The sequence below is a fragment of the Massilia sp. Leaf139 genome, from assembly GCF_001424165.1.
Classification (GTDB): Bacteria; Pseudomonadota; Gammaproteobacteria; order Burkholderiales; family Burkholderiaceae_D; genus Telluria.
This window is the reverse complement of sequence record NZ_LMOJ01000022.1, coordinates 454,227-568,211: the sequence shown is the minus strand read 5'-3', so window position 1 is coordinate 568,211 and position 113,985 is coordinate 454,227. Positions and strand designations below refer to the sequence as shown.

The 113,985-nt window shown below is 66.7% G+C and carries 95 protein-coding genes, 11 tRNA genes and 3 pseudogenes (2 of these 109 running past the window's edge); 59 read left to right on the top strand and 50 right to left on the bottom strand.

All coding sequences use genetic code 11. The features are described from left to right. Both ASF77_RS13950 and ASF77_RS13945 read right to left on the bottom strand, forming a co-directional pair. Positions 1-605 carry the 5' portion of a hypothetical protein gene (locus ASF77_RS13950; protein WP_056340228.1) on the bottom strand. The gene continues 76 nt to the left of window position 1, outside the view, so only the first 605 of its 681 coding nucleotides appear in the window; the start codon lies at positions 603-605; its stop codon lies off the left edge, out of view. Next, positions 578-1,489: a LysR family transcriptional regulator gene (locus ASF77_RS13945; RefSeq protein ID WP_056340225.1), complete on the bottom strand. Its 912-nt coding sequence runs from the start codon at positions 1,487-1,489 to the stop codon at positions 578-580. The genes ASF77_RS13950 and ASF77_RS13945 overlap by 28 nt, the downstream gene beginning before the upstream one ends. 121 nt (positions 1,490-1,610) lie before the next feature. Between ASF77_RS13945 and ASF77_RS13940 the strand changes: the two genes are divergently transcribed. The 3 genes from ASF77_RS13940 (at position 1,611) to ASF77_RS13930 (ending at position 3,674) form a co-directional block, all read left to right on the top strand. Further along, on the top strand, positions 1,611-2,207 hold the full coding sequence (locus tag ASF77_RS13940) for an FMN-dependent NADH-azoreductase (protein ID WP_056340222.1): 597 nt from the start codon (positions 1,611-1,613) through the stop codon (positions 2,205-2,207). A 30-nt stretch (positions 2,208-2,237) separates the two neighbouring features. Further along, complete coding sequence (locus tag ASF77_RS13935) at positions 2,238-3,131, top strand: pirin family protein (RefSeq protein WP_056340219.1); 894 nt, start codon at positions 2,238-2,240, stop codon at positions 3,129-3,131. A gap of 72 nt (positions 3,132-3,203) precedes the next feature. Beyond that, positions 3,204-3,674: a hypothetical protein gene (locus ASF77_RS13930; RefSeq protein WP_156648887.1), complete on the top strand. Its 471-nt coding sequence runs from the start codon at positions 3,204-3,206 to the stop codon at positions 3,672-3,674. Here the strand turns inward: ASF77_RS13930 and ASF77_RS13925 are convergent. Next, positions 3,649-4,839 (bottom strand): acyltransferase, encoded by a 1,191-nt coding sequence (locus tag ASF77_RS13925; protein ID WP_056340216.1) that lies wholly within the window; start codon positions 4,837-4,839, stop codon positions 3,649-3,651. The genes ASF77_RS13930 and ASF77_RS13925 overlap by 26 nt on opposite strands. A 114-nt stretch (positions 4,840-4,953) precedes the next feature. Between ASF77_RS13925 and ASF77_RS13920 the strand changes: the two genes are divergently transcribed. From ASF77_RS13920 to ASF77_RS13910, 3 genes are all read left to right on the top strand, one after another. Continuing rightward, positions 4,954-5,928 (top strand): succinylglutamate desuccinylase/aspartoacylase family protein, encoded by a 975-nt coding sequence (locus ASF77_RS13920; protein ID WP_056340213.1) that lies wholly within the window; start codon positions 4,954-4,956, stop codon positions 5,926-5,928. A gap of 74 nt (positions 5,929-6,002) precedes the next feature. Then, entirely contained in the window at positions 6,003-6,251 is a 249-nt protein-coding gene (locus tag ASF77_RS13915; protein ID WP_056340210.1) for a DUF3297 family protein, read from the top strand. A gap of 281 nt (positions 6,252-6,532) precedes the next feature. Further along, positions 6,533-7,204: a hypothetical protein gene (locus tag ASF77_RS13910; protein ID WP_200934179.1), complete on the top strand. Its 672-nt coding sequence runs from the start codon at positions 6,533-6,535 to the stop codon at positions 7,202-7,204. A gap of 82 nt (positions 7,205-7,286) precedes the next feature. Here ASF77_RS13910 and sugE read toward each other — a convergent pair whose 3' ends face one another. Next, on the bottom strand, positions 7,287-7,613 hold the full coding sequence (gene sugE / locus ASF77_RS13905) for a quaternary ammonium compound efflux SMR transporter SugE (protein ID WP_056340485.1): 327 nt from the start codon (positions 7,611-7,613) through the stop codon (positions 7,287-7,289). Positions 7,614-7,901: 288 nt separating this feature from the next. Here sugE and pepN point away from each other — a divergent pair, with 288 nt between their 5' ends. Both pepN and ASF77_RS13895 read left to right on the top strand, forming a co-directional pair. Next, complete coding sequence (gene pepN / locus ASF77_RS13900; RefSeq protein WP_229445444.1) at positions 7,902-10,571, top strand: aminopeptidase N; 2,670 nt, start codon at positions 7,902-7,904, stop codon at positions 10,569-10,571. A gap of 6 nt (positions 10,572-10,577) precedes the next feature. Further along, a complete protein-coding gene (locus tag ASF77_RS13895) occupies positions 10,578-11,390 on the top strand; it encodes a hypothetical protein (RefSeq protein WP_156648886.1) in 813 nt (270 codons plus the stop codon). 140 nt (positions 11,391-11,530) lie between these two features. On the opposite strand, the gene ASF77_RS13890 is transcribed toward ASF77_RS13895, so the two are convergent. Further along, the gene (locus ASF77_RS13890) at positions 11,531-11,863 is read right to left on the bottom strand and encodes a hypothetical protein (protein ID WP_056340202.1); all 333 of its coding nucleotides are present in this window, start codon (positions 11,861-11,863) and stop codon (positions 11,531-11,533) included. A 167-nt stretch (positions 11,864-12,030) separates the two neighbouring features. On the opposite strand from ASF77_RS13890, the gene ASF77_RS13885 reads away from it, so the two are divergent. Both ASF77_RS13885 and ASF77_RS13880 read left to right on the top strand, forming a co-directional pair. Continuing rightward, a complete protein-coding gene (locus ASF77_RS13885) occupies positions 12,031-12,468 on the top strand; it encodes a thioesterase family protein (protein ID WP_056340199.1) in 438 nt (145 codons plus the stop codon). Positions 12,469-12,609: 141 nt separating this feature from the next. Then, positions 12,610-13,827 carry a DUF1565 domain-containing protein gene (locus ASF77_RS13880; protein WP_082493766.1) on the top strand — a complete coding sequence of 406 codons (1,218 nt, stop codon included), beginning with the start codon at positions 12,610-12,612 and terminating at the stop codon, positions 13,825-13,827. 123 nt (positions 13,828-13,950) lie between these two features. Here the strand turns inward: ASF77_RS13880 and arsC are convergent, their stop codons facing one another. Next, complete coding sequence (gene arsC / locus ASF77_RS13875) at positions 13,951-14,325, bottom strand: arsenate reductase (glutaredoxin) (protein ID WP_229445443.1); 375 nt, start codon at positions 14,323-14,325, stop codon at positions 13,951-13,953. A gap of 168 nt (positions 14,326-14,493) precedes the next feature. Between arsC and ASF77_RS13870 the strand changes: the two genes are divergently transcribed. Further along, entirely contained in the window at positions 14,494-15,120 is a 627-nt protein-coding gene (locus tag ASF77_RS13870; RefSeq protein WP_056340193.1) for a 1-acyl-sn-glycerol-3-phosphate acyltransferase, read from the top strand. A 7-nt stretch (positions 15,121-15,127) separates the two neighbouring features. Here the strand turns inward: ASF77_RS13870 and ASF77_RS13865 are convergent, their stop codons facing one another. The 4 genes from ASF77_RS13865 to ASF77_RS13855 form a co-directional block, all read right to left on the bottom strand. Further along, the gene (locus ASF77_RS13865; protein ID WP_056340191.1) at positions 15,128-15,673 is read right to left on the bottom strand and encodes a GNAT family N-acetyltransferase; all 546 of its coding nucleotides are present in this window, start codon (positions 15,671-15,673) and stop codon (positions 15,128-15,130) included. Between the two features lie 116 nt (positions 15,674-15,789). Then, positions 15,790-15,939, bottom strand: coding sequence for a hypothetical protein (locus ASF77_RS24340; protein ID WP_156648885.1), 150 nt, complete (start codon positions 15,937-15,939; stop codon positions 15,790-15,792). Positions 15,940-16,009: 70 nt separating this feature from the next. Then, a complete protein-coding gene (locus tag ASF77_RS13860; RefSeq protein WP_056340188.1) occupies positions 16,010-17,659 on the bottom strand; it encodes a SulP family inorganic anion transporter in 1,650 nt (549 codons plus the stop codon). A 263-nt stretch (positions 17,660-17,922) separates the two neighbouring features. Then, positions 17,923-19,392: a diguanylate cyclase gene (locus ASF77_RS13855; RefSeq protein WP_056340479.1), complete on the bottom strand. Its 1,470-nt coding sequence runs from the start codon at positions 19,390-19,392 to the stop codon at positions 17,923-17,925. 168 nt (positions 19,393-19,560) lie between these two features. Between ASF77_RS13855 and ASF77_RS13850 the strand changes: the two genes are divergently transcribed. The 4 genes from ASF77_RS13850 (at position 19,561) to ASF77_RS13835 (ending at position 23,664) form a co-directional block, all read left to right on the top strand. Next, a complete protein-coding gene (locus tag ASF77_RS13850) occupies positions 19,561-20,526 on the top strand; it encodes an SDR family oxidoreductase (RefSeq protein ID WP_056340185.1) in 966 nt (321 codons plus the stop codon). 13 nt (positions 20,527-20,539) lie between these two features. Beyond that, positions 20,540-21,589: a Ku protein gene (locus tag ASF77_RS13845; protein WP_056340182.1), complete on the top strand. Its 1,050-nt coding sequence runs from the start codon at positions 20,540-20,542 to the stop codon at positions 21,587-21,589. 3 nt (positions 21,590-21,592) lie between these two features. Next, the gene (locus ASF77_RS13840; protein WP_056340179.1) at positions 21,593-21,832 is read left to right on the top strand and encodes a hypothetical protein; all 240 of its coding nucleotides are present in this window, start codon (positions 21,593-21,595) and stop codon (positions 21,830-21,832) included. A 356-nt stretch (positions 21,833-22,188) separates the two neighbouring features. Beyond that, entirely contained in the window at positions 22,189-23,664 is a 1,476-nt protein-coding gene (locus ASF77_RS13835; protein ID WP_082493765.1) for a catalase, read from the top strand. Positions 23,665-23,954: 290 nt separating this feature from the next. Here the strand turns inward: ASF77_RS13835 and ASF77_RS13830 are convergent, their stop codons facing one another. Continuing rightward, positions 23,955-24,512 carry an alpha/beta hydrolase gene (locus ASF77_RS13830; RefSeq protein WP_162244858.1) on the bottom strand — a complete coding sequence of 186 codons (558 nt, stop codon included), beginning with the start codon at positions 24,510-24,512 and terminating at the stop codon, positions 23,955-23,957. 81 nt (positions 24,513-24,593) lie between these two features. Continuing rightward, on the bottom strand, positions 24,594-27,257 hold the full coding sequence (gene ligD / locus ASF77_RS13825; protein ID WP_056340473.1) for a DNA ligase D: 2,664 nt from the start codon (positions 27,255-27,257) through the stop codon (positions 24,594-24,596). Between the two features lie 221 nt (positions 27,258-27,478). Between ligD and ASF77_RS13820 the strand changes: the two genes are divergently transcribed. Both ASF77_RS13820 and ASF77_RS13815 read left to right on the top strand, forming a co-directional pair. Further along, positions 27,479-27,811, top strand: coding sequence for a hypothetical protein (locus tag ASF77_RS13820; protein ID WP_056340471.1), 333 nt, complete (start codon positions 27,479-27,481; stop codon positions 27,809-27,811). Positions 27,812-27,965: 154 nt separating this feature from the next. Continuing rightward, positions 27,966-28,913 (top strand): D-2-hydroxyacid dehydrogenase, encoded by a 948-nt coding sequence (locus ASF77_RS13815; protein ID WP_056340171.1) that lies wholly within the window; start codon positions 27,966-27,968, stop codon positions 28,911-28,913. Positions 28,914-28,942: 29 nt separating this feature from the next. On the opposite strand, the gene ASF77_RS13810 is transcribed toward ASF77_RS13815, so the two are convergent. Together ASF77_RS13810 and ASF77_RS13805 are read right to left on the bottom strand one after the other, a co-directional pair. After that, positions 28,943-30,790 carry a TonB C-terminal domain-containing protein gene (locus ASF77_RS13810; RefSeq protein ID WP_056340169.1) on the bottom strand — a complete coding sequence of 616 codons (1,848 nt, stop codon included), beginning with the start codon at positions 30,788-30,790 and terminating at the stop codon, positions 28,943-28,945. Positions 30,791-30,936: 146 nt separating this feature from the next. Continuing rightward, positions 30,937-34,890, bottom strand: a complete 3,954-nt coding sequence (locus ASF77_RS13805; RefSeq protein WP_056340166.1) for a two-component regulator propeller domain-containing protein — start codon at positions 34,888-34,890, stop codon at positions 30,937-30,939. Between the two features lie 112 nt (positions 34,891-35,002). Between ASF77_RS13805 and ASF77_RS13800 the strand changes: the two genes are divergently transcribed. From ASF77_RS13800 to ASF77_RS13760, 9 genes and pseudogenes are all read left to right on the top strand, one after another. After that, a tRNA-Arg gene (locus ASF77_RS13800) sits at positions 35,003-35,079 on the top strand. Between the two features lie 23 nt (positions 35,080-35,102). Beyond that, a tRNA-Arg gene (locus ASF77_RS13795) sits at positions 35,103-35,179 on the top strand. 131 nt (positions 35,180-35,310) lie between these two features. Next, positions 35,311-35,384, top strand: a tRNA-Arg gene (locus ASF77_RS13790). A 23-nt stretch (positions 35,385-35,407) separates the two neighbouring features. Next, positions 35,408-35,484: transfer RNA gene (locus ASF77_RS13785), tRNA-Arg, on the top strand. A 109-nt stretch (positions 35,485-35,593) separates the two neighbouring features. Then, positions 35,594-35,670, top strand: a tRNA-Arg gene (locus tag ASF77_RS13780). Positions 35,671-35,896: 226 nt separating this feature from the next. Continuing rightward, positions 35,897-35,970: transfer RNA gene (locus tag ASF77_RS13770), tRNA-Arg, on the top strand. A 3-nt stretch (positions 35,971-35,973) separates the two neighbouring features. Next, positions 35,974-36,045 (top strand): annotated as a pseudogene (locus ASF77_RS25120) (ArsB/NhaD family transporter); the annotation flags it as partial. A 23-nt stretch (positions 36,046-36,068) separates the two neighbouring features. Continuing rightward, positions 36,069-36,145: transfer RNA gene (locus tag ASF77_RS13765), tRNA-Arg, on the top strand. Between the two features lie 402 nt (positions 36,146-36,547). Next, the gene (locus ASF77_RS13760) at positions 36,548-37,093 is read left to right on the top strand and encodes an FxDxF family PEP-CTERM protein (RefSeq protein WP_056340163.1); all 546 of its coding nucleotides are present in this window, start codon (positions 36,548-36,550) and stop codon (positions 37,091-37,093) included. A 74-nt stretch (positions 37,094-37,167) separates the two neighbouring features. On the opposite strand, the gene ASF77_RS13755 is transcribed toward ASF77_RS13760, so the two are convergent. Together ASF77_RS13755 and ASF77_RS13750 are read right to left on the bottom strand one after the other, a co-directional pair. Then, a complete protein-coding gene (locus ASF77_RS13755) occupies positions 37,168-39,081 on the bottom strand; it encodes an ATP-binding protein (RefSeq protein ID WP_056340160.1) in 1,914 nt (637 codons plus the stop codon). Further along, positions 39,081-39,668: a YfiR family protein gene (locus tag ASF77_RS13750; protein ID WP_162244857.1), complete on the bottom strand. Its 588-nt coding sequence runs from the start codon at positions 39,666-39,668 to the stop codon at positions 39,081-39,083. Before ASF77_RS13750 ends, ASF77_RS13755 begins: the two co-directional genes overlap by 1 nt. 389 nt (positions 39,669-40,057) lie before the next feature. Between ASF77_RS13750 and ASF77_RS13745 the strand changes: the two genes are divergently transcribed. The 4 genes from ASF77_RS13745 to ASF77_RS13730 all read left to right on the top strand — a co-directional run bounded on the left by ASF77_RS13745 (position 40,058) and on the right by ASF77_RS13730 (position 45,795). Next, complete coding sequence (locus ASF77_RS13745) at positions 40,058-40,681, top strand: 2-hydroxychromene-2-carboxylate isomerase (protein ID WP_056340154.1); 624 nt, start codon at positions 40,058-40,060, stop codon at positions 40,679-40,681. A 117-nt stretch (positions 40,682-40,798) separates the two neighbouring features. Continuing rightward, positions 40,799-41,620: a response regulator gene (locus tag ASF77_RS23700; RefSeq protein WP_082493763.1), complete on the top strand. Its 822-nt coding sequence runs from the start codon at positions 40,799-40,801 to the stop codon at positions 41,618-41,620. A 35-nt stretch (positions 41,621-41,655) separates the two neighbouring features. Beyond that, the gene (locus ASF77_RS13735) at positions 41,656-44,673 is read left to right on the top strand and encodes an ATP-binding protein (RefSeq protein ID WP_229445442.1); all 3,018 of its coding nucleotides are present in this window, start codon (positions 41,656-41,658) and stop codon (positions 44,671-44,673) included. A 132-nt stretch (positions 44,674-44,805) separates the two neighbouring features. Further along, positions 44,806-45,795 carry a diguanylate cyclase domain-containing protein gene (locus ASF77_RS13730; protein WP_056340151.1) on the top strand — a complete coding sequence of 330 codons (990 nt, stop codon included), beginning with the start codon at positions 44,806-44,808 and terminating at the stop codon, positions 45,793-45,795. A gap of 197 nt (positions 45,796-45,992) precedes the next feature. Here the strand turns inward: ASF77_RS13730 and ASF77_RS24925 are convergent, their stop codons facing one another. Further along, positions 45,993-46,445: a hypothetical protein gene (locus ASF77_RS24925; RefSeq protein WP_229445441.1), complete on the bottom strand. Its 453-nt coding sequence runs from the start codon at positions 46,443-46,445 to the stop codon at positions 45,993-45,995. Positions 46,446-46,708: 263 nt separating this feature from the next. Between ASF77_RS24925 and ASF77_RS13720 the strand changes: the two genes are divergently transcribed. Beyond that, positions 46,709-48,343, top strand: coding sequence for a response regulator (locus tag ASF77_RS13720; protein ID WP_056340462.1), 1,635 nt, complete (start codon positions 46,709-46,711; stop codon positions 48,341-48,343). Between the two features lie 66 nt (positions 48,344-48,409). Here ASF77_RS13720 and ASF77_RS13715 read toward each other — a convergent pair whose 3' ends face one another. Further along, the gene (locus ASF77_RS13715; RefSeq protein ID WP_056340149.1) at positions 48,410-48,877 is read right to left on the bottom strand and encodes a hemerythrin domain-containing protein; all 468 of its coding nucleotides are present in this window, start codon (positions 48,875-48,877) and stop codon (positions 48,410-48,412) included. Positions 48,878-49,051: 174 nt separating this feature from the next. Here ASF77_RS13715 and ASF77_RS13710 point away from each other — a divergent pair, with 174 nt between their 5' ends. Continuing rightward, positions 49,052-49,780: a sensor histidine kinase gene (locus tag ASF77_RS13710; protein ID WP_056340146.1), complete on the top strand. Its 729-nt coding sequence runs from the start codon at positions 49,052-49,054 to the stop codon at positions 49,778-49,780. A gap of 183 nt (positions 49,781-49,963) precedes the next feature. Here ASF77_RS13710 and ASF77_RS13705 read toward each other — a convergent pair whose 3' ends face one another. Together ASF77_RS13705 and ASF77_RS13700 are read right to left on the bottom strand one after the other, a co-directional pair. Further along, the gene (locus tag ASF77_RS13705; RefSeq protein WP_056340143.1) at positions 49,964-51,268 is read right to left on the bottom strand and encodes an NAD(P)/FAD-dependent oxidoreductase; all 1,305 of its coding nucleotides are present in this window, start codon (positions 51,266-51,268) and stop codon (positions 49,964-49,966) included. Positions 51,269-51,371: 103 nt separating this feature from the next. Beyond that, positions 51,372-51,887 (bottom strand): hypothetical protein, encoded by a 516-nt coding sequence (locus ASF77_RS13700; protein ID WP_056340140.1) that lies wholly within the window; start codon positions 51,885-51,887, stop codon positions 51,372-51,374. A 200-nt stretch (positions 51,888-52,087) separates the two neighbouring features. On the opposite strand from ASF77_RS13700, the gene ASF77_RS13695 reads away from it, so the two are divergent. From ASF77_RS13695 to ASF77_RS13690, 3 genes are all read left to right on the top strand, one after another. Beyond that, on the top strand, positions 52,088-52,759 hold the full coding sequence (locus ASF77_RS13695) for a hypothetical protein (RefSeq protein ID WP_056340137.1): 672 nt from the start codon (positions 52,088-52,090) through the stop codon (positions 52,757-52,759). A gap of 63 nt (positions 52,760-52,822) precedes the next feature. After that, on the top strand, positions 52,823-52,951 hold the full coding sequence (locus tag ASF77_RS25115; protein ID WP_267875200.1) for a hypothetical protein: 129 nt from the start codon (positions 52,823-52,825) through the stop codon (positions 52,949-52,951). Between the two features lie 106 nt (positions 52,952-53,057). Continuing rightward, entirely contained in the window at positions 53,058-54,302 is a 1,245-nt protein-coding gene (locus ASF77_RS13690) for a DEAD/DEAH box helicase (protein WP_056340134.1), read from the top strand. Between the two features lie 64 nt (positions 54,303-54,366). Here ASF77_RS13690 and ASF77_RS13685 read toward each other — a convergent pair whose 3' ends face one another. Together ASF77_RS13685 and ASF77_RS13680 are read right to left on the bottom strand one after the other, a co-directional pair. After that, positions 54,367-57,054 (bottom strand): GNAT family N-acetyltransferase, encoded by a 2,688-nt coding sequence (locus ASF77_RS13685; protein WP_056340130.1) that lies wholly within the window; start codon positions 57,052-57,054, stop codon positions 54,367-54,369. Between the two features lie 189 nt (positions 57,055-57,243). After that, positions 57,244-57,654 carry a hypothetical protein gene (locus tag ASF77_RS13680; RefSeq protein ID WP_056340127.1) on the bottom strand — a complete coding sequence of 137 codons (411 nt, stop codon included), beginning with the start codon at positions 57,652-57,654 and terminating at the stop codon, positions 57,244-57,246. A 104-nt stretch (positions 57,655-57,758) separates the two neighbouring features. On the opposite strand from ASF77_RS13680, the gene ASF77_RS13675 reads away from it, so the two are divergent. From ASF77_RS13675 to ASF77_RS13660, 4 genes are read left to right on the top strand one after another with little or no spacing between them, the layout of a single operon-like run. Beyond that, a complete protein-coding gene (locus ASF77_RS13675; RefSeq protein WP_056340124.1) occupies positions 57,759-58,163 on the top strand; it encodes a hypothetical protein in 405 nt (134 codons plus the stop codon). A 55-nt stretch (positions 58,164-58,218) separates the two neighbouring features. Continuing rightward, positions 58,219-58,995: a hypothetical protein gene (locus ASF77_RS13670; RefSeq protein WP_056340122.1), complete on the top strand. Its 777-nt coding sequence runs from the start codon at positions 58,219-58,221 to the stop codon at positions 58,993-58,995. Continuing rightward, positions 58,992-60,401 carry a TolC family protein gene (locus tag ASF77_RS13665; protein WP_056340119.1) on the top strand — a complete coding sequence of 470 codons (1,410 nt, stop codon included), beginning with the start codon at positions 58,992-58,994 and terminating at the stop codon, positions 60,399-60,401. Before ASF77_RS13670 ends, ASF77_RS13665 begins: the two co-directional genes overlap by 4 nt. Further along, entirely contained in the window at positions 60,398-61,768 is a 1,371-nt protein-coding gene (locus tag ASF77_RS13660; RefSeq protein ID WP_056340116.1) for a multicopper oxidase family protein, read from the top strand. The genes ASF77_RS13665 and ASF77_RS13660 overlap by 4 nt, the downstream gene beginning before the upstream one ends. A gap of 35 nt (positions 61,769-61,803) precedes the next feature. Here ASF77_RS13660 and ASF77_RS13655 read toward each other — a convergent pair whose 3' ends face one another. Then, entirely contained in the window at positions 61,804-64,233 is a 2,430-nt protein-coding gene (locus ASF77_RS13655) for a heavy metal translocating P-type ATPase (protein WP_056340113.1), read from the bottom strand. 167 nt (positions 64,234-64,400) lie between these two features. On the opposite strand from ASF77_RS13655, the gene ASF77_RS23690 reads away from it, so the two are divergent. Then, positions 64,401-65,915 carry an aryl-sulfate sulfotransferase gene (locus tag ASF77_RS23690; RefSeq protein WP_162244856.1) on the top strand — a complete coding sequence of 505 codons (1,515 nt, stop codon included), beginning with the start codon at positions 64,401-64,403 and terminating at the stop codon, positions 65,913-65,915. Positions 65,916-65,933: 18 nt separating this feature from the next. Here ASF77_RS23690 and ASF77_RS24920 read toward each other — a convergent pair whose 3' ends face one another. Both ASF77_RS24920 and ASF77_RS25285 read right to left on the bottom strand, forming a co-directional pair. Continuing rightward, positions 65,934-66,407 carry a type VI secretion system baseplate subunit TssG gene (locus tag ASF77_RS24920; RefSeq protein ID WP_082493761.1) on the bottom strand — a complete coding sequence of 158 codons (474 nt, stop codon included), beginning with the start codon at positions 66,405-66,407 and terminating at the stop codon, positions 65,934-65,936. Then, positions 66,310-66,735: pseudogene (locus ASF77_RS25285) on the bottom strand (hypothetical protein); the annotation flags it as partial. The pseudogene ASF77_RS25285 and the gene ASF77_RS24920, both read right to left, overlap by 98 nt. Here ASF77_RS25285 and ASF77_RS13640 point away from each other — a divergent pair. Together ASF77_RS13640 and ASF77_RS13635 are read left to right on the top strand one after the other, a co-directional pair. Then, positions 66,656-67,102 carry a hypothetical protein gene (locus ASF77_RS13640; RefSeq protein ID WP_056340107.1) on the top strand — a complete coding sequence of 149 codons (447 nt, stop codon included), beginning with the start codon at positions 66,656-66,658 and terminating at the stop codon, positions 67,100-67,102. The pseudogene ASF77_RS25285 and the gene ASF77_RS13640 overlap by 80 nt on opposite strands. 164 nt (positions 67,103-67,266) lie before the next feature. Further along, positions 67,267-67,602, top strand: a complete 336-nt coding sequence (locus tag ASF77_RS13635) for a hypothetical protein (RefSeq protein ID WP_156648884.1) — start codon at positions 67,267-67,269, stop codon at positions 67,600-67,602. A gap of 300 nt (positions 67,603-67,902) precedes the next feature. Here ASF77_RS13635 and ASF77_RS13630 read toward each other — a convergent pair. The 6 genes from ASF77_RS13630 to cysS all read right to left on the bottom strand — a co-directional run bounded on the left by ASF77_RS13630 (position 67,903) and on the right by cysS (position 74,053). Then, positions 67,903-67,995 (bottom strand) — tRNA-Ser (locus ASF77_RS13630). Positions 67,996-68,091: 96 nt separating this feature from the next. Next, on the bottom strand, positions 68,092-69,339 hold the full coding sequence (locus tag ASF77_RS13625) for an aspartate kinase (RefSeq protein ID WP_056340102.1): 1,248 nt from the start codon (positions 69,337-69,339) through the stop codon (positions 68,092-68,094). A 134-nt stretch (positions 69,340-69,473) separates the two neighbouring features. After that, positions 69,474-70,814, bottom strand: coding sequence for a tRNA lysidine(34) synthetase TilS (gene tilS / locus ASF77_RS13620; RefSeq protein ID WP_082493760.1), 1,341 nt, complete (start codon positions 70,812-70,814; stop codon positions 69,474-69,476). A gap of 91 nt (positions 70,815-70,905) precedes the next feature. After that, the gene (locus ASF77_RS13615) at positions 70,906-71,883 is read right to left on the bottom strand and encodes an acetyl-CoA carboxylase carboxyltransferase subunit alpha (protein ID WP_056340095.1); all 978 of its coding nucleotides are present in this window, start codon (positions 71,881-71,883) and stop codon (positions 70,906-70,908) included. Positions 71,884-71,951: 68 nt separating this feature from the next. After that, positions 71,952-72,659, bottom strand: a complete 708-nt coding sequence (locus tag ASF77_RS13610; RefSeq protein WP_056340457.1) for a DNA-3-methyladenine glycosylase — start codon at positions 72,657-72,659, stop codon at positions 71,952-71,954. Then, positions 72,659-74,053: a cysteine--tRNA ligase gene (gene cysS, locus ASF77_RS13605; RefSeq protein WP_056340093.1), complete on the bottom strand. Its 1,395-nt coding sequence runs from the start codon at positions 74,051-74,053 to the stop codon at positions 72,659-72,661. The genes ASF77_RS13610 and cysS overlap by 1 nt, the downstream gene beginning before the upstream one ends. 258 nt (positions 74,054-74,311) lie before the next feature. Here cysS and ASF77_RS13600 point away from each other — a divergent pair, with 258 nt between their 5' ends. The 3 genes from ASF77_RS13600 to ASF77_RS13590 are packed head-to-tail and all read left to right on the top strand — an operon-like array spanning position 74,312 to position 76,280. After that, positions 74,312-74,923 (top strand): peptidylprolyl isomerase, encoded by a 612-nt coding sequence (locus ASF77_RS13600; protein WP_056340090.1) that lies wholly within the window; start codon positions 74,312-74,314, stop codon positions 74,921-74,923. A 41-nt stretch (positions 74,924-74,964) separates the two neighbouring features. After that, positions 74,965-75,459, top strand: coding sequence for a peptidylprolyl isomerase (locus ASF77_RS13595; RefSeq protein ID WP_056340088.1), 495 nt, complete (start codon positions 74,965-74,967; stop codon positions 75,457-75,459). 50 nt (positions 75,460-75,509) lie between these two features. Further along, a complete protein-coding gene (locus tag ASF77_RS13590; protein ID WP_056340085.1) occupies positions 75,510-76,280 on the top strand; it encodes a UDP-2,3-diacylglucosamine diphosphatase in 771 nt (256 codons plus the stop codon). Here ASF77_RS13590 and ASF77_RS13585 read toward each other — a convergent pair. Further along, positions 76,271-78,481 carry a hypothetical protein gene (locus tag ASF77_RS13585; RefSeq protein WP_056340082.1) on the bottom strand — a complete coding sequence of 737 codons (2,211 nt, stop codon included), beginning with the start codon at positions 78,479-78,481 and terminating at the stop codon, positions 76,271-76,273. The genes ASF77_RS13590 and ASF77_RS13585 overlap by 10 nt on opposite strands. Positions 78,482-78,722: 241 nt before the next feature. Continuing rightward, on the bottom strand, positions 78,723-80,921 hold the full coding sequence (locus tag ASF77_RS13580) for a hypothetical protein (protein WP_056340079.1): 2,199 nt from the start codon (positions 80,919-80,921) through the stop codon (positions 78,723-78,725). A gap of 395 nt (positions 80,922-81,316) precedes the next feature. On the opposite strand from ASF77_RS13580, the gene ASF77_RS13575 reads away from it, so the two are divergent. The 3 genes from ASF77_RS13575 to ASF77_RS13565 are packed head-to-tail and all read left to right on the top strand — an operon-like array spanning position 81,317 to position 83,537. Then, complete coding sequence (locus tag ASF77_RS13575) at positions 81,317-81,685, top strand: GntR family transcriptional regulator (RefSeq protein ID WP_056340076.1); 369 nt, start codon at positions 81,317-81,319, stop codon at positions 81,683-81,685. Then, on the top strand, positions 81,682-82,554 hold the full coding sequence (locus tag ASF77_RS13570; RefSeq protein ID WP_056340074.1) for an ABC transporter ATP-binding protein: 873 nt from the start codon (positions 81,682-81,684) through the stop codon (positions 82,552-82,554). Before ASF77_RS13575 ends, ASF77_RS13570 begins: the two co-directional genes overlap by 4 nt. Beyond that, the gene (locus ASF77_RS13565) at positions 82,551-83,537 is read left to right on the top strand and encodes an ABC-2 transporter permease (RefSeq protein WP_056340071.1); all 987 of its coding nucleotides are present in this window, start codon (positions 82,551-82,553) and stop codon (positions 83,535-83,537) included. The genes ASF77_RS13570 and ASF77_RS13565 overlap by 4 nt, the downstream gene beginning before the upstream one ends. Before the next feature lie 86 nt (positions 83,538-83,623). Here ASF77_RS13565 and ASF77_RS13560 read toward each other — a convergent pair whose 3' ends face one another. The 4 genes and pseudogenes from ASF77_RS13560 to rnr form a co-directional block, all read right to left on the bottom strand. Further along, on the bottom strand, positions 83,624-84,328 hold the full coding sequence (locus tag ASF77_RS13560) for a YceH family protein (RefSeq protein ID WP_056340068.1): 705 nt from the start codon (positions 84,326-84,328) through the stop codon (positions 83,624-83,626). A 7-nt stretch (positions 84,329-84,335) separates the two neighbouring features. After that, positions 84,336-85,073 (bottom strand): serine O-acetyltransferase, encoded by a 738-nt coding sequence (gene cysE, locus ASF77_RS13555; RefSeq protein ID WP_056340065.1) that lies wholly within the window; start codon positions 85,071-85,073, stop codon positions 84,336-84,338. Positions 85,074-85,277: 204 nt separating this feature from the next. Then, complete coding sequence (gene rlmB / locus ASF77_RS13550) at positions 85,278-86,018, bottom strand: 23S rRNA (guanosine(2251)-2'-O)-methyltransferase RlmB (protein WP_056340062.1); 741 nt, start codon at positions 86,016-86,018, stop codon at positions 85,278-85,280. A gap of 729 nt (positions 86,019-86,747) precedes the next feature. After that, a pseudogene (rnr, locus tag ASF77_RS13545) lies at positions 86,748-89,306 on the bottom strand (ribonuclease R); the annotation flags it as partial. Positions 89,307-89,727: 421 nt separating this feature from the next. Between rnr and ASF77_RS13540 the strand changes: the two are divergent. The 3 genes from ASF77_RS13540 (at position 89,728) to ASF77_RS13530 (ending at position 90,151) form a co-directional block, all read left to right on the top strand. Then, positions 89,728-89,812, top strand: a tRNA-Leu gene (locus ASF77_RS13540). Between the two features lie 61 nt (positions 89,813-89,873). After that, positions 89,874-89,958, top strand: a tRNA-Leu gene (locus ASF77_RS13535). Positions 89,959-90,066: 108 nt separating this feature from the next. Then, a tRNA-Leu gene (locus ASF77_RS13530) sits at positions 90,067-90,151 on the top strand. Positions 90,152-90,242: 91 nt separating this feature from the next. Here ASF77_RS13530 and cueR read toward each other — a convergent pair. Then, a complete protein-coding gene (gene cueR, locus ASF77_RS13525) occupies positions 90,243-90,632 on the bottom strand; it encodes a Cu(I)-responsive transcriptional regulator (protein ID WP_056340059.1) in 390 nt (129 codons plus the stop codon). Positions 90,633-90,737: 105 nt separating this feature from the next. Between cueR and ASF77_RS13520 the strand changes: the two genes are divergently transcribed. Both ASF77_RS13520 and phaP read left to right on the top strand, forming a co-directional pair. Continuing rightward, positions 90,738-90,941 (top strand): hypothetical protein, encoded by a 204-nt coding sequence (locus ASF77_RS13520; protein WP_056340056.1) that lies wholly within the window; start codon positions 90,738-90,740, stop codon positions 90,939-90,941. Between the two features lie 59 nt (positions 90,942-91,000). Then, positions 91,001-91,576, top strand: a complete 576-nt coding sequence (gene phaP / locus ASF77_RS13515; protein ID WP_056340051.1) for a TIGR01841 family phasin — start codon at positions 91,001-91,003, stop codon at positions 91,574-91,576. A gap of 76 nt (positions 91,577-91,652) precedes the next feature. On the opposite strand, the gene tssA is transcribed toward phaP, so the two are convergent. The 7 genes from tssA to ASF77_RS13480 form a co-directional block, all read right to left on the bottom strand. Next, positions 91,653-92,666, bottom strand: a complete 1,014-nt coding sequence (gene tssA, locus ASF77_RS13510; protein ID WP_056340049.1) for a type VI secretion system protein TssA — start codon at positions 92,664-92,666, stop codon at positions 91,653-91,655. A 9-nt stretch (positions 92,667-92,675) separates the two neighbouring features. After that, positions 92,676-95,324, bottom strand: coding sequence for a type VI secretion system ATPase TssH (tssH, locus tag ASF77_RS13505; protein ID WP_056340046.1), 2,649 nt, complete (start codon positions 95,322-95,324; stop codon positions 92,676-92,678). Between the two features lie 73 nt (positions 95,325-95,397). Continuing rightward, positions 95,398-95,721, bottom strand: coding sequence for a type VI secretion system baseplate subunit TssE (tssE, locus tag ASF77_RS13500; protein ID WP_056340043.1), 324 nt, complete (start codon positions 95,719-95,721; stop codon positions 95,398-95,400). 64 nt (positions 95,722-95,785) lie between these two features. Further along, positions 95,786-96,277: a type VI secretion system tube protein Hcp gene (locus ASF77_RS13495; protein WP_056340040.1), complete on the bottom strand. Its 492-nt coding sequence runs from the start codon at positions 96,275-96,277 to the stop codon at positions 95,786-95,788. Between the two features lie 33 nt (positions 96,278-96,310). After that, the gene (gene tssC, locus ASF77_RS13490; protein ID WP_056340037.1) at positions 96,311-97,816 is read right to left on the bottom strand and encodes a type VI secretion system contractile sheath large subunit; all 1,506 of its coding nucleotides are present in this window, start codon (positions 97,814-97,816) and stop codon (positions 96,311-96,313) included. Further along, positions 97,817-98,317, bottom strand: a complete 501-nt coding sequence (gene tssB / locus ASF77_RS13485; protein WP_056340034.1) for a type VI secretion system contractile sheath small subunit — start codon at positions 98,315-98,317, stop codon at positions 97,817-97,819. 46 nt (positions 98,318-98,363) lie between these two features. Continuing rightward, a complete protein-coding gene (locus ASF77_RS13480; RefSeq protein ID WP_229445440.1) occupies positions 98,364-98,831 on the bottom strand; it encodes a M48 family metallopeptidase in 468 nt (155 codons plus the stop codon). A 304-nt stretch (positions 98,832-99,135) separates the two neighbouring features. Here ASF77_RS13480 and tssJ point away from each other — a divergent pair, with 304 nt between their 5' ends. The 3 genes from tssJ (at position 99,136) to icmH (ending at position 101,874) form a co-directional block, all read left to right on the top strand. Continuing rightward, positions 99,136-99,705: a type VI secretion system lipoprotein TssJ gene (gene tssJ, locus ASF77_RS13475; RefSeq protein WP_056340028.1), complete on the top strand. Its 570-nt coding sequence runs from the start codon at positions 99,136-99,138 to the stop codon at positions 99,703-99,705. Positions 99,706-99,766: 61 nt separating this feature from the next. Further along, a complete protein-coding gene (gene tssK, locus ASF77_RS13470) occupies positions 99,767-101,113 on the top strand; it encodes a type VI secretion system baseplate subunit TssK (RefSeq protein WP_056340026.1) in 1,347 nt (448 codons plus the stop codon). Continuing rightward, positions 101,110-101,874 carry a type IVB secretion system protein IcmH/DotU gene (gene icmH, locus ASF77_RS13465; protein ID WP_056340023.1) on the top strand — a complete coding sequence of 255 codons (765 nt, stop codon included), beginning with the start codon at positions 101,110-101,112 and terminating at the stop codon, positions 101,872-101,874. Before tssK ends, icmH begins: the two co-directional genes overlap by 4 nt. Here the strand turns inward: icmH and ASF77_RS13460 are convergent. The 5 genes from ASF77_RS13460 to ASF77_RS13440 form a co-directional block, all read right to left on the bottom strand. Continuing rightward, positions 101,861-102,586: a penicillin-insensitive murein endopeptidase gene (locus ASF77_RS13460; RefSeq protein WP_056340020.1), complete on the bottom strand. Its 726-nt coding sequence runs from the start codon at positions 102,584-102,586 to the stop codon at positions 101,861-101,863. The genes icmH and ASF77_RS13460 overlap by 14 nt on opposite strands. After that, complete coding sequence (locus ASF77_RS13455) at positions 102,583-103,380, bottom strand: OmpA family protein (protein WP_056340454.1); 798 nt, start codon at positions 103,378-103,380, stop codon at positions 102,583-102,585. The genes ASF77_RS13460 and ASF77_RS13455 overlap by 4 nt, the downstream gene beginning before the upstream one ends. Next, positions 103,374-104,339 carry a type VI secretion system-associated protein TagF gene (gene tagF, locus ASF77_RS13450; protein WP_056340016.1) on the bottom strand — a complete coding sequence of 322 codons (966 nt, stop codon included), beginning with the start codon at positions 104,337-104,339 and terminating at the stop codon, positions 103,374-103,376. Before tagF ends, ASF77_RS13455 begins: the two co-directional genes overlap by 7 nt. Then, positions 104,339-108,067 carry a type VI secretion system membrane subunit TssM gene (tssM, locus tag ASF77_RS13445; protein ID WP_056340013.1) on the bottom strand — a complete coding sequence of 1,243 codons (3,729 nt, stop codon included), beginning with the start codon at positions 108,065-108,067 and terminating at the stop codon, positions 104,339-104,341. The genes tagF and tssM overlap by 1 nt, the downstream gene beginning before the upstream one ends. Positions 108,068-108,162: 95 nt before the next feature. Further along, positions 108,163-108,999, bottom strand: a complete 837-nt coding sequence (locus ASF77_RS13440) for a M15 family metallopeptidase (protein WP_056340009.1) — start codon at positions 108,997-108,999, stop codon at positions 108,163-108,165. A 105-nt stretch (positions 109,000-109,104) separates the two neighbouring features. Here ASF77_RS13440 and ASF77_RS13435 point away from each other — a divergent pair, with 105 nt between their 5' ends. The 3 genes from ASF77_RS13435 to ASF77_RS13425 form a co-directional block, all read left to right on the top strand. Further along, entirely contained in the window at positions 109,105-109,974 is an 870-nt protein-coding gene (locus ASF77_RS13435; RefSeq protein WP_056340005.1) for a hypothetical protein, read from the top strand. 102 nt (positions 109,975-110,076) lie between these two features. Next, positions 110,077-111,726: a VRR-NUC domain-containing protein gene (locus ASF77_RS13430; RefSeq protein WP_056340001.1), complete on the top strand. Its 1,650-nt coding sequence runs from the start codon at positions 110,077-110,079 to the stop codon at positions 111,724-111,726. A gap of 17 nt (positions 111,727-111,743) precedes the next feature. Next, a protein-coding gene (locus ASF77_RS13425) for an ATP-dependent DNA helicase (RefSeq protein ID WP_082493759.1) crosses the window boundary here: on the top strand, positions 111,744-113,985 show its 5' portion. 11 nt of this gene lie beyond the right edge of the window; only the first 2,242 of its 2,253 coding nucleotides appear in the window; its start codon is at positions 111,744-111,746; its stop codon lies beyond the right edge, outside the window.

Here is a 113,985-nt window from a genome sequence, read left to right as displayed (position 1 = left end):
GCCACGTCCACGGGCGCGTGGTCATGAAGGCGTATGCGGCATACCGTATCGTCCTCGCCGCTGACCACCTCGAGGCCGGCAATGTCCTCGTAGCGGATGGTGCGCGTGCGCAGCGAGCCGATGTGCATGGCGCCGTCCGCCAGCACGACCCGGTAGCGCCACTGGCGCCAGGCGAACAGCAGCGCGACCAGGGCCGCGCCGATCTCGATGGCGGCAACGCTCCAGTGCACGGACTCGTCGATCCGCTCGGGCGAGCCGATATTCAGCCAGGCATGCAGGGCCAGCACCTGGAAAGCCATCACGTACAGAAGGCACAGCGCCTGCCGTTTACGGAATACGACAGGTGCGGCGTCGGCCGGCGCAGCCGCGCGCGGCGCGGCCAGGCGCGCCTGCAAGGCGTCGCGCAGGCGCCGCTCCCGTTCGGCGAGAAAGACCATCAGGCCAAACAGCAGGGCCGCGCAGACGGCCAGCAGGATCAGGACTTGAGCATTCGACATCGATGGAGGCGGGTCGCCGGCCCGCGCAAAGGCAAAGGCGCAGTGTACGGGAACGACGACGGTGGCGACAAGGCGCGGCGTCAGGCCGCGCCCGCCCGCTCGCCGCAAAACATCTCGTCCATCATGTCGAGAAAGGCGCGCGTCTTGGCCGGCATCAGGCGCCGGCCCGGGAACACGGCCCAGCCGGTGGCGGGCGGCAGATCCCATTCCGGCAGCACGCGCACCAACTCTCCCTTCTTCACCAGCGGCGCCGCGAACAGTTCCGAGCTGGCGGCGATGCCGGCGCCGCTGCAGGCGATGCGCGCCAGCAGGTCGGGTGAATTGGCCGTCAGGCGCGCCGGCAGTTCGCGCTGCCAGCGCGTCTTGCCGCGCGTGAGGATCCAGGGTGCCGGCCCGCCGCCGCGGCTGAGGAGGCACAGCAAGTCGTGGCCGAGCAGGTCGTCGGGGTGCTCGGGCAGGCCGCGCACGGCGGTGTAGCAGGGCGAGGCGTACAGGCCGAAGCGCTGCAGGGTGACGCGACGCGCGGCCAGCGTCGCGTCGTCCGGCAGCTCGCCCATGCGGATGGCGATGTCGAAGTTTTCGGCGACCAGGTCGACCCGGCGCGGCGACAGGTCCAGCTCGACGCTCACCGCCGGATAGCGCGCAAGGAAGCGCCCGATCACCGCGCTCATGCCGAGGTTGGCGAAGTCGGCCGGCAGCGAGATGCGCAGGCGCCCGCTGGGCTCGGCCTGGCGGTGCTGGGCCAGGGCACCCGCGGCTTCGACTTCTTCCAGCACCTTGCGCGCGTGTTCGAGCAGGCTGGCGCCGAATTCCGTGACCATCAGTTTGCGCGTCGTGCGCTGCAGCAGGCGTTCGCCCAGGCGCGCTTCCAGCAGCGAGATGCGGCGCGAGACGGTGGACTTGGGCAGGTCGACGCGGGCGGCCGCCGCGCTAAAGCTGCCGGCCTCGACGATGCGGGCGAAGAGCAGCAGGTCGTTCGGTTCGACTTCCATGAGATTGTTCCACAAGCTGAATAATGTTATCCATTCTAGCGGCTTCTGGATTGATTTTGGAACTGCTAAAGTGGCTTCCATCGAAACACCGAACACCAAACACACTTACAAGGGACACACCATGAACATCCTCCAGATCACTTCCAGCCTGCGCGGTGCAGATTCCGAATCGACCCGCGTCACCAACAGCATCGTCGCCAAGCTGGTGGCTGCGAACCCGGGCGCGACCGTCGTCAGCCGCGACCTGGCGCGCGACCCGCATCCGCAGCTGGACGAAGCGGCGCTGGGCGCCCTGTTCACCCCGGCCGCGTCGCGCAGCGCCGAACAGGCGGCGCGCGTCGCCCTGGACGACGCCCTGATCGCCCAGGTGCAGGCCGCGGACGTGGTCGTGATCGGCGCGCCGATGTACAACTTCGGCATCCCGGTGCAGCTGAAAAGCTGGTTCGACGCGATCGCCCGTGCCGGCGTGACCTTCCGCTACACCGAGACTGGCCCGGAAGGCCTGCTGAAGGGTAAAAAAGTGTTCGTCGCCACCGCGCGCGGCGGCATCTATCCGGCCGAGGCGGATCCGCAAGTGCCCTTCGTGCGCATGCTGCTGAACTTCCTGGGCATGACGGATCACAGCTTCATCCACTCGCCGGCGCAGTCGATGGGCCCGGAAGCATCGGCCAAGGGCCGTGCCGAAGCCGACGCCACCATCGAGGCCGCGCTGGCCTGAATCGCTAACGCAGAGTTCGAGGAGAGGATCATGGACGCAGTAACGCAAGTAGCGCAGCAGATTCCGCAGGGAGAACGTGTCATCCGCCCGCGCGGCGTGGAGCGCGTGATCGGCGGCCAGTTCGTGATGGACGGCGCCGGCGTCAGGATCAACCGCGTGCTGACCAACACCCTGCAGCGCCGCCTCGATCCTTTCCTGATGCTCGACGCCTTCGGCAGCGACAAGCCCGGCGACTACATCGCCGGCTTTCCGGAGCACCCGCACCGCGGCTTCGAGACCGTCACCTACATGCTGCACGGGAGCATGCGCCACCGCGACAGCGCCGGCAACGAAGGCCTGATCACGGATGGCGGCGTGCAGTGGATGACGGCCGGGCGCGGGGTGATCCACTCCGAGATGCCGGAACAGACCGAAGGGCTGATGGAAGGCTTCCAGCTCTGGCTGAACCTGCCGGGGAAGGACAAGCTGTGCGCGCCCTGGTACCGCGACATCCCGAACGCCGAGCTGCCGCGCTTCACGCTCTATTCCGGCGCGGCCGTGCAGGTGATCGCCGGCAGCTCGCACGGTGTCGAGGGCGCCGTGCAGCGCGACGGTACGGCACCGATTTATCTCGACATCGCGCTGCCGGCAGGCGCCAGCTTCGAACAAACCCTGCCGGCCGGGCACAATGCCTTCATCTATGTATTCCGCGGCGAGGCGGTCGTCGGCGGCAAGGGCGTGCCGGCCACGCGCATGGCGATTTTCGACAATGCCGAAGGCGCCGATGGCGTCGTGATCAAGGCTTCCGCGCCGACCCGGCTGCTCTTGATCGCGGGCCGGCCCTTGAAGGAGCCGATCGCGCAGTACGGGCCCTTCGTGATGAATACCCAGGCCGAGCTGCAGCAGGCGGTCGACGATTTTCGCGCCGGGCGTTTCACGAACTAGTGTGTTGGATTGCGCCTTTGCGGTCGACCGATCGCGGAGGCGCGCTTGCGTTACACTGCCGGCATGCCACTCATGCCACTCTTCCTCGACCTGCTCTCGCGCGCCAGCCATGCACTCGGCTTCGAGACGGTCGACCGCTTTCCCGCCCATCACGCCTATGCGCGCACGCACTGGGATCGCGCCTATTTCGACATCGCGTCCGACCTGAAACCGGACGCCATCGAGCGCTCCCTGTGCGCTTCGATCGCCAACACGCCCTCGGTCTTCGCCCACATCGCCAACCCGACGCCGGCCATGCAGCGCACCCTGCTCGGCGTGATCGACACCCGCCTGCGCCGATCCTGCGGCGCGCCCTCGGATCTGGTGATGCTGCTGATCGAAGCCTACCGCAGTCCGTACACGCTGGAGGCGCGTCCGGGCCTGCGCGCGGCGATCGAGGCCACCCAGGGCCAGGACATGCGCGAACGCGTGCACGCGGTGCTGGCTTTTCTTGGCGCCATGCCGGCGGCCTTCGACGTCATCGATGTCGAGGCAAAGGATTGAACATCGACTGCGCGAGATTGCTCGGCACGTAGCGCGCGCGCAGCGCCATGAAGGGCGTCTCCACCAGGCGGTACAGGATCCACCCCGACAGCACGGAGATGGCCAGCAGCAGCGCGATCGCGAGCTTCGTCTGCGGGCCGTAGCCGAGTTCCTGCAAGGGCCCGGCCGCGACCGCGCAGGCGCCGCGGTGGGTCAGGTAGATGGCGTACGACCAGATGGCCAGGCGCCCGGCGCCGGGCACGCGCAGGTCGCGCAGCAGCGAACGCTGCGACAGCGCCGCCAGGATCAGGAGGCCGAAGCCCAGCGCCAGCAGCGGATAGCCGAAGACGGTGGAGATCAAGCCGTAGCGGTCGTCCAGGAGCAGCCAGAACGTCAGGCCGGTGACTGCCAGGCCCGCCGCCAGCGCACGGTTGCCGTGTGCCGTCAGGCTCGTCCACATGGCCGGATGCCGGTTCTTGACCAGGGCCAGCGCCACGCCCGCCACCAGCTCGTCCAGCCGGCATAAGCTCGAGTAATAGATGAGCTTGTAATAGAAGTAAATCCCATACTTGTGGGCATCGACATAGCCGAACCATAATTGTGCCCGCAGCGCCATTCCGCCCAGCACGACGCAGGCGACCACAAGCCAGGCGGCACCGATCCTCAGGCGCAGCGCGGCGCCCAGCAGGGCCAGCGCCGGCAGCAGCAGGTAGAACTGCTCTTCGATCGCGAGCGACCAGCTGTGCGAGAACGCGGTGCCGGGTTTGAGGCCCAGGTTCTGGGTGAAGCTGAGGTAGCGCCACAGCGGCGCGAGGGGTGCGTGCTCGCCCCAGGCCGGCCACAGGAAATACAGGGCGAGCACCACCAGGTAATTCGGCAGCGTACGCAGCAGGCGGCGCGCGTAGAAGGCCTTCAGGGAGAGCCCCGCACCGGTGCTCATCGCCTTGAAAATCTGGTTGCCGATCAGGTAGCCCGAGAGCGCGAAGAACAGGTCGACGCCGGCCCAGCCGATGCGCCCGACCCAGCCGAAGGTATGGTCGTCGTTCGAGACGAACAGGGTGTAATGGTGCAGCACGACGAGCGTCACGGCCAGCGCGCGTAGGGTATCGAGGCCGTTCAGGCGGACGCTGCGGGCGTCGCTCGCTGAGTTGTTGCCGAGTGAATCGTTGCGGCCGGAGTCGGTCATGGGTGGTAGAAAAAGAAGAGTGCCGGATCATGCCATGTCCTGTCCGCGGGTGCCAGACGCATGGAGGCCTGTTTCCGATAAAATGTCGGCACCGTAATTTCCTGGATCACAAGCATGGCCTCCGCACCGCATTTGCAGTTCAAGTCTGTCAACTATACCGGCCTGGGCAAAGGCCCGCGCGTGATCATCATGGGCGCAACCCACGGCAACGAGATCTGCGGTACCGAAGCGATCCGCCGCGTCATGGCCGAGCTCGACAGCGGCGCGCGGCGCATCGTCGCCGGCAGCGTCACTTTCGTTCCGATCGTCAATCCGCTCGCCTATTTCAAGAACGAACGCAACGGCGACCGCAACCTGAACCGCAACCTGTTCCCGAAGGACGATCCCCAGGACTTCGAAGACCAGATCGCTAACTGGCTGTGCCCGCTGCTTGCCCAGCACGATGTGCTGCTCGACCTGCATTCCTTCAATGCGGCCAAGGGCGAGCCTTTCGTGATGGTCGGCCCGGTCAACAACGACGGCCCGCTCGAACCTTTCGTGCACGCGGAAAAGGAACGCGCCCTGGCGATGCGCCTGGGCGTGCGCCGCTTCGTCACCGGCTGGATGGCGGCCTACGGCGGCGGCGTGCAGCGCCGCACACGTGGTAACGCGGCCGAACTGGAAACCGTGCTGCGCTACGGCGTGGGCACCACCGAATACATGCGCAGCACGGGCGGCTACGCGCTGACCCTGGAATGCGGCCAGCACGTCGATCCGAAGGCGCCGCAGGTTGCCTATGACGCCATCGTCAACACGCTCGCGCACCTGCAGCTGATCGAGGCGCCGGCGCCGCAGCCGGTGCCCTTCGAGGCGATGGAAGCGCTGCACATGGTTGCCGTCTACGACAAGCTCGACGCGGCCGACAGCTTTACGCGCACCTGGGCCAGCTTCGATCCGGTGCAGGAAGGCGAACAGATCGGCACGCGCGCCGACGGCACGCCGGTGCTGGCGGAATTTTCGGGCCGCATCCTGTTCCCGGATGCCAAGGCGGGCGCGAACTCGGAGTGGTATTACCTGACCCGGGCGAATCCGGAATTCGGCCGCGCCTGATTGCCTTCCGACGGCGCGCGCTCGAAAGCGTGCGCCGTTGTCCCCATCCGCGAACTAGTGGATAATTCGGCACCATGAACGATACCGCAACCCTCCCCCCACTCCCAGACCGGCTCTCGATCGATCCGAGCAGCCCTTTCCACAACCGCGACGTGTTCCAGCATGACGTCGGCATCCGCTTCAACGACAAGGATCGCCACGACGTCGAAGAGTATTGCCTGAGCGAAGGCTGGATCAAGGTCGCCGCCGGCAAGACGCTCGACCGCAAGGGCAAGCCGATGCTGATCAAACTGAAGGGCAAGGTCGAGGCGTTCTACCGCTGACCTGTCCGCCGGCGCGCCCATCAGGGGTGCGCGGCATCTTCCACCTTTTTTGCCGATGGCCGGCGCAGCCCTTCGCTGCGCGGCTTTTCACCCCTCCCCTCCCGGTGTTTCCACTCCGGCTAGACAGCCCGACAAGCCTTGTCGCCCCTCCGCAACGGATCATGTTGCGCTGCGGGAAAACGCTTGCCTGCGCCAATACGGAACAATAAGATGGCCTCACTTCGATTGCCGTACGGCAATTCACCATCTTCGCAGCGCTCGCTGAACTACTGGAATCCCCGATGAAATTCACCAAGATTGTTTCGATCCTGTTCGTCGCGCTGGCCGCGGCCAATACCGCCCAGGCCCAGGATGTGGCCGCCACCGTCGACCTCGGCACCACCGGCTTCGGACTGCACCTGACCACGCCCCTGGCCAACAAGCTCAACGCCCGCGTCGGCCTGAACTATGCCGGCTATTCGTACGACGGCAGCACCTCGGATCTGGACTACGAATTCAAGCTGAAGCTGGCAACGGCCGACGCCCTGCTCGACTTCCATCCTTTCGACGGCGCCTTCCGCCTGAGCGGCGGCGTGGTCTACAACGGCAACCGCATCGACGCCGATGCCAAGCCGGCCGCGAACGGCACCTACACCATCAACGGCCGCGCCTACAGCACCGCCCAGGTCGGCAAGCTGAACGGCAAGATCGACTTCCGCAAGACCGCCCCTTACCTCGGCATCGGCTGGGGCAATGCCGTCAAGAACACCGGCTGGGGCTTCGCCATGGATCTGGGCGTGGCCTTCCAGGGTTCGCCGAAGACCAGCCTGGCTTCGCACGGCTGCTCGGCGCCGGCGCTGGTGTGCAACCAGATCGCCAGCGACGTAGCGGTGGAAAACGCCAAGCTGGCCGAGGACGCGAAGGACTTCAAGGCCTATCCGGTCATCCGCGTGGGCCTGAGCTATCGCTTCTGAGCGCTTGTAGCAGGCAGCAATGAAAAAAGCAGGCCGCGTGGCCTGCTTTTTTTTGCCCAAGATACGCGCTGTCGGCGCTGCTTCAGGCCGCGCTTGGAGTCAGCAATTTGAGGCCCGCGATGCCCAGCGCGATCAGGCCGATCGAGGCGACGCGCAGGGCGCCGGCCGGCTCGCCCAGCATCATCATGCCGAACACGGCCGTGCCGATGGTGCCGATGCCCGTCCAGACCGCGTAGGCCGTGCCCAGCGGCAGGTCGCGCAAGGCCAGGCCCAGCATGCCGACGCTGAGCAGCATCGCCAGCAAGGTAAAGGCCGTTGGGATCGGCTTGGTGAAGCCTTCCGTGTACTTCAGTCCTGCCGCCCATGCCACTTCCAGCAGGCCCGCCACCACCAGATAAAACCAGCTCATCATCGACCTTTCGCGGGCTTGTGCCCTTGCTTGAAAACGGGCGCAAGTATAACAGCGATGCACAGGGATGCCCCTACGGCGATGCCACGGCTCCCTTTCCGCAGGCCATGCGGCATATGCATGCGTCAAATTCCTGCTGGCCATAACGGGCGTACATACGGGCGATATGCCTATCCGGCCATGCCCGCGGCGTGCAGGAAGCGCTACCGAAAAGCGTTGCACTCATGATATTCTCGTGCGATTCGCATAGTGCGCCGGTGCGCGGCGCCTGCTCACCAGGAACCTGTCTTGAAGATCTCCGCTCCTCGCGTCATGGCGCTGGCCATCGCCTCCGCATTTGCCTTCGCTAACATCGCCCATGCCGCGCCCGCCGCCCCCACTGCCAAGGCAGCGCCTGTCCGCGCCGAGAACGCCTTCCTGTCGCAGGAAGACGCCGCCGCCCGTTCGGCGCGCGTGTCGAACGTCGCCTATACGCTCGAATTCACGCTGACCGGCAACCCGACGTTCAGCGGCGTCACCACCGCCAGCTTCGACCTGGCCGACAATGCCCAGCCGCTGACGATCGACCTCGACAAGGCGACCGTGAAATCGGTGTCGGTCAACGGCAATACGGTCGACGCCAAGTACAACAACTGGTTCGTGACGATCGCGGCCGCCGACCTGGTCAAGGGCCGCAACACGGTCGTAATCGCCTACGAGCGCCTGCACAGCACGAACGGCGAAGGCCTGCACCGCATGGTCGACCCGGTCGACGGCCGCGTCTATACCTACTCGCATTTCGAGCCGGCCGCCGCGCACCAGATGTTCGCGGTCTTCGACCAGCCCGACCTGAAGGCCACCTACCAGGTCACCGCCACTGCGCCGGCCGACTGGCATGTGGTGTCGACCACGCGTGAGACCCGCATCGAAGATGCAGGCAAGAACAAACGCTGGATCTTCCCGACGACGAAAAAGCTGAGCCCGTACAATTTCTCGCTGCACGCCGGCCCGTATAAGGTGTGGGAAGACAAGAGCGGCAAGTACCCGATGCGCCTGTTCGCACGCCAGTCGGTGGCAAGCCAGGTAACGCCGGAAGACTGGTTCCGCTACACCAAGAATTGCCTGGAATTCTTCGACAATTACTTCGGCATTCCTTACCAGTTCGAGAAATACGACCAGCTGATCGTGCCCGACTTCTTGTACGGCGCCATGGAAAACGCCGGCGCCATCACCTTCGCCGAAGGCGGCTTCCTGCACAAGGCGAAGATGACGGACGCCCAGCGCCAGTCGCTGGCCTCGGTGATCATGCACGAGATGGCGCACCAGTGGTTCGGCGACCTGGTCACCATGCAGTGGTGGAACGGCCTGTGGCTGAACGAGAGCTTCGCCTCCTTCATGGGCACGCTGGCCACCGCCGAGGCGACCGAGTTCAAGGACGCCTGGCAGCATTTCTATTCGACCGGCAAGCAGGCCGCCTACGCGCAAGACCAGAAATCGAATACCCACCCGATCGAGGTGCCGGTGCCCTCGACCGCGAACGCCTTCGACAACATCGATGCGATCACGTATTCGAAGGGCGCCTCGACCCTGATGCAGCTGCGCCACCTGCTGGGCGCGGAGATGTTCCGCAAGGGCGTGCACAACTACCTGGTCAAGTATTCCTACCAGAACGCGAAACTGGACGACTTCATCGGCAGCCTGGGCCAGGCCGCGGGGCGCGACCTCTCGGGCTGGACGCGCGAATGGCTGTATGAAGCGGGCGTAAACACGATCGCCGCCAACTTCAGCTGCGCCAACGGCAAGGTGAAGAGTTTCTCGCTGCAGCAGACGGCGCCGAGCAAGGCCCTGCCGACGCTGCGCGAACAGCGCGTCCAGGTGGCCAGCTTCAAGCTAGAGGGCGGCAAGCTGGTGCCGCTGCAGACCCTGCCCGTGACCTACAAGGGCGCGACCACCCAGGTGGCAGCGCTGGCCGGCACCGCCTGCCCGGATCTGGTGTATCCGAACTACCAGGACTGGGGCTTCGTGAAGGTGCAGCTCGACAAGCGCTCGTTCGAGACGGCGCGCGCCAGCCTGGCGAACGTCGACGACCCCCTGCTGCGCACCATGCTGTGGCAGAGCCTGTGGGACGGTGTCCTCGACGGCAAGCTGGCGCTGAACGAATTCATCAAGACGGCCCTCGTCAACGCGCCATTGGAGAAGGATTACACGCTGCTGGGCGACGTGCTGGGCAAGGTCAACGCGGCCAAGAACTACCTCGACGCGATGAACCTGCAGTCGGCCTGGGCCAAGGAGACTCGCGCCGCGCTGGAGGATATGGCCTGGAACAGCACCCTGGCCTACAATGGCAACGACAGCTTCCAGCGCCGCTGGTTCACCACCTACCTGGGCGTGGCCAGCACGCCGGCCGCGCTCGAGCGCCTGGCGGGCATCCTGGCCGGCACGACCGCGGTGGACGGCTTGACGATCAACCAGGATCTGCGCTGGGCCATCATCGGCCGCCTGAACCGTTACAACCATCCGGGCGCCCTCGCCCTGGTCGAGCAGGAAGCGGCGCGCGACAAGTCCGACAGCGGCCAGGCCGCCGCGCTGGCCGCGACCGTCGTGCGTCCGGATCCGGCCGTCAAGGCCGAGTGGCTGGGCACGGTCGAGGACCTGAAGACCGAGCTGCCGTTCTCGAAGATCCGCACCGCGATGGGCAGCCTGTATCCGGCCGAGCAGACCGCGCTGGCCGAACAGACGGCCGCCGCGCGCCTGGCCAAGCTGCCGGCGATCGACAAGGCGGCCGGCCCGGTCTACATGCGCAGCTATGCCAACACCCTGATCCCGGCCAGCTGCACCCCGGCCAGCGTCAAGCGCCTGACCCAGGCTGCGGCGACGATGAAGGACTTGTCGGCCGGCACCCGCCGCGCCCTGCTCGACGCCCAGCAGGAAGACCAGCGCTGCGTGAGCATCAAGCAGGCCATGACGGCGCCGAAGTAAGCGTTGGTGGAGAGCGGCCCTTCAAGCCACGGCACCGCCAGTCGAGGCGGCCCTGCCGGCGGCGCTTCGACCGATGGCGCCCCGACCGACGGCGCCTCGTCCAGCGGCGTCGCGACTAGGGGAGCCTCGTCCGGCGGCGTCCCCGTCTACGGCGCAGCGCGTCCGTGGACGCCGCTCGTCCTCACCCTCGGCCTGCACCTGCTGCTGGTGCTGGCCTGGATGATCGGCGTGCGCCCGCCAGCGCCCGAGGCGCCGGTGCGCAGTTCCACCCTCGTCTTCGTGCGCTCCCCGCCGCTGTCCGCGCCGGAGCCGGTCACGCCCCTGCCGCCGCCCAGGCTGCGCCCGCGCCAGCCGGCTGCCATCAGCCTGCCCTTGCCGGAGCCGGCGCCGGCCGCAGCGCCATCGCTCGACCCTGAACCGACCGAATCCCGGGCCGAATCGCAGGTCGAATCGCAGGCCGCCTCCGCGTCCGCCGAACCCTTGCCGGGCGAGCTGCTCGCCACATCCAAAGCGATGGCGGGCCGCATCGACCGCGACCTGCGCAAGGGCGCCAGCCCGATCACGGCCGAGCCCGACCGCAAATGGGAACGCTTCGCCGAAGCCTTCGCCGCCGCCCGCAGCGGTGCTTCACGCGAGGTCACGCTGGAGAGCACCACGTCACCCGACGGCGTCACCATCTACCGCAAGACGGTGGGCGGGAAGGCGCGCTGCTACCGCAGCGGCAGCGTCGGCGGCCTCGTCACGGGCTTCGGCGCGGCCGACGGCCATGGCGCCGGCGCCACCACCTGCCCGAGCAACGTCAGCTGGACGCGTCAGTAAGCGCTTGACCAGGCTCGGTCATTGGCGCCTTCGCCGAGTTCGCGCACCGGGTTCTCGTACTGTGTTTTTCATCGGGCTCCTTCGCAACATTCGTTCATCAGACTCCCTCCATCGAGTTCTTCCACTGAGCGCCCTTGCACCTACGGCGCCGCGCGGGCCGCGGGCACGCACAGCTCGGCCAGGCGGCGCCAGGCACCTGCGGCCCCGCATTCCCCCGCAGGCGGCGCCCCTTTGAACAGCGCCTGCACATCGAGCGGCGCCAGCTCGTTCACCTTGACGTCGCGACCAATCGGCAGGCAAACGGCGTCATGCCAGGCGGCGCTGTAGGTGCGCGGCGTCGGCAGCGGCCCGCGCAGACGCACTGCCGCCGCCTCGCATTCGGCGCGCGTGGCATAGGCGCCGCGCAGGCTGCTGCTTTCGAGCGTCACCTCGAGCTGCTGCTGCAAGTAAAGAAGCAAGACGATGGTGAACACGCCCTTCTCCGCATGCTGTCTGTCCTTTGGATACCCGCCCGGCGCGCGTGGTTCGGCGCGCACGGCTGACGGAGATCAGGCCGCGCCGGCGCCGGCAGCGCTTGCCGGCAGAGCAGCCGCCGAGCGGCTAGAATGGCGCTTTGCCGCCCGTCCGAGAAGGAGTCACATTGACCTGGGATTATCCGCAACCCTACACACTGCCGCTGGCGCCGCAGGCCGATGACATCGACGGACTGAACCACACCAACAACGCCGTCTACGTGCGCTGGTGCGAGCAGATCGGCTGGGCCCATTCGGAGGCGCTCGGCCTGGGCATCGCCGATTACCGGCGCCTGGATCGGGCGATGGCGATCCGGCGCGCAGAATACGATTACATCCTGCCGACCCTGCTCGGCGAAGAACTGGTGCTGGCTACCTGGCTGGTCGGCGGCGACGGCAAGCTCTCGATGGAGCGCCGCTTCCAGTTGCAGCGCGCGAGCGACGGCACGACGGTGCTGCGCGGGCGCTGGGAGCTGGTCTGCATCGACATCAGCGGCGGCCGGCCGCGCCGCATGCCGCCCGAATTCCTCGACGCCTACATGCCGCAGGTGGTGAAAAGCGCCTGATGCGGCCCGGCTGGCGAGCCATGCATGGGCTTGCGTGAGCCACGTTGCGCTCGCTCAAAAGCAAACTTGATGTAACCGGGCCGGGCGTCGTTCGCGCCGGGGGACACTGCATTGGTGTCCGTCGTCCACGAGGGTCTCGCCATGTCCGTTTCAGCGCATCGTCCCGCCAATCCCCTGCTCGCGGTCTTGTTCTGCGCCATCGTGCTCGGGCTAGACGGCTGTCGCCTGCGCGAAGGCGCCTCCGAACAGCTGGTCGTGCCCGAAGTGGTGCGCACCAACCTGTTCGTCGCGCCCGGCGGATCGGACGCCAACCCCGGCACCCAGTCCGAACCCTTCCGCACGATCGCGCGCGCGGCCCAGGTGGTCACGGCCGGCACCACGGTCTATGTGGCGCCGGGCCAGTACACGGGCGGCTTTCGCACCAATGTCAGCGGCACCGCCGAGGCGCGCATCATCTTCGTGTCGTCGGAACGCTGGGGCGCGAAAATCGTCCCGCCGCTCGACTCGCGCACCACCAGCGCCTGGGACAACCGCGGCAACTATGTCGATATCGTCGGCTTCGACATCGACGGCTTCCAGTACCAGAGCGGCACCAAATGGCTCAGCGGCATCTATAACGGCGGCTCCTACAACGGCATCCGCCATAACCACGTACACCACATCGCCCTGGACGTGCCCTGCGAATCGGCCGGCGGCGCCGGCATCGGCGTGGACAGCTATTACAAGGGCAAGTTCGGCGAGGTCATCGGCAACAACGTGCACGACATTGGCCCGCCCGAGTGCCGCTTCCACCACGGCATCTATGTCAGCACCCAGGCGCGCGTGCGCAGCAACGTGATCTACCGCATTTCGGGCGCCGGCATCCACCTCTGGCACGACGCCCACAAGGTCGACATCACCGGCAACACGGTTTCCACGTCGGGTTCGGGCATCGTCGTCGGCGGCGGCGACTTCTATTATTCGAAGGGGCCGAACGACCATACCATCGTGGCCAACAACATCGTCTTCGACAACAAGCACGGCATCCTGGAACAGGGCGCGACTGGCCCCAACAACCGCTATGTGCACAACCTGGTGTTCCAGAACAGCGCCGCCGACTGGCGCCTGCCGCCGGGACGCCAGCACGAGGGCACGGTCGCCGCCGAGCCGGGCTTCCTCGAATACAGCCGCACCGGCACCCCGGACTTCCGCATCAGCAGCCGCTCGCCCGCGATCGGGCGCGGCATGGTGGTCGATGTGCCGGAACCGGATTTCGAGGGCAAGCAGCGCAGCATCGACACCGGCTTCGACATCGGCGCCTTCCAGCACGAGCAGGTGCCCGACACGGAGCTGTCTCGCAACGAGGAACCGGGCGCCTGAGCTTGCTCACTAAGCCTGCTCACTAAGCCTGCTCACTACGCTTGCTCCCTCCGCGCACTACCTGAATTCGTCGCATAAGCGCATTACCTCAGCGCGCCGCCCGAGTTCGCTCCTTCAGCGCCCCTACAGGATCTCGCGCACCGTCTCCGGCGGCCGGCACAGGCGCACGCCCTTCGGCGTGACCACGAATGGCCGGTTCATCAGTACCGGATGGGCCAGCATCGCATCGACCAGCACCGCATCGGGCGATTCGGCCGACAGCCCGAGTTCCGCGAATTTGCTTTCCTTGGTGCGCATCGCCTCGATCGGGCGCAGGCCCGCCGCGGCCAGCATGCCCAGCAATTGCTCGCGCGTGGGCGGCGTGGCCAGGTAGTCGACGATGCGCGGCTCGACGCCCGTTTCGCGGATCGCGGCCAGGGCGCCGCGCGAATTGCTGCACTGGGGATTGTGGTAGATCGTAATATCCATGGTGGTCAGACTGGCAAACAGGGCTGCCATGATACGGCCGCCCCCAGCAACAGACCAGTTTTTTTGCTTGTCGGCCTCCGTGCGGGCCTATAAAATCCTCGGCTTCGTTTTCCACAAGGTAATGTCATTGTCTTGTGCGACTCATAACACCATACAAAGAACAAGCGAGCGCCCCACGGGTGGCTCGACGGAGAAATGATGAGCGACACCCTGATGCATCCATCGGCCCTGCCCACCTGGGGCCAGCGCACCGCGCTGCGCCTCCTGAACCTGCTCGGCTGGAAGCTGCGCTACCGGCCCCTGCCCGGCCCGCACGGCATCGCCGTCGTCTATCCGCACACCTCGAACTGGGACTTTCTGATCGGCCTGCTGGGCAAGTGGGCGCTTGGCCTGCAGTTCCGCTGGCTGGCCAAGGACTCGCTGTTCCGGGGCCCGATGGGCGCCATCATGCGCTACTGGGGCGGCATCTCCGTCGACCGCCGCGCGCCGATGGGCGCCACGCGCAAGCTGGCCGAGCGCATGCTGGCCGAACCCTGGTGCTGGGTGGGGATCACGCCGGAAGGCACGCGCAGCTACCGCCCGCACTGGAAGAGCGGTTTCTATCACCTGGCAACGGCCGCCAAGGTGCCGCTGGTGCTGGTGTACATCGACTACGGCAAGAAGGAACTCGGCCTGGTCGACTTCCTGCACCTGAGCGGCGACCAGGATGCCGACATGGCCGCGATCGCGGCTGTCTACAAGGATCGCCAGGCGCTCAATCCGCAGAACGCAGCGCCGATCAAGCTGGCTCCGCCCCACATCGGCCCGGATCGCCGCAAGTCCTGATTGCCCCTCAGGCTGCCGTGGCGTTCGCCGCGTCGCGCACGAACAGGGTCTTGTACCAGATCGCGGTGGCGCGCCAGGCGCCGTCGGGCGTGGCACAGTATTCGGGCAGCTCGCCTACCCGCGTGTAACCGAGCCGGGCATACAGCGCCTCGGCGCCGGAGCCCGCTTCGGTGTCGAGAAACAGCAGGCCACGGCACAGCGCCAGCGCCTGGATCTCGGCCGCGGCCATGAGATTGGTCGCCACCCCGCCACGGCGCGCGCCGCTGTGCACCAGCAGCTTCTGTACTTCGGCGCGGTTGCGGCCATTGGGCTTCATGCACAAATCCAGCTGCACCGTCCCTACCAGCACATTGTCCTGCCAGGCCGCCAGCAGGATGCGCGAACCGCTCGCGACCGCCCCGGAGACCTCGCGCCAGTAGCCGTCGGCCGCCGCATCCAGCAGCGGCTTGACGAAGCCGACCGAGGCCCCGTGCGCGACCGCATCCTGCAGCAGCGCGCGCAATTGCGGCGTGTGCTTGGCAGCGCCGCCGGCGTCCAGCATGGTCACTTGCATTTTCCGTCCTCCTCCTCTTGGCAGTTACCGAAGAGTGTGCAGTATTCGTGCCTGCGCCCTGGATTCTGTCAGAGGAGAATCTGCACCATGATGGTGCAACACAGACAAGCTTGCACCTATTTAAGGCGGCTTGTGATCACCCGCTTCCAGAACAGCAGCTCGAAGGCGCCGGCCGCCACGAAGAACAGCAGCGAACCGGTGGTGAAGCCGCCGATCCAGAGGATGGTGGCGAGGATCATGCAGGCAAAGGTGATCAGGTGCTGCATCGGGGGCTCCGTGGGATTGGTTGTTCGTCAATACTGCCACCGTCCTTGCCGTCTCGCAACGCACTTTCCATTAGGCCGGCCTTAAGCGGTCAGCGGACAGTTCGTCCCAGGCCATCGCCGTGCTCAGGAACAGCCTGCCATTCAGGGCGCCCAGCAGCGCGCTATGCTTCAGGCGATCCATTACCGGCCCCTTCACTTCCGACAGGTGCAGGCCGATCCCGCGTGTGCGCAGCATCGCATTGAGTTCGCCGAGCGCGAACAGCGCCGAGGTGTCGATCGCGTTGACGGCCGACAGCACCAGCACCAGGTGGCGCGTGTCCGGGCGCGCTGCGATCTCGTCCTCGACGCGCTCGTTGACGGCTTCGGCGTTGCCGAAGAAAAGCCCGGCGTCGACCCGCAGCAGGAGCAGGCCGGGCGCGGTCTCGGCGCTGTAGCGTTCGATGTTGCGGAAGTGCTCGGTACCCGGAATGCGCCCCAGCACCGCGATGTGCGGCCGGCTGGCGCGCCAGATCAGGGCGCCCATCGACAGCGCCACGCCCACCACTACGCCTGCTTCGACGCCGAGCGCGAGTACCCCGCCGGCCGTGGCCAGCAAGGCCGCGGCATCGGCCCGGTCGTAGCGCCAGGCGGTGCGCAGGGTGCTGGTGTCGAACATGGCGAGCACGGCGACGATGATGGTGGCGGCCAGGGTCGGCAGCGGCAGCAGCGCCAGCCAGCCGGTCGGGGCAACGAGCGCCAGCGCCAGCAGGCTGGCCGTGATCAGGCTGGCGAGCTGGCTGTTGGCGCCGGCCGCGAAGTTGACGGCCGAGCGCGAGATGCTGCCGGTGACGGGAAAGCCGCCCGTCAGGGCGCTGCCCAGGTTGGCCGCGCCCAGGCCGATCAGTTCGCGGTCGCTGTGCAGCTTTTCGGCGCGTTTCAGGGCCAGGGTCTGGGCGCCCGACATGCTGATCAGGAAGACCATGAAGCCGATCAGCAGCGCCGGCTGCAACAGGGCCTGCCAGTGCGCGCTCGAGGTCGCGACGTTCAGGAGCGGCAGCCCGGCCGGCACCGCGCCCGTGGTGCGCACGCCGAGCGCTTCCAGGCCGAGCGCCGGCACCAGCGCCGTTGCGCCCAGCACCACCACCATCGGCGCCAGCTTCGATCCGATGTCGGCCACGGTCGGGCGCAGGCCGCAGCGGCGCAGCAGCGGCGCGAGATGGCTGCGCGCCAGCAGCAGGAGCAGCAGCGAGACGCCGCCCAGCAGCGCGCTCGGCAGGTGAAACGCGGGGAAACGCGCGCCCAGCAGCGCCGGTACCTGGCCGAGCGCGATCACGATGGCCGAGCCGATGGTGAAGCCGCTCATCACCGGGCGCGAAAAGAAGTTGGCCATGAAGCCGATGCGCAGCAGGCCGCAGGCCAGCAGCACCAGGCCCGACAGCAGGGCCAGCTGGGCGGCCAGGGTCGCGTACAGGGGACTGCCGGCGGCGGCCAGCGGGGCGAGCGTCGACGCGGTCATGAGCGAGATGATCGCCATCGGGCCGACGGACTGGGTGCTGCTGGTGCCGAACAGGGCGTACAGCACGGGCGGGACGATGCTGGCGTAGATGCCGGCCACCGGCGGCAGCCCGGCCACCAGGGCGTAGGCCATGCCTTGCGGGATCATCATCATCGCCACCACCACGCCGGCGCTGATGTCGCCGGGCAGCATGGCGCGCCGGTAGTGTTTCAGCCAGTGCAGCATTGCGCGTCCGTTTGCAAAAGGCGCAAGGGTAGCATGCGGGGTGGGTGTCGAGGCAGCTATCGGTTTGCAACTTTCACGCGTGGGCACAGGGGTGCCCGGTGAACCCGTCATTGTGACTATTGGCCACAATGACCCCGTACGTTACCTGGCGGCCAACAAATTGGTCGAGACGGTGGCGTAATGTAGGGTGGGCTCTCCGAGCCCACGCGTGGCGGGGAACCCGAACCGCGGGCGCGTACGCTACACCGACGGCCGACGCCCACCTACCCCATCGCCAACTCCACGCAATTGCGCCCCGCCCGCTTCGCCCGTCCCAGCGCCGCATTCACGCGCACCGTCAGCGAATCCGCGCTCTCGTGCTCGCCCAGCTGCGCCACGCCCAGGCTGATGGTGACCTGGTCGACGCCCGGCATCGCGGTCGCCTCGATTGCGGTGCGCAGTTTCTCGGCCACTTTCAGGCCATCGATGGCGCTGGTGTGCGGCGCGATCACCTGGAATTCTTCGCCGCCGGCGCGCACCAGCACGTCGCTGGCACGCACCAGATGCTGGGCGGCGTCGGCCACGGCGCGCAGCACCATGTCGCCCACCGGGTGGCCGTAGCGGTCGTTCACGTTCTTGAAGCGGTCGATGTCAAAGGCGATCAGCGCCAGCGGCAGCTTGTAGCGGCGCGCGCGCTTGATCTCCTGTTCGAGCAGGGTCTCGCCGTGGCGGCGGTTGGCCACGCCGGTCAGGGCGTCGAGCGTGGACAGGTGCGTGACGCGTACCAGCATCTCCTCGCTCTCGCGGTTCATGTCGGCCATGCGCAGGCCGACGGCGGCGAGATCGGCCAGCTCGGCCAGGGCCTCGAGTTCGTCGCGCGAGAAGCCGCGCGCCGCCCGGAACAGCAGGCACAGCGAACCGCGCGGCGCCCCTGGCCCGTTCGATGGAATCGGCAGCGCCAGCACCATCTCGGCGCCGTGTTCGCGCAAGGATGCCGCCAGCGCCGGTTCGCCCGCCTTGTCGAGATCGTCGAGGAGCGCGATGGTGTTCCCGGCCGCCGCCAGCAGGCCGGGGAAGGCTTGCCGCAGCGGCGATTGCAGCAGGCGGTCGGCGCGGCCCAGCACCTTGGCCAGGTTCAGGCTGCGCTCGCCGGCCTGGGCCTGCAGCTGCAGGTCGCCGCCCGGCTGCAGGTAGAACAGCGCGGCGTGCAGCACGCCCGGCCAGCCGGCCAGGGCCCGGCACAGGCGTTCGGCCAGGGCCTCGAGCTCCTCTCCTTCGCCAAGGGCCTGGCGCACCCGCGCGCGCAGCGCCGCCAGCGCGTCGAGTTCGCGTTCGCGCAGGGTCGGCACGGGCGGCGGCGTCGGGGCGCCTGCCAGACGCGTCTTGATGGCCGTGCGCAGCGCCTCGTCGTCGAGCGGCGCGATCGCATAGTCGATCGGGCCGCAAGCCATCAGCGCCGGCAGCCAGCGCGCGTTCGCGAACGGGCACAGGATCAAGGTCGGGGCGCCGGCGCGCGCCCTCACCAGCCGCGTCAGGCCGGCATGGTCGAGCTCCGGATCGAAGCGGTCGAGATCGATGACGAGCAGGTCGACCGATCCGCCGTCGAGCACTGCCAGCGCCGCATCGGCGCTGTCGGCCAGCGCCAGCGCCGCGAACTGCGCGCCGCAGGCGGCCTCGAATTCGGCGCGGCGCGCGGCCGCCGGGTTGACGAACAACCCGGTGCCTTGGCCTTGCGGCGCGACCTGCTGGGGCATGGTTTTCTCCTTGGCATGCATATTTGTTGCATAACGATGCCAATTTTGACACAAACGGCGTCCGCGGGACAGGTGAAGTGCGCGCCTGTGTGTGCGAGCGCACCGTCGCGCCCCCGGCGCGCGCCCGATACTGAACGGGTTTCGAACATGCCGAGAGAAGGAAGTGCGATGGCCAACCAGGACGATGTAGCGAACCACCAGAAGGCGATCCAGAATCGCCAGGATCAGATCGACGCCAGCGGCAAGCAGGAAGACGGGCAAAAGCCGGTGCAGATCGGCGCCGAGCAGCCGGTGCCGCCGATGCCGGAACAGCACCTGGCCAAGCCCGGCCTGGAGGCGCAGATGGAAGTCAAGCCGCGCTTCATGGCGGAGAATTACAAGGGCAGCGGCAAGCTCGAGGGCCAGGTGGCGATCGTCACCGGCGGCGACTCCGGCATCGGCCGCGCCGTCGCGGTGCTGTTCGCGCGCGAAGGGGCCGACGTCGCCATCCTCTATCTGAACGAGCACGAGGACGCCGCCGAGACCCAGCGTTGCATCGAGGCCGAGGGCCGGCGCTGCGTGACGATCGCCGGCGACGTCAAGGACATGGACTTCTGCCAGCAGGCGGTCGACGCCGTAATCGGCCAATGGGGCCGCCTGGACGTGCTGGTCAATAACGCCGCCTTCCAGATGCACGCCAACTCGCTGATGGACATCACCGAGGAGCGCTTCGACGAGACGATGCGCACCAACATCTACGGCTACTTCCACATGGCCAAGGCCGCCCTGCCCTACATGAAGCGCGGCGCCTCGATCATCAACACCGGCTCGGTCACCGGCCTGAAGGGCTCCAAGCTGCTGCTCGACTATTCGTCGACCAAAGGCGCGATCCACGCCTTCACCATGTCGCTGGCGGCCAACCTGCTCGACAAGGGCATCCGCGTGAACTGCGTGGCGCCGGGCCCGGTCTGGACGCCGCTCAACCCGGCTGACCAGTCGCCGGACAAGATCGTCCACTTCGGCGAGAGCACCACCTACGGCCGCGCGGCCCAGCCCGAAGAGCTGTCGCCGGCCTATGTCTTCCTCGCCTCGAACGCCTGTTCGAGCTATATCACGGGTATCGTGCTGCCGGTGACCGGCAGCGTCGGCGAATAAGGGAGGCGCAGCCATGGCACGCAGCTTGTGGAAGGGCGCGATCAGCTTCGGGCTGGTGCACATTCCGGTCGACATGTATCCGGCCACGAGCAACAACGGGCTCGACCTGCACATGCTCGACCGCCGCGACTTCTCCCCGATCGGGTTCAAGCGCTACAACAAGAGCACCGGGAAGGAAGTCGGCTGGGACGACATCATCAAGGGCTACGAGTACACGGACGGCGAATACGTCGTGCTGTCCGACGAGGATTTGCGCCGCGCCAATCCCGAGGCGACGCAGACGATCGACATCCTTGCCTTTGTCGATGCCGGCGACGTGCCGCTGCTCTACTACGACCAGCCCTACTACCTCGCGCCAGGCAAGGGCGGCGACAAGGTATATGCGCTGCTGCGCGACACCCTGAAAAAGGTCGGCAAGATCGGCATCGCCCACGTCGTCATCCGCGTCAAGCAGCACCTGGCGGCCCTGCATTGCGTGGGCAATACCATCGTCATGAACACGCTGCGCTATGCCGACGAGATCCGCGACCCCGCGGATCTCAAGATTCCGGCCAAAAACGCCAAGGGCGCGGCCGTCACCGACAAGGAACTGAAGATGGCGATGGCCCTGGTCGAGGGCATGAGCGAGGACTGGGAGCCCGAGCAGTACCACGACACCTACCGCGAAGACGTCATGGCCATGATCGAGAAGAAGATCAAGGCCAAGCAGACCAAGACCATCACCATGCCGGACAAGGACGAGAAGCCGGTCAAGGCGACCAATGTGATCGATCTGGTCTCGCTGTTGCAGGCCAGCCTGGGCAAGAAGCCCGGCAAGGCGGCCGCCGCCGACGAGGACGACGACGACGACGACGAACCGCCACCGCCGAAGCGTTCGCGCAAGCCGGAGGCGGACGACGAAGACGACGAGCCGGCGCCGCGCGCGCGCAAAACGGCCACGGCCAGCCGCGAGGCCGTTGCCGCCAAGGCCGCGCCGAAACGCACCGCCGCGAAGAAACCGGCCGCCAAGAAGGCGGCGGCGGCCGCAAGCAAGGCGCCCGTTCGCCGCAAGAAGGCGGCGTGAAGAATGGATGAATTTCTCGACTTCCTCCAATGGCCCGCGATGGCGGTCAGCCTGTACGCCGCCTTCCTGATCGGTTCGAAAAAGGCGGGCAAGCGCGTCTTCGGCTTCTGGATGTTCATCCTCAGTAACCTGCTGTGGATCGTCTGGGGCGTGCACGACGAGGCCTGGGCGCTGATCTCGCTCCAGGTGGCGCTGATGGCGATGAACATCCGCGGCATTTTCAAGAACGAATCGCCAAGCTGAGGCCTGGTGATAGAAGCATCCAATCTGACATTCAACCGGACGGCATCGGCCGTCCACCAACAAGGAGGTTTCCATGCGCAAGATGATCATGATGGCGATTGCAGGTTTCATCTGGAAGAAAATCCAGGCGAAGATGTCGAAGCAGACCTATAACGGCACCACCAGCGGCCGCGGCTACTGATGTGCCTGCGCCGCGGCGCCAGCCGCGGCGCTTTCTCCTTTCCACCCCCTCGGTCTCGTCACGCGCCTGCCTTTAGGCAATTCCTATCGCTACAATCAAATCAATCAAATTTATCTTTCGCTCAACCGTAAGTAAGATCTCCTCATCAGTTCAATCAGTTCAACGAGGAGAGAGCATGACCCGCAGCAGCACCGACCACCGCATGACCACCGCTTCCGGCATTCCCGTCGCCGACAACCAGAATTCGCTCAGCGCCGGCCCGCGCGGCCCGCTCCTGCTGCAGGACTTCCACCTGATCGAAAAGCTCCAGCATTTCAACCGCGAGCGCATTCCCGAGCGCGTCGTCCACGCCAAGGGCTCGGGTGCCTACGGCACGTTTACCGTCACCCACGACATCAGCCGCTACACGACGGCGAAACTGTTCTCCGAAGTGGGCAAGCGCACCGAGACCTTCCTGCGCTTCTCCACCGTCGGCGGCGAGAAAGGCAGCGCCGACACCGAACGCGACCCGCGCGGCTTTGCGCTGCGCTTCTATACCGAGGAAGGCAACTGGGATCTGGTCGGTAACAACACGCCGGTCTTCTTCATCAAGGATCCGATCAAGTTCCCCGACTTCATCCACACCCAGAAGCGCCTCCCGGACAGCAACCTGAAGTCGGCCAACATGATGTTCGACTTCTGGAGCCGCGCGCCGGAAAGCCTGCACCAGGTGACGATCCTGTTCTCCAGCCGCGGCACCCCGGACGGCTACCGCCACATGGACGGTTTCGGCAGCCACACCTACAGCCTGATCGACGCGGCCGGCGAGCGCGTCTACGTGAAATGGCATTTCAAGACGCGCCAGGGCATCCGCAACCTGAGCAGCGCGGAAGCCACGGGCATCGCCGGGCTCGATCCGGATCACGCCCAGCGCGACCTGTTCAATGCGATCGCCGCCGGCGACTTCCCGCAGTGGGACGTGAAGGTGCAGGTGGCCACGCCGCGGCAACTGGCGGACTGGGAAGCGCGCACCGGCTGGAATCCCTTCGACCTCACCAAGGTCTGGCCGCATGGGGACTTCCCGCTCATGCCGGTGGGCGTGCTGGAACTGAACCGCAATCCGCTCAATTACCACGCGGAGGTCGAGCAGGCCGCGTTTTCGCCGGCGAACGTGGTGCCGGGGATGGGCTACTCGCCCGACAAGATGCTGCAGGGCCGCCTGTTCGCCTACCACGACGCCCAGCTCTACCGCGTCGGCACCAACCACCAGCACCTGCCGGTGAACGCCCCGCGCTGCCCCTTCCACAACCAGCAGCGCGACGGCGCCATGGCCTTCGCCAATGGCGGCGCTGCGCCCAACTACGCGACCATCGACGCGACCGGCCGAGGCGCGACCGGCATGGGACACGGCGAGCGCGAACTGCCGCTGGAGGGCAATGCGGGACGCTTCGACTTCCGCGGCCAGGAAGACGATTACACCCAGCCGGGCAACCTGTTCCGCCTGATGTCGGCGGAAGAGCGCCGCATCCTGTGCGACAACCTGGCGGCGCCGCTGTCGCAGGTGACGGAGGAGATCCTGGTGCGCCAGCTGGCGCAGTTCGACCAGGCAGATGCGGCGTATGGGCGCGGGGTGCGCGAGGCGCTGGCGCGGCTGGGGAGGAAGGTGGATTGAGTCGCTGATCGGGCTGTCGGGCGCCCTCGTCCGATACCTAATTGGTTTCTTGAATCGGCGTGGGCACGGGGCGCCCACCCTACGGGATTGCGGCCCGCGGCGGTTCCGGTAGGGTGGGCGATGCCAATGGTATCGCCCACGGTTTCACCGGGCGCCCCGTGCCGACGCCGATTCTGGGTCCGTAAATCGTCGAGGGATGCGCGGCCCCGTAGGGTGGGCGCCCTGTGCCCACGCAGACCAAACACACCGATAACGGCACAGGCAACAGCCCATCTCAGCCCGCATTCCGCTTACCGCACTTCCCCAACCGCCAGGCCCATCATCGCCGCCAAGCGCTCGTAGACCAGCGGGAAGGCGGTAAATCCTTCGCGCCCGAGAAAATGCCCGCCCCGCTCCACCGTGACGAAGTCGGCGTCCAGCCGCGCGGCCAGCTCCTGCGTCATCGCATACGGCACGGACGCGTCGTCGCGCGACGCGATGACGGTACGGCGCCGCACCCGCGTGCGCAGCTCGCCGATCGGGCCCAGATCCGCGCTGAAGCCGTCGAGCGCGGGCAGTCCCGGCACCGGCGCCATGAAGCCCGCGACCAGCAGCATGCCGCCGTAACGGGCGTCGCGCGCCTGCAGGGCGTGGCGCACGACGCCGATGCAGCCGAGGCTGTGCGCGACGAGATAGGTGTCCGCGTCGCGGCGCACGATCCGTTCGTCGAGGAATGCATCCCAGTCCTGCGGGACAGGATTGTCCGGATCGGGCATCGGCAGGATGTCGACGCCGATGCCGTCCGCCGCGAGGCGCTCCTTCAGCCAGGGGAACCAGTGATCCGTCGGTGCGGCCGTGTAACCGTGCACGATGTACACCTGCCTGCGCCGGACCATTCCGGCGCTATCGCTTTCCTGCATTCCTTGTCTCCGTCGAAGATGGTCGGCGCCTTATCCCTTGTAGCCCAGCTGCTTCATCGCCGCCGTCAGGGTCTTGGCCGCCTTGTCGTACCCCTCCCACGGATCGTTGCCCTGGTCGAGGCGCGTGTGCGCGTTCTGGACGTTCCACTGGTCGCTCGACTTCAGGGTCTTCAGTTCGTCCCAGGCCAGCGGCACCGAGATGCCCAGGCCTGGGCGGGCCCGCACCGACCAGGCGCTGACCGTGGTCGCGCCCTGGCCGTTGCGCAGGTAGTCGATGAAGATCTTGCCGACCCGGTTCTTGGCGCCGCTCTTGGCCGAGAAGCGATCCGGCAGGGTCTTGGCCAGGTGGGTCACGATCGCCTGCGAAAAGCCTTTCACGGTGTCCCAGTCCTTGCCGCCCTTGATCGGCACCACCACGTGCAGGCCCTTGCCGCCGCTGGTCTTGAGAAAACTCGGCAGGCCGAGTTCCTCGAGGAAGGCGCGCATCACCTGCCCCGCTTCCTGCATCGCCGCGAACTCGACGCCCTCGCCCGGATCGAGGTCGAACACCATGCGGTCGGGCTTGTCGTAGGATTTGCCAAAGGCGTTCTGCGTATGGAATTCGAGCGCATTCCACTGCGCCGCCGACAGGATGCCGGCGAGGTTGTCGACCGTCAGCATGGGCGGATGATCCGGGTCGAGCGCCTGATCCATGTGCTTCATGCCGGGCAGCTTCTTGATGTCGGCGTGCTTCTGGAACACCAGGTCGCCCTTGATGCCGGCTGGTGCGCGTACCAGCGACACCGGGCGCCCCTTCAGGTGCTCCATCATCAGGTTGCCGACCAGGGCGTAGTAGCGGATCACGTCCATCTTGGTGGCGCCGCTCTTCTCGTCGACGACGCGGTCGCCGTTGGTGATCTTCAGGTTCGCGGGCAGCGTGCCCTCGACCATGCCGGGCGCCTCGCTGCTGCTGGCGCCCTCGTCCTCGTCGCTCATCTCGATCTCCTTCACGGGTGTCGGCAGCTCGCGCGTGATGCCGCTTGCCGGTTTGTCGGTGCGCAGGCCCTGGAAAACCGGATGGCGCACGGCGCCGGCCTCGGTCCATTCGGAAAAGCTCACTTCGGCGATCAGCTCCGGCCTGACCCAGTGGTGCTTGCGGCCCGGTACCGTGCGCGGCGGGAAGGGGCTGGCGTCGGTGTCGAGCGCCTTCAGCTTGGCCGTGATGTCGCGCAGGCTCTCGGCATTGAAGCCGCTGCCGACATTACCGGCGTAGCGCAGCACGCCTTCCTTGTCGTGTGTGGCCAGCAGCAGCGAGCCGACGCCCTTGCGCGAGCCCTTGGGGTCGGTATAGCCGACGATGACGAATTCCTGGCGCTGCCCGCATTTCAGCTTGATCCAGGCCGGCGAGCGGCGCGACACATAGTGCGAGTCGCGCCGCTTGCCGATCACGCCTTCCAGGCCGATCTTGCAGGCGGCAGCGACTAGCCCTTCCGGGTCTGTGCCGAACTCGGCCGAGAAGCGCACGAGCTCGGAGGCCTTCGCCGTGTTCAGCGCGGCTTCGAGCAGCGCGCGGCGCTCGACCAGCGCCACCTTGCGCAGGTCGTAGCCGCCGAGATAAGGCGCATCGAAGATGAAGTAGACGATCTGGGCCCGGTTGCTGCCGTCGAAGGCCAGCTGCAGCAAGCCGAAGTTCGGCCGCCCGTTGGCATCGTGGACGACGATCTCGCCGTCGTACCAGCCGTCCGGCAGGCCCATGCGTTCGATTTCCTCGCGCAGCGGACGCAGTTTGTCCGTCCAGTCGTTGTTGTTGCGGGTGATGAGGCGCACCTCGCCGTTCTCGATGCGCGCGAGCATGCGGTAGCCGTCGAACTTGACCTCGAACACCCATTCTTCCGGATTGGCGGGCGGAGCATCGACCAGGGTCGCCAGCTCCGGCGCGAATTCCTTCGGCGGCGGCGCCTCGACCACGCCTTCGGGCAGGCTGGCGTCGCGCGCCTTGCCTGCGGCACCCGCCGCGGCCGCGTCCGCCTTGGCCTTGGCGGCGCGCGCCGATTTCGCGGCCGGCTTGGCCGCCGCCTTCGTTTTGGCGGCGGCGCCCGCCTTGGCCGTGGCCTCGGCCCCTTCCGCTTTCGCCTTGCCCTGCACCTTGTCTCCGGTTCCCGGCATCGGCAGCGCCTTGACGCTGTCGGGCATCTCGTCGACCACCGAGAACTCCTCGGCCGGACGCGCGTAGTCACCCTTTTCCTTGATCAGGAGCCAGGGTTCCTGCTTGTCGTTGCCGCGTCCCTTCATGCGCACCAGCACCCAATTGCCGTGCATTTTGTGGCCGTGCAAACGGAACTTCAGGTTGCCCTTGCGGTAGCCCTCGTGCGGATCGCCTTCGGGCGCCCAGGTGCCCTTGTCCCAGATGATGACCTTGCCGGCGCCATACTGCTTCTCAGGAATGGTGCCTTCGAAATCGGCATAGGAAATCGGGTGATCCTCGACGTGGACGGCCATGCGCTTGTCGTGGGTGTCGTAGCTCGGGCCCTTCGGCACGGCCCAGCTTTTCATGGTGCCGTCGAGCTCGAGGCGGAAGTCGTAGTGCAGGCGGCTGGCCCAATGCTTCTGGATCACGAAAGTGAGCGCGTTCTTCCCGGGTACGCCGCCCTCGGCCGGCTCGGACGTGATCGAAAAATCGCGCTTGGATTTGTACAGCTTGAGGGCGTCGGCCATGGCGAACTCCTGCGTTTTTTCCGGTACGGCCAGTGTAGCGAGCGACATTTCCTGCGACTGTACGGCAGCTAACGGTCGCGCTGCCCCTGGCGCAGCGCCTGAATGTAACCGGATGTAATTGGCGTCAACGTTGTCAGGACGGCTCGCGTTATTGGGCACAGCAGCACCGGGAACCATCCCCATCGGTTCCACCTCATCCACTCCTTGAAGGAATGATCACCATGAGCAAAATCGTCGCTACCCTGATTGCCGGCCTGTTCGCCACCTCGGCCTTTGCCCAGAGCACCGCCACCCAGACGACCACCCCGGCCACCAAGGCGGAAGCCAAGGAAGCGAAGGAAGTGGCGAAAGCCGATGCCAAGGTAGAAAAGGCCTCGGCCGACGCGAAGGCTGACGTGGCCGAAGCGAAAGCGGACGCCGCCAAGGACAAGGCCAAGGCCGTCAAGAAAGCCACCAAGAAAAAGGCCGAAGCCAAGGCCGATGCAGCGGAAGCGAAGGCCGAGCACAAGGCCGACACGCATGCTGCGCACACGACCACCACGACCACCAAATAATTACAGGCCGCTCGAGCCCACCATAGCCCAAAGAAGACAGGGTTCGCCCTGTCTTTTTTTCGTCCCGGCTCTCCGCCGCCCGGCGTTTGCCGCCGGTTCCGACCCCTCTCCGGCGCATGCTCTACAATATGCGCACCCCTTCCTGGAGCGCGCCATGCACAAGATCGTCTTCCTCGACCGCGACAGCCTGCTTGCCAAGGTACGGCGTCCCGCCTTCGGCCACGACTGGCAGGACTTTGCGTCCACCGCGCCCGACCAGGTGGTGGAACGCCTGCAAGGCGCCACGGTCGCCATCACCAACAAGGTGCCGCTGCGCGCCGAGGCGCTCGAGCAGCTGCCCGACTTGCGCATGGTGGCCGTGGCCGCCACCGGCACTGATAATGTCGACCTCGCCGCCTGCCGCGCGCGCGGCATCGCGGTTGCCAACATCCGCGATTATTCCGGCGTCTCCGTGCCCGAGCATTGCTTCACGCTGATGCTGGCCCTGCGCCGCAACCTGCGCGCCTATGTCGCCGACGTCGAAGCGGGCCGCTGGGAACGCTCGAACCGCTTCTGCCTGCTCGACCACCCGATCGGCGACCTGGCCGGCAGCCGGCTCGGCATCGTCGGCTACGGCGCGCTGGGACGGCGCGTGGCCCAGATCGGCCAGGCCTTCGGCATGACCGTCGCCACCAGCTCGCGTTCGAAAGTCGAGGAGCCGGGCGTCGTGCAACTGGAACTGGACGAATTGCTCGCCACCTCGGACGTGCTCAGCCTGCACCTGCCGCTGAACGAGGCCACGCGCCACCTGATCGGCGCGCGCGAGCTGGGCCTGATGAAGCCGACCGCGCTGCTGATCAACACCGCGCGCGGCGGCCTGGTCGATGAGGAAGCGCTGGCCACGGCCCTGATGCAGCGCACGATCGGCGGCGCCGGTTTCGACGTGCTCAGCAAGGAGCCGCCGTCGCAGGACAATCCGCTGCTGGGCCTGCGCCTGCCGAACTTCATCCTGACGCCGCACGTCGCCTGGGCCAGCGCCGGGGCGATGCAGACCCTGGCCGATATGCTGGTCGATAATATCGAAGCCTGGGAAGCCGGGCGGCCGACGAACCTGGTGGGTTGAGAACCGGGCGGCGCAGGCCGCCCTTTTTTTTACTGCAGACGAACCGCCATGTCGAAGATCCAGGTGCGCCGGATCTCGACCACGTCGTACTGGCGCGCCAGCGCCGGCGGGAAGGCGCCGTAGGGCGCCTGGCCGGCGACGATCTGGCGGATCGCCTCGTCGATGGCGGGTACGCCGCTGGAGACATTGAAGGTCACCTTCTCCACCGAACCGTCGGCGCGCACCGCCACCGTCACCACCGGCTGGGTATGCGGCTGCTTCACCAGCTCGCGCACGGCGTCGATGGTCATGTTCATCTCGATCTTGCGGCTCATGCCCTGGGCGTACGCGACCAGATCCGCGTTCGGATCGGCACGCCCGAACAGCCAGCCGCGGCGCAGGCTGCTGACCGTGGGCGCGGGCGGGGCCTCGCGCTGCGCCTTTTCGGCGTCGAGCTGGCGGCCGATCGCGCGCAGGCGCTCCTCGCGTCTGGCTTCCTCGTCCGCCTTGGCGCGCTCGCGGTCGCGCTGGGCCTGGGCCTGTTTCTCGCCTTCCTGGCGGGCGGCTTCCTGCCGTGCTGCTTCCTGGCGTGCCGCCTCTTGACGCCCGGCTTCCTGACGGGCCGCCTCCTGACGGGCCGCCTCCTGGCGCGCCGCTTCCTGACGAGCCGCCTCCTGGCGCGCAGCCTCCTGACGTGCGGCTTCCTGTCGTGCCGCCTCCTGACGTGCTGCTTCTTGACGCGCCGTTTCCTGACGGGCGGCTTCTTGACGAGCCGCTTCCTGACGCGCAGCCTCCTGACGGGCGGCTTCCTGACGGGCTGCTTCTTGTCGTACTGCTTCTTGTCGTACTGCTTCCTGTCGTACTGCTTCTAGTCGGGCCGCTTCCTGACGCGCTGATTCTCGTTGAGCCGCCTCCTGTCGCGCCGTTTCCTGACGGGCGGCGTCCTGACGCGCGCTTTCCTGACGTGCGACTTCCTGCCGTACCGCTTCCTGGCGGGTAGCCTCCTGTCGCGCAAAGGCCTGGCGCTCGGCTTCCAGGCGGGCAGCTTCGGCCCGCGCCTGCTCCTGGCGGGCTTGTTCGAGCTGGCGGGCCGTCTCCTGTGCCTGGGCGGCCTGGCGCGCCAGTTCCTGGCGTTCCGCCGTCTCGCGCGCCGCGTCGAGCTGGGCCTGGCGCAACTGCTCCTGACGCGCCGCTTCCTGCTGCTCCTGCCGCAGGGCTTGCGCGCGTGTGGCGTCGCGCCGGGTTTGCTCGGCCTGCTCCACCCGCAGCCGTTCAGCGTCCGCGTTTGCCTTCGCGACCGCGATCTGCGCGAGGCTTTCTTCGCGCGCCTGTTCGGCTGCCTTCGCGGCCGCTGCGGCATCGTCCGCGCGATCCGGCGACGAATCGTCGACGATCGCCGCCATCGGCGCGGGCTCCACTTGCGCGCGCATCGCCGGAGGCGGCGCCGCTGCGGAGACGGTCGGCGGCGCAATCACGGGATCGGGCACAGGGACGGGTTCCGGCACAGGGGCCGGCTGGACGACAGGAGCCGGCACGGGAGCCGCATCCGCCTTCGCCTGCACGGGCGCAGGCGCAGGCGCCGCTGCCGGTATCGGCGCCGCCTTCGCCGCAGCGCTGCGCGGGGCGGGGGCGGACGGTGGCGGCGGGCTCGCCGGCGGCCGCGCTGGGGCAGGAGGCGCGACCCGCACGCGCAGCGCATCCGCGCCGAGGCGCCGCTCTTCCCAGGGAAAATGCAAGCCGGGCAGCCCGAGGCGATCGCCGCCGACGGCCATGCTCAGCAGCAGCGCATGCACCAGCGCCGACACCACGAAGGCCGTGTTCAGGCGCGCCGGCTCGCGGCGGGTCAAGACGGCGGCACGCGCGCCCAAGAAGCCCTGTGCAGGCGCGAACTCAGCCATGCGGGAGGGCCCTTCCGGGGAGTGAAGCGCGGTGAATCGATCTGGTCATGTGAAGGTGGCGACGTTGCCGATGAAGCAAGGAACCCGCCGATGCTATCACAGGGTTGAATTAATGCATCGTTCCGTACAGGCAACGCGCGCGCGGATCAGATCGACATGCTGCCCTCCGCCGGCACCCGCGCCGGCCGCGCCTCGGCCGCCCGCAGGGGCAGCTCCAGGATGAAGGCGGTGCCGGCGCCCGGCGCGCTCTCGACCCGGATCGATCCGCCCAGCAGCGAGGTGGCGATCGTGTGGGCGATGTTCAGGCCCAGGCCCGTCCCGCCCTGCCCCATGCGCGTCGTGAAGAAGGGATCGAAGACGCGCGGCAGGTGCTCGCGCGCGATGCCGCGACCGTCGTCGGAGAAGGTGATGCGCACCCAGTCCTCGTCGAGCGCCTCTGCCGCCAGGCGCATGGCCCCGCCGCGTCCTTCGAAGGCGTGCAGCAGCGCGTTGTTGACGAAGTTGATCAGCACCTGGCCGAGCGGGCCCGGATAGCTGTCCATCGTGAGCCCGGCCGGCACCGCCAGTTCGAGCGTGTGCCCGGCCAGACGCACCTTGTTCATCAGGGTCGCGACGATTTCCTGGCAGGCCTGGGCCAGGTCGAAGCGGCGCCGGCCGGCGCTGGCCTGGTCGACCGACACCTGGCGGAAGCTGTTCACCAGATCGGCCGCCTGGTGCAGGCTGCGCACGATCAGGTCGGATGCTTCGCCCGCAGCGCCGATATAGCCGTCGAGTTCCGAGCGCCGCAGCGTCGACGCGGCCAGCGCCGCCTGGATCGCGAGCGTTTTCTCGTGCAGCGTGCTGGCCATCAGCAGGCTGTTGCCGATCGGGGTATTGAGTTCGTGCGCGACCCCGGCGACGAGCGAGCCGAGCGAAGCCAGCTTTTCCTGGGCCGCAAGCTGGCCCTGCACATCCTTCAACTGGCGGTAGGCCTGGGCGTTGTCGAGCGCGACGGCGACATAGGCGGCCAGCGTGCGCAGCATGTCGAGGTGGACGCGCTGGTAGGCGTGCGGCGCGAAGCTCTGCACCGTCAGCGCGCCCAGCACGCGCTGGCCGACCGCGACCGGCACATACAGAAGCGAACGCGGGAGACGCGAGGCCGCCGCGCAGGGCAATGCACTCGCGGCAGCCTCGCGCGGATCGACGCCCGGCAGGTAGCGCGCGCAGTCCGCCGCCAGCTCGTCGATGAAGATTTCGCGTCCGTGCTCGATACACCAGGCGGCCAGCTGGCGCGGGTCGCGCCGCTCGCGGCCCGGGGCGGCGCAGCGGCGCCCGTCCACCACCGCGTACGGGAAGTCCAGCTGCAGGCCGTCCTGGCGCACCACGGCCACCGCGAACACCGGCGCTTCCATCAGCACCTCCACATGTTCGTAGAGCGTGGCCATGATGGCCTCGGTGTCGAGGTTGGCGGTCAGGCGCCGGCCGATGTCAGACAGGAGCGCGATGTTGCGGCGCGCGCTGTCGGCCGCCTCCTCCTGCGCCTCGGCCTCGCGCTTGCGCCGTTCGGCGGCGTCCTTCTGCAGCACCAGTTCGGCCGTGCGCGCGCCGACCTCGCGTTCGAGCACCTCCTTCTGCTGCACCAGCGCGCGGATGCGCAGGCGGTAGCCGGCCGCCACCGCCGCCGCGGCCAGCAGCAGCGCCAGCAGGCGCAGCCAGCCATTCTTCCACCAGGGCGGCGTGATCGTGACCGTCAGCGCCGCTGGCGCCTCGCTCCAGACGCCGTCCTTGTTGCTGGCCCGCACCCGGAACACGTAGGTGCCCGGATCGAGGTTGGTGTAAGTGGCGAAGCGCCGGCTGGCGTCGGTTTCGACCCAGCCGGCGTCGAAGCCGTCGAGCCGGTAGGCGTAGCGGTTGCTGGCGGGCGCCGCGTAATGCAGGCCGGCGAACTCGAAGGAGAACACCGATTCGCGCTGGGTCAGCGTGATCTCGCGGGTGCGGTCGATCGGCGTGGCCAGGCGCTGCGGCTTGTTAAAGACGAGGAAGTCGGTGATGCGCACCACCGGCGGGAAGGGGTTGTCGCGGATCGCGTCCGGCAGGAAGGAGACCAGGCCGTTGACGCCGCCGAAATGCAGCTGGCCGTCCGGCCCGCGCGCGCTGGCGCCGACATAGAAGGTGCCTTCATTGAGACCGTCCTTGGCCGTATAGTGCTTGTGCTGGCCGGTAGCCGGGTCGTAGCGGCTGATGCCGTCGGTCATGCTGGCCCACAGGCGTCCGCGACCGTCCTCCAGCACGGCGCCGATCGGCAGCGGTTCGCGCGCATCGCGCAGCTGCACCAGGCGGAAGACCGGCTTGCCGCCGGCGCCGCGCTCCATCCCGTGCAGGCCGCCGGCGGTGGCAACCCAGAGCCGGCCATCCTTCGCCAGCGTCAGGCCGTACACGCGGTTGTGGCGCAGGCTGCCGCCGTCGCTCGGGTCGTGGCGGTAATGGGTGAAGACGCCGCTGCGGCGGTCGAAGCGATCCAGGCCGTTGTCGGTGCCGATCCAGAGCATGCCGTCGGCATCCTCGACCATCTGGAACAGGGTGTTGTCGCCGAGCCCCTGGGGTGCGCGCGGGTCGTGGCGCCAGACCTGGGCGACCTTGCCGGCGTCGTCGAGCCGATACAGGCCGGCGCGGGTGACGGCCCATAGCACGCCGTCACGGGTGCGCAGCACCTCCTGCACGGTTGCCGAGCCGAGGCCCGGCAACCCTACCCGGTGGAAGCGGCCGCCCTGCGCGTCGCTCCAGGCCAGCGCGCCGGCGCTGCCGACATACAGGCGCTCGCCGACGATGGACAGGCTGTGCACGACATCGCTCGGGAGCGTGTCCATGCGACCCGGCTGGTGACGCAGCTGTTCGGTCGCGCCGGTCTCGGGGTCGAGCAGCACCAGGCCGCCGCCGGTGGTGCCGATCCAGACCTTGCCGTCGGCGCGCACGGCGACATCGCGCGCCTTTTCGAAACCGGTGCGGTAGCTGGCCTGGGGGCGAAAGCTGAAGTTCGAAAAGCCGCCGCTGGCGAGGTCGGTGCGCGACAGGCCGCGCATGCGGCTGCCGACCCAGAGCGTGCCGCTGCGGTCGATCCGGATCGAGGCGACCTGGTTGTCGGCCAGGCTGTGGGCGTCGAGCGGCCGGTTGCCGTAGGAGACGAAGCGGCCGCTGCTCGGGTCGCGCCATTTCACGCCGTCGAGGTCGGTGCCGACCCAGAGGGTGCCGCCGGTATCGACATACAGCGCCGCCACGCGCAGCTCGCCCACGCCCTCCTGCGCCGTGACCGCGCGCTGCCGGGGCCTGGCATCGGCGATCTCCCAGGCCTCGAGTCCGGCATCGGTGCCGACCCAGAGCGTGTCGCGCGGGCCCATCGCCAGCGCGTTGATGCGTGCGCGGCGCGCGTCGCCGTCCAGGGGCGCGATGTGTTCGAGCTGGCGCGCGCCCGGCGCCAGGCGCCCCACCCCGCGCGCGGTGCCCACCCACAGCACGCCATGGCCGTCGAAGGCAAGCGCGCTGACGGTGTCGCCCCCGAGGGCGCCGTCGTGGCCCGGATGGCGGATCGTCGTGAAGGCGCCGCTGGCCGGATCGAAGCGGGTCAAGCCGTCGCTGGTGCCGAGCCAGAGCATGCCCTGGCGGTCGGCGGTGATCGCGTTGACGCTGCGGTTGCCGTGCGGCGCGGCGCCTGCCCCCTGCAGCGGATAGCGCACGAACTTGGCGGCGGCCGCGTCGAAGCGCGCCAGGCCCCCCTTGGTGCCGAACCAGAGGCGCCCTTCGGCATCCTCGAAAGAAGCGGTGATGAAGCTGTCGGGGAGCGAACCGGGGTCTTGCGGGTCGGTGCTGTAGACGCTCATCTTGTAGCCGTCGTAGCGGTTCAGGCCGGCCTGGGTGCCGAACCACATGAAGCCTTGGCGATCCTGGAGAATGTTGAGCACCGATTCCTGCGAGAGGCCGTGCTCGATCGAGACCCGTTCGAAACGCAGGTTGCGCGGCGCGGCCGCGCTGGCGACGCCGTCCAGCGCCAGCAGGGCCAGCAGGCCCAGCGCCGCGAGCGAGGGGCGCATCGCGGTCATGCCGCCGCGAAAGGTAAAGCCCAGCATAGTTCTATTGATGTCGAATACGGAGCGGCTAATCTACCAGAGGATTGGTGCCGGCCCGTAATAAATTAAGACTTCCGCAATGCCGGCACCGCTGCTATAATGCGTCTCACGGGCGGCTGTAGCTCAGCTGGATAGAGTACTTGGCTACGAACCAAGGGGTCGTGGGTTCGATTCCTGCCAGCCGCACCACGAAATACGAAGGCCAGATCGCNGCGGCTGTAGCTCAGCTGGATAGAGTACTTGGCTACGAACCAAGGGGTCGTGGGTTCGATTCCTGCCAGCCGCACCACGAAATACGAAGGCCAGATCGCGAGATCTGGCCTTTTTCGTTTGGCGCCGGGCTTGTCACTTACGCGTTTTTACTGGTGGCAAATCGACACTTCCCATTTCGGTCATGCCCCGCTATAATGCGTGCTTCGGGCGGCTGTAGCTCAGCTGGATAGAGTACTTGGCTACGAACCAAGGGGTCGTGGGTTCGATTCCTGCCAGCCGCACCNCGCTATAATGCGTGCTTCGGGCGGCTGTAGCTCAGCTGGATAGAGTACTTGGCTACGAACCAAGGGGTCGTGGGTTCGATTCCTGCCAGCCGCACCACGAATACGAAGGCCAGATCGCGAGATCTGGCCTTTTTCGTTTTGGGCGCCGGTTCGCAAAAACTGCCCCTTCCCATTTTGCCAATGCCCCACTATAATGCGTGCCTCGGGCGGCTGTAGCTCAGCTGGATAGAGTACTTGGCTACGAACCAAGGGGTCGTGGGTTCGATTCCTGCCAGCCGCACCACGAAATACGAAGGCCAGATCGGCTGTAGCTCAGCTGGATAGAGTACTTGGCTACGAACCAAGGGGTCGTGGGTTCGATTCCTGCCAGCCGCACCACGAAATACGAAGGCCAGATCGCAAGATCTGGCCTTTTTCGTTTGCACCCCGGATTCGTCTTCAGCCATTTCGTACGACGCCTCGCGTACACTTCCCATTTTGCCAATGTCCCGCTATAATGCGTGCTTCGGGCGGCTGTAGCTCAGCTGGATAGAGTACTTGGCTACGAACCAAGGGGTCGTGGGTTCGATTCCTGCCAGCCGCACCNGTCGTCTCGAACCTGGTGAACATCGTCTCGGCCGACTACTTCGACATCGGCTTCACGCGCTACGCCGCCTTGCCCCGCTATAATGCGTGCTTCGGGCGGCTGTAGCTCAGCTGGATAGAGTACTTGGCTACGAACCAAGGGGTCGTGGGTTCGATTCCTGCCAGCCGCACCACAGTTTCAAGAAAATGGCTCAGAAGAGATTCTGGGCCATTTTTCTTTTCTGCTCCCCTCCTCTCCTCTTCCTTACCCGATACCGGACACGCAAGTCTTAAACCGGGCTTAGAAATCTCCTTAGCTCTGCACAGGATATGAACTCCTGTTTTCGTAGGACTATACCGACGCTGTACGAGCAACTCGGCCGCCTTTTCCGCTCATCAATTGCTCTTAACTCGGGCTCCTATGAAACGCCGGCGACCAGTGCAAACAGAGGGAAAGATTTATTTATGGCACCCATTGTCGCCGCAGAGTCACACTCCTTGTAAATGACGCAAATCGCCCGGCCGCTTTGCTAGCATGAAGTCCCCGATTGCCATCACGCGGCCGCAGGACGCGGCCGACATCGCGAGAGGACGTTATGAAAAAATCGTTACTGGCAGCAGTGGTATTGGCAAGCGCCACATTCGCCACGCCCGGAGCATGGGCACAGACGGATATCAGCAGCCCGCCCCAGGCCCTCGAACTGATCGACGATACCGCATTTTTCGGCGATAGCTTCGAGGCTGGCAACAGCGGCAACACCTTCGCGGACCGCTTCACCTTCAGCGTGACCGGCACCGTCGGCCAGAACCTGGATGCGATCGTGGCCTCGGTCAGCCGTACCGCCGAGGTCGGCCTCGACATCACAAGCTTCGATCTGTTCGACGGCAACGACACCTTGCTGAGCGAAGGCACGTCGATGGAGACCGGCGCGGTGGACGTGTGGACGGTCGCCGGGGGCAACCTGAGCGCGGGGGATTATTACCTGCGTGTGGACGGCACCATCGTCTCGGACGACGGCGCCTCATTCGGCGGGGCGATGATGCTCATGCCGGTACCGGAACCGGGCGCCTACGGCATGATGCTGGGCGGCCTGGGCATCCTGGGCTTCCTGGCGCGCCGCCGCAAGGCCAAGCGCGAGTAGCGCGGCCAGCAGGCAGTCACGGTACGGCGGGCTGCGGCAACGCGTCCGCCGTACCGTTCAGCCCACATAAGCGCTCAGGTACGAAGCTTCTTGATGAGGCTGCGGTTGCCGAGGATTTCCTCGATCTGCTCGAAACGCACCGGCTTGACCATATGGTGGTCGAACCCGGCCTCGAAGGCGAGCTGGCGGTCCTTTTCCTGGCCCCAGCCGGTAACGGCGATCAGGGTCGTCATCGGGCCGCAGCTCAGCTTGCGGATGCCGCGCGCCAGGTCGTAGCCCGACATCTGCGGCAGGCCGATGTCGAGGAAGGCGTAGTCCGGGCAGAAGCGCGCCGCCGCAGCCAGCGCATCGGGGCCATTGTGGGTGATCACCACGCTGTGGCCCATGGCTGTCAGCAAGGCGCCGATGCTGTTGACGAAGTCGACGTTGTCGTCGGCCAGCAGGATGCGGTAGGTCTCGGTGCTGATGAAGGCGGCCGGCGTCGGTTTGCTCAGGGGTTCCGGCTCGACCACGATCGGCAGGCGCACCGTGAATCGGCTGCCGCGTCCCAGGCCTTCGCTGTAGGCCGCGATCGTGCCGCCATGCAGTTCGACGAGTTTGCGCGCCAGCGACAGGCCCACGCCCAGGCCGGCGTTCGTGCGTTCCAGGGTCGAGTCGACCTGGACGAACATCTCGAACACGGAGTCGAGCATCTCGGGCGCGAGGCCGATGCCCGTGTCCGTCACCTCCAGCACGAGGGTCTTGTCCTCGACCCGGCCCGAGAGCGTGACCCTGCCGCCGCGGTTGGTGTACTTGGCCGCATTGTTGAGCAGGTTCGACAGGATCTGCGCCAGGCGCGTAGCGTCGCCATGAAGGAAGACCGGACGATCCGGCAGATCCAGCGCCAGCTCGTGACCATGCAGTTCGATGTACGAGCGCACCACTTCGAGCGCATCGTTGACCACGGCTTTCAGTTCCACGCGGCCCATCTTGATGGCGAACTTGCCGGTGTTGATGCGCGAGACGTCGAGCAGGTCGTCCACCAGGCGCACCATCTGGCGCAGCTGGCGTTCCATGATGTCGGTGGCGCGCTGGGTAGCCTGGGCGTCGCCGCTGCGGATGCGCAGGATGTCGAGGCCGGTCCGGATCGGCGCCAGCGGATTGCGCAGCTCGTGCGCCAGGGTGGCGAGGAATTCGTCCTTCCTGCGGTCGGCCACGATCAGCGCGTCTTCCGCCTTCTGGCGCACGTCCATTTCGTGTTCGAGGGTGCGGTTGGCCGCCTGCAGGGCTTCGGCGCGGCGGCCGATCTCGGCCAGCATGTCGTTGAAGGCCTCGACCAGCACGCCGATCTCGCCGCTGTTATTGCCCGGCACGCGCAGGGTGAAGTCGCGCTGCTGCATCACCTGGCGCGCCACGTTGGTCACCGCTTCCAGCGGACGGGTAATCGCCGCCTGCAAGCGCGAAGCCACCAGGGCCGCGATCACCAGCGCGCCCAGCATCACCCCGCCGAGGATGGCGCCGTAGTTGAGCAGGCGGTCGAGCAGGCCGTAGCGCGAGCGCAGGTAGACGGTGCCGACCGGCTCGCCGTTCTCGACGATCTTGTGCCAGACCTCGAGCTCGCCGCGTTCGATGCGGTAGCCCGGCGCCTGCGGGCGCGGCGGCAGGCGCGCTTCGTTATCGGCAGCGGCGCCGGCCTTGGCATAGGTGGCGAAGCGGGCGCCCGTGTTGGCATAGACGGCGCCGGCCAGGATCTGCGGACGCGCGCGCAGCACGGAGAGCTGCTGCCGGGCGGTGACGGCGTCGTTGAAGGCGAGCGCCGGCGCGGTCACGCTGGCCATGATGTCGGCCTGGGTGGTTAGATCGTCGACCCAGTAGCGCTGGAAGGTGCGCAGGTCGAGCACGAGCATGGCGATCGAGGCCGACAGCAACGCCGCCAGCGTGGTAAACACCGCCATCTTGATCAGTTTGCTGCGGACGGAACCTCTGTCGTGCATGGGGCGGGACTGCATCAGCTGTTTCCCTTTACGACGCGGTTGGCGACCGTAAGCAGGCGCGAACTGAGTTTCACGTTATTCCTCTCTGCCGAGTCGAGCGAGACGTCGAACCGCACCCGCTCCTCGATAATCCTGAAATTGATGACACTGCCGTGCTGCAGGCCGAGCTCGCACTCGGTGACCGGCAGCATGGCCGCCGATCCGCCTGTTGTCGCCGCACGCAGGATGCGGCCGGCGCGCGCGCTGTCGCTGCCGGCGACGAACAGCAGGTGCACCTGGCCGATGTCGCCCTCGCGCAAGTTGCGCACGACGATCGGGCGGCCGCGCACCAGGCGCCCCGCTACCACCCGCCCCAGCTCTGCGGCCATCTCGTCCGAACCGACCACGCCGATCGTCACCGCCGCTGCACTGTCGGGGAAGGCAGCGGCCGGGAAGTCGGCATAGCCGAGAAACTTGTAGAGAAAGGCGGCCTTGACCCGCCGCTCGAGCGCCTGGTTGCCGGCGCCTTGCGCGTCCGCGGCGCTTGGTGCCAGCGCACCGCCGGCGAACACCGCCGCGGCCAGGGCCAACGAACAGCCGAGCAGGCGCCGGCGCGCGGGCACGGTGCTTGTCAGCTGCGGGGATCGGAGGAAGCGGTGTCGAGTCATTGGCCGGGGTTAAAGTTGCAGGTCGCGCTCATGCATGCTGCACAGCCATGAATTGTTTCGTGACATATCGCATGGTAAAACATTTTCTCCAATGCACCAAGCGAGTACGGTACGCACCACGACGACGGGCATGTATGCACCAGCCATACGCAACATCAATGACTGTCATCAGAAATCTCAATTGGCAAACGGTATTGCATTGCAGCATAATTCTCCCTGTCTCCTCTATTCTCCTCCTCGGAAATAGATTCAGCCCGCTCCCCTGGAGCGGGCTTTTTTTTGTCCAGTGTCCCGGATCGGCTTGCTATCATGGCTGGATCGCCATCCATTTCCTTCGGGAGAGCATGTTGACACAGCCTGACACGACTGGCCGCTCCCTCGAATTCTGGTTCGAATTCGGCAGCAACTACAGCTATCTGGCCGCGATGCGGATCGAGGCGCTGGCGCGCCAGGCCGGTGTAATCGTACTGTGGCGCCCTTTCCTGCTCGGCCCCGTCTTTCGCCAACTCGGCTACAGCAGCTCCCCGTTCGTGCTGCAGGAGGCGAAAGGCCGCTACATGTGGCGCGACATGGAGCGCCAGGCGGCGAAACACGGCCTGGCGTGGCGCCGGCCCGCTGCTTTCCCGCGCAGCGCCGTGCTGCCGATGCGGGTGGCCGTGCTGGGCGCCGGCGCGCCCTGGATCGGCGCCTTCTGCCGCCGCGTCATGACGCAGAACTGGGTCGAGGATCGCGAAATCGACGATGCCGCCGCCGTGCGTGAAGCCCTGGCCGGCCTGGTGCCCGACGCCGACGCCGTGCTCGCCGCCGCCCTCGAACCGGACAACAAGCTGCGCCTGCGCGCCAACACGGAAGCGGCGGCGGCGCGCGGCATCTTCGGCGCGCCGACCTTCTTCGTGGGCGACGAGATGTTCTGGGGGAACGACCGGCTGGACGACGCGATCGCCCTGGCTGCCGCCACGCCATATTGACGTTCGGCACCGCCGTTGATACCCCTGCACGCGCGCCGCACTCCTGCGTGCCGACAAGATGCCCCTAATTAGTGTACGATTCGGCCATGTTTTTGAATACACAACAGGCCGTTTCCCATGCCCGCTTCCGGTAAGTCCGCTCCTGCCGTTTCCTCCTATGACTGGCGCGCCAGTGCGCTCGGCGACCCCGCGGGGTGGCCGCAGCCGCTGCGCCTGGCCGCCGACCTGATGTTCAACCTGCCGCTGCCGATGCTGCTGGCATGGGGCCGGCAGCCGGTCGTGCTGTGCAACGAGGCCTACGGGGCGCTGGCCGGGCCCGGTTTCAGCCGGGTGCCGGGCGGGACGGTGCCGGCGGTGCTGCCGCCACCCTTCTCCGTGGCGGACGAGGCGCTGGCCGCTGCCTGGCGCGGCGAGGCGACCCGCGTGCCGGCGGCACAGGTAAACTTCGGCGGCGGCGCCTCCGCCTTCGACCTGCACTTCACCCCGCTTCATAGCGACGGCGGCATCGGCGGCGTACTGTGCGCCCTCGCCCCCACCCAGGAAGCGCAGGCCGGCGCGGGGCAGGAGCCGGGCACGCTCAGCATCCTGGTGGTCGAGGACAACCTCGATTCGCAATACCTGGTGTGCGAGATGCTCAAGGCTTTCGGCTACGAAGCCGACGGCGTCGCCCACCCGGACGACGCACTGGCCCACCTGAGCGCGCGCCACTACCATGTGTTGTTTACCGATGTCAGCCTGCCGGGCATGTCCGGCGTGGATCTGGCGCGCGAGGCGCTGCAACGCTATCCGCACCTGAAGGTGATCTTTGCCTCCGGTTACGGCGACATGCTGCTGCGCCACCTCGACTTCCCTTACCAGTCGCTGCAAAAGCCCTACGAGCTCGATCAGCTGCAGGATGCGCTCGGGCAGGTGAGCGAGGCACTGCGGGCGGGCGCCTGAGTGGCGTTCGTCCGCACGCCTGACGGGAGGGCCGCGTGAGCGAAAACCGCGACGACCTGGAAACGATGCGCGCCGCCGCGCTGAGTACCGCCACCAGCGTGCGTGCCGCGCGCGAGCAGGCCGAAGCCGAGCTGCTGGCGGCCAAGGAAGCGCTGCGCCAGGCCAACGCGCGCATGGAAAACATGCTGGAAAGCCTGACCGACGCCTTCTGCGCGGTCGACTTCGACTGGCGCATCACCTATGTCAACGGACGGGCCCTGCAATTGCTGGCGCCCCTGAACAAGTCGCGCGAAGGGCTGCTCGGGCGCCACCTGTGGGACGAGTTCGAGGAATTGAAAGGCACCAACCTGGCCATCGAACTCGAGCGTTCGATGCGCTCGCGCCAGACCGGCAGCCGCGAATTCTTCTATCCGCGCCTGGCGATCTGGATCGAGGCGCGCATGTATCCCTCGCCCGACGGCCTGACCCTGTATTTCCACGACATCACGCGGCGCCGCGCCGACCAGCAGGCCCTCATCGACGGCAACAACCGCCTGCAGGTGGCGTTGGCCGCCGGCCGCCTGGGCGACTGGCGCTGGGACGCCGCCAGCGACCGCGTCAGCCTGGGCGAGCGCGCCGCCGAGATCCTCGGCCTCGACACGCAGGTGCCGCACGCCTGGTCCGAGGTGCGCGCGCGCCTGGACGAACCCGACCGCGAAACGGTGCGCCAGGCCGTGCTGCAGGCCTTTGCCGCCGGCACCGACCTGAACATCGAATGCCGGCTGCTGCCCGACGGCGGCCACGCGCGCTGGATCGCCCTGGTCGGCCGCGCCGACTACGGCAATGCCGCCCTGTCCGGCAGCGTCACCGGCATGACCGGCGTGATGCAGGACATATCGGGCCGCAAGAATGCCGAGGACAGCCTGCGCCAGAGCGAGGAAGTGCTACGCGCCCTGGCCAATACGATCCCGCAGCTGGCCTGGATGGCCCAGGCCGATGGCGCGATCGTCTGGTTCAACGAGCGCTGGTACGATTACACCGGCACCACGCCCGAGCTGGCCACCGGCTGGGGCTGGCAAGACACGGTCGAGCCGGACGCCCTGCCCGCCATGCTCGAACACTGGCGCGCCTCGATCAAGAGTGGCGCGCCATTCGAAATGGAATACCCGATCCGCGGCGCCGACGGCCAGTACCGCTGGTTCCTGACCCGGGTGAACGCCGTGCGCGACCGCCACGGCAAGGTAGTGCGCTGGTTCGGCACGAATACCGACGTCGACCAGGTCAAGCGCGTCGAGCAGGCCCTGCGCGAGGAGTCGAAAGTGCTGGAACTGCTCAACAGCACCGGCGGCGCGCTGGCCTCGACGCGCGACCTGCGCTCGCTGCTGCAGGTCGCCACCGACGCCGCCAGCGGCATCGCCGGCGCCCGCTTCGGCGCCTTCTTCTATCACGGCAAGGAAAGCGAAGGCCCCAAGTTTTCGCTCTACACCTTGTCCGGCGGCACCGCCAACGAATTCCAGAGCTTCGGCGAACCCCAGGCCAGCGCCCTGTTCGGGCCGAGCTTCCGCGGCGCCGGCCTCATTCGCTCCGACGACATCCTCGACGACCCGCGCTACGGCCCCAGCCCGACCCAGTTCAGCCTGCTGTCGGGCCAGCCGACCGTGCGCAGCTACCTGGCCGTGCCGGTGGTGGCCGGTTCGGGCGAGGTGCTCGGCACCATGTTCTTCGGCCATCCGGAGCCGGGCATCTTTACCGAACGCACCGAGCGCATCGTGCGCGGTATCGCGGCCCAGGCCGCTGTCGCCCTCGACAATACGCGCCTGTACGAGGCGGCCCAGCAGGCGGCCGAGGAGCGCAAGGTGCTGCTCGAGAGCGAGCGCGAGGCGCGCGCCGAGGCCGAGCGTTCGAGCCAGATGAAGGACGAATTCCTGGCCACGCTTTCGCACGAACTGCGCACCCCGCTCTCCGCCATCCTCGGCTGGGCCCAGGTACTCCGCCGCGGCGGCAAGGACGAGGCCGACCTGCAGCGCGGCCTGCAGACGATCGAGAGAAATGCCCGCGCCCAGGCCCAGCTGATCGAGGACCTGCTCGACATGAGCCGCATCACCTCGGGCAAGGTGCTGCTCGACATGCAGACCCTGAACCCGCAGGGCTTCCTCGACGCCGCCATCGAGACCGTGCGCCCAGCGGCCGACGCCAAGAACATCCGCATCGAAAAGCGTTATCACCCGAATGCCGGCATGGTGGCGGGCGACCCGGCGCGCCTGCAGCAGGTGGTGTGGAATCTGCTCTCGAACGCGATCAAGTTCACCCCACGCGACGGGCAAGTGACGGTCGAACTCGAAGGACGCGACGGCTCGGTGGTGGTAACGGTGCGCGACACCGGCAGCGGCATCCGTCCGGAATTCATCACCCACGTGTTCGAACGCTTCCGCCAGGCCGACGCCTCGATGACGCGCCGCCACGGCGGCCTGGGCCTGGGTCTCGCCATCGTCAAGCACCTGATCGAGCAGCATGGCGGCACGGTGCGCGTGGAAAGCGCCGGCGAAGGACTGGGCTCGAGCTTCTCGTTCGAACTGCCGCCGGCCAAGGCCCAGACCCGCGCCGAACGCCGCGCCAGCATGATCATTGGCGGCGGAAATCCTCCGCCGGCCGCGCCCGACCTCACCCTGCGCGATTTGACCGGGGTGTCGGTGCTGGTGGTCGACGACGACCGCGACGCGCGCGAACTCATCCTGCGCATCCTCACCGATTGCCATGCACGCGTGCGCATCGCCGCCAGCGCGCGCGAAGCCTTCGACGCCCTGCGCGCGGACATGCCCGATCTCCTCATCAGCGACCTGGGCATGCCCGAGGTCGATGGTTTCGAGTTATTGTCCTGGGTACGGGCCCTGCCCCGCGACCGCGGCGGACTCCTGCCGGCCGTGGCGCTGACCGCCTTTGCCCGCTCCGAAGACCGGCTGCGGGCGCTGGAGGCGGGCTTCAGTTCGCATATTTCCAAGCCGGTCGAGCCGAACGAATTGATCGACACGGTGGGTTCGCTGGTGCGTCCGGCGAGCAACCGAAAGCGCACTTGAAGTTCCTACTATTGGACGCGGCGCTGTCCTACAAGAAATTCTTGGGCCTTTGTTAGACTACTTGAAGTGGGAAAGTTGGATTCCTGTAGTGAAATTAGTTTCCATCCAGTACCGATTTCGACGAGAAAAAGCATGCCGAGCAGACAAGAAATTTTGAACGCCAAGATCCTGGTCGTAGACGATTCGCCAGACAATATCGAATTGATGGAAGAGATATTGCGCGAAGAAGGCTACAGCAACGTCAGCTCGACCATGGAGCCGGAACAGGTCTGCCCGCTGCACCGCGAGCACAACTACGACCTCATCCTGCTGGATTTGCAGATGCCGGGCCTGAACGGTTTCCAGGTCATGAAAAGCCTTAAGGAAATCGAAAAAGGCGGCTACCTGCCGGTGCTGGCCCTGACCGCCCAGCCGAGCTTCAAGATCGCCGCGCTGGAAGCGGGCGCGCGCGACTTCATCAGCAAGCCCTTCGACCTGCTCGAAGTGCACAAGCGCATCCACAACATGCTCGAGGTGCGCCTGCTCTATAAAGAGCTGGCCCAGTATTCGAAAGCCCAGCAGGAACTGGCACTGCACGACGCCCTCACCGGCCTGCCGAACCGGCGCCTGCTGGAAGACCGCATCGAGACCGCCCTGCAGCATGCCAACCGCGGCCACGCCAAGGCCGCGATCATGTACCTGGATCTGGACGGCTTCAAGGCGATCAACGACACCTACGGCCACGCCTATGGCGACGAGATCCTGAAGATGGTCTCGCAGCGTCTGCTGTCCTCGTCGCGCAAGGAAGATACGGTGGCGCGCCTGGGCGGCGACGAATTCATGGTCGTGCTGGGCGACATCCACAGCCTGGCCGACGCCCAGGGGCCGGCCTCGAAGCTGGTCGAGGCGCTTTCCGAACCCTTCTTCATCAACGACCTGACGCTGCGCCTGTCGACCTCGATCGGCATCAGTATCTATCCGGACGACGCCGAATCGGTCGACGCCCTGATCAGCATCGCCGACTACGCGCTGTACGAAGCCAAGCGCGCGGGCAAGAACCGCTTCTGCTCGACGGGCAGCAAGCCGCAGGCGGCGCTCAAGACGCCGGCCAAGCAGGTGCCGGAGTTGGTGCCGCACAGGTAAATGATGTTCAGCGATAGAGGCCCGGTTTCGATGCGTCGAAACCGGGCCTTTTTTGCATTGTGATTCGGCATGCGGTGCGGCACGCAGCGGCACGCAGCGGCACGTATGCGTGGGCATGCCCACCCTACCAAACCACAACGGCGCACGCACCCGCATTGCCGCGGGCACGTACGCCGTTCCGGTAGATTGCGGGTGTCTTACGCCGTACCGAGATCCTTCGATTGGGTCTGGGCGCTGCCGACATTCGCCTGGCCACCCGCTTCCTCGTTGTGGGCGGCGATGCCCAACGCGTTCTGGTGGTCGCGCGCCGCTTCCACTTTTTCGGGGGCGACTTCGATGCGGGTGATACCGGAATCGACCGAGATCGGGTCGCTGGCCGGGAAGGTCATCTCGACCGCATCGTCGAGCAGGGTTTCCTTGGCCGATTCCGAGGCCGACATGGAGCCGGGGGCGGCGATCATTTCGATGGCGAAGGCATTCGCGATGACCTGGTGCCGGGCCAGCTGGCCGATGGTGGTCACGTTGAAGGCCTCCTGCAAGGCGCGGGCTTCTTTTTCGCCGATGCCATGCAGGGCGGTCAGCGGAGCATCCACCAGTTCCGCCGGCGACTTGCCACGGTACTGTTCGGTAACAATCGTATCGATATTCATATTTTTCCTCTCTGGTAAGCAGCCTGTTCCTGACGTCCGGTACGCTCGAACGGGACACGCTTCCACTATCGCATCCGGCGTTCTTTTAGTATGTGCGCTGGCGAACACGCAGCACCGCGCACGATTGCTCGGAGCCATCAGAAATTGCCGTGCTATCATTCTGGCGCCCTTATTCGTGTCTTTACTTTGGAAAACACTGGGGCTCTGCTATCCTTTCAATCCGCAGAATTTTGGCCCACTCCGACGAACGCAGCAGGAACGACGTGCCCACAACCGACAAACCAAAAATTCTGGTCGTCAATGACGACGCAGCCAGCCTGTTGGCCCTGTCCAGCCTGCTGGATCAATGGGCAGAGGAGACCGGCTACACGGTGCTGTCCGCGCGTTCCGGCCAGGAAGCGCTGCGCCAGGTGCTGCTGCACGATTTCGCCGTCATCATCCTCGACGTCAACATGCCGGGCATGGACGGCTTCGAGACGGCCGAGGCGATCCACCAGCGCGCCCGTTCGGCCGACATCCCGATCATCTTCGTCACCGCCTTCCTGGCCGACGAGATCGACCGCCTGAAGGCCTACCAGCGCGGCGCCGCCGACTTCCTGTTCACGCCGGTGATCCCGCAGATCCTGCATGCCAAGGTCTCTGTCTTCGTGGCCCTGGCCAACAAGAACGAGCAGCTGCGCCGCCAGACCGAGAAGCTGTCGCAGCGCACGCTCGAACTGACCGCCACCAACGAGCGCCTGATGAGCGAGATCGAGGAGCGCCAGGCGGCCGAGCGCAAGAGCCATGCGAAGGACGAGTTCCTGGCCATGCTGGGCCACGAGCTGCGCAATCCCCTGTCGGCGATCAGCAGCGCCGCGGCCCTGATCGACATGCCGGGCGCGCACATCGAGATGGCGACGCGCGCGCGCCAGATCATCCAGCGCCAGACCCAGCATCTCTCGCGCATCGTCGACGACCTGCTCGACCTGTCGCGCGCGATGTCGGGCAAGATCCTGCTGGCGCGCAAACCCGTGGACATGGCCAGCCTGGTGGGCGCCTGCCTCGACACCTTCCGCGCCACCGGCCGCACCGGCGGCTACCGCATCAATGTCGACCTGGCCCCGAACTGGGTCGACGGCGACCCGACCCGCCTGGAACAGATCGCCACCAACCTGATCGACAACGCGCTGAAATACACGCCGGCCGGCGGCACGATCGACATCACGATCGGCCTCGATGGCGAGGAAGTGCTGCTGACCGTGCGCGACACGGGCGTAGGCATTGCGGCCGACCTGCTGCCGCATGTGTTCGACGTCTTCGTCCAGGGCTCGATCAGCCTGGACCGCGCCCAGGGCGGCCTCGGCATCGGCCTGTCGCTGGTACGGCGCCTGGTCGAACTGCATGGCGGCAGCGTCAGCGCGGCCAGCAGCGGCGCCGGCGAAGGCAGCGCCTTCACCATCCGCCTGCCGCGCGCCGACGCGCCGCACGCGGCAGCCGCGCCGCAAGCGGCCCCTGCCCCCGCGGCCACGGGCAAGCCGGCCGTGCTGCTGATCGAAGACAACGAGGACGGCCGCGAAATGATGGCGACCATGCTCGACGTGTATGGCTATCCGGTGCTGCAGTCGGCCGACGGCCTGGACGGCGTGGCGCTGGCGACGGCACACCTGCCGAACGTGGCCCTGGTCGACATCGGCCTGCCCGGCATCGACGGCTACGAGGTGGCGCGCCGCCTGCGCGCCAATCCGGCGACGACGGCCATGCGCCTGATCGCCCTCACCGGCTACGGCCTGGCGGAAGACCAGCGCCGCGTACTGGAGGCGGGCTTCGACATGCACCTGGTCAAACCGGTGGACATCGCGCAGCTGCTGGGCGCGCTGGGCGAACCGGCGCCGATTCCGGCGTCAGCGGCGGCGAAGTAAGCGGCCGCGAGAACAAACAAAACGGCGCCGCGGCGCCGTTTTGTTTTGGTGGGTGCGCAGCAAAGCTTACTGCGACGCTTCGATCTCCTTCTGGCGCGCCTGCATTTCCGCGCCCAGCGCCTGCATGTCCAGTTTCAGCTGTTTCGTCTTCGGGAACATTTCCTTCTCTTCTTCCTCGACGTGGTGCTCGACCATCTCGCCCAGCACCTTCACTTTCGCGTCGTACAGGTCGTCGCCCGGATCCATTTCCATGATCTGGGCGATCAGGTCTTTCGCCGACGCGTGCTCGACGACCGCCTCGTCGACCATGTCCTCGGTATCCTCGCTCGCCTCGCGCGTGGCCGGATAGAAGATCTCTTCCTCGATCGTGGTGTGCATGATCAGCGCGGCGCAGATCTCGTCGGCCAGCTTCTTCTTGCTGACCTTGGCGCGGTCGGTCATGTTTTCGAAACGCTCGAACATCTCTTCGACTTCGCGGTGCTGCCGGGTCAGCAGTTCGACTGCGTCGACGCCTGCGTTCGTAGTATTCGCCATGGGAACTCCCTGAAAAGATTGATCGTATTGATAAGATGTCCAGGGCTCCAGCATCGTCCGAAACGCGCCGCTCTACCGTTCGGCAGCGCACGCAGGCGGGTGCGACGGAAGCGGCGTGCGCACTTCCCCAGCGAAGCTGTTGTATGATTTGGGAAACATTCAACCGAGCCCACGATGACCGCACCGGACCCGCAACACCTCGACCCGGAACTGGAACGGCTGGTTGCCGAACGCACCGCCGCGCTGACCGAGCTGGTCGCCCACCTGATGACCTGCTGGGACGACGAGCGGCGCCTGCTCGCGCGCAAGCTGCACGACAGCCTGGGCTCGTCGATGACGGCGCTCACCATGCACCTGGGCCTGCTCTCCAAGGGCCTGACCGACGCCAAGGCGCTCGACCGTGCGCAGCAGATGAAGACCCTCCTAAACGGCATCATCGAAACCAACCGCAAGGTGCAGCTCTCGCTGTGGAACGACAAGCTGGAATTCCTGGGCATCAAGGCCGCCTTGAGCGAACTGGTGGCCGAATTCGGCCAGGAACATGGGGAAGAACACGGCATCACCGCGCGCGTGAGCCTGCCCGACGACGACGACGCCTACCCGCGCGCCCAGGGCGTGGCCCTGCTGCGCTGCGCCGAGGAAGGCTTGCGCAATGCGCTGCACCACGGACGTGCCGCCACGGTCGAGGTGATCCTCGACGACGACGGCGAGCAGCTGATGCTGACGGTGCGCGACGATGGCGTGGGGGTGGCGCAGCCGGCGCCGCCGGAGTCGCTGCGTTGCCATGGATTGCGCCTGCTGCGCGAACGGGCGCGGGCGCTGGGCGGGAACGTGACGCTGGCGCGCCTCGAGGGGGGTGGTTCGGCCCTGACCATGATTTTGCCGCGCGATCAGGGCGCTTGAGTTTTCAAGATTGCCGGGGTAATAACCGCACGTAAAACGCGTGGGCTCATGGAGCCCACCCTACGTTACGCAACGGTCTCGACATAAATAACGAACAGGGGTGTACCGTAGGGTGGGCTCTCCGAGCCCACGCGTTTTACGTGCGTATGAACACCCGACCGTTTCCGCCGAGCGCCGTAACGTTCAATGCAGCTTGACCAAGGGCGTCGTCCTGCGAATCAGGAAGCGCGCCACCGCCAGCACCCCCGTCCGCATCGCACCCAGCACCGCCTGGTGATGCATCAGGTGCAGACTCGTGTACATGAAGCGCCCGATCATCCCTTCGACAAACCAGCTCGCCCCGCTGAGCGAGCCCATCAAACTACCGACACTGGTCGTCTTGCCGAGCGAGACCAGCGAACCGTAGTCGCGATAAAGATAAGGCTTGTCGACCGGCGCTTGCCCGCGCGCCCGGCGCAGGAAATCCTTGAGCAGATAGTCTGCCTGCTGGTGCGCCGCCTGCGCGCGCGGCGGCACCGGTTTGCCGGCGCCGTCGATGCAGGCGGCGCAGTCGCCTAGCGCATACACGCCCGGCACGCCCTTCACGCGCAGCTGGCCGTCGACCTCGATCTGGCCGCCCTTGTTGACCGGCAGCCCGAGCGCGCCCAGGAATTCCGGCGCGCGGATGCCTGCGGCCCAGACGCACAGGCTGGCCGGGTAGACATTGCCCTCGTTGTCGAGCACCCGGTCGGGTTCGATGGCGGTGACGCGGCAGTTGGCGACGACGCGGATGCCGCGCTCGTCGAGCAGTTTGAGGGCCGCGTTCGAGACCCGCTCGGGCAGCGGCGCCAGGATGCGCGGCGCGCCTTCGAGCAGGGTGATGCGCACGTCGCGCTTGACCTGCAGGCGCGAGAAACCGTAGGTAGCGTAGACGCCCGAGGCTTCGCGCAGTTCGGCCGCCAGTTCGACACCGGTGGCGCCGCCGCCGATGATGACGACGTCCAGCGCCGCGTTCGCATCGTTGCGTTCTTCCCGCGCCTGCTCGGCCACCGCCATCAGGCGCAAGAGGCGCAGGCGGAAGCGCTCGGCGTCTTCGGTGGCGTTCAGGGAAATCGTGTGTTCGCGCGCGCCGGGCACGCCGAAATAATTCGAGGTGCTGCCCACCGCGATGACGAGCGAGCCATAGTCGATGCGGCGTTCATGCAGCACGTCCTCGCCGTCGGCGGCGCGCACGGCGCCGACCGTGATGTGGCGCGCCTCGTGGTCGAGCGCCGTCATGGGCCCGTAGACGAAAGTGAAACCATTATCGTGGGCCAGCATCTGGTAGGAGAGGCCCTCCTGGTGGATGTCGAGGGTGCCCGCCGCCACTTCGTGCAGCGAAGGCTTCCAGATGTGGTAGAGCCGCATGTCGACCAGCATCACCTTCGAGGGCCCCAGCTTGCGCCCCAGTTTGCAGGCCAGTTCCAGTCCGCCCGCTCCACCACCAACGATCACGATTTCGCTCTGCAAGCCTTCCTCCGTTCTTTGCGCCGCCGGCCGGGCCGGTTATTGGCTACAAGACAAGTGTACACCTGCATGCAAATCCGCGTGCGCGGCAAGGCGCGTGCGGACATCAGTGGCCGCGGCCGTGACCATTGCCATGGCCCCGGCCATGCTTGTCGTGCTTGTCGTGCTTGTCGTGCTTGTCGTGCTTGTCGTGGCGATCGTGGCGGTCATGATCACGGCGCACCTCGTGGTGGACGACGTGATGGACTTCGCGCACTTCGCGCACCGGACGGTACCCATGACGCTCGCGGTAGCGCGGCGCGTAGGTGTTGGTGTACCAGTCGTCGCGCACGAACATCACTGGACGGCCGCAGGCGCTGTAGCGGCCGCAATGGCGCGACCAGTTCTTGCGGTGGCCGGGCGGCACGCGCAGGTAGAGCGGTTCGGCGCGCACGTGGCGCACTTCGCGCACGATCACAGGTTGCTGGACGTAGACCGGCGGCGGGCCGAAATCGCCGATGTCGATGCGGCCGTAGAAGCCGGGCTGGCCGACGCGGATGCTGACATTGGTCTGGGCCAGGGCGGGGACGGCGGCGGCCAGGATGGCGGCGCCGAGGAAGAAGGAACGGAGCGGGGATTTCATGATGAGTCCTCTGATTGTGATGTTGGCCGAACTTTATCAGATGCAATGTAAAAACTTTGTTCGCTGCAACACACACTTACAACTCCGCTCTGCTCGGCCATCCTGCAATTCTTGCAGCGCGGAATACGGCGGACAGATGCGGCGTGCATACCTGAGCCTCGTTACAATCGGCGCACGTTCTTCAGAATCGCGAGGTTTCGATGACCCGTTTTCCCCTCTTCTGCTGCACCGCCGCCCTGCTGGCGGCAGGCGCCGCCCAGGCCCAGGTCGGCGCCACGATCGACCTCGGCACCACCGGGGTCGGCGCGCACCTGGTGCTGCCGATCACGCCCGGCCTGAACGGCCGCCTCGGCGTCAATTACTTCAAGCACGACTTCACCAAGCGCTCGGGCCTGGTCGAGTACAACCTCGACGGCAAGCTGCAGACGGCCGACGCCCTGCTCGACTGGTATCCGCGCGCGGGCAGCGGTTTTCGCCTCACCGCCGGCGTCCTCTACAACAACACACGCTTCGACGCGGTCGCGGCTCCTGATCAGCTCGGCACCTTCCGCCTGAACGGCGCCCAGTACAGCGGGGCCGACGTTGGCCTGCTGGTCGGCAAGGTCGACTTCCGCAAGGCCGCGCCCTATCTCGGCATCGGCTGGGGCAATGCCCTGAACACCGAGCGCGGCTGGTCGTTCGGCGGCGACCTCGGCGTCTTCCACCAGGGCTCGGCCCGGGTCAGCCTGCGCAGCGAACGCTGCGTCGCGCTGAGCGCCCTGTGCGAGCGCCTGGCGCGCGACGTGGCCGCCGAACAGGCGCGCCTGGCCGACGATGCCTCCGACTACAAGGTCTATCCGGTGTTGCGCGCGAGCCTGTCGTACCGCTTCTGAATCGCGCTGTGGGTGCAGCCCCGGGGCGAAGCGCGTTATCATCGACGCAAAGGAGGAATCGCCATGAAGATGCATGCCCTGCGCTGCGGCGCCGTCGTCCTTGCCTGCCTGCTGGTGGGCGCCTGCAAGGGGCGCCAGGAACCGGTCAAGCCGATCGCCGTGACGCCCCTCGTCTGCTTCATCGATTTCTAGCCGCGCCAGCAAGACACGGGCAGCGGTTTCGCTCGCGCAGCGAAATCCGCACCCGCACGCGCCGCGCAGGGTAAACTGTCGGCTGTTCATTTGCTCCAAGGTTCACATGTCGTTCTCCTCGCTCGGTCTGATCGACCAGATTACGCGCACCCTCGACACCCTCGACTACAGCACGCCGACGCCGGTGCAGACCGAGGCGATTCCCGCCGTGCTGGCCGGCCGCGACGTCATGGCCGCGGCCCAGACCGGCACCGGCAAGACCGCCGGCTTCGCCCTGCCGCTGCTGCAGCGCCTGGCCATGAAGGGCCAGGTCTCGCCCAATTGCGCGCGCGCCCTGGTGCTGGTGCCGACGCGCGAACTGGCCGAACAGGTGCACGAGAGCGTCAAGGCCTACGGCGCCGGCCTGCCCTTGCGCACCATGGTCGCCTACGGCGGGGTCAGCATCAATCCGCAGATGATGGCGTTGCGCAAAGGCGTGGATCTGCTGGTGGCCACGCCCGGCCGCCTGCTCGACCTGCAGCGCCAGAATGCGCTGAAGCTGAACGAGGTGACGATGCTGGTGCTGGACGAGGCCGACCGCATGCTGGATCTCGGCTTCTCGCGCGAACTCGACGCGATCCTGGCCGCGCTGCCGAAAAAGCGCCAGACCCTGCTGTTCTCGGCCACCTTTTCCGATCCGATCCGCGCGCTCGGCAACCGCCTGCTGCGCGACCCGGTGCGCATCGAGACGGCACCGCGCAACACGACGGTCAAGGCGATCGAACAGTGGGTGGTCACGGTCGACAAGAAACGCAAGTCCGAACTCTTCCTGCATCTGCTGAAAAAGCACAAGTGGGAGCAGGTGCTCGCCTTCGTCAAAACCCGGCGCGGGGTCGACGAACTGGTCGAACTCCTGCAGGCGAAACGCATCGGCGCCGACTCGATCCACGGCGACAAGCCGCAGCCGGCACGCCTGCGCGCGCTGGAGCGCTTCAAGGCCGGCGAAGTGCAGATCCTGGTCGCCACCGACGTCGCCGCGCGCGGCCTCGACATCGACGACCTGCCGGTGGTGGTCAACGTCGACCTGCCGATCGTGGCCGAGGACTACGTGCACCGCACCGGCCGCACCGGCCGCGCCGGCGCCTCGGGCCAGGCCGTGTCCCTGGTCTGCGCCGACGAGGTGGATCAGCTGGCGGCAATCGAGGGGCTCACCGGCCAGGTATTGAAGCGCATCGAGGAACCCGGCTTCGTGCCGGATCACCGGGTACCGGAAACGGTGGCCGGCGGCCAGATCGTCAAGAAACCGAAGAAGCCGAAGAAGCCGAAGGGCGATGCCAAGGTGGTGACGGAGGATGTGCGCTTCCGGCGTTGATTTCGGCGTTGCTGTAGGATGAAATAAAATTTCCTCTACAGCGCTAACATGAAATTTTATTTCATCACAGGGTCAGCCTGAACTTGCGCACGCCCTCCTCGTCCGCCCGCATCACCTCGAAGCCCAGCTTCTTCACCAGGCCGATGATGCGGTTGTTCTGCGGCAGCGCCTCGCCGACGATCTCGCGCGTGCCGCGGCTGCGGCAGTAGTCGATCAGCTTTTCCATCAAAATCCGCCCCAGTCCCAGGCCCTTCAGGTCGGAGCGCACCGTCACCGCGAATTCGGCGCTCACGTTGTCCGGATCGGCCACCACCCGCCCGACACCGAGCGTCTCGGGCAGGCCGTCGGGCCCGGTGCGGGTGGCGATGAAGGCCATCTCGCGGTCGTAGTCGATCTGGGTGAAGCGCGCCAGCTGCGAAGGCTGCAGTTCGCGGATGCGCACGAACATCCGGTAGCGCACATCGTCGGGCGTGAGCGCATCGAAGAAGCGCAGGTGGGCCGGGCCGTCCTCGGGCCGCACGGGGCGCAGCAGCAATTTGCCTTCGCCCCAGTCGATGGTCTGCTCCAGTTCGCGCGGATAGGGCCGGATCGCCAGCCGGTCGAGGGTGCTGCCGGAATGGTCGGCCAGCGCCAGGCGCATGCGCGCGTCGAGCACGATGGCGCCGCTGGCGTCGGCCAGCAGCGGGTTGATGTCGAGTTCGACGATTTCCGGAATGTCGGCCACCAGGCGCGACACCTGCACCAGGGTGGCGACGATGGCGTCCATGTGCGCCGGTGGGCGGTTGCGGTAGCCCGCCAGCAGGCGGGCAACGCGGGTACGGCCGATCAGGTCGCGCGCCAGCACCGCGTTCAGCGGCGGCAAGGCGACGGCGTGGTCGTCCGCTACCTGCACCGCGATGCCGCCCTGGCCGAACAGGATCACCGGCCCGAAGACGGGGTCGGTGGCGGCGCCCAGAATCAGTTCGTGCCCTTCGGGCCGGCGCGCCATCGCCTGCACCGAGAAGCCCTCGAAGCGGGCGTCGGGGCGCAGTTCCTGCAGGCGCTTGCGCACGCGCTGGGCGGCCGCGCGCACTGCCTGTTCCGAGTCGAGATCGAGCGCCACGCCGCCGACGTCGGACTTGTGCATCACGTCGGGCGACAGGATTTTCACGGCGACCGGAAAGCCGATGCCGCGCGCCGCGACCACGGCTTCGTCGACGTCGGCGGCGGCGCGCGTCTCGACCAGATCCATGCCGTAGGCGCGCAGGATGGCCTTGGTCTCGGGGTCGGTCAGCAGGTAGCGCCCGCCGGCCAGGGCCTCGCGCACCAGCGCGCGCGCCGCACCCCGTTCGCTCGCCGCGATGCTCGACACCGAGGGCGGCACCTGCATCAGGAGGTTCTGGTTCTGGCGGTAGCGCACGATCTGCAGGAAGCCGGCGACCGCGTCCTCGGGCGTGTCGAAGGTCGGCATGCCGGCGCTTGATGCGATCTCGCGCGCGCTTGCCACCGAGTCGCCGCCCAGCCAGCAGGCCAGCACGTTGCGCGAGGCGCCCTTCGCCAGCGGCGCGATGGCGAGCGCGATGTCGGCGCTGTCGACGGTGGCGGTGGGCGCGTGCACCATCAGCACGGCGTCCAGGCCGCTGTCCTGGAGCAGGATTTCCAGCACCTGTCGATAGCGCTCGGGCGGCGCGTCGCCGTGGAGGTTGAGCGGGTTGGCGCCGGCCGCACCTGGGCTCACCGAGGGCAGCACGGCGGCCAGGCGTTCGAGCGTGGCGGGTGCGAGGCTGGCGGCGCTGCCGCCGCCGCAGACCAGGGCGTCCAGCGCCAGCACGCCGGGGCCGGCGCCGTTGGCGACGATCGCCAGGCGCTCGCCGTGCAGCGGCTTGGCATGGGCCAGGGTCTCGACGGCGGCGAACAGCTGCTCGGTGGTGGCCACGCGCAGCATGCCGGCGCGCCGGATGGCGGCGTCGAAGACGTCGTCCATGGCGGCCAGCGCCCCGCTTTCGCTGGCGGCGGCGCGCTCGCCCGCGGCCGCGCGGCCGCCCTTCAGCACCAGCGTCGGTTTGCTGCGCGCCGCCGCGCGCGCGGCCGACATGAACTTGCGCGCATAGCGCAGGTGCTCCACATACAGCAGGATCGAACCGGTGGTGCCGTCGCTGGCCAGGTAATCGAGCACGTCGCCCAGGTCGACGTCGCTCGAGTCGCCCAGGGCGATGAAATGCGAGAAGCCGATCCCGCGCGAGCGCGCCCAGTCCAGCACCCCGGTCATCAGGGCGCCCGATTGCGACACGAAGGCGATGCGTCCCGGCAGCGCGCCGCTGTGCGCGACACTGGCGTTCAGGCCCAGGCCCGGGGCCAGCAGCCCGGCGCTGTTGGGGCCGAGGATGCGCAGCAAATAGGGATGGGCGGCGTCGAGCATCGCCTGCTTGAGCGAGCGTCCGCGCTCGTCGCGCGCCTCGGCCAGGCCCGCGGTAAGGACGACCGCCGCGCGCGTGCCCTTCTCGCCCAGCTGGCGGATGATGCCGGGGAGCGTGGCGGGCGGCGTGCAGATCACGGCCAGATCCGGCGCGCTCGCCAGCTCGGCCACGCCCGCCACGACGGGCAGGCCGGCGAGTTCGGTGTATTTCGGATTGACCGGGTGGATGGCGCCGCGAAAACCGCCGGCCACCAGGTTATGCAGGAGCGTTGCGCCCAGGCTGCCGGGACGGCTGGAGGCACCGATCAGGGCGACCGAGCGCGGCGCGAACAGTTTGCCGAGGTTGCGCACGCTCATGGCATGCACCCGCGCAGTGGCCGCACGCGCGCAGCCATGCCCCTCGTGAACGGTGCCTTGCCTGGACTGGACAGCAACCCGACCTCCCTTCGCCATGCGGCCTTGCCTTCGTCCTCGCAGGATACCGCCGGAACGGTTCGCGGCGCGCACCCATGAGCAGGCGCGCCCGCGCGGCGTGGAGGTGGACGGTCAGGCTTGCGAGCGCGCCGGGGCTGCTTGCACTTCGTCGATCGCGTTGCGCTGCGCAGGTAGCGCGCGCAGCACCGGCGACTGCGCCAGCAGCGCGGCCATCAGCTCGTCGGCCAGGCACAGGATCTGGTGCTGGCGCGGCAGCGTGGCCAGTCCGCCCTCATGCGCGTCGCGCAAGGCATGGGCCTGCGCCAGCGTGTCGGCGCGCACGGCGGCATGCACGTCGCCGACGGCTGTCGGGCAGCTGACGAAGCGCACGCGCAGCGCGCGGTCGATCAGCAGGCTGCCATTGAGGAAGCGGTCGATCCCGATATCGAACAGCACCTTCGCGATCACCTCGGCGGCGCGGGCGGCGAGTTCTTGCCGGTTTTTCCTGCGGCGCGGAATGAAGAGCTGGACGATCCAGGCCATGGCAACTTTCTGATGGGATCAAGACAACGGAATAGTATCAATTGCAACGTTCATTAGCAATATGCAACTGTCGCACGGACGAGACAGCGTGCTAAAATCGCCGCATGACCGCCTTCCTGCGCCCGCTGATCGTCTGGCTGCTCCTGCTGGCCCTGCCCTACCAGGGCCTGGCCGCGGCCGCCATGGCCGCATGCGGAACGGCGCATGGCGTGCCGATGCCGGCTGCGTCAGGCCACGTTCAGCACACAGTGGAACAGGCGCAACCTCCTTGCCACGAGGCGGCACCCGCCGTGACGGCCGAAGAGCGGGAAGCGGCGCCCCTGCACGCGGACGGCGCCAGCTGCGGCACCTGTTCCAATTGCGGCATCGGCAGCGCCATGCTGCCGGCCGGCCTGACCGCGCTCGTCTCCCACGCTCCCGCGGGCGCCTCGACAGCCTTTGCCGACCGTCCCTTGCCGTCGGTGCACCTGCCCCAGCCTGAACGACCTCCCCGTCCCCGCCTCGTTTGATCCGTACCGTACCGCGCCCCTGCGCGGCTGAGCCGAACGATTTTTCGAGGATGTCATGACCTTCGCCACCACGCTTTCCCGCGTGGCCGCGCTGTGCCTGTTGGCCGGCGTCGCCCACGCATCTCCCGTTTCCCATTCCGTCCCCGCCGCCGATGCCGCTGCCGCGGTACCGGCCACCACGTACACATCATCCCTGTCCTCCCGCCCCACCCCGCGCGAGGTCGTCAGCCCCGACCGCGCCTGGCGCGAACAGAACCGCATCGTGGCCAGCTATGACGCGATGGCGCTGACTGCAGGCGGCCATGGCGCCCATGCGCATGCGGGCCACGCTGCGCCGGCGGCCGATGCGCACGCGGCACATGGCGCACATGCCGCCCCTGCCGCATTTGCCGCACCTGCAGCATCTGCCGACCCGCATGCCGGCCATGCGATGGCCGGCGCGCACGCCCACGGCGGCCACGGCGCCATGCATGCCGCCACGGTGGCGTCATCGAAGCCGGCGACTGACCCGCACGCGGGACATCGGATGCAGGCCAGCCACGCAGGCCACGCCGATCACGCCAGCCATGCCGGCCACGGCGCAATGGGCAAGGCCTGCTGCGCCGACGCCGGCTGCTGCAAGGACGGCTGCTGCAAGGATGGCGCCTGCAAGGCGGACTGCTGCAAGGACGGCTGCTGCATGAAAGGTGGCGCGATGGCCAGCCACGCCGGCATGCAGGGATGCTGCGCGAAGGGCGACGCCGCCGCGCCCCCCTCCTGCGCCCCGGCCAGTCCCGCCGTGCACGCGTCCGGCGCGGCGCACGCCGGCCACCAGCACGGAGGACAACCGTGAGCGCACGCCCTCAAGCGCCGCGCGCCGGTGCGCTCGCCGTGCTTGCCCTGCTGGCCGGCTGCGCCGGCGTCACGCCGGATGGCGGCTTCGATGCCGTCGCCACGCAGGCGCGAGCGCGCGACGGCCTGGAACCCCGCATCGTCACGAATGACGCCGACGCGAGCGCCGTCGCCGAGACCACGCGCGCTCTGCTGGCCCAGCCGCTGGACACCGACGCGGCGGTACGCATCGCGCTGCTGAACCATCCCGGCCTGCAGGCGAGCTACTGGAACGTCGGCATCGCCCAGGCCGACCTGGCCCAGGCCGCGCGCCTGCAGAATCCCGCCTTCGGCTTCAAGCGCATGGCCGGCGGCGGCGACGTCGAGATCGAGCGCTCGCTCGGCTTCAACCTGGCGCAGGTGCTGACCATGCCGCTGGCGCGGCGCATGGAGGCCCGCCGCTTCGAACAGGTAAAGCTGGCCGTCGGCGCCGAGATCGAGCGCCACGCGCTGGAGGTGCGCCGCGCCTGGATCGACGCCGTGGCGGCACGCCAGGGTCTGGACTACGCGCGCCGCGTGCACGCGGCGCATGACGCCAGCGCAGAGCTGATGGGACGCATGGCGCGCTCCGGCAATGCCAGCCAGCTCGACCTGGCGCGTGAACGGACCTTCCAGGCCGAAGCCGGCGCCGCCGTCGTGCGCGCCGAGCGCCAGGCGCTGAAGGAACGCGAACGCCTGACCCGGCTGCTCGGCCTGTGGGGCGCCGACACGGCCTTCCGCCTGCCGGAGCGCCTGCCCGACCTGCCTGCGGCGCCGGGCGACATCGCGCAGATCGAAGCGCGCGCGCTCGAACGGCGCCTGGACGTGGCCGCGGCGCGTCAGGACAGCGCGGCCCTGGCCGCGAGCCTGGGCCTCACCCGCACCACCCGCTTCGTCAACGTGCTGGAACTGGGCGTCGAGCGCAAGCGCGAGAGCGGCATGCCGGAGGCGCGCGGCTACGAAGTGTCGATCGAGCTGCCGCTGTTCGACTGGGGCGGCGCGAAACATGCGCGCGCCGAGGCGCTCTACATGCAGTCGCTGCGGCGCGTCGCCGATACGGCGGTCAACGCGCGCAGCCAGGCGCGCGAGCGCTACCTCGGCTACCGCGCCGCCTGGGATCTGGCGCGCCTCTACCGCGACGAAGTGATCCCGCTGCGCAAGCGGATCTCGGACGAGACCCTGCTGCGCTACAACGGCATGCTGGCCAGCAGCTTCGAGCTGCTGGCCGACGCGCGCGAACAGGCCGGCGCCGTCAACGCCGCCATCGACGCCCTCAAGGATTTCTGGAACGCCCACGCCGATCTCGAGGAAGCCCTCGGCGGCGCGGTCGTCCACACGGCGCCGCCCGCAGCGGCGGCGCCAGAACAGCACAAGGAACACGCACAATGACTTCGCGTCGTACGTTTTTGAGTAATGCCGGCGCCGCCATGGTCGGCGCCTCGCTGGTCAGCCGCGCCGGCGCCGCAAGCCTGCCGGAAGCACCGCGCCAGTCCACGGGCGGCACCGCCGCGCCGCTGGCGCCGCCCAACGGCCGCCCCTACAACCCGGTCGTCACCCTCAACGGCTGGTCGCTGCCCTGGCGCATGAAGGACGGCGTCAAGGAATTCCACCTGGTGGCCGAACCGGTCGTGCGCGAACTCGCGCCCGGCATGCAGGCCAACCTGTGGGGCTACAACGGCCAGAGCCCGGGGCCGACGATCGAGGTGGTCGAGGGCGACCGGGTGCGCATCTTCGTCACCAACAAGCTGCCCGAACACACCAGCATCCACTGGCACGGCCAGATCCTGCCCTGCGGGATGGACGGCGTGACGGGCTTGACCCAGCCCGGCATCGACCCGGGCAAAACCTTCGTCTACGAATTCGTCGCGCGCCATGCCGGTACCTTCATGTACCACCCGCACGCGGACGAAATGCAGCAGATGGCGATGGGGATGATGGGCTTCTGGGTGACGCACCCGAAGGACATCCGCCAGCATGCCGTCGACCGCGATTACGTGATGCTGCTGGGCGCCTACGACATCGAGCCGGGCAGCTACACGCCGCGCACCAATACCATGCTCGACTTTAACCTGTGGACCTTCAACAGCCGCGTCTTCCCCGGCATCGATCCGATGGTGGCGCGCCTGTGCGACAAGGTACGAATCCGGGTCGGCAACCTCACCATGACCAACCACCCGATCCACCTGCACGGGCACCGCTTCGAGGTGGCCGGCACCGACGGCGGCTGGGTGCGGCCGGAGGCGCGCTGGCCGGAGGTGAGCGTGGACATCGCCGTCGGCCAGATGCGCGCGATCGAATTCGTGGCCGACAATCCGGGCGACTGGGCCTTCCACTGCCACAAATCGCACCACACGATGAACGCGATGGGCCACGAGGTGCCGAACCTGATCGGGGTCGACCACCGCGGCGTGGCGAAGAAGATCAACGACCTGATCCCGGGCTACATGGTCATGGGCGACAAGGGCGGTGCGATGGGCGACATGAAGATGCCGCTGCCGGAAAACACGCTGCCGATGATGGACGGCCGCGGCCCCTTCGGCAACCTCGACATGGGCGGCATGTTTACGGTGCTGAAGGTGCGCGACAACCAGAAGCCCGGCGACTACCGCGATCCGGGCTGGTACCGCCATCCGGCCGGCACCGTTGCGCGCGAGTGGACGGGCGAAGTCCCGGCTGCGCCGCAGGCACCAAGCGGTAACGCGGTGTCAGGCGGGAAGCCGGTTACGGTGCGCAAGCCGGCGACCCACAAGCACTGATCGAATGTCGGGTGGGGCCCTATCCCCACCCGGCCTTACGATCGCGCCGTCACCGGATAGCCGGCGGCGTCGATCGCCTGTGCGATCCGCTCCAGCTCCGCGCCGCTGTCGATGCGCACCTTCTTGCTCGCCAGGTCGACCTCGACCTTCGCGCCGGCGTCGACCTCCTGCACCGATTTCGTCACGCGGCCCACGCAGTGGCCGCAGCTCATGCCTTCCACAGTCAGTTCGTACATCGTTTCTTCTCCTGTCGATTGAGTTGCTCGATTCCTGCCGGCGGCCGGGCGCCAGCCGCGCAGCAGCAGCGCGTTGGCGACCACGCTGACGGAACTCGCCGCCATCGCCGCGCCGGCCAGCATCGGATCGAGCTTGCCGAAGGCCGCCAGCGGAATGCCGACCAGGTTATAAATGAAAGCCCATCCCAGGTTCTGGCGGATCTTGCGGTAGGTGCGGCGCGAGATGTCGATGGCATCCATCACCAGACGCGGATCGCCCCGCATCAGCGTGATGCCGGCGGTATGCATGGCCACGTCGGTGCCGCCCGCCATGGCGATGCCGACGTCGGCCGCGGCCAGCGCCGGCGCGTCGTTGATGCCGTCGCCGACCATCGCCACCGTGCCGCCCGCGGCCATCGCCGCGCGCACGGCATCGGCCTTTTCATGCGGCAGCACCTGGGCGGCATAATGCGCGATGCCGAGCGCCCCCGCCACCGCCCGCGCCGCCCCGGCATTATCGCCGGTCAGCATCTGCGCCCGCACCCCGCTAGCCTGCAGGCGCGCGACGGCGTCGAATGCGCCCTTCTTGATGCGGTCGCCAAAGGCGAGCAGGCCGAGCACCTCGACCCCATCCGGCGTAGCGCGCGCCAGCCAGGACACCGTGCGCCCGTCCTCCTCGTGGCGGGCGGCCGCGGCCTGCATGGGCGCGCGATCGGCGTGCAGCTCGTCGAGCAGGCGCGCATTGCCCAGATAGACGGTCGTTCCGTCGATCTCGGCCTGCACGCCGCGGCCGGGCAAGGCGCGCGCCGCCGACGCCGCCGGCACGTTCCAACCATGCTCCCGCGCGTAGGCGGCGAGCGCATGCGCCAGCGGGTGTTCGCTGTGCTGCTGCACGCCGGCAGCCAGGGTCGCGACGAGGGCAGGATCGGCGCCTTCAAGCGCGACCAGCTGCGGGCGTCCTTCGGTCAGGGTGCCGGTCTTGTCGAACACCACGGTGTCGACCGCGTGCGCGCGCTCGAGCGCCTCGGCGTCGCGGATCAGGATCCCATGGCGCGCGGCCGCGCCGGTGCCGACCATGATGGCGGTGGGCGTCGCCAGCCCGAGCGCACAAGGACAGGCGATCACCTGCACCGCGACCGCGTTGAGCAGGGCCGCCTGCCAGTCGCCGCTCACCAGACCCCAAGCCAGCCAGGTGATGAAAGAGACCAGCAGCACGGCCGGCACGAACAGCGCGCTGACGCGGTCGACCAGGCGCTGCACCGGCGCCTTGACCGCCTGCGCATCCTCGACCTGGCGGATGATCCGCGACAGCACCGTCACGGCGCCCACCGCGCTCACGTCAACCAGCAGCAGTCCTTCGCCGTTGACGGCGCCCCCCGTGACGCGCGCGCCCGGCCCTTTCGCCAGCGGCAGGCTCTCGCCGGTCAGGAGCGACTCGTCCACGTGGCTGCGGCCTTCGCGCACGCGGCCGTCGGCGGCGACGCGCGTACCGGGGCGCACCACCAGCAGATCGCCGACGCGCAGGTCGTCGACCGGTATGGCCGTGTCGACGCCGCCGCGGCGCACGATGGCTTGTGTGGGACGCAGCGCTTCGAGCGCGCGGATCGCCGCCACCGTCTGTCCCTTGGCGCGCGCTTCCAGCCACTTCCCGAGCAGGACGAGCGTGATCACGACGGCCGAGGATTCGAAATACAGGTGCGCGGCGCCGTGATCCGCGCCCGCGAGCAGCAGGTAGACAGACAGTCCGTAGGCGGCGCTGGTGCCGATCGCGACGAGCAGATCCATGTTGCCGCTGCCCGCGCGCAGCGCCTTCCAGCCGGCGCGGTAGAAGCGCGCGCCCAGCCAGAACTGCACCGGGGTCGCCAGCAGCCATTGCAGCCATCCCGACAGCGACCAGTCGGCGCCGAAGAGCTGGCCGGCCATGGGCGCCAGTAGCGGCGCGCTGAGGAGGGCCGCGAGCAGGATCGGCCAGGCGGAAGGCGCGGCCTTGCTGGCCGGGCTCGCTCCGGTTACAGCCGCGGCCGCGGCGGCTTCGTAGCCGGCGTCCCGCACGGCCTGCGCCACCGCATCCGGCGCAGCCGTGCCGCGCACGCTGGCCCGTTCAGTGGCCAGGTTGACGCTGGCCTCCTGCACGCCCGGCACCGCGCGTATGGCTTTCTCGACACGCGCGACGCAGGAGGCGCAGGTCATGCCGGAAATATCAAAGCTTGCCATGCCTGGCTTGGCAAGCTGTCCGCTGTGGTTGTCCATGGGTATCTCCTTTCGATTCATCCAGCTTGCGCCTTGCCATCGTGGGAAGGTCAAGCGGCGATGGCGCGTCGTTGATGCCGTCGCCAACCACGTCTCGGTGTGTGAACTTACTGCCGGGTTCCACATCGAAGGATTAACTCGTCGGTTTCCCGCCACCTGGAGAATGCATGAAATTCCCGATCCGCTATTGTATGGCCTTGCTTGCCTTCCTGCTGATAACAGGGTGCAGCCGCCTCACCGAGGAAGACGACACCCAGGCCGAAGCGGCCCACGTCGCCGTCGCCGAACAGGCGCCCGGGATCACGCCCTTCATCGTCAACCTCGCGCTCAGACTCGACGACTTCGCCGACCTCGAAAGCGTCTCCTACACGGTCGCTCCCAAGCTGGGCACCTTCTCCAAACCCGTCGCCGTCACCTATACGCGGGCCTGGCTCGAGCGCAACGGGGCATGGCGCGCGGCCGACAAGCGGCTCGCCCTTGCCGTTTTCGGGCTGTACGCGAACCACCAGAACAGCGTCACCCTCACGGCGCACTTCCGCGACAAGTCGACCCATGTCGAGCGGCTGACGCTGGCCGCGGCGGCATACACCGGCTCGGGCGCCCTCTATACCACGCCGCAGGTACGTACCGCCCGTAGCGCATCCGTCTCCCCTAGATTCGACTACATGATGGTGCAGAACGGCGTGACGACGCCGGCGGTACTCGATACCGACGGCCACCTGCGCTGGGTCGGCACGGGATTGACCAACTCCATCTCCTCGGTGTTTCTGGACGATTCTTTCGTCGTCGGGAGTCCGACACTGCCTGAATTGTATCGCGTCGAGCTCAACGGTAGCTATGTCGCGCAGCCCCTGGCGTCGACCCGTTACACGGCCTTCCATCATGACCTGACGCGCGGGAAAACGGGCCTGCTGGCCGAACTCGACGCGATCGAAGGCGGTGTACCGAGGATCGAATCGATCCTGGCCGAGATCACGCCAGCAGGCGAGATCCTCAAGGAATGGGACATGGCTGCGATCTTCCGCGCCGCGATGCAGGCGGGCGGCGATGATCCATCGAACTTCGTGCGCGACGGCATCGACTGGTTTCACATGAATTCGGCCATCTACGACCCGGCGGACGACTCGCTCCTGCTCTCGAGCCGGGAAAATTTCGTCGTCAAGATCGATTACGCCACCGGCAAAATCAAGTGGCTGCTGGGCGACACGACCAAGCACTGGTATGTGGACTATCCGTCGCTGCGTGCGCTCGCGCTCAAGCTCAAGTCGGGCAAGCCGCCGATCGGCCAGCATTCGCTATCGATCGCCGCCAACGGCGAGCTGCTGCTCTTCAATAACGGCTTCGGCAGCTTGAATCAACCTGCCGGCACTTCCCCGGGTATCACACGCGACTTCAGCACGCCGTCGCGCTACGCGATCGACGAGAAGGCGGGTACAGCGGTCGAGACCTGGAGCTACGCACCGACGCCCGCCATCTACTCCGACATCTGTTCAAGCGTGTACGAAAGCGCCGCCAACCATCACCTGATCACCTATTCGGTGGCGGATGCACGCACGCGTACGAGACTGGTCGCCATCGACAGCGCGGGCAAGGTGGCCTTCGATTATGAGTATCCGGCCGCAAACTGCGCGGTTGCTTTCAACAGCAAATCGGTCGACTTCTCCGACCTGACCTTGAAGTAGGCCAGCCAGGCGCCGCTGTCAGACGCCGCCTGGCCCCACCGCGCCCAGCGACGCCATCGGCATGATCAGGTAGCGCATGTCCGCGCAGTGCGTGTCTCCAGGGGCGGCGCCGAGGAAACCGTCGCGCCCCAGTCGCGCCGGTGCGACGCCCTGCCCCGCCAGCCGCGCCGGCCCTACCTCACCGGCACGCAGCACCAGCGGCACCTCGAACCCGGCAGTCGGTGCTGCGAACCTGCGCAGGATGGCGCGCAGCGCGACGCTGGCGTCGCCGCTGGGCAGGAAGCGGGTAAACCTGTCCGCATCGAGCGGGCCGATGCGCAGGCGCACGCGCAGGTCGGGGCGCCAGCTGCGTGCTCCCAGCAGCATGTTCTCCCCAGCTCGGCAGAGCGACCGACGGAACCAGGCGCGCGACGCTCCGGTCGTCGTAGGTCTCGCCGGTGATGTGCAGTTCGCCCGTGGGCTTGGGGAAGCGTTGGCGAAACTCACGTGCATAGTCGCCGAACAGTTCCAGCTCTTCCTCGAAATACCTTAGCAGCTCGTCCACATGTTCATCTTCCGACGGGAAATCGATCCATGCACACATCGCTCCACGGCCCCCCCTTGAAAAGGAATAAAAGGCGCACCTGCATCCTGCCGGGCGTGCAGGAGAAGCCTTGCCAAAAGGCGCTTTGATCTGGCTCAAAAGTGGCGCCAGGCACCGGCGCACACTTGCCGGACTCCCTGCGCCCACGCACGTTTCGATGGCCTCGCTCTCCCCCTCCACGCCCCATACCGCCGCTGCTGCCCTGCGCCGCGCGCGCAAGCTCCTGTTCGTCCGCATGCACCGGCTGGCCGGCTTGCCCGACCCGGAGTTCAGCGCCGGCTTCGAGTCGGTCGTCGCGGCGATCGAGGCCGACCTCGCACACGAGGAAACAGTCATGGAGACGCTCGGCTTCGACGGCCTGCACGAACGGCGCGCCGCGAATGCATTGCTGCTGGCCTCGCTGCACCGGATCGTCACCCAGGTCGAGACGGGCGACGCCGCCCTCGGCCGGACAGCTCTGACGGCGGCGAGCGACCTGCTCTCGCTGCACCGGCTGACGACCGACTTGGCGCTGCTGCTGGCCCGGCCGGGCGGCCCGCTGCCGGCACACCTGCGCGGCAACCGGGTCTCGGGCCTGCTCGCCGGACGCCGGCGCAAGCCCTGAACCGCACAACACCGGGCCACTGCGACGACCCAAGTGTTGACAGTCGCGAGCAGAGCGCTTCGATCGGATCACGACCGTACTCACCACGCGTTTGTATCCGCGACCCTGTCAGATGTGTCGTAATGCTCCCTTACGCGCTTGATGTCGGCAGGAGACGCGTTTGTTTGGCACTGCCAAGCTGGATCGACGCAAGTGGATGGATGACGTTCTTCGTCATGCTCGTAGCGTTTGCGTGCCTGTTTCCCCTGGGGGCGTGCGCGTTGTGCCGCGCACAGGTTGCGGTTCCCGTCGCCCTCATCACTGGCGCCATGACCGCAGGATTACTGACGGCCACCGAGCTGCCGCATCCTTTTTATCTCGCCCTGGAAGCGTGGATGCTCTTGATCTCGGGCTTGTGCTCCTGGCACAGGAGTATCTGGTACGGGCCGCAAGATTCGGCGGCCTTCAGGCCTGCTGCCCAGACTTGGTCGAAAGCGCCTGCGGATACGTTGCAGGATTAGGTAGCGTTCGCCCACGTTGCGCGGGCCGAAATTACGCGAGTAAGCATAAGCCTTCGAATCTTCCGCCTTGGCGCCACCTGAAGCGCGCAGGCATTCTCCAAAAGAAAAAAGCCACCTTGCGGTGGCTTTCTCTTTTGTAACCTGGCGGAGACGGTGGGATTCGCCTACATCCTGCAGGCCGCCTGCGCGCAAGCATGCGCGCATCTTCGAATCCCACACGCAAGGCCTGCTGGCCTTGCTCGCCGCCGTCAGCTTACAAAAGAAAAAAGCCACCTTGCGGTGGCTTTCTCTTTTGTAACCTGGCGGAGACGGTGGGATTCGAACCCACGATACGGGTATAAGCCATATGCATCCTTAGCAGGGATGTGCCTTCGGCCACTCGGCCACGTCTCCAATCAACTCCAGCAAACTGCGCTAGCGCTGAGTGCAAGCATATTAAAGGCCGGTGCCGGATTGGTCAAGGCGACACAGCCAAAATTATGGAAAAAGTTAAGCTTTTTCCAAGTCAAAAGCTTTATGGAGGGCACGAACGGCCAGCTCCATGTATTTCTCGTCGATCAGCACCGAGATCTTGATCTCGGAGGTCGAGATCATCATGATGTTGATGCCCTCTTCGGCCAGGGTGCGGAACATCTGCGAGGCGACGCCCACATGGCTGCGCATGCCAACACCGACGGCCGAGACCTTCGAGACCTTGGCGTCGCCGACGATGCGCACGTAGCCGAGTTCGTCGCGCTGCGATTCCAGCACCGCGATCGCGCGCTGGTAGTCGTTGCGCGAGACGGTGAAGGTGAAGTCGGTCTTGCCGTCCACCGACTGGTTCTGGATGATCATGTCCACTTCGATGTTGGCATCCGAAATCGGGCCAAGAATGTGGAAGGCGACGCCCGGCTTGTCGGGCACGCCGATGACGGTGATCTTGGCTTCATCACGGTGGAATGCGATACCGGAGATGACGGCTTGTTCCATGTTGGTTTCTTCCTCAAACGAAATCAGGGTGCCGGACTTGGCTTCTTCGGCCAGGGGCATCAGGGGATCGGTCAGCGACGACAGCACGCGCGTCGGCACCTGGTAATTGCCGGCAAACTCGACCGAGCGGGTCTGCAAGACCTTCGAGCCCAGCGAGGCCAGTTCCAGCATTTCTTCGAACGTGATCTTTTCCAGGCGGCGCGCCTCGTCGACCACGCGCGGGTCGGTCGTGTAGACGCCATCGACATCGGTGTAGATCAGGCACTCGTCGGCCTTCAGCGCGGCGGCGATCGCCACGGCCGAGGTGTCCGAGCCGCCGCGGCCCAGCGTCGAGATATTGCCTTCCTCGTCCACGCCCTGGAAGCCGGTGATGATGACGATCTTACCCGCGTCGAGGTCGGCACGCACACGCGTGTCGTCGATCGACTGGATGCGCGCCTTGGTGAAGGCGGAGTCCGTACGGATGCCGACCTGCCAGCCGGTGTAGGAGACGGCGTCCTTGCCGATGGCCAGCAGCGCCATCGCCAGCAGGCCCACCGATACCTGTTCGCCGGTCGAGGCGATCATGTCCAGCTCGCGCGGATCCGGCTGATCCATGATCTGCTTGGCCAGGCCGATCAGGCGGTTCGTTTCGCCCGACATCGCAGAAGGCACCACGACGATTTTGTGCCCGGCGTCATGCCACTTGGCGACGCGGGCAGCAACGTTCTTGATGCGGTCCGTCGAGCCCATCGACGTACCACCATATTTGTGGACAATTAATGCCATAACAGGAAGATTCCCAGCGTGGAGAGAGTAAAAGGGAATACCTACTCTAGCATGTTGCAGCGCAAAATCACAAGAAGGGAAGTCCGAAAAGCTATACGAAAAGAAAATAAAGTAATACGGTTTTCGTGTAGAAACTATTCGGGCTTCGCCTCCCAGCGCAAGCTAATCGCTCCAGTTGCGCCGGCGCTGAAATGATGGCAGTCCATGCCCAGGCCCGCGGCGAACAGCAGATCGCGCCCGCTGCTGACGATCGGCAGGCGCGCGCGCTCCCAGGCCGGCACGCCGGCCGCCTGGTAATGCGCCTTGAGCGGGCGCGTCGGGCGGTTGTGGGCGAGCTTGAGGCGCTCGCCGCCCTTGCGGAAATCGATGGTCAGCGGCTGCGCGCGCAGCCAGGCCGGATCGAAGCCGGTCTCGGCGGCGTCGAAATGCAGCACGCCGCCGTAGTCCGGAAAGGCCAGCTGGGCCTCGCCTTGCCAGCGGAAGGCCGCGCCCTCCTTCTCGAGCACGCCCTCGTCGTCGGGATCGCGCATGCCGGGTAGATCGGCCAGCTTCGGTGTGATATATAAACGGTCGCGGTGGCGCCGGATGTGGCAAGCCGGGTGCGTCACCAGCAGCTGGGCGTCGCTGCGCGCTTCCAGCAGCTGGGCCACCATTTCGGCCAGCCAGGCGGTCGACGGCATGGCCAGGCTCTGACGTGCGAACCAGTGGCGCAGCAGGTTGTAGACCCGATCCAGGCTCATCGTGCGCAGCGGCGCAATGTCGATTGCCCCGTCGATTGCCCCGTCGACCAGCAGCGCGGCCAGGTCGCCTTCGGCCAGCTCGGTCAGGAGCCGCTGGGCCGACTGGGCATGAGCGGCGCTGCGCGCGAAGCGCTGCTGGAAACCGGGAAAGGCCTGGTTCAGCGCCGGCATCACCGTATGGCGCAGGGCGTTGCGGGCGTAGCGGGTGTCGACGTTCGATTCGTCGTCGACCCAGTCCAGGCCGGCATCGCGCGCGTAGGCCTCGAGCTCGGCGCGCGCCAGCGGCAGCAGCGGGCGCGCCATCACCAGATCCGGATTGCCCAGCAGCTCGGGCGCGCTGTTGGCGGCGTCCATGCCGGACAGCCCGGCCGGGCCGGAGCCACGCAGCAGCTGCAGCAGCACGGTTTCAGCCTGGTCGTCGAGGTGGTGCGCGGTCAGCAGCAGATTAGCGCCAGCTTCGCGGCACATGTCGCCCAGCGCGCGGTAGCGCAGCTTGCGCGCGGCCGCTTCAAGGCCGGCGCCGGCGCTGTCGACCTGGACGCGGCGCACAGCGAAACCTAGGCCAAGTGCTGCCGAGCTAGACTCCACATGGCGCTCCCACGCGTCGGCGTTCGAACTCAATCCATGATGGACGTGCAGGACGTGGAGCGGGTTCCCATGTTCCTGACACCAGCGGGCGGCCAAGTGCAGCAGCGCCATCGAATCGAGGCCGCCGCTGCAGGCGATTGCTATCATGGAGGGGGAAGACTGGGCGCACAATCTGTCGAGCGCGCGCGCAAAAGTGGCCGGAACGGATCCGGCGTCAGGACTGCTCACGTATGACAACTCACTCGTCGGTCGGCGTTGTTTCCTTGAACTTACCGTAAGCCATCAGTTTCTGGTGACGGGCTTCGAGCAGGTCTTTGGTCTTCATGCCCTGGAACTGGCGCAGGGTATCGGCCAGCGCGCGCTTGAGCATCTGCGCCATGCCTTTCGGATCGCGGTGGGCGCCGCCCAGCGGTTCGGTGACGATCTTGTCGATCACGCCCATGGCTTTCAGGCGGTGCGCGGTCAGGCCGAGGGCATCGGCGGCGTCGGCCGCGCGCTCCGAGGTCTTCCACAGGATCGAGGCGCAGCCTTCCGGCGAGATGACCGAATAGGTGGCGTACTGCAGCATCAGCACGGCGTCGCCGACGGCAATCGCCAGCGCGCCGCCGGAGCCGCCTTCACCGATGATGGTGGCGATCAGCGGCACTTTCAGCTCGGCCATCACGTACAGGTTGTGGCCGATCGCTTCGGACTGACCGCGCTCTTCGGCGTCGATGCCCGGGAAGGCGCCTGGGGTATCGACGAAGGTGAAGATCGGCAGGTTGAACTTCTCGGCGACCTTCATCAGGCGCATCGCCTTGCGATAGCCTTCCGGACGCGGCATGCCGAAATTGCGCAGCGCGCGCTCTTTGGTGTCGCGGCCCTTCTGGTGGCCGATCACCATGCAGGCCTGACCGTTGAAGCGGGCCAGGCCGCCGACGATCGACTGGTCGTCGCCGAAGGTACGGTCGCCGTGCAGCTCGTGGAAGTCGGTGAAGATCGCGTTCACGTAATCCATCGTGTACGGGCGCTGCGGATGGCGCGCGATCTGCGACACTTGCCACGGGGTCAGCTTGGCGTAGATGTCTTTCGTGAGCTGCTGGCTCTTCTTGTCGAGGCGGTCGATCTCTTCGGAGATGTCGACGGCCGAATCGTCCTGGACGAAACGCAGCTCTTCGATCTTCGAATCGAGCTCGGCAATAGGCTGCTCGAAACTGAGGAAAGTTGTTTTAGTCATTGTACCTCCGGGGTTGTTCTGTGGCCGGGCGCGCGGAGAACCGCAGGGCGCGCAGCGGCAATTTGGCGCTATTCTACCGTACCGGACGCCGCTGCGGACGCCAAACCTGATGCCGATCCCGATGCCGATGCGGGGTCGAGGCTGCGCCATAAATACCAGGTGGCGACGGTGCGCCAGGGTTCCCAGTTGGCCGCGACTTCACGCGCATCGCTGCGCGAGACAGGCTCGCCGGAGAAATAGTTCTGGCTGATGCCCTGGATCAGGCCGGGGTCGTCGAGCGGCAGCACGTTCGGGCGCAGCAGGTTAAAGATGAGGAACATCTCGGCCGTCCAGCGGCTGATGCCGCGGATCTGCACCAGCTCGGCGATCACGGCCTCGTCATCCATTTCCGACCAGAGGTTGGCGTGAACGCGCTTGGCCTTGAAGTGGTCGGCCAGGTCGAGGATGTATTCGGTCTTGCGTTTCGAGAGGCCGCAGGCGGACAGCTGCTCGGCGCCGAGCTTGATGATCTGGGCCGGGGTCAGCTTCGGGCAGCAGGCGTTCAGCTTGATCCAGGCGGCGTCGGCCGCCTTCGGCGTGACCTGCTGGCCGACGATCGAACGCGCCAGCGTCGTGAACGGATCGGGATGCCCCTTCAAGTGCATGTCGCCGAACTGCGGGATGAGACGCTTCATGATGCGGTCGCGCCGCATCAGCTCTTCCTTCGCTTCCGCCCAGTACGCGGGCACCTCGAATTCCGGCTGGCCGCCGGCGCCGTTGTCCTTTTCCGCTGCCATCATGCGCGACGCCAGTTCGTCGTCCCGTCCGGTTTGTCTTCCAGGATGATGCCGGCGGCTACCAGTTCGGCGCGGATGCCGTCCGCCTCGGCGAAATTGCGCGCCTTCTTGGCGGCAGCGCGGGCGGCGATCAGGTCGGCGATCTCGGCTTCGCCCAGGCCACCTGCCCCGCTGCCGGCTTGCAGGAATTCCTGGGGCGACCGCTGCAGCAGGCCGAGCACGCCGGCCAGGGCTTTCAGTTGACGCGCCGTCTCCACCGATTTGGTGCGGTTGACTTCGCTTGCCAGGTCGAACAACTCGGCCACGGCCAGCGGCGTGTTGAAATCGTCGTCCATCGCTTCGCGCAAGCGCACCGCATGGGCTTCGTTCCAGTCGACGGCCGGGGTCTCGCTGCCGAGATCGACGTCGCTCAGCGCCGTGTACAGGCGCGTCAGCGCGCCCTTGGCGTCGTCGATGTGGGCGTCGGAATAGTTCAGCGGGCTGCGGTAGTGGGTGCGCACGATGAAAAAGCGGACGACTTCGGCATCGTATTTCTTCAGGACGTCGCGGATGGTGAAGAAATTGCCCAGGGACTTGGACATCTTCTCGTTATCGACACGCACGAAACCGTTATGCACCCAGTAGTTGACCATCGGGCCGCCGAACGCGCCTTCGCTCTGGGCGATCTCGTTCTCATGGTGCGGGAACTGCAGATCCTGGCCGCCGCCGTGGATGTCGAAGTGTTCGCCCAGGGTGGCGCAGCTCATGGCCGAGCACTCGATATGCCAGCCCGGACGGCCGCGGCCCCATTTCGAATCCCATTTCGCTTCGTCCGGCTCCGACTCCTTGGCCGCTTTCCAGAGCACGAAGTCGAGCGGGTCGCGCTTGCCGGTGTTAACGTCCACGCGCTCGCCGGCGCGCAGGTCGTCGAGCGATTTGCCGGAGAGTTTGCCGTAGCCTTCGAAATTACGCACGGCAAAATTCACATCGCCGTCTTCGCTGCGGTAAGCCAGGCCCTTGCGTTCCAGTATCTCGATGATCGACAGCATGCCCGGCACGTGTTCGGTGGCGCGCGGGACGAAGCTCGGCGGCAGGATGCCGAGCGCGGCGATGTCCTCGTCCATGTACTGCGTGAAGCGGTTGACGAGCGAGGCCATGGTCTCGCCGTTCTCGGCCGCGCGCTTGATGATCTTGTCCTCGATGTCCGTGATGTTACGCACGTACTTGACTTCGTAACCCGATTCCATGAGCCAGCGGTAGATGAGGTCGAAGGCCATCATCATGCGCGCATGGCCGACATGGCAGTAGTCGTAGACGGTCATGCCGCAGACATACATGCCGACCTTGCCGGCCTCCTTCGGTACGAATACCTGTTTTTCGCGCGCCAGCGTGTTGTAAATCTTTAATTGGCTCATTGGTGTGATGAATCGAGAGGGGAATCGGATACCCGAGCAATACGAAACCCGGACACGTTCGCCGTGCGGCGCGTGCCGGGAATCAATCTTTGCATCAGAACCGCTTACCGCTCTGTATTGTTCTTATTTGATAGAATGGGGACGTTCTGCGCAAAGTATAGCATTGATAAAAACCCGACTGGCCGCATATGGCTCAGGTTTATTTTTCTGCATAAGCCTTGACAGGGCTTTGCGCCACGTCCACCGAGGAGACGCTCCATGCCCCTACAAAAACAATCCCGCCGCGCCCTCTTCGCCCGCCTCGCCGGCGCTGCCCTGGCGCTGGGCTTTGCCGGCAGCGTGCTGGCCGCCGACAATCCCCAGGTCGCGATCAAGACCAGCATGGGCGATATCGTCGTCGAACTCGACGCCACGGCCGCACCGAAGAGCACGGCGAATTTCATGCAATACGTGAAATCGGGCTTTTATAAAGGCACCGTATTTCATCGCGTCATCGATGGTTTCATGATCCAGGCCGGCGGCTATACGGAGAAACTGGTCGACAAGCCTGGAGTGCGCAAGCCCATTGCGAGCGAGTCGAAGAACGGCCTGTCGAACAAGCCCTACACGCTGGCCATGGCGCGCACCGCCGATCCGAATTCGGCCACCTCGCAATTCTTCATCAACGTGAACGATAATCTCGGCCTCGATTATCCGGGCCAGGACGGCGTCGGCTATACGGTATTCGGCCGCGTGGTGCAGGGCCAGGAAACGGTCGACAAGATCAAGGCCGTGATGGTCGACGACATGCGCGGCATGCAGAATGTGCCGGTGACGCCGATCGTGATCCGCGCCACGACCGTGCTGACCGGCGATAAGCTTGTAAAATAAGCGCCTCGCAGCTTTTATCAACAAATAGAACAGGATTCCTCATGACCTCCGTACTGCTGACCACCAACAAGGGCAACATCACCATCGAACTCGACGCCGAGAAAGCGCCGAAGACCGTTGCCAACTTCCTGGACTACGTGAACAAGGGTCACTTCACCAATACCATCTTCCACCGCGTGATCAAGGACTTCATGATCCAGGGCGGCGGTTTCGAGCCGGGCATGAAGCAGAAGGAAACGAGCGCGACTGTCGAAAACGAAGGCAAGAACGGCTTGAAGAACGACAAGTACACGATCGCCATGGCCCGTACCTCGGCGCCGCACTCGGCATCGGCACAGTTCTTCATCAATACCAAGAACAACGACTTCCTGAATTACCCTGGCCAGGACGGCTGGGGCTATGCCGTGTTCGGTAAAGTAACCGCCGGCACCGAAGTCGTCGACGAACTGAACAACGTCAAGACCTCGCGCTCGGGCATGCACGCCGACGTGCCGGTCGAGCCGATCATCATCGAGAAAGCCGAAGTCGTTCAGTAATCCGGTCGTCTTGTCGTAATCCACCCTCTCGCGCGGGAGCCAGTATTTCCATGTCCACTCCCGCGCGCACCGTCGCGCTTTTCATTTCCGACCTGCACCTGCAGGAATCCCATCCGCGCACCGCGGACGCCTTTTTCCGTTTCCTGGACAAGCATGCCGCGCACGCGGATGCGTTGTATCTGCTCGGCGACATCTTCGAATACTGGGCCGGCGACGACGACCTCGGATCGCCCTTCCATGCGCGGGTGATCGCGGCGCTGCGCGCGCTCGCCGATAAAGGAATCGATATTTTCTGGATGGCGGGCAACCGCGATTTCCTGGTCGGCGCCGGCTTTGCCGAGGCCGCCGGATTGCGCCTGCTGGCCGAGCCGCATGTCGCCGCGATCGGCGGACAGCGCATCGCCCTCGTGCATGGCGATGCCGAATGCACGCTGGATACGAAATATATGGAGTTTCGTGCGATGGTGAGGAATGGCGCCTGGCAGGCGCAGTTCCTGTCCATGCCCCTGGCCCAGCGCAAGGCCATCATCGCCGGCTTGCGCGAAGGCAGCCGCGAAGCGCACACCACCAAATCCTACGAGATCATGGATGTGACGCCGGATGCGGTCGAAGCCGTGTTCGATGCCACCGGCACCGAGGTGCTGATCCATGGCCACACCCACCGCCCCGCCCTGCACCTGCACGGCAAGCGTCGCCGTTTCGTCTTGCCCGATTGGGAACTCGACGCCGAGCCGCCTCGCGGCGGCTGGATCGCCGTCGACGAGCGTGGCGCCATTACGCGCCACGCCCTCGACGGCACTACCCTGAACGATTACAGGTAGGTCTGCATCACCGCGTAGCGGGTCATGCCGTACAGCTTACCCTTGTTGTAGGTCACCGCGCCGATCGACGCGTTACCCCAGACATAGCTCGGCGTGGAGACCACACCTGCCGGGCTGATCATGCGCACGTTGCCGCTGCCGCTCAGGTACAGGTTGCCCGCGTCGTCGATCGTCATGTGATCGACTTCGTAGAAGCCCAGCGTGGCGGTGTTGACCGCGCCGTCGACGTTGCCGGTTTCCTTCAGCGGCGTACCGGCGAACACCGACAGCGTGCCCGACGGCGTCAGCTTGTAGACCGCCACCGTTCCCGTGTCGGCAATATAGATGTTGCCGGCAGCGTCGACCGCGACCGATTGCGGGATGAAGTTGGCGTTCGCACCGGCCAGCGCCACGACGGCCGGCTTCTGCACCAGTACCGAGCGCGCGCCGGTCGGCGTGAAGCGCAGCACCTCGCCGCCGGTGGCGCCGGTGGTGACGATCGCATTGCCGTTGGCATCGATGGTCAGGCCGACCGGACGCACGTTCGCGTCGACGGTGCTCACGATGCCGTCCTTGATGCGGCGCAGGCCCTGCACCTGGGCGACCCAGATGCTGCCGTCGCGGCCGGTGGCCACACGCTGCGGGCCGGCGAACTTGGCCGATGCCAGCGGGCCGTCGGTGAGGCCTGCTTCGCCGGTCGTGCCCGAGATCGTCGAGACGGTGCCGTTCGGGGTCGACTTGCGCAGCACGTGGGTGACCGGGTCGACGAAGTACAGGTTGCCGTCCGCATCGGCGGCGAGCGAGCTGAACGAGCCGAAGCGCGCGGTCGTCGCATTGCCGTCGGTGGTGGCGCGCACCGCAGGCGTTGCCGCCGGGGTGGTGACGGTGCCGTCGAGGGCGACCTTGCGCAGCACTTCCTGGCCGCTGTCGATCACGAACAGGCTGGTGCCGTCGAAGCCGATCGAGAGCAGGTTGCCGAAGCGCGCCGCGGTGCCCTGGGCATCGATCTGGCCGCGCTGGGTCGCGCTGCCCGCCAGGGTGGTGACAACGCCGGCCGGGGTGACTTTACGCACCGAGGCAACGTCGGTCACGTAGAGGTCGCCGTTCGGCGTGGTGACCATGCTGGTGATCACGCTGAAGCGCGCGGCGGTGCCGGTGCCGTCTTGCGAGCCCGAACCCACGAAGGTGCCGGCGAAGGCCACGAGACGGCCGCCGACATCTTTCCAGATGCGGTTGTTCGAATCCGACAGGTAGAGCGTGCCGTCGTTGGCGCGGGCCAGCGTCTGCAGCGAGAAGGCCGGCAGCGACGGATCCGGATGGACGTAGGTCTGGGTCGTCACGACGCCGGACGCGCTGACGCGGCGGATCGACAGGCCTGCGCTCGCGTCGAGGACGATCACACCGCCTTGGCCGTCGGCCACCAGCGATTGCGGGGCTGCGAATTTGGCGGCCGTGCCGACGCCGTCGACCTTGGCGGTTACGCCGGCGCTGGCCACGTTGTAGCAGGCGGCGGTGCCGCTGCCGGCCAGCGTGGTCACCGTGCCGGCGCTGGTCAGCTTGCGGATGGCGCCGTTGCAGCTGTCGGCCACGAACAGGTTGCCCTGGGCGTCCACCGCCGCGCCGTTACCGCCGAGCCAGAAGCGGGCAGCGGCGCCGGCGCCGTCGGACAGGCCTGGCTGGCCGCTGCCGCCGGCGAAGGTGCTGATCTGGCCGGCCGAGTTCATTTTCAGGATGCCATGCAGGCCGCCGTCCAGGACATACACGTTGCCGCTGGCGTCGCCGGCGACGGCCAGCGGTTCCTGCAGGGTGCCGCGCACGCCTGCCAGGACGACCGGTGCGCAGTCGACGACCGCCTTGGTCGAGTTCGCGCTTTCCATGGTGCCGGTGTTGTTCGTGGCTTTGCAGGTGTAGCCGGCAGGCGGCGTGACCTTGATGTCGTAGGCGGTACCGGCCTTGAGCTTGGTCGCGAAGGTGAAGGCGCCGTTCGCGTTCACCGGCAGCGACTCGCTGCCATTGGCCAGGGTGACCGACGCGCCAGCGCCGAGACCGGAAACAGTGCCGCCCAGCGTGAACTCGGTCACCGGCGTGACCGGTGGGGTGCCGCCGGCCGGAGGGGGCGGCGTGGTACCGCCACCGCCGCCACCGCCGCCACCGCCGCCGCAACCGGCCACCAACGCCATCACTGCCACGGCGACTGCATATTCAAAACGTTTCAATTTCATTCTCTTCTCCTGAGCGACACGGCGCGACCGGCGCCATTTCCGTGCAAACATAATACCAAAATATAATTTTTTTAATACAATTTCGACAATTCAATCGTGCGCACCTGTCGACGGCGCGACTCATCCATATGAAAGGGTTTCGGGCGCCCCGTACAGGCTCGATCCAGGCAGGGATGTCCGGCGCTGCCGGAAACGAAAATGGCGCCCGCAGGCGCCATGGTTTCAAAGAAAAATGTTCGCCTTACGGCAGCCAGGTCTGGAGCAGCGCGTATTTCGTCATCCCATACAGCTTGCCCTTGGCATAGGCGACAGCGCGCACCGTCGCCTTGCCCCAGCCGAAGCCCGGGGATGACACCACGCCCGCCGGGCTGATCATCCGCACCACGCCGCGGCTGGACAGGTAGAGATTGCCCTTGCCGTCGACCGTCATGAAGGTCGTGTCGCCGAAGTGCAGGGTCGCCGTATTCACCGGCCCGTCGGCGTCGCCGTTCTTCAGGGGCGTGCCGGCGAACACGCTCAACTGCCCTGCCGTGCTCAGCTTGTAGACGACGGCCGTTGCCGGATCGGCGACATACAGGTTGCCGGCGGCGTCGAACACGGGAGCGGCCGGCGTGAAATCGATCCCCGAGTTGCCCAGCAACGCGACGACGCGATCCCGGTCGACCAGGGTCGTCGTTGCGCCCGCCGGCGTGACCCGCAACAGGTTCATGCCGTCGGAGACGACCGCGTTGCCGTCCGCATCGACCGTCAGGTCGAACGGAAACAGGTCGGGCAGCAGGGTCGTCACGTTGCCGTCCTGGATCTTGCGCAGCCCCTGCTCCTGGGCGACCCAGATCACGCCGTTCTTGCCGGTCGCGACGGCATGGGGAAAGGCGAACAGCGCGGAAGCGAGCGGCCCGTCGGTCGTGCCTGGCGTGCGCGCCTTGCCGCCGACCGTCGTCACCAAACCCGCTGACGTCACCTTGCGCAGCAGGTGGGTGCCGACGTCCGCGACATACAGGTTGCCGTCCGCATCGGCGCCCAGCCCCGAGAAGCTGCTGAAGCGCGCCGCGGCGCCGCTGCCGTCGGTAGAACCGTGCACGATCGGCGTCGACGGCAGGGTCGCCACCACGCCATCGAGGCCGACCCGGCGCACGGCGCCGTTATCGATCACGGCCAGGTTGGCGCCGTCGAGTCCGATTGACACGATGTTGACGAACCTGGCCGCGCTGCCTGTTGCGTCCAGCGCGCCGGCCGTGGGGCCGCCCGCGAGCGTCGTCACCACGCCGGCCGGCGTGACCTTGCGCACCGCGGTCGCGTCGGCGACGTACAGGTCGCCATTTGGCGCGGCCACCATGTCCCGGATCAGACGAAAGCGCGCGCCGGCGCCGGTGCCGTCGAGCGAGGCGCCGATCGACGGCCCGCCGGCCAGCAGCACCAGGGTGCCGCCCACGTCTTTCCAGATCCGGTGCATGTCATCGGAAAAATACAACTTGCCGTCGCCGTCACGCGCAATCGTCTTGAAGGTCGTCGCGACCCTGCCATAGGGGGCGGGATCGGCCCAGCTGCGTTTGCTCACCTCCCCTGCCGCGCTGACCATGCGCACGGACGTATTATTGAATTCGTCGACCACGATGACGCCGCCGGCGCTGTCGGGAACCAGCTCTTGCGGATGCTGGAAGCCGGCGCTGGCGCCCGTGCCATCGACCGCGTGCCGCGCATCGTAAGACAGGAAACTGTTGCAGCTGCTCGTGCCCTTGCCGGCCAGGGTCGATACCACGCCCTTGACCGTCACCTTGCGGATCGCGCCGTTGCAGCCGTCGGCGACGATCAGGTTGCCCTGCGTATCGAACGCGAGGTCGCCGCGGCCGAACCAGAAGCGCGCCGCGCCGCCCGTGCCCTCGGCGTTACCCGGCTTGCCGGCGCCGGCCAGCACCTCGACGCCGTCGCCCGCGCCCAGCTTGAGGATGGTGTTCGGCCCGTTGTCGAGCACGTACAGGCTGCCCGTGCCGTCGCCGGTCACGGCGACCGGATCCTGAAGGGCGGATTTCACACCGGCCAGCACGACGGGCGCGCAGGCGACCACGCTCTTGGCGGCATTGGCGCCGGTGATGGTGCCGGCGGCGTCGCTGACCCTGCAGGTATAGCCCTCGGGCGCAACGGCGCCGATGCTGAAGGCGGCGCCCGTGTCGAATTTGGCGGCGAAGGAGAACGGGCCATTCGCGCCAACCGTCAGTGTTTCGCTGCCGTTCGACAGCGTGACGGCACTACCAGGCCCCAGGCCTTCGACGCTGCCGCCCACCGTGTACTGCGCGACCGGCGGAGCGACCGGCGGCGGCGTCGTGCCGGCCGGCGGTGGACTGCCGGCGGATCCGCCTCCGCCCCCGCAGGCGCTCATCAGCCCCAGCAATGCCGCGGACAGGGCATAGGCCAGCGGTTTCATCCCGTAATTCTTCTTCATGTCGTCTCCAAAGGCGGCCCGTGGACCGTGTGCTGGGCGTCTGCCAGCGGCGCGGCAACATGTTAAAACGGAAATGTCTAAAAAGAAAGAATATTTGCCAATGATGATGGGTTACGAAATTTAAGTTTGGCGCTAAGTTCATTGTTTTTAGGCAATTAAGTCGTTTATGATATGGCATGACTTAATAGAAATAAATGGCCCGGATGCGAGTTAAGGAGGATCCATCCAGTACCCGGTTTTTGCGTCTCATCCCCGATTTTCGACGTTCCGTCGTCGGCCCCTCGCCCCCGAAATACGCGGTGTTATAGTCCACTACAACACCACAGCAATACCTCACCACAGGAGCCAGACATGATTGAACATGCTGCAGCACCGGGGCGGCAGGGAGGCCATCCATGAACATCGGCTGGAACGACAACGCACCCATTTACCGCCAGCTCAAGGATCGCGTCATCGACATGATGCTCGATGGCGTTCTGAAGGCCGGCGACGCCCTGCCCTCGGTTCGCCAGATCGCGGCCGAGTACCAACTGAACCCGATCACCGTTTCCAAGGCTTACCAGGAACTGGTGGACGAAAACCTAGTAGAAAAACGAAGGGGGATAGGCATGTATGTCACTGAAGGAGCAAGCGAGAAACTGCTTGCAAGCGAACGCGAGCGCTTCCTGCGCGAAGAATGGCCGGCGATGGTCGAACGCATCCGCCTGCTGGGCCTGAACGTCGAAACCTTGCTGCACACCGCGCAGCCGGGAGGATCGGCATGAGCGCCGTGATCTCCGCCCGCGGCCTGACCAAGCGCTACGGCAAGCAGACCGCCATCGACGGCATCGACTTCGACATCCCGGCCGGCCGCATCGTCGGCCTGATCGGCCCCAACGGTTCGGGCAAGACCACGACCCTCAAGGCGGCGCTCGGCCTGATCCCCTTCGACGGCGAGCTGACCGTCATGGGCCGCGATCCGCGCACCCAGCGCGACGCCCTGATGCAGGACATCTGCTTCATCGCCGACGTGGCGATCCTGCCGCGCTGGCTGCGCGTGATGGATGCCATCGACTTCGTGGCCGGCGTGCACCCGCGCTTCGACCGCGCCCGCGCCGAGAAATACATCGCAAACACCCGTTTGAAGCCGACCATGAAGGTCAAGGAGATGTCGAAGGGGATGATCGTCCAGCTGCACCTGGCGCTCGTCATGGCGATCGACGCCAAGCTGCTGGTGCTCGACGAACCGACGCTCGGCCTCGACATCATCTACCGCAAGCAGTTCTACCAGAACCTGCTGGAAGACTATTTTGACGAGAACAAGACCATCATCATCACGACCCACCAGGTCGAAGAGGTCGAGCACATCCTGACCGACCTGCTCTTCATCCGCGACGGCAAGATCGTGCTGGCCGCCTCGATGGACGAAGTCGGGGAGCGCTATGTGGAAGTCATGGTCGCCGCCGACAAGGTCAATGCCGCCAACGCGCTGCAGCCGCTCGACCAGCGCACCGTGTTCGGCAAGAACGTGATGCTTTTCGATTCAGCACGCGCCGGCGGCGTCTCGCGCGCCCAACTGTCCGCCCTGGGCGAGACGCGCAATCCGAGCGTCGCCGACCTGTTCGTGGCAACCATGAAAGGAACCTACGCATGAATACGATGAAATGGCTGCTGCGCCGCGAGTTCTGGGAGAACAAGGGCGGCTTCGTCTGGGCGCCGCTGGTCGCCGCTGCGATCATGGTGCTGCTCGTCGGCGGGGTTGTCCTCTACGGCATCGCCAGCGGCAAGATGGGCGTGGAAAACGTCACCATCCAGGTGCAGGGCGAAGTGGTGCATACCACCAGCGTCAACAAGATGGTGCCGCCCGAGATGCGCCAGCAGATGGCGAATGTCGCTGCCAACAACTACATCGCCGCCGGCGCCCCGATCTTCTTCGTGCTGCCGATCGTCGGCTTCTTCTACTGCCTGGCCGCGCTCTACGACGACCGCCGCGACCGCAGCATCCTGTTCTGGAAGTCGCTACCGATCTCGGACGCCGACACGGTCTTGTCGAAGCTGGTGACAGTGCTGGTGATCGCGCCCCTGATCACGATCGGCGTGGCGACGGCCGCGGCGCTGGCGATGCTGCTGTTCGGCGGGATCGCCACCAGCTACCACGGCGTCAGCCTGTTCGGCGCGGTGCTCACCAACGTCAACTTCTACCTGGCGCCCTTCTACCTGATCGGCATGCTGCCGGTGTACATCCTGTGGGCGCTGCCGACCGCGGGCTGGCTGCTGCTGGTGTCGAGCTGGGCCAAGTCGAAGGTCTTCCTGTGGGCCGTCGGCGTGCCGCTGATCGCCACGGTGCTCGCCAAATGGCTCGACTACCTGCTGGCCATGTCCGGCGCCGGCACCATCAATGCCGACTGGATCATCCGGAACGTGCTGGAGACCATCTTCCTCGGCCTGATTCCGGGCAGCTGGATGATGGGCGCGGACGACCTGCCGCTGCCGACCAGGGATGGCGTCCACATGATGACCCTGCTGCAGTACTCGTGGGCGACCCTCTCCCGGCCTTCGCTGTGGGCAGGCGTGCTGGCCGGCGTGGCGATGATCCTCGGCGCGATCCGCCTGCGCCGCTGGCGCGACGAAGGCTGATCGCTCCTGAACGGCGCCGATCGCGGGCGCCCATGAAGAAGGGCCGGCATTGCCGGCCCTTTTTTACGCCCGCGGCGCGCGGGCCCTTACTGGAACTGCTGGCGGAAGGCCTCGAACTGCGCCTTGAGCTCGGCCACCTCGGCGCGCAGATTGGCCACCTCCTCTTCCAGCTGGCCGATGCGGCTGGAAGGGGCCAGTGCGGCGGCCGTCCCGAAGGCCGAATCCTCGCGCGACACCGCGATCTCGCCGCCCAGCAGCTGGCCGTAGCGCGGCTCCTTGGTGCCCGGGGCGCGTTCCAGGCGCGCCACCAGCGGCGGGTATTTATCGATCAGGAACTGCAGCGTCGCCTCGACATCGGCCACCGACTTGAACTCGTGCAGGCGGCCGCTGCGGGTGCGGATCTCGCCGGCGGTCTGCAGGCCGCGCAGCATCAGCACGGTCAGCACCGCCACCTTGTCCTGTTCCAGCGTCCACTTGATGCGCATGCGGTGCTCGTATTTCGTCACGCGCGCGCCGGCGGCGCTGACGCCGCTCACCAGGCGCCGCTCGATCAGGCGCTGCAGCGTGTCCTGTACCGTGTCTTCGCCCAGCTGCATCACCGGATCGCGGCTCGAGAGCTGGTTACAGCCGTTGACGATGGCGTTGAGCGACATCGGGTAGTTGTCGGGCGTGAGCGCTTCCTTTTCGGCGAGCACCGCGAGCACGCGGATCTCGAAAAGGTCGAGCGCGTCCGGCGCCTTTCCTGTTTCGGCTGCGCCGCTATTCGCGCAGTTGTTCAATTCGTCAGTCATGGGTTCCTCAGTCGACCAGCCGGTTCAGTTCGGCCGAATCGAGTTTATCACCCTCGCGCATGTTCGGACAGGCGATGCCGGCCGCCTTGATGGTGGCCGTCAGCCGTTCGAGCTGCTCGTCCTGGCGCGCCACGTGGTCGATCAGGCCGCGCAAGGCCTTCGACAGCGGATCGTCGCCATTGGGCGTAACACCATAGGCGGCGAACATGCGCGCGCTGCGCGACTGGTCTTCCTTGCGGATGATGTGGGCCGGATTGCCGACGGCCGTCGCGCCCGCCGGCACCGGCTTGACGACCACGGCGTTCGAGCCGACCTTGGCGAACTCGCCGACGGTGAACGCGCCCAGCACCTGGGCGCCGGCGCCGACGATGACGCCGCGCTCGAGCGTCGGGTGACGCTTGGTGCCGGCCACCAGCGTGGTGCCGCCGAGCGTGACGCCCTGGTAGATGGTGCAATCGTCGCCGACGACCGCCGTCTCGCCGATCACCACGCCGAAGCCGTGGTCGATGAAGACGCGCCTGCCGATGGTGGCGCCGGGGTGGATTTCGATGCCGGTGATGACGCGCGCGATATAGGAGATGAAGCGGCCGAGCCACTTCAGGTTGAGCCGCCAGCAGGCATGCGCCCAGCTGTGCATGACGATGGCATGCAGGCCGGGATAGCAGGTCAGCACTTCCCAGCCGTTACGGGCGGCCGGGTCGCGTTCGATGATGCTCTTGATATCTTCGCGCAACGAGGAAAACATGGTAAGTACAGAAGGAAAACAGGGGCAAATGGTAGCTTATACGGCTACTTGTTGCTTGGGAGGGGGTCAATTCGGGGGGGGGCGCACAGGGGCACACACGGTGTACGCGTCGGCATGCCCACCCTACGGTGTACTACGACTTGTGGCCAAGGCGTAGTACACCGTAGGGCGGGCATGCCCGCGTTCAAACGCGGCTGGAGAGGCTCAGGTCGGGATGCCGCGCTGGCGGCGCGCTTCGTACAGGCAGACGCCGGAAGCGACCGAGACGTTCAGACTCTCGACCGAGCCGAACATCGGAATGGAAACGAGCAGGTCGCAGGTCTCGCGGGTCAGGCGGCGCATGCCCTCGCCTTCGGAACCCATCACCAGCGCCGTCGGGCCGGTGAAGTCGGCTTCGTACAGGCCCTTGTCGGCGTCGTCGGAGGTACCGATCAGCCAGATGCCGCGGTCCTTCAGGTCGCGCATGGTGCGCGCCAGGTTGGTCACGGTGATGTAAGGGACGGTCTCGGCGGCGCCGCTGGCCACCTTGGCCGCGGTGGCGTTCAGGCCGACCGCGCGATCCTTCGGCACGATGACCGCGTGCGCGCCGACGCCGTCGGCCACGCGCAGGCAGGCGCCCAGGTTGTGCGGATCGGTGATGCCGTCGAGGATGAGCAGCAGCGGCGGGCCGTCGATGGCGTCGAGCAGCTCGTCGAGGTTGCGCGCCAGCGCCAGCTGGCTGGCGAAGGCGATCACGCCCTGGTGGCGGCGGGTGCCGACGATCTTGTCGAGGCGGCTGGCCTCGACCGGCATGACGCGCACGCCGGCCTCTTTCGCGTTGGCGATCAGGGCCTTCATGCGGGCGTCGTTGCGCTCGGCATCGACGAAGATCTCTTCGACCGATTGGGCTTCGTGGCGCAGGCGCGAGGTCACGGCGTGGAAGCCGAAAATCATTTTGTTCTTCATTCGCTACTTTTCTCGTTACTTCTTCTTGCTGCTGGTTTTGGACGTGCTGCTCGCCGCTTTGGCGGCAGGCTTCTTGGCGGCGCTCTCTTTGGCGGCGCTCTTTTTTGCAACGCTCTTTTTTGCGGCCGGGACGGGCTCGGCGATGCTTTCTGGTGCGGCCTCGGCTTCCGCCTTGGCGGCGCGGGTGCGGCGCGGCTTGGCTGGCGCTTCCGGTGCCGCGACAGGTGCCGCGACAGGTGCTGCGGCTTCAGGCTCGGCCGCCTTGGTACGGCGCGCACGCTTCGGCGCCGCCTCGGCGACTGCCTCGACTGCGGGTGCAGCACTTGGTGCTGCTTCGGCTGGAGCCTCGGTGGCGGCGCGCACAGTTGCCTTGGCTTTACGGGCCGGCTTGGCGCCGCCCAGATCCAGCGCCGCAGTAACCGGGGCCGGGGCCGGCTCCGCCAGCGCGGCTGCGGGCGCGGCGGCTGCGGCCTTGCGCGCACGCTTGGCCGGCGCGGCTTCGGGTGCCTCAAGTGCAGGCGGCACTGCCGGCGCCGGAGCGGCAGACGCAGGGCTGCTCACCTGCTCACGCGCGTCGGCGGAAGCTCCCTGCTCTGCCTCCTGTGCCTTCCTGGCGCGGCGGGCACGCTTCGATTCGCCGGTTTCCTGGCCGATGTCGGCCACCAGCGCCGGCGCCGGTTCGCGCTCGGCCTGTTCGGCGGCTGGCGGCTGGTTCGCTGCCTCGCGCGCGGATGCACCCTCCTTGCGCGAACGGCGCGAGCGCTTCGGTTCGGCGTTGACGGCAGCGTCGCCGTCTTCGTCGAACGCCGGCGTCTGCAGCTGTTCCTGCACAGGGTCGACCGGTTGCGCCGCCTGCTGCGTCGCCAGTTCGCGTGCGGCTGCGCGCTCCTTGCGTCCGCGGCGCGAACGCTTCGAGCGGCCGCCCTTGCCTTCTCCCGCGGCCTTGCCGTCCTGGCGCGGCGCAGTAGCGGCAGGAGCAGCGGGCTGAACGACGTTCGCGCGGATGCGATCGAGCTTGCTGTCCTGGCCGCCTTCCTGGCGCGCCGGCTTGGCGTCGACCGCGCCCTCCTGCGCCAGCACGAGGTCGATCTTGCGTGCTTCCAGGTCGACCTTGGCCACCTGCACGGTGACGCGGTCGGTCAGGCCGAAGGTTTTGCCGGTACGTTCGCCGCGCAGCTGGTGGCGCGCTTCGTCGTACTGGAAATAGTCTTCGCCCAGGCCGGTCACGTGCACCAGGCCCTCGACATACAGCTCATCTAACTGGACGAAGATGCCGAAGGTGGTCACGCCGGCGACGATGCCGGTGAAGGACTCGCCCAGCTTGTCCTGCATGAAGTAGCACTTGAGCCAGTTCTCGACGTCGCGCGAGGCTTCGTCGGCGCGGCGCTCGTTGGCCGAGCAGTGCACGCCGAGCGCGTCCCAGATCGTCAGGTCTTTCGGATCCTTGGCGGTGCCTTCGGCCTTGTCTTTCGCGGCCTGCTTGCGGCCGGCGTTCGACATGGTCGTGTTCAGCTTGGCCAGGTCGATGCCCTTCGGCTCGTATTTTTTACCGGCCAACACCGCTTTGATCGCGCGGTGGGTCAGCAGATCCGGATAGCGGCGGATCGGGCTGGTGAAGTGGGCATAGGCCTCGTAGGCCAGGCCGAAGTGGCCGACGTTGTCCGGGCTGTAGACGGCCTGCTGCATCGAACGCAGCAGCATGGTCTGCAGCAGGGCCGCGTCCGGACGCTCCTTGATCTCGCGCATCAGGGCGGCATAGTCGCCCGCGGCCGGCTTCATGCCGCCGCCCAGGTTCAGGCCCGTCATCTTGAGGAAGGTACGCAGCTGGTTCAGCTTTTCCTCGGTCGGCGTGGCGTGGATGCGGAAGGTGCCCGGATGCTTGTGGCGGATCAGCAGGTCGGCCGCGCAGACGTTCGCAGCCAGCATGCATTCCTCGATCAGGCGGTGCGCATCGTTGCGGGTGCGCGGGATGATCTTTTCGATCTTGCCCATCGCATTGCAGACGATGTAGGTCTCGGTCGTCTCGAAGTCGATCGCGCCCCGTTCCTGGCGGGCGCCGAGCAGCGCATGGAACACGCCGTTCAGGTTCTGCAGGTGCGGCACGATGGCCGGACGGCGGCCCGCCTCTTCGCCTTGCGGCTCGGCGAGGATCTCGGCGACCTGGTTATAGGTCAGGCGCGCGGCCGAGTGAATGACGGCCGGGTAGAACTGGTAGGCCGTCACTTCGCCCTCGCTGCTGACGACCATGTCGCACACGAGGCTCAGGCGGTCGACCGCCGGGTTCAGCGAGCACAGGCCGTTCGACAGTTTTTCCGGCAGCATCGGGATCACGCGGCGCGGGAAGTAGACCGAGGTGCTGCGCTCGATGGCGTCGACATCGAGGCCGTCGTTCGGCTTCACGTAGTGGCTGACGTCGGCGATCGCGACCAGCAGGCGGAATCCGGTCTCGGCGCCCAGCTTGATCGGTTCGCAGTAGACGGCATCGTCGAAGTCGCGCGCGTCTTCGCCGTCGATCGTCACCAGCGGCACGTCGCGCAGGTCGACGCGATCCGCGAGGTCGCTGTCGACGACTTCGTTCGGCAGTCGGTTGGCCTGCTTCAGGGCGTTCGGCGAGAACACGTGCGGCACGCCGAACTTGCGCACGGCGATTTCGATTTCCATGCCCGGGTCGTCCAGTTCGCCGAGCACTTCGACGATGCGCCCGGTCGGCTTCTGGAAACGCGCCGGCTGCTCGATCAGTTCGACGGAGACGACCTGGCCGGCCTTGGCCTTGCCGGGCGAACCGGCGATCAGCACGTCCTGGTTCATGCGCTGGTCTTCCGGCGACACGATCCAGACGCCGCCTTCATTGAGCAGGCGGCCGATGATGTGGGTGTTGGCGCGGGCGACGACCTCGACGATCGTGCCTTCGAGGCGGCCACGGCGGTCGGTGCCGGTAACTTTCGCCAGCACGCGGTCGCCATGCAGCACCTTCTGCATTTCCTTATCGTTCAGGAAGAGATCGTTGCCCGGCTCGTCGGGAATGACGAAACCGAAGCCGTCACGGTGCGCGCTGATCTTGCCGGCGATGAAGCCGGTCTGGTCGGCCAGCGCATAGCTGCCGTTGCCGTCGGTACGGATCTGGCCATCGCGCTCCATGGCGTTCAGGCGGCGGCCGAGGACTTCCTGGGCGGCGGGTTTGACACCGAGAGCACGTGCGAGTGTTGCCGCATCGAGCGACGTGCCTGCATCACGGAACACGCCGAGGATTTCCTCTCGGCTAGGAATAGTATGAGTAGGTTGCTTCAAATCGTTTTCTTGAATTCTTATTTAAACGGTAATAAGGCGGTAATAAGCTGTGGTGCTGATTGGCCGCAACCGTGGTTGGATTGACACCTTGTCAGGCGTAGTGTAACGGAGGACGACACGATTCGCCTAACGAAGCGTGCTGCGGTGCGCCCAGGCAGGAGGCGAAAGGCCCAGCGGACAGGTCTTTGACTTTTGCAAACCTTCCGCTATAATCTCGGCTCTTTCGCAACGACAGCAATGTTCAAGCGAAGGAAACGCAGCGGCAATAGAGGGATTTCTGCGCTGGAGTGACGAAAGTTGATCTAGCGAAAAACAGCAAACCCTGATATTGTATCAGCTTCAGCGATCGAATCTGTAGCCTGTGCTCTCGAGCACAGAGACTCATCGCCGAAACGATGTTGGCTGTAACAGTAAGCAAAATGCCCACGTGGCGGAATTGGTAGACGCGCATGGTTCAGGTCCATGTGCCGCGAGGTGTGGGGGTTCGAGTCCCTCCGTGGGCACCAACTACTGGAAGTACTCCGCTGTAGCTTGTCGTACCGTTGTTGATGTAATGCTGTATTAAATGCCCACGTGGCGGAATTGGTAGACGCGCATGGTTCAGGTCCATGTGCCGCGAGGTGTGGGGGTTCGAGTCCCTCCGTGGGCACCATCTACTGGCAGTAAATCCGCAGAAATTGCAGGATCGTAGCGTGTGCTCTTGAGCGCACGACTCATTGTTTGAATGTTGTTGGCAATAGCAGCACCGTAGTATCTGTAGGCCCACGTGGCGGAATTGGTAGACGCGCATGGTTCAGGTCCATGTGCCGCGAGGTGTGGGGGTTCGAGTCCCTCCGTGGGCACCAAATGTTTTTCTGGTCGTATGACCGGCGCAAAACGCCGCAATCTTTGCAAAAGGATTGCGGCGTTTTGCGTTGTGCGTCTTTCCCTTCCCTTTCAGCCTGCCGCGAGGTCGTCGAGGATGGGGCAGTCCGGTCGCGCGTCGCCATGGCAGGACGCCGCCAGCCGCGCCAGGGTGCGCTTCATCGCTTCCATCTCCGCGATTTTCCGCTCGAGATCCGCCACATGGCTGTGCGCCAGCGCGCGCACGTCGCTGCTGGCGCGCGCCTTGTCCTGCCACAGCGCCAGCAATTCGCGGATCTGCTCCAGCGAAAAGCCCAGCATCCGCGCGCGGTGGATGAACTGCAGCACCCGTACGTCGCGCTGGGCGTAGACGCGGTAGCCGGCATCGGTACGGCGCGCCGCGTCGATCAGCCCGATCGACTCGTAATGGCGAATCATCTTGCTCGACACACCCGAGGCCTTTGCCGCCTCGCCGATATTCATAGCATCCATGCTGTTCTCCCTCATCCGCGCACGATACACCTTCCCACGGTTGGAAGCGCAAGAGAAAGCCTCGAACCTGTGCGGATGCGGTATGCTCGGGCCACGATGACCGCTTCCGCACGCATGTTCTGCCTCCTCCTGGCCTGCTGCCTGGGCTCGGCCGCCGCCAAGCCGGCGCCCTGGTTCCAGTGGCGCAGCAAGGCCGACGGCCAGCTGGCCTGTTCGCAGACGCCGCTCGGCCCCGGCTGGGAACGCGCCGCCGGGCCCTATCGGGACAGCCGTTGCGAAAAGCTCATCGTTGCTAAATAATGACTTCGTTAGTCCGCAGGTCGCCGATCGCTGTATTCATTAGAACCGAGGAGACATTGATGTTCACGAGTCCGGAACAATTCGCATCCGCTACCAAAACCCTGTTTGACCTGCAAATGCAGACCTTCGACATGCTTGCCAACAAGACCGTCAAGGGACTGGAACAGGTGATGGCCCTGAACATGGCCACCGCCCGCAACACCATGGACAAGACGCTGGCCGCCAGCCGCGACCTGTCCCAGGCACGCGACGCGCGCGCCGCCTTCGACGCGCTGTCGGCGCGTATGAGCCCCGATATGGCCGGCAGCGTCGAATACCGCGACCAGATGAAGGTGATCATCGACGAGATGCAAAGCGAGTTCCGCCGCGCCGCCGACGTCCACATGGCCGAGGCGAAAAGCACGCTGTCGGCGCTGATCTACGATGTCACCCAAAACGTCAAGCCGGGTTCGGAGAACGCGGTCGAGATCATCAAGGCCGCCATCGACAACGCCTTCAAGGGCTACGAGCAGGTGACGCAAGCCACCCGCGACGCCGTCAAGAATGTCGAGGAACAGATCGCCAAGGCTTCGTCGCTCGTCAATCCTGGTGCGGACAAGGCATCCGGCGGGCAGACCGGGCAGCCTGCGCAATAAGGCCCTCGACGCAACAGGGCGGCTCGCGCCGCCCTGCAATATTCTTTCATTCAGAACCGACGGATGAAAGAATATTTCACCCTTCTTCCGTCTTTTCGATCCCCAGCAATTCCTCGACGTGGGCCAGCGCGCCCGCATCCTTGACCACCGTTTTCAGCCACAGGTGCAGCGGTTGCTCACCCCAGCTGGCCGCCTTGTCGGCCAGGTAGGCGACCGGGCTGTGCGGCTCCGTATGCCGGAAAAAATCGGCCACCGCCCGCAGCTGTCCGAGCGCCTGCGCACGGCTGGCGATCGCGCCGGAGAACAGGGGCTGCGCGCCCGCCGCCATGACCGCGCCCGCCTGCGCCGCGCCCACCAGCGCCGGTACGGTGGCCACTGCCGTCTCCGCCGTTCCCGCCATTCCAGGCGCGGGCGTGATGAAATGCGCCAGGTTCTGCAAGGCCGTGCGGGCGGTGCTGAAACCGGGGCCGTCGGCCTCGAAGCGCGCGTCGACCGCCTTCTCCATCGCGTCCAGCGCCGCCAGGCAGTCATTGCAGTCGTCCAGCAGCGCAGCCTGGAACGCTTTCGAGGTACGGCCGCGCGCCGCTTCGATGTTGGCGATCGCCTCGGCGCCGTGGGCACGCGCCGCCTCGATGTCGCGCATCGAAAAGGCCGTCGCTTCGGTCACCGGACACTCCGTCACCAGCTGCGGTATGCGCGCCGCCAGCCAGCACAGGTTGCCGATGCGCCGCTCGAAGCCGTCCTCGTCGGCCTGCGGATACAGGTCGTCCCAGAAGCGTTCGCACAGCCCGGCGACGACCTGCAGCGCGTCGCCCAGGCTGCGCAGGCCGCCCGTCTTGGCGCTGGCCTCGGCCAGCCAGACGGCCAGCTGCAAGTCCTTGCTGCGCGTTTCCAGCAGTTGCGCGCAGCGTTTGACGACGAACTTCCAGTCCGCTTCCTTCAGCGTCGTGACCCAGGCGCCCTGCTCGATCGACGGATCGTCGGCCTTGCGGGCCTGGGCGATGGCGTCGAGTTCGGGCGAGAACGCGAGGTCTTCGCCGCAGGGATGAGCGGCACTGACCGGATTGAGTAACTGTTCGACTGTGAACATGGCGCTTCCTTATGCCGGATCGATCGCGTACTTGAACTTGCCGGCCTTGGTCGCGCCGACCTTGATGCGCGCGATCGCCCCGCCCTCGGCCATCTTCGCCAGCACGCTGTCGGCGATCTCGGGCAGCAGCGTGCCGTTCAGGATCGTGTCGACATTGCGCGCGCCGGAATCGACCTCGGTGCAGCGGCTCAGCACCGCGTTCACCAGCGCCTCGTCGTATTCGAAGGTAGCGCCGTGGTTGTCGCGCACGCGCTGGCCGATGCGGTTCAGCTTCAGGCGGATGATGTTGGCCAACACCTCGTCGGCGATCGGATAGAAAGGCACCGTGGCCAGGCGGCCGAGGAAGGCCGGCTTGAACTGCTTCATCAGCTGCGGGCGGATCGCATCGAGCAGCGCATCGGGTGTCGGCATTTCCGCCGGGGTCTTGTTCAGGCAGGCCGCCATGATGGTGCTCGACGCCGCGTTCGAGGTCAGGATGATGATCGTGTTGCGGAAGTCGATCTGGCGGCCCTCGGCGTCGTCGAGCACACCCTTGTCGAAGACCTGGAAGAAAAGTTCGAGCACGTCCGGATGCGCCTTCTCGACCTCGTCGAGCAGCACTACGCTATACGGGTTGCGCCGCACGGCCTCGGTCAGCACGCCGCCTTCGCCGTAGCCGACATAGCCGGGCGGCGAGCCTTTCAGGCCGGAGACGCTGTGCGCTTCCTGGTATTCGCTCATGTTGATGGTGACGAGTTTGCGCTCGCCGCCGTAGAGCAGGTCGGCCAGCGCCAGCGCCGTCTCGGTCTTGCCCACGCCCGAGGTGCCGACGAACAGGAAGACGCCCTTCGGCTTGTTCGGGTCGTCCAGGTTGGCGCGCGCGGTGCGCACGCGCTGGGCCACGGCAGCGGTGGCGTGCGACTGGCCGAGGATGCGTTCGTCGAGCAGCGACTGCAGCTGCAGCACGGTCTTGATCTCGTCCTTCACCATGCGGCCCAGCGGAATGCCCGTCCAGGCGGCGACGATCCCGGCCACCGTGTGGCCGTCGACCTGCACCGGCACCAGCGGCGCCTCGCCCTGCAGCGCGCGCAGTTCCTCGACGGCGGCACGCAGCCCGGGGGCGCCCGTCGAGGACGCGCGGCCGCCTTCGAGTTCGCCGCGCATGCGCCCGATGTCGGCCGTCAGCGCCCGCTCCTGCTCCCAGCGCGCGGTCAGGCGTTCCTGCTCGGTCAGCGCGGCGATGCGCTCGCCGCGCAGCTGCATCAGGCGCGCCGCGTGGTCGCCGCCGGCGCTCTGCTCGCGTTCGAGCGCCGCGATCTGGGCGTCGATCCGCTCGATGCGGCGCATGCAGTTTTCCAGCAGCGCCGGCGTCGCGCGCTGACCCAGCGCGACCTTGGCGCAGGCGGTGTCGAGCACGCTGATCGCCTTGTCCGGCAGCTGGCGGCCGCTGATGTAGCGGTGCGAGAGCCGCACCGCCTCGACGATCGCGTCATCGTAGACGCGCACGCCGAAATGCTTTTCCATCAGCGGCGCCATCGCGCGCAGCATGGCGCAGGCGGTCTCCTCGTCGGGCTCCTCGACCTTGATCACCTGGAAGCGCCGCGCCAGCGCGGCGTCCTTTTCGAAATACTTCTTGTACTCGCTCCAGGTGGTGGCGGCGATGGTGCGCAGCTCGCCGCGCGCCAGGGCCGGCTTGAGCAGGTTGGCCGCATCGTTCTGGCCGGCCGTGCCGCCGGCACCGATCATCGTGTGCGCCTCGTCGATGAAAAGGATGATCGCGTGCGGACTCTTTTTCACCTCGTCGATCACGTTCTTGAGGCGGTTCTCGAACTCGCCCTTGACGCTGGCGCCGGCCTGCAGCAGACCCATGTCGAGCGTGTGGATCTCGACGCCGCGCAGCACTTCCGGCACGTCGCCCTGCACGATGCGCAGGGCCAGGCCTTCGACCACGGCGGTCTTGCCGACGCCGGCTTCGCCGGTAAGGATGGGATTGTTCTGGCGGCGCCGCATCAGGATGTCGATCGCCTGGCGGATCTCGGGGTCGCGCCCGATCACCGGATCGACCTTGCCCTCGCGCGCGCGGCTCGTCAGGCAGGTGGTGAACTGATCGAGCGCCGGCGTCTTGCCCGCGGCCTGCGCTTCGAGTTCGCCGACCGGATCGCCGCCCTGCCCCTGCGTCGTGCAGGAGGCAGGGGCGACGGTTTCGCTCGAGCCGCGCGTGAGCTTGTCGAAGTCGTGCTTCAGGCGGTCGAGCGGGAATTCGGCGAACAGGCGCGAGCCGCGCTGGGCCAATTGGGCCAGGCTCGGGTCGGTCAAGAGCGCCAGCAGCAGGTGGCCGCTGCGGATCGTGTTCGGGCCATTCTGGCCGAGCGAGGCGATCAGCCACGCATGCTCGAGCAGCGTGGGCAGGTGCTTCGAAAACACCGGCGTGCGCGTGCTGCCGGAGGAGAAACGCGCGACTTCATGGCGCAGATCCGACTCCAGGCCCGACACGCTGATGTCGCAGGCGCGCGCGACGACGGCCAGGTCGCAGGCCGGCTGCTCGAGCAGCGCCAGGAACAGGTGTTCGATGTCGACTTCGTACTGCCCCCGGCCGACGCAGATATTCGCCGCGCGCGTGGCTGCCGTGCGCGTGACGTCGTTCAGTTTGCCGATCAGGGTCTTGAGGTTGATGTCCATGCGTGTCGGATCCTTTCGATGGTGGGCTAGCGCTTGGCGCCGGGGTGCGGGTTCTGGGCGCTTTGCGGATCGCTTAGCGCAGCGACGACGGCTGCAGCACGGCGCTGACGTCCTTCAGGCGCGGCGCGTGGGTTTCGATGGCTGTCTTGAGGCTGGCGCAGATGGCGGCGCGGTCTTCGTCGCTGGTCAGGCAAAAGCTGGCGAAGTCGAGCAGGCCATCATTCAGGATCGATGCGCGCGCCAGCGGAAAGCGGTCGAACAGCGCATCCGGCAGCGCGGCGCGGGTATTGAGCAGGGCTTCGAGCTCGCGCGCCACGAGATCCTTGATCTGTTCGATGCCGGGCAGGCTGTGCTCGTCCATCAGGCGGTCGAGCAGGCCGGGGGTGAATCCTTTCATGGGGCCTCCCGCGACGGAAACAAAAAGGGCGCGCTACCCTGCGGCGGCGCGCCCGAGGCTGAGGTCAGGCGATCTTGTTGGTCGCCAGATCCCAGCCGCCCGAGGTATTGCCGCCGGCGCCGCCGGTGACCTTTTGCTGGGTGTACTTCCATTTGATCTTCGAGAACTTCAGCTTGACCTCTTCCTGGATGATCGAGCCTTCCTCGACCTTCGGCCTGACGGCGCCGATCAGCACGTTTTCCAGTTCGATCTCGAAGTACTTGATGCGGTCACCCTGGCCGTCGGCGCGCATGAATTCCAGCTTGGCCTTCGGGATCGTCTTGCCGGCCGCGCAGGTCTGCAGCAGGATCGGCGAGGCCAGGTCGGCCAGCTTGTCGATGGTGACTTCTTCGTGCACGCAACGCTCGGCCGTGTGGCCGCCGCCGGTCGAGGCGGTGGCCGAGCGCGGCTGGCTCACGCCCCAGTTCACCGTGGTGCACTCGATCCAGTCCTTGTGCTTGTCGTCCGTCGATTCGCCTTTGATACCATCGATCTGCAGATATACGTCAATTGCCATGTTTGCTTGCTCCTGGTTCGGGTTATGGGTGGATCAGCTTTTGGTCGACTGCGGCAGCTCCGCGACCAGTCGGAGGGAAACGGACAATTCGTCGAGCTGGAAGTGCGGACGCAGGAAGGAGACGGCGCGGTAGCAACCGGGGCGGCCCGGCACTTCCGACACCTGCACGCTCGCCTCGCGCAGCGGGAACTGCGCCTTCTGCTCCTGGCTGGCGTTGTCGTCGAGGAGCACGTACTGGGTCAGCCAGCGGTTCAGGTAATCCTCGACATTCGAGGCGGCGGCGAAGCTGCCGATCTTGTCGCGCATCATGGACTTCATGTAGTGGGCGATGCGCGAGACGGCGAAGATGTATTGCAGCTGCGAGGACAGCATGGCGTTGGCGTTGGCCGCCTCGTTCGCATACTTCTTCGCCGTCTGCGCCGACTGCGCGCCGAAGAAGGCCGCATACGAGGTGTTCTTGCAGTGCACCAGCGAGATGAAGCCGAGATCCGACAGTTCCTTTTCGCGGCGGTCGGTGATGGCCACCTCGGTTGGACACTTCAGCGCGACCTCGCCCTCGTCGGTCTTGAAGGTATGGGTCGGCAGGTTTTCGACCAGGCCGCCGCCTTCGACGCCGCGGATCGCCGCGCACCAGCCGTAATCCTCGAACGCGCGGGTGAGCTTCGAGGCGAAGGCATAGCTGGCGTTACACCACAGGTATTTGCTGTGATCGGTGCCGTCCACGTCCTCCACGTAATTGAAGCCTTCGGTCGTCATGCCGTCGACCGGGTTATAGGGCAGGCGGCCGAGGAAGCGCGGCAGCGTCAGGCCGACATAGCGCGAGTCTTCCGATTCGCGGAAGGCCTTGAATTTCGCGTACTCGACGGTGTCGAAGACCTTGGCCAGGTCGCGCGGCTTACCCAGGTCGCCGAAGCTGTCGACGCCGAAGAGTTCCGGTGCGGCCGAGGTGATGAAGGGCGCATGGCTGGCTGCGGCCACGTGCGACATCTGCTCGAGGAAGTACATATCTTCGGGCTGGCGGCTCATTTCGAAGTCGCCCACCAGGGCGCCATACGGCGCGCCGCCGAAGGTGCCGAATTCCTCTTCATAGATCTTCTTGAAGAGCGAGCTCTGGTCGAATTCGACGGCGGCCTGGAAGTCCTTCACCAGTTCGCGCTTGCTGGCGTTGAACATGCGGATCTGCAGGCTGGTGCTGGTCGACGAATTCTTCACCAGGTACTGCAGGCCGGTCCAGCTGCGCTCCAGCTTCTGGAACTCGGGCGCGTGCATGACGGCCGATAGCTGGCTCGAGATCATGCGATCCAGTTCCGCCAGGCGCGCGTCGATCATCGCCGACAGGTTGTTCGACACGACCATCGTGCCCGCCATGACCTGGGTGACGAGTTCGGAGATCAGGTCGCGCGCGCGTGCATGCTCGCTTGGCGAGGCGGCGACGCGGCTTTGCTCGACGATCTGGTCGAGCAGGGAGTTGTCGAGTTCATGCGCCACCGCGGGCGCCGTCGCAGATGGCTGTGTCACTTGTTCGAGGATCGCCGCCATTTATTTGCCCTCCGTTTTACGCAGGCCTTCGAGCTTTTCGGTATTGCCGAGCACTTCGCTCAGGATGTCGTCGAGCTTGTCATTCCCGGCCAGCTTGTTGCGCAGGTCGGCAAGCTTGGTGCGCGCTTCCAGCAAGCCTTTCAGGGGCGCCACCTGCTGCACCACGGCTTCGGGCCGGAAGTCGGCCATCTCGCGAAACTGCAGCTGTACGCCGAACTGGCCGCCCTCGTCCGACAGGTGGTTCTCGACGCGGAACTGCACCTTCGGCGCCACGCCGCCGAGCACTTCGTCGAAATTCGACGCGTCGACACTGACGAAGTTGCGATCCTTGAGGCGCTTCTTCTCGACGTCCGGATCGTTGCCGAAATCGCCGAGCACGCCGACGACGAAGGGCAGTTCCTTGTTTTCGATGGCGTCGCCGATCTCGACGTCATAGGTCATCTGCACACGCGGCGCGCGCACCTTCTGCAAGCGTTTCTGGACGCTTTCACTTTTTGCCATGGCTGCTCCAAGGGATGACAGGCCGGCGGGCGCCGGCCCGCGAGATTTATTTGATCACGCTGAACGGGTCGTTCGAGGCCGGGCCGGGTTTCGGCGTGGCGGCCGTCGCCGTCGTGGTCGTGCCGGCTGGCTTCGTCCTTGTCGGCGGCTTCGGTCTCGGTGCCACCAGCTCTTCCTGGCCCAGGCTGGTGCGCAGCAGCTTGGCCAGATCCTGCGCTTCGCTCTTCACGTCGCCATTGATCTTGTTCTTGCGGGTGAGCTCGGCCAGCGCCTTGCTCGACACACGCAGGCCGCTGACCGCCACGATGCTATTGGCCAGGGTGTCGTCCGGGTCGCGCTCGAGCGCCTCGAGCCCGTCGATGATGGCCTGACCGTAATTGTTGGCGTCGAAGCGCATCTGGGCCATGCGCACCCAGGGCGTCTTATCAGCCGGGAAGGCCTGACTCGCGCTCTTCAGGACGGCAAAGGCCTTGTCGGGCTGGCCCGCGGCGACGGCGGCATCGGCTGCCGCCACGGACGCCTCCATCGTTGCCCCCTTCGCTAGCGTGCCCGACCCATCTCCCGGCGAGGCGCAAGCGGTCAACAGTGCGGCGCACGCCATGGCGGGCATCAGTCGTGTGAATCTCATTTTCGCTCTCCAGTACGTTGAACCAGCCGCCATTATTCGGGAAGCAATTCCACGAGAGTTGCGACTAGTCAACAACCGCACCGGTCGGCACATAGCTGTGCGAAGCCGGTTCGACTTGCGCCAACGCAGATGAAACGCATGGCGATGCTGTTAAATAAGCGTTGGCGCAATTTACGAGAGGCAAGAATCGATGAAAGCCCACTCCTTCACCTGCCTGCTCCTCGCCGCCGCCCTGCCCGGCTGCGCCGGCGACGGCCTGGCTGGCCGCGCACTCGAAGCGAGCGGCATGCGCAAGCCAACCCAGGCTGAGCTGATGAAGACGCCACGCAGTATTCCCCTGCGTCTGCATGCCGCTCCCAAGCTCAATGCCGATGCCAAGGGCCGGCCGCTGGCGGTGGTCGCCCGAATCTACACCCTGCGCCAGAACGCCGCCTTTGAAGCGGCGCCCTACGCGACCTTCCTGACGCCGGGGCTCGACCGCGAAGCCTTCGGGGCCGACCTGCTCGAGGTGAAGGACGTGACGCTGGTGCCGGGCCAGCGCTACGAAGTCGTCGAAAGGGTCACGCGCGACGCGGCCTATGTCGGCGTCGTGGCGCTGTTCCACTCGCCGGCGCCGCAGCGCTGGCGCATGTCTTTCGCCGCCGCCGAGGCGGAGCGCGCCGGCGTCACTGTCGCCGTGCAGGCCTGCGCGCTCGCGGCCGGCGCCGGGGCCCAGCCAAGCGCCGGCGGCAAGGCGACGGGTTCTGCGCGCTGTCAATAAAGACGCGCCGGCCTTCCAGCAAGCTCAACTTTTTCCGCAAACCATACTTCGCGAGGACATAGTGAACATGCCATCGAAACTGCTGTGGGGCGAAGGGCTGTTCCTGCGCCCCCAGTATTTCCAGCAGCAGGATCGCTACCATGAGGCGCGCCTGAACCAGACCGCGCGCGCCCTCCACCCGTATGCCTGGGGCGTGCGCCGTCTCGCGATCGACCACGAGTCGCTGGCGAACGACGTGCTGCGCATCGACGCGCTGTCGCTGGTCTTCCCGGACGGCGAGATCGTGCGCGCGCCCGAGACCGACGCGCTGCCGCCCCAGGTGAAGCTCGGCGCCCTGCCGCCCTCGACCCAGACCATCACCTTCCATGCCGCCCTGCCGGCGATGAAGGCCCATGGCGAGAACTGCGCCGACATGGACGCCGAGCGCGACGACGCGCGCTTCGTCCAGCACGAGCGCGACACGCAGGATCTGTTGACCCATGCCGCCGACGCCGGCATCACCTATTTGAGGAAGACGGTGCAACTGGTGTCCGACGTCGACGCCCTGGCCGCCTACGAGAGCTTCCCCCTGGTGCGCCTGCGCCGGGTGGCCGCCGGCGGCTTCGAAGTCGACCCGGGCTTCATCGCCCCCAGCGTGTCGGTCGAAGGCGCACCCGGCCTGCACAACAGCGTCGCACGCCTGATGGAAAAGCTGCTGGCCAAGGTGAACGCGCTCTACGGCCACATGCGCGAACCAAGCCGCAATGTCGTTGAGATCCGCGGCGCAGACATGTCCTCGTTCTGGCTCCTGCACACGGCCAGTTCCGGCTATGCGGCGCTGTCGCACTACCTGCATCATCCCGAGCTGCACCCGGAGCGCCTGTTCGGCGACATGCTGGCGCTTGCCGGCGGCCTGATGGCCTATTCGCGCAGCTACAAGCTGGAAGATCTGCCGGCCTACTCGCACCTCGACCCCGGCCCGGCTTTCGCCCGCCTCGACGCGATCCTGCGCGACCTGCTCGATACCGTCGTCTCGAGCCGCTACTTCTCGATCGCGCTGTCGAACGAGCGGCCGTCCTACCATGTCGGCACCCTCGACTCGGGCAAGATCAACGCGCAGACCATGCTGTACCTCGCGGTATCGGCCGACATGCCGGCCCTGCAGCTGATCGACGTGGTGCCGCAGCGCTTCAAGCTCGGCGCGCCGCAGGACGTCGACAAATTCGTGCTCTCGGCCCTGCCTGGCATCGAGCTGGTGCACGCGCCGCAGGTGCCGGCCGCCCTGCCGGTGCGGCCCGACACCCATTATTTCGCGCTCGAGAACAAGGGCGTGCTGTACGACAACATACTCAAGGCGCAAGCGATTTCGATCTTCGTCCCGAACGGGATCCGCGACCTGCAGCTCGACCTGATTGGAGTAACCGTATGAACGCCCTCGTCGAACGCCGCACGGCGCCCGCGCCGGCCCGGGGTGCCGCAGGCGGCGCACCGCAATCGCTGGTCGACCTGATGTACGAAGGTTTTTATGCGCTCTTCCTGCTGAAGAACGGCTGCGGGCCGCACGACAAGGCCGCTTTCGCCGACCACATGACGGCCTTCCTCGGCGACGTCGACCGCAACGCCAAGGCCATCGGCGTGGCGGCGGAAGACGTCACCGCCGCCAAGTATGCGTTCTGCTCGGCGGTCGACGAGATCATCCTGCGCTCGGACTACGAAGTGCGCGAAGCCTGGGAGACCCGCCCGCTGCAGCTGCGCGTGTTCGGCGACCAGCTCGCGGGCGAGCACTTCTTCCACCGCCTGGAAGACCTGCGCGCGAAAGGAAGCGTGCACCTGCAGGCGCTCGAGGTTTTTCATATGTGCCTGCTGCTCGGCTTCGAAGGCCGCTATGCGCTCGACGGCCACGACAAGCTGGCCTACCTGGTCGCGCGCCTGGGCGCCGAGATCGCCCGCATGCGCGGCAAGGACCGCGGCTTCGCGCCGCACGCCGAACGTCCCGACCAGATCGTCAATACGCTGCGCAGCGACCTCTCGCCGTGGGTGCTGATGGCGGTGTTCACCCTCGCCGGCCTGGGCGCCTACGTCGGCTTTCGCGCGAAGCTCTCGACCGACACCGACAAGGCGCTGGCCAGCTACAACGACCTCGTCAAGCTGCCCCCGCGCGCCGCGAATGTGACGATTACCTTGCCTTGATCGGGCGAGCTCCTCCCACCGGAAGCGGCTCGCAAGGCACCGCGAAATCGACGTGATAGTGTTCGTCGTGCCGCACCCACGGTTTGCCGCGCATGAAAGGCAGCTTGCGCAAGGCGGCCCCCCGCGCAGTCGCAAACAGCGCCGGCATCAGTGCCGGTTCGAAGATGACCAGCTTGATGCCGACCTTGCGGTTCCGGGCAGCTTCGCTCAAGGCATGCAGATGGTCGGCCATGGCAGCGTAGTCGATGCGCAACCCGTCTGCCCGGCCCCGCTCGTCGAACTCCAGGCCATATCCGAACTTGTTGAGCGGCGACGAAGGCAAGGCCACCGACCTGCCGCCGGCGTCGACCACCGGCACCATGAAATCGACCGACAGGCCGTTCTGGTGCGTGCGATGGGGGCGCATCCTGCCTCCTTTCGCAAGACCTGTCTCGCCATACACGTAGCGTGTAGCGGGACGGCGCTGCGCCAGGAGCGCATACGCATCGGTCATCACCTCGCGTACGCGCTCGTGGACATAGGTGCGGCCCAGGCTGACGCCGAGCCGGCTATACGCTTCGAAGTTGGATCCATTGTCCGGCAGGGCGACGGCGCCGGCGATGCTGCCCTGTGCGACGCGGCCGTAGCAGGTGCTGGCCTGTGCCGGCGCGGCGCCGACAGCGAGAAGCAGGAAGAGATTGTGGAAGTATTGTTTGCGTGCGCCTGCGGTCATTGAACTACCTTGAATTCGATGCGCCGATTACGAGCGCGACCATCGATTGTACGATTATCCGCTACCGGGCGGTCGGGCCCTTCGCCGGAGACCGCGATCGAATCCGGTTTGATGCCGCGCGTGGCGACGTACGTCTTGACGGCTTCGGCGCGTGCCTGGCTGAGCGACAGGTTGCCCGCGCGCGAGCCGGCGTTGTCGGTGTGGCCGATCACCTCGACCTTGATGCCGTTGAGTTTCTTCAGCGCCTCGCTCATCTGGTCGAGGATCGCCATGCCGGACGGCGTCAGCGCCGCCTTGCCCGATTCGAATTCGATGATGCGGTTGGCCAGGGCCGCATCAAGCACGCTCTGCTCGGACGCGGCCACGCGCAGGCCGTTGTTGACGGTGTAGGTCGGATTCAGGCTGGTGGCGATGTCGCCGGCGATCTGCTGGCGCTGCGCCTCGTTCGATACGTCGCCGCGCAGGCTGACCGTGTTGCCGTCGATTTTCAGCTGGCCGCGGCTGATCAGCTTGAGGTTCGGGTTGATCAGGCGGCCGACGTATTCGTTCCAGTTGGCCGGGGTCGACACGGTGCCGACCGCGAGCTGGTCGACTACCCGGTCATGGCCGTACACCGCGCGCAGACGGCCGAGGAGCGCCGCCTTGGCCGCTTCGTCGGCGACCGTTCCCGCGACGACGATCGGCGCCGTGGCAGGGGGCGTCGCAGCGGCGGCCGTGGCCGGTGCAGGCGCCTGGGCATGCGCCGCAGCAGCCGCCAGCAAGGCGGCGGCGATAACAATCTGTTTGCTCACGATGCGTCTCCGATGAAGGTCTTCAGGAACAATTCGCGCGCCATTTTGAGCGGCAGCTGCGGCTGGTCGAGGTAGCTGGCCAGGGCGCGCACGTCGACGTCCAGGCCGAGCTGCTCGTCGATCCAGCCGGTGTCTTCCAGGCGCACCTGCAATTCCTGGCCGACCAGCGGATCGATGATGCCGCGCAGCGCCTGCGCCGCCGCGCCGCAGAAACCGATCACGAGCACCGGCTGTTCGTCCTGCGTCGTCAGGAACAGCGCCAGGTCGAAAGCGGCGCGGCGCACGAAGGGCGCCACCAGTTCGAGCCAGAAGGCGGCGACCGGCGCGCGCAGCGCTTCCTCTTCGGGCAGGGGCAGCACCAGGCTCTTGTCGAGCTGCGTCGGTTTGCTGTGCATGACCGGCTGCAGCAGCAGGCCGAGCGCAAGGATGACGCGGCTGGCGTCTTCCCCGCCGAGGAGCGCCGACAGGGAGCCGACGGTGCCGGTCGCCAGGAAGGTCGCCAGCGCGTCGTCGCATTCGCCCAGCGCGATCGCCGCCTCGCTGATGCCCTGCAGCTGCGGGGTCGGATCGCCGGCATCGATCACCCCGGGCGCGGCCGCTTCCAGGAAAGCCCAGAGCGGCGCCAAGGCCAGCGGGCAGCGCGAGACGAAAGCGGTCGGATCGACGACGTCGAGCGTGCGCATCATCAGGAAGGGATAGCGCCGGCCGGGAGCGTCGCGGCTGGCGACGAGGTGGCCGGCGACCGCATGGCGGCGCGCCGGGCCGACGAAGGCGAAGCTGACCGGCGCCATCGCATCGTAGTTGATCTTCCAGCGCGCGTCCGACGGCAGGCGCTGCATCACGGCGGCCAGCCAGTCGTCGAGCATGCTGATCGCCGCAGCATCGGGGGCCAGCTTGACGAAGTCGCTGCGGGCCGGCACCTTGCCGAAATAGCCGATGCGGTCGAGTGCAGGCGCACGCATCACTGGACTCCCGCAGGAATGCTGGCGATGGTCGGCTCGACCACCGGACGCCCGACGATCGTCTGCGGCAGGCGCAGGCCCTGGAAACCCTTGCCGTTGCTGGCCGTGGCCGCATTGCTGATCACGCGCAGGTCGACGACGACGGCCACATTGCCGCTGACCCAGCGCAGCTCCGTGACGCCGCCGCCCTTCTTCTGCTGGGTTGCCGCCTCCATCATCTTGCGCATGCCGAACTGGCCCGGCTCGTTGAACAGTTCTACCGTGCGGCCGTCGAAGGTGATGGCGCTGATGCGCGCACCGGCCGTGCCCGGGCCAGGAAAGACCATGTTCGTCCACACCGGAGGCGTGTTCCGGTGGCGCAGCTGCTGGCCGTCGATGTCGATCGTATATTCGGTGGCGCCGGGCGCCGGATGCGCCTGCAGCTGGAAGACCGTCTGCGGCACGCCGCCGGCCGCCTGCGCCACCCCGTTGCTCGAGAGCGGCGCAACCCAGCCGGGGAAGCCCGACACCGCCTGCGGTGCCAGCGTGATGCCGATGTCGGCCCAGGTACGCGCGGTGAGCATGCTGCCGCGGTTGATGACGAGCGGCCCCATCGAGGTATTGATGAACTTCGCCACCACGCCCTCGGGTCCGAACACCTGGCCGATCTCGGCGCTCGTCGCCTCCATCTTGCTGGCCGGGGAAAACGGATACTTGTCAGCCAGGGTCTTTTCGAAGGGATCGACCACCTGCGCCTGCCAGGTCTTATTGATCTCGGATTCGGAGGGCAGCACGATCATGGCGAAGGTCTGCACCAGCGGCCGCACCAGCAGCGGGCGCAGCGCGGCTTTCTGCGCGTCGCTCATCCCGGTCAGCATCTGTTCGTCGACGTACCTGAGTGCGTCGGCCAGTTCCGAGCCGCTGCCTTCCAGGGTCTGCTGCATGAACTGCTTGGCGCCCGGGCCCGGGTCGCCCTGGTTCTTCAACTGGTTCAGGCGGGTGCGCAGGCGCGACAGGCAGTCCAGGTAACCCGTCATCAGGGAGGCTTCCCTTTCGCGGGTGCCGACCAGGCGCGCGACGCCGGCGAATTCGCGTCCGATCGGGCCCATGGCGCCCGCCGTGCCGGTGGCCAGCTGGCCGGCTGCATCGGCCAGCGTACGCGCATCCGCAGGCGCCCGGCGCAGCACCACTTCCTTGAACCACATGGCCAGCGTGCGTTCGGTCTTGCCCAGGTTGGCGCGGGCGGCGGCGGGATTGTCCCAGGAAGTCTCGTCGTAGATTGCCTTGAGCAGGCGCGCGATCGGCGAGGCTTGCGGATCGCCCAGCCGGTTCATCGCCACCACGCTGCCTTCGAAGCCCTTGAGGTCGGTGACGGTCACACCCTGCACGAAGCGGGCCCACTCCTTGGCATACTCGACCTTGTACATGTCGACCAGGGTTTTCTGGATCTGCTCCGGGCTGCCTTCGAGTGTCAGATCGTCCTTGGCCACGGTTTTCAGCACCCAGTCGGTGCTTTGCAGCTCGCGGTTCGACGCTTCGCGGATCGCGCCCTGCACGTATTTTTCCCAGGCCGCGCGGGTAAAGGCGCCGCTCACCGCATGGCTGCCGGCGACCAAGCCGGCGTCGCCGTCGCCGACGATGCGCGCCACCGTCATCGCCGGGAAGCGCGTGGCGGCGCGGGTCTTGATGTCGGCGTATACACGCTCGCGCGCCGGCGTGCCGCGCACCACGCGGCGCAGGTTCTCGCGCGCCGAGTCGAGCAGGCTCAGTTTCAGCGTCACCTGCGGCCAGGCCTGGTCGTCGATCTGCGCCAAGTGGAAGGTCAGCAGCCGCTCGGCGCTGCGGATCATCTGCTCGTGCGGCATGGCGCCGCGGTTGGCGGCCAGCCAGGTGCGCCAGTAGCGGGTCAGCTGGTCGTTCAGGTGGCCCGGCTCGGCATGGCGCTTATCGCCCAGCATCAGGTAGGTTTTCAGGGCGTTGTAGGCGTCGGCGACATTCGTGGGCGAGACTTCCTGGTAGGGCTGGCCCGGCTTGGAGGTCGGCGCCGCAGCCGCATTCGGATCGAGCGATGCGGCATGCGCATTCACCTCGGCCAGCATGGTTTCGAGGGCGCCCGCCACCGGTTCGACCATCACCGCGCGCGCGCCGGCGAAGTATTCATCGCGCAGCTTGCGCTCCAGTTTCTCGCCCTGGTACAGGCCAAAGGAAAGCGCCCAGGGCTGGTCTTCGCGGTATTTGTCCAGCTGCTCGATGCGATCCTGCAGGATGTCGAGCGCTTCCAGGCGCGACTGCAGATCGATGCGTTTTTCCTGCAGCCGCATCACCTTGTCGAGGTCGGCCTGGACGTTCGCCACCAGCTGCACGTTGCCCATGTAGGCCCAGCTCCAGCCGCCCAGCGCCGCGCCCAGCAGCACGGTGGCGGCGAAGAAGGCGGCGTACTTCAGACGCGCGCTGGCCGGGTTCGTGTAGCGCTTGACCAGATCCTTGTCGGCGAAGATCACCTTGCGGAACAGGTCGAGCAGAAAATAGCCTTCCCCCGAGCCTTCGCCGGTTTCCTCGGCCTCGCCCTCCTTGCGGTCGTTCAGTTCGAGGTCGAAGCGGCTGGCCACGCGCTTGGACGACAGATCCTGTACCTGCCCTTCCTGCAGCGCGCTGGTGAAGTAGAAGCCGCGGAACACGGGTTTGAACTGGTAGGTGTTTTCCTCGAACAGGGTCGAGAGGAAGGCGCGCAGCGGGCTGCGGATCGCGGCGAATTCGAGCGGAAAGGTGAACACGCCGGGACGCATGCGCGCGCTGCGGTTGCCGGCCATGTTCGCCAGGCTCATTTCCTTGAGGCCGTCATGCAGTTCGTCGAAATGCTGGTCGAAGAAGGCCAACACGTCCTGCGGCGAGCTGCGCCGGTTGTAGCGCAGCGTCGCGCCCCAGACGCGATCGCGTTCGGTACGCTCGGCATCGTGGAAGAAGTCGGAGAAGCCGGCGATCAGGTCGGCCTTGGTGAACACCACGTAGACCGGCGCATACACGCCCAGGCGTTCGGTCAGTTCCTGCACCCGGGTGCGCAGGCTCTTGGCCAGCTCCATCGACGCGCTGGCGGGGCCGGAGGTCAGTTCGGCCACGCTGACGGCGATCAGGATACCGTTGATCGGCGCGCGGCGGCGGTGCTTTTTCAGGAGTTCGAGGAAGCTGAACCACTCGGCACGGTCGCCGTCCTGCACCGAATAGCGTCCGGCGGTGTCCAGCAGGATGCCGTCGGTGGTGAAGAACCAGTCGCAGTTGCGGGTGCCGCCCACGCCCTGCACCGCCTTGCTGCCGGGTATCGGAAAAGTCAGGCCGGAGTGCGCGATGGCGCTGCTCTTGCCCGCCGCCGGGTTACCGATGATCATGTACCACGGCAGCTCGTAGAGCGCCGCGGCGCCGCGCGTCAGGCCCAGTTTCGAGGTCTTGATCGTGGTGATCGCCTCCAGCATGTTCTTGCGCAGTACCGCGACTTCGCTCCTGCCGTTCTCGCCTTTGGCGTCGCCGCCGGCGGCCAGGCTATTGGTGAGGCGGGTGGCGGCGTGGCGCCGGAAGAGCTGGCGCACGCCCCAGAAGCAGCCCCACAGGGCCAGCAGCCCGAGGGCGCTGATGACGGCCCAGATGAGCCCTAGTTCGAAGGTCTCCGCGGTGAGGAACAGGATACCGAGGCAGGCGATGATGCCGATCACGACAAGCACGCGGCTGTCGATGAGGAACTTCCAGAGACGGGCCATGGCGGGAGTGTGTGAAGTTGAGGAAAGTCCGACAGGCAATGCTCGCATCTATTGCCTATCGAAAATTTGACTTTCCTCAACTCCGAACCGGCCGCTCAACGCCGCATCACACCCCGCAGACGCAGCTCGGTATGCCCCAGATCCATCATTTTCCAGCGCCCACCCCAGGTCAGCCCAAGCTGCTCGGCGACCTCGCCATAGAGCTGGTAGCCGCGCATCGCCCACGGGTCTTTTTCCGAGATGACCAGCTTGCCGTCTCGCCAGAACGCGCAGTCGGCCGCGAGACCGTACTGGTGCCAGCTCTGGAAGGCGCGCGCATTGGTAACGGCGCCGCCCATCGACGCCAACAAATCCTGGCGCGCCGGGCTGCGGTAGCCTTCGAGCAGGGCCATGTCGTAGCCATGCTTTTCCTTCATGATCTTGAACGCGAGCAGCAGGCGCTGGGCGAAGTCCGGATGCATCAGGCCCCAGTTGCGGCTCGCATTGACCAGCATCGGCCGCACCTGCACCACTTCCTGGGTCGAAAAGGCCAGCGGCGGCGGATCGCTCGGCGGCACCAGTTGCTCGCCCTGCAGCAGCGCGGCGATCTGCGCGTCCGGCAGGGCCGGGGTCGGCTCGTAGTCGGGCAGCATGTCCGGTGTGCGCAGGGCCAGCGCCAGCAGCGAGGGAATTGCGACGGCCGGAATCACGATCGCCAGCACGATCCAGTGGCGCCGCAACTGCCTGGAGAGCGACTGCGCCAGCTCGCCCAGGCCGCGCCGCGACGGCAGCAACTGCCCCACTGAAACGACGCGCCGGCCGGCCATGCGGCCGAACCGGCTACGCAATCCGAACATCAACTGGTTGATCAAGATCCGTCCGCTCGGGAAACACGCCAGCCAGATCAGGCTGCAGGCGACGCAAAAGTAAAGAAGCGCGACAAAGATCAGCATGGATTTCCCCAGATTGTTTCTAATCGGAGCAAGAACGACCATCTTAGGAGGTATGCCGTGCGCCCTACAGACGAAAATCAAGCAGCCTCGACAAGACCAAACCTCATGTCGTCGCGCCGTGGCGCCGGGGAAGAGAACATTCTGGCGATGCTGGAACGCGATTCGGCCCGGCGTCCGGGTTCGCGCATGTCCGGCGTGCGCCTCGCCTCCTACGGCGCGGCGGCGGCCCTGGTCGGCATCCTGGCCGGCGGTGTCGCCTGGCTCGCCTACGACAACCACCGCACCGCCGCGGAACTGCAGTTCCAGCACGATCTCGCCAACAATGCCGCGCCGCAGCCGGCAACGGAAGCCGCGCTGCCGCCGGCCCCGCCGCCCGCGGCCGTCACCGCGCCGGCCATCGAGGCGCCCCGCCCGGCTGTTGTCGTCGACGAATCCGCGCGGCCACGCGACGCCACTGTCGCCAGCGCCCCGCCGCCGCTGGTGATGCTGCCGCAGCACGAGCTCGCGGGCACCAAGGCGCCGACACCGGCTCCCGCGCCGCGTGCCCCACAAGAAAGCGCGCCGCAGCCTGCTCCGGAAGTTTCGGCCCCTCCTGCCCAGGAAGCCGCGCCACGTACGGTGCAGGAAGCCAAGCCGGCGAAACCGGCCAAGGCGCAAGCCCCGGCAGTGGCTGCACGCCCTACCGCCGAGAAGAAAAAGGTGGAGAAAACGGCTAAATCCACCAAGCCGGCTCCGACACGCGCAAAGGCTACGGCCAAGGCCACGGCCAAGACCACAGCAAAAGCCACGGCGAAAACGAAATCGGACGCCGCCGCCCGTCAGCGCAAGACAGCAGCGGCAACGACCGAGCCGGCGGTCGACAGCGACGTCGCCCTGATCTCGGCGATCATCCAGCACTCCGACCGTCACCGTGGCGAGCGCGAGGCGGCCGCCTGCAGCGGCCCGAAGTGCCCGCCGAAAGCGGAACGCCGCTGATGTGGCAAAAAACCACGGCCGCGCGCGGGGGCGGCCAAAAGGTCTGGGCCTTCCCGAAGCCTGAGGCTATACTGTACATAAGCACAGTTGTCGCCTCAAAAAATGAACCGGGTTCTGGAAAACGAGTTTTATTATCTGGATAATTTCCAGAGCGTCCTGGATTGGATCAGCGGCCGTTACGCGGACTTGCTGACCGATGCCGAGCAAGCCTTCATCGCTGCCTTTCCCGCGCTGCCGCAGGCGTCGCGCGCGCTGTTCGTGCGCATGGTAATGCGCAAGGGGAACCTGTTCCGCGCCAGCAAAATGAACTATGCGGAGATCGGCTGCCCGGTCGACGCGGCCCGGCATTTGCTCCCCACCGGCTGGATCGAGACCGATCCGGTACTCACGCTCGACGAACTGTTCGACCTGCTGGCCAAGCCCGAGCTCGCCGACGCCTTCCAGGCTCACTTGCACCAAAAGAGTGCACGCAAGGCCGAGCAGCTCGAGGCATTGCGCGAAGCCTTCGGCGAGCCGCGCGCCTTCTCGCAGTGGCATCCTGGCTGCACCGACGTCGCCCTGCGCATCCTTGTGAAACCGCTGTGCGACCGCCTGCGCCTAATCTTTTTCGGCAACCTGCGCCAGGACTGGACGGAGTTCGTCCTGGCCGACCTCGGCCTGTTCCGCTACGAGCAGGTCGAGTTCTCGCCGACCTCGCGCGGTTTCCGCGACGGGCGCGACATCGACCACTACCTGCAGCTGCATGCCTGCCGCGAGCGCTTCGCTGAAGACGGCGAGCCGATCGAAGACGTGATCAGCGAACTGCCGCTGCACGCCTTCGACAACGACTGGCTGGAAGGCCGGCGCCAGAAATTCCTGTTCCAGGTCGGCCAGCATGTCGAGAAGCAGCAGGACTGGCAGCGCGCCATCGACGTCTACACGCGCTGCGGCTATCCGGGTTCGCGCGGGCGTGCGATCCGGGTGCTGGAAAAGGCCGAGCGCCATCTGGAGGCCTGGGCCCTGCTGCAGGAAGCCGAACGCGCGCCCGAGAACGACGCCGAACGCCAGCACCTGGCGCGCCTCAAGCCGCGCCTGGCGCGCAAGCTCGGCCACCCGAAGGAACTCGTCCCGCGCGCCGCCAGCCCGATCCGTCTCGACCTTTGCCTGCCGGTGCCGGGCGACGGCCCCTGGGTCGAAGGCGCCGTGCGCGACCACCTCGGCAGCGAGGCGGCGCCCGTGTTCTACGTCGAGAACATGCTGGCCAATGCCCTCTTCGGCCTGCTGTGCTGGCGCGCCATTTTCGCCGCCATTCCGGGCGCTTTCTTCCACCCCTTCCACCGCGCGCCGGCCGACCTGTACAGCCTCGACTTCCACCAGCGCCGCGCGGAGCAATTCGCCGGCTGCCTGGCCGAGTGCGACGACGGCCGCTACCGCGCCACCATCCTCGCCAACTTCGAAGCGAAGAACGGCATCTCTGCGCCCTTCGTCTCCTGGGAATACCTCGACCGCCCACTGCTGGAACTCGCGCTCGAATGCATCCCGGCCGCGCACGTGAAACGCTGGTGCGAGCGCATCCTCGCCGACGTCAAGGTCAACCGCACCGGCTTTCCCGACCTGATCCAGTTCTGGCCGGGCGAACGGCGCTACCGGATGATCGAAGTGAAGGGCCCGGGCGACCGCCTGCAGGATAACCAGCTGCGCTGGATCGACTACTGCGCGGCGCACGACATGCCGGTGGCCGTCTGCTATCTGCAATGGGAGCAGGCCGCTTGAGCGAAGCGCGTGATGTGATGAACTACGTCGTCGCGGTGCGTGCCCTGTGCGAGTTCACGGCCAAGCGCGGCGACCTCGATCTGCGCTTCACGCCCTCGCCCACCGCCCAGGAAGGCATCGTCGGCCACCAGGTCGTCACCGCGCGCCGCGGCGACGGCTACCAGGCCGAGGTCTCCCTGTCCGGCGACTTCGGCCCGCTGCACGTGCGCGGCCGCGCCGACGGCTACGACCCGGCCCAGAACCTGATCGAGGAAATCAAGACCTACCGCGGCCAGCTGTCCTCGATGCCGGACAACCACCGCCACCTGCACTGGGCGCAGCTGCGCGTCTACGGTCACCTGCTGTGCGCCGCGCGCGGCCTCGACCAGGTCAACCTGGCCCTGGTCTACTACGAAATCGGCAGCGGGCTGGAGACCTCATTGCGCGAGACGCGCAGCGCCGCCGAACTGCAAGCCATGTTCGAAGAGGCCTGCGGACGCTTCGTCGCCTGGGCCGAACAGGAGCTGCGCCACCGCACGGCGCGCGACGCGGCGCTCGCAGGCTTGCGTTTCCCGCACGCGGATTTCCGCCCCGGCCAGCGCCAGCTCGCTGAAACCGTCTTCAAGGCGAACAATGCCGGACGCTGCCTGCTGGCCCAGGCGCCGACCGGCATCGGCAAGACGGTCGGCAGCCTGTTCCCGGTGCTGAAGGCGGCGCCGGCCCAGCGTATCGACAAGATCTTCTTCCTCGCCGCGAAGACGCCGGGCCGTCAGCTTGCCCTCGATGCAGCCGGGGCGATCCGCGCCGCTGCGCCCGAACTGCCGCTGCGCGTGCTGGAACTGGCCGCGCGCGACAAGGCTTGCGAGCATCCCGACAAGGCCTGCCACGGCGACTCCTGCCCGCTGGCGCAAGGCTTTTACGACCGTCTGCCCGCCGCACGCGAGGCGGCATTGGGCGTTCCGGTGCTCGACCGCGCCGCGCTGCGCGAAGTCGGCCTCGCCCACGATGTCTGTCCCTACTACCTGGGCAGCGAGATGGCGCGCTGGGCCGATGTCGCGATCGGCGACTATAACTATTATTTCGACGGCAGTGCGATGCTGTACGCGCTGGCCCAGGCCAACGGCTGGCGCGCCAGCGTGCTGGTCGACGAGGCGCACAACATGGTGTCGCGGGCGCGCTCGATGTATTCGGGCGAGCTCGATCGGGTCGCCCTGCGCGCCGCCCGCGCCGCCGCGCCGCCAACGATCAAGAAGGCGCTGTCGAAAGTCGCGCGCGTCTGGGGCGAGATCGACGCGGCGGCGCCCGCTCCTTACCAGGTGCTGGACGCGCCCGGCGACAAGCTGCTGGGCGCGCTGACCAACGCCACCAGCACGGTCAACGACTTCGTCGCCGAGTATCCGGGGCCGCTTGACCCCGCCCTGCAGCGCTTCCACTTCGACGCCCTGCACTTCACGCGCCTGGCCGAATCCTTCGGCGCGCACTCGGTCTTCGACCTGTCGCGCCAGGGCAAGGACAGCCTGCTCTGCATCCGCAACGTGGTGCCCGCGCCCTTCCTGGCGCCGCGCTTCCGGGACGCCCATTCGGTCACCCTGTTTTCCGCCACGCTCAGCCCCTGGCATTATTTCGCCGACCTGCTCGGCCTGCCCGAGAACACGGGCTGGATCGACGTCGAATCGCCCTTCACCGCCGGCCAGCTCGCCGTGCACGTGGCCGGGCGCATCTCGACGCGCTACCAGCACCGCGGCGCTTCGCTGGCGCCGATTGCCCGCCTGATGGCGCAGCAGTACGCGCAGGCGCCCGGCAACTACCTGGCCTTCTTCAGCAGCTTCGAGTATCTCGAACAGGCGGCGAACGCCTTCGCCGACGCCTATCCGGAGGTGCCGCTCTGGCGCCAGGAAAGGCGCATGAGCGAACTCGAACGCGCCGCCTTTCTGGAGCGCTTCCAGCCCGATGGCCGCGGTATCGGTTTCGCGGTGCTGGGCGGCTCCTTCGGCGAGGGCATCGACCTGCCGGGCGCGCGCCTGATCGGCGCCTTCGTCGCCACCCTCGGCCTGCCGCAACTGAACCCGGTGAACGAGCAGCTGCGCTCGCGCATGCAGGCGATGTTCGGCGCCGGCTACGACTACACCTATTTGTATCCGGGCCTGCAGAAGGTGGTGCAGGCGGCGGGCCGCGTGATCCGTACCGAATCCGACCAGGGCGTGGTCTACCTGATCGACGATCGCTTCGACCAGCCCGCGGTGCGCGAGCTGCTGCCGCGCTGGTGGCAGGTCGAACGGA

Bases quoted from the DNA above. Each gene is read 5' to 3' on its own strand.
- ASF77_RS13945 (WP_056340225.1), bottom strand. From the start codon at position 1,489: ATGGAAGTCGAACCGAACGACCTGCTGCTCTTCGCCCGCATCGTCGAG.
- ASF77_RS13940 (WP_056340222.1), top strand. From the start codon at position 1,611: ATGAACATCCTCCAGATCACTTCCAGCCTGCGCGGTGCAGATTCCGAA.
- ASF77_RS13935 (WP_056340219.1), top strand. From the start codon at position 2,238: ATGGACGCAGTAACGCAAGTAGCGCAGCAGATTCCGCAGGGAGAACGT.
- ASF77_RS13930 (WP_156648887.1), top strand. From the start codon at position 3,204: ATGCCACTCTTCCTCGACCTGCTCTCGCGCGCCAGCCATGCACTCGGC.
- ASF77_RS13925 (WP_056340216.1), bottom strand. From the start codon at position 4,839: ATGACCGACTCCGGCCGCAACGATTCACTCGGCAACAACTCAGCGAGC.
- ASF77_RS13920 (WP_056340213.1), top strand. From the start codon at position 4,954: ATGGCCTCCGCACCGCATTTGCAGTTCAAGTCTGTCAACTATACCGGC.
- ASF77_RS13915 (WP_056340210.1), top strand. From the start codon at position 6,003: ATGAACGATACCGCAACCCTCCCCCCACTCCCAGACCGGCTCTCGATC.
- ASF77_RS13910 (WP_200934179.1), top strand. From the start codon at position 6,533: ATGAAATTCACCAAGATTGTTTCGATCCTGTTCGTCGCGCTGGCCGCG.
- sugE (WP_056340485.1), bottom strand. From the start codon at position 7,613: ATGAGCTGGTTTTATCTGGTGGTGGCGGGCCTGCTGGAAGTGGCATGG.
- ASF77_RS13880 (WP_082493766.1), top strand. From the start codon at position 12,610: ATGTCCGTTTCAGCGCATCGTCCCGCCAATCCCCTGCTCGCGGTCTTG.
- arsC (WP_229445443.1), bottom strand. From the start codon at position 14,325: ATGGCAGCCCTGTTTGCCAGTCTGACCACCATGGATATTACGATCTAC.
- ASF77_RS13870 (WP_056340193.1), top strand. From the start codon at position 14,494: ATGAGCGACACCCTGATGCATCCATCGGCCCTGCCCACCTGGGGCCAG.
- ASF77_RS13865 (WP_056340191.1), bottom strand. From the start codon at position 15,673: ATGCAAGTGACCATGCTGGACGCCGGCGGCGCTGCCAAGCACACGCCG.
- ASF77_RS24340 (WP_156648885.1), bottom strand. From the start codon at position 15,939: ATGCAGCACCTGATCACCTTTGCCTGCATGATCCTCGCCACCATCCTC.
- ASF77_RS13860 (WP_056340188.1), bottom strand. From the start codon at position 17,659: ATGCTGCACTGGCTGAAACACTACCGGCGCGCCATGCTGCCCGGCGAC.
- ASF77_RS13855 (WP_056340479.1), bottom strand. From the start codon at position 19,392: ATGCCCCAGCAGGTCGCGCCGCAAGGCCAAGGCACCGGGTTGTTCGTC.
- ASF77_RS13850 (WP_056340185.1), top strand. From the start codon at position 19,561: ATGGCCAACCAGGACGATGTAGCGAACCACCAGAAGGCGATCCAGAAT.
- ASF77_RS13845 (WP_056340182.1), top strand. From the start codon at position 20,540: ATGGCACGCAGCTTGTGGAAGGGCGCGATCAGCTTCGGGCTGGTGCAC.
- ASF77_RS13840 (WP_056340179.1), top strand. From the start codon at position 21,593: ATGGATGAATTTCTCGACTTCCTCCAATGGCCCGCGATGGCGGTCAGC.
- ASF77_RS13835 (WP_082493765.1), top strand. From the start codon at position 22,189: ATGACCCGCAGCAGCACCGACCACCGCATGACCACCGCTTCCGGCATT.
- ligD (WP_056340473.1), bottom strand. From the start codon at position 27,257: ATGGCCGACGCCCTCAAGCTGTACAAATCCAAGCGCGATTTTTCGATC.
- ASF77_RS13820 (WP_056340471.1), top strand. From the start codon at position 27,479: ATGAGCAAAATCGTCGCTACCCTGATTGCCGGCCTGTTCGCCACCTCG.
- ASF77_RS13815 (WP_056340171.1), top strand. From the start codon at position 27,966: ATGCACAAGATCGTCTTCCTCGACCGCGACAGCCTGCTTGCCAAGGTA.
- ASF77_RS13810 (WP_056340169.1), bottom strand. From the start codon at position 30,790: ATGGCTGAGTTCGCGCCTGCACAGGGCTTCTTGGGCGCGCGTGCCGCC.
- ASF77_RS13805 (WP_056340166.1), bottom strand. From the start codon at position 34,890: ATGCTGGGCTTTACCTTTCGCGGCGGCATGACCGCGATGCGCCCCTCG.
- ASF77_RS13760 (WP_056340163.1), top strand. From the start codon at position 36,548: ATGAAAAAATCGTTACTGGCAGCAGTGGTATTGGCAAGCGCCACATTC.
- ASF77_RS13755 (WP_056340160.1), bottom strand. From the start codon at position 39,081: ATGCAGTCCCGCCCCATGCACGACAGAGGTTCCGTCCGCAGCAAACTG.
- ASF77_RS13745 (WP_056340154.1), top strand. From the start codon at position 40,058: ATGTTGACACAGCCTGACACGACTGGCCGCTCCCTCGAATTCTGGTTC.
- ASF77_RS23700 (WP_082493763.1), top strand. From the start codon at position 40,799: ATGCCCGCTTCCGGTAAGTCCGCTCCTGCCGTTTCCTCCTATGACTGG.
- ASF77_RS13730 (WP_056340151.1), top strand. From the start codon at position 44,806: ATGCCGAGCAGACAAGAAATTTTGAACGCCAAGATCCTGGTCGTAGAC.
- ASF77_RS24925 (WP_229445441.1), bottom strand. From the start codon at position 46,445: ATGAATATCGATACGATTGTTACCGAACAGTACCGTGGCAAGTCGCCG.
- ASF77_RS13715 (WP_056340149.1), bottom strand. From the start codon at position 48,877: ATGGCGAATACTACGAACGCAGGCGTCGACGCAGTCGAACTGCTGACC.
- ASF77_RS13710 (WP_056340146.1), top strand. From the start codon at position 49,052: ATGACCGCACCGGACCCGCAACACCTCGACCCGGAACTGGAACGGCTG.
- ASF77_RS13700 (WP_056340140.1), bottom strand. From the start codon at position 51,887: ATGAAATCCCCGCTCCGTTCCTTCTTCCTCGGCGCCGCCATCCTGGCC.
- ASF77_RS13695 (WP_056340137.1), top strand. From the start codon at position 52,088: ATGACCCGTTTTCCCCTCTTCTGCTGCACCGCCGCCCTGCTGGCGGCA.
- ASF77_RS25115 (WP_267875200.1), top strand. From the start codon at position 52,823: ATGAAGATGCATGCCCTGCGCTGCGGCGCCGTCGTCCTTGCCTGCCTG.
- ASF77_RS13690 (WP_056340134.1), top strand. From the start codon at position 53,058: ATGTCGTTCTCCTCGCTCGGTCTGATCGACCAGATTACGCGCACCCTC.
- ASF77_RS13685 (WP_056340130.1), bottom strand. From the start codon at position 57,054: ATGAGCGTGCGCAACCTCGGCAAACTGTTCGCGCCGCGCTCGGTCGCC.
- ASF77_RS13680 (WP_056340127.1), bottom strand. From the start codon at position 57,654: ATGGCCTGGATCGTCCAGCTCTTCATTCCGCGCCGCAGGAAAAACCGG.
- ASF77_RS13675 (WP_056340124.1), top strand. From the start codon at position 57,759: ATGACCGCCTTCCTGCGCCCGCTGATCGTCTGGCTGCTCCTGCTGGCC.
- ASF77_RS13670 (WP_056340122.1), top strand. From the start codon at position 58,219: ATGACCTTCGCCACCACGCTTTCCCGCGTGGCCGCGCTGTGCCTGTTG.
- ASF77_RS13660 (WP_056340116.1), top strand. From the start codon at position 60,398: ATGACTTCGCGTCGTACGTTTTTGAGTAATGCCGGCGCCGCCATGGTC.
- ASF77_RS13655 (WP_056340113.1), bottom strand. From the start codon at position 64,233: ATGGACAACCACAGCGGACAGCTTGCCAAGCCAGGCATGGCAAGCTTT.
- ASF77_RS23690 (WP_162244856.1), top strand. From the start codon at position 64,401: ATGAAATTCCCGATCCGCTATTGTATGGCCTTGCTTGCCTTCCTGCTG.
- ASF77_RS24920 (WP_082493761.1), bottom strand. From the start codon at position 66,407: ATGCACGTGAGTTTCGCCAACGCTTCCCCAAGCCCACGGGCGAACTGC.
- ASF77_RS13640 (WP_056340107.1), top strand. From the start codon at position 66,656: ATGGCCTCGCTCTCCCCCTCCACGCCCCATACCGCCGCTGCTGCCCTG.
- ASF77_RS13625 (WP_056340102.1), bottom strand. From the start codon at position 69,339: ATGGCATTAATTGTCCACAAATATGGTGGTACGTCGATGGGCTCGACG.
- tilS (WP_082493760.1), bottom strand. From the start codon at position 70,814: ATGATAGCAATCGCCTGCAGCGGCGGCCTCGATTCGATGGCGCTGCTG.
- ASF77_RS13615 (WP_056340095.1), bottom strand. From the start codon at position 71,883: ATGACTAAAACAACTTTCCTCAGTTTCGAGCAGCCTATTGCCGAGCTC.
- ASF77_RS13610 (WP_056340457.1), bottom strand. From the start codon at position 72,659: ATGGCAGCGGAAAAGGACAACGGCGCCGGCGGCCAGCCGGAATTCGAG.
- cysS (WP_056340093.1), bottom strand. From the start codon at position 74,053: ATGAGCCAATTAAAGATTTACAACACGCTGGCGCGCGAAAAACAGGTA.
- ASF77_RS13600 (WP_056340090.1), top strand. From the start codon at position 74,312: ATGCCCCTACAAAAACAATCCCGCCGCGCCCTCTTCGCCCGCCTCGCC.
- ASF77_RS13595 (WP_056340088.1), top strand. From the start codon at position 74,965: ATGACCTCCGTACTGCTGACCACCAACAAGGGCAACATCACCATCGAA.
- ASF77_RS13590 (WP_056340085.1), top strand. From the start codon at position 75,510: ATGTCCACTCCCGCGCGCACCGTCGCGCTTTTCATTTCCGACCTGCAC.
- ASF77_RS13585 (WP_056340082.1), bottom strand. From the start codon at position 78,481: ATGAAATTGAAACGTTTTGAATATGCAGTCGCCGTGGCAGTGATGGCG.
- ASF77_RS13580 (WP_056340079.1), bottom strand. From the start codon at position 80,921: ATGAAGAAGAATTACGGGATGAAACCGCTGGCCTATGCCCTGTCCGCG.
- ASF77_RS13575 (WP_056340076.1), top strand. From the start codon at position 81,317: ATGAACATCGGCTGGAACGACAACGCACCCATTTACCGCCAGCTCAAG.
- ASF77_RS13570 (WP_056340074.1), top strand. From the start codon at position 81,682: ATGAGCGCCGTGATCTCCGCCCGCGGCCTGACCAAGCGCTACGGCAAG.
- ASF77_RS13565 (WP_056340071.1), top strand. From the start codon at position 82,551: ATGAATACGATGAAATGGCTGCTGCGCCGCGAGTTCTGGGAGAACAAG.
- ASF77_RS13560 (WP_056340068.1), bottom strand. From the start codon at position 84,328: ATGACTGACGAATTGAACAACTGCGCGAATAGCGGCGCAGCCGAAACA.
- cysE (WP_056340065.1), bottom strand. From the start codon at position 85,073: ATGTTTTCCTCGTTGCGCGAAGATATCAAGAGCATCATCGAACGCGAC.
- rlmB (WP_056340062.1), bottom strand. From the start codon at position 86,018: ATGAAGAACAAAATGATTTTCGGCTTCCACGCCGTGACCTCGCGCCTG.
- cueR (WP_056340059.1), bottom strand. From the start codon at position 90,632: ATGAATATCGGCGAGGCGGCAAAGGCCTCGGGTGTGTCGAGCAAGATG.
- ASF77_RS13520 (WP_056340056.1), top strand. From the start codon at position 90,738: ATGACCGCTTCCGCACGCATGTTCTGCCTCCTCCTGGCCTGCTGCCTG.
- phaP (WP_056340051.1), top strand. From the start codon at position 91,001: ATGTTCACGAGTCCGGAACAATTCGCATCCGCTACCAAAACCCTGTTT.
- tssA (WP_056340049.1), bottom strand. From the start codon at position 92,666: ATGTTCACAGTCGAACAGTTACTCAATCCGGTCAGTGCCGCTCATCCC.
- tssH (WP_056340046.1), bottom strand. From the start codon at position 95,324: ATGGACATCAACCTCAAGACCCTGATCGGCAAACTGAACGACGTCACG.
- tssE (WP_056340043.1), bottom strand. From the start codon at position 95,721: ATGAAAGGATTCACCCCCGGCCTGCTCGACCGCCTGATGGACGAGCAC.
- ASF77_RS13495 (WP_056340040.1), bottom strand. From the start codon at position 96,277: ATGGCAATTGACGTATATCTGCAGATCGATGGTATCAAAGGCGAATCG.
- tssC (WP_056340037.1), bottom strand. From the start codon at position 97,816: ATGGCGGCGATCCTCGAACAAGTGACACAGCCATCTGCGACGGCGCCC.
- tssB (WP_056340034.1), bottom strand. From the start codon at position 98,317: ATGGCAAAAAGTGAAAGCGTCCAGAAACGCTTGCAGAAGGTGCGCGCG.
- tssJ (WP_056340028.1), top strand. From the start codon at position 99,136: ATGAAAGCCCACTCCTTCACCTGCCTGCTCCTCGCCGCCGCCCTGCCC.
- icmH (WP_056340023.1), top strand. From the start codon at position 101,110: ATGAACGCCCTCGTCGAACGCCGCACGGCGCCCGCGCCGGCCCGGGGT.
- ASF77_RS13460 (WP_056340020.1), bottom strand. From the start codon at position 102,586: ATGACCGCAGGCGCACGCAAACAATACTTCCACAATCTCTTCCTGCTT.
- tagF (WP_056340016.1), bottom strand. From the start codon at position 104,339: ATGCGTGCGCCTGCACTCGACCGCATCGGCTATTTCGGCAAGGTGCCG.
- tssM (WP_056340013.1), bottom strand. From the start codon at position 108,067: ATGGCCCGTCTCTGGAAGTTCCTCATCGACAGCCGCGTGCTTGTCGTG.
- ASF77_RS13440 (WP_056340009.1), bottom strand. From the start codon at position 108,999: ATGCTGATCTTTGTCGCGCTTCTTTACTTTTGCGTCGCCTGCAGCCTG.
- ASF77_RS13435 (WP_056340005.1), top strand. From the start codon at position 109,105: ATGTCGTCGCGCCGTGGCGCCGGGGAAGAGAACATTCTGGCGATGCTG.
- ASF77_RS13430 (WP_056340001.1), top strand. From the start codon at position 110,077: ATGAACCGGGTTCTGGAAAACGAGTTTTATTATCTGGATAATTTCCAG.